The organism is Aequorivita sp. IT1183, assembly GCF_058068265.1.
Genome location: NZ_JBYRHS010000003.1, coordinates 403,700 through 517,677 on the forward strand (window position 1 = coordinate 403,700; position 113,978 = coordinate 517,677).

Sequence of the window (113,978 nt, forward strand, 5' to 3'; positions counted from 1 at the left end):
GTTAAAAATATATATCTGTTCGCCAAAGCCCATTTAAGGATTCGGGAGTAATAATTTTTGAAAAGTGAAAAACTTCCTAGAAGACCAAAGCAGATAATGCCAACGAAAATAAGATTCCAAAAAAGATTTTTATCAACTCCCAATGGTCTCCAATATTCTGCTAATAAAAATACTATTCCTGCCACCGAAATATAAATACTGTATTTGCTTGAGCGCTCTTTAGACCAATTACCACGCAGCTTTGCAAAGGCCACAAAACTAAAAGCTATCAGCATGAGCCCAATCCAATGACCAAAAATAACGGCAATAAACCCTGCAACTAATAAAAGCCCGTTGATGCCGTAATTTGTGCTCCTTCTAATATTTCTACCCCTAAAAAGAAATGCCGCAAAAGGAGGGATTAAAAACAGGGCGATAATAATAGAGGCTGTAAGTGCGAATGTTTTGGTAAAAGCCAACGGGCGGAAAAGTTTTCCTTCTGCACCTACCATTGTAAATACTGGAATGAAACTTATAATCGTTGTTAAAACGGCCGTAACAATAGCTCCGGAAACTTCGGCAGAGGCGTTATAAACTACTGTATTTATTGGGAGTTTTTTATCATCCTCGTCCAAATGTCGGATAATATTTTCTGACAGGATAATTCCCACGTCAACCATAGTACCAATTGCAATAGCAATTCCCGAGAGGGCAACGATATTGGCATCTACTCCAAAAAATTTCATAGCAATAAAAACCATCAACACCGCAACGGGCAATAATCCCGAAATAAGTATAGATGCCCGAAGGTTAAATACCATTACAATTATTACTAAAATGGTAATTAGTATTTCTAGAGATAAAGCCTCGTTGAGCGTTCCCAATGTTTCTTGAATGAGTTCGGTTCGGTCGTAAAAAGGAACAATTGTTAGTTGGGAAGTTCTACCATCGCTCAAAATTTTAGTGGGAAGTCCGGGACTCAACTCCTTAATTTTATCCTTCACATTATTGATCACCTCCATTGGGTTAGCGCCATAACGGGCTACAACCACGGCTCCTACAACTTCGGCGCCTTCTTTATCCAAAATACCACGTCTTGCTGCAGGCCCTAAAGAGACATTTGCAATGTCTTTAATTCTAATGGAAGTATAGTTTTCAGATGTTACGACAGCATTTTCAATGTCTTCAACAGATTTCACATAACCCAAGCCACGCACAAGATATTCCGCCTGGTTAATTTCTAAAGTTTGTGCCCCAATGTCTTTATTACTTTCCTTTACCGCTTTTACAACTGCGCCCAAGCTTATGTTGTATTGGCGCATCAATTCAGGCTTCACGTCTATTTGATATTCCTTTACGTAACCACCAATAGATGCCACTTCCGAAACACCGCTTGCAGATGCCAAAGCATATTTCACATAATAATCCTGAATGCTTCTCAGTTCTTGTAAATCCCAACCGCCCGTAACATTTCCATCTTTGTCACGACCTTCCAGTGTGTACCAAAATATCTGCCCCAAACCTGTGGCATCGGGACCCAAAGCAGGATTTATACCTTCTGGCAACAAACCACTTGGCAACGAATTCAATTTTTCAAGAATGCGGCTTCTACTCCAATAAAACTCAACATCTTCTTCAAAAATGATATAGATGCTTGAAAAACCAAACATAGAAGAACTCCGTATCGTTTTCACACCAGGAATTCCCAACAAGCTTGTTGTTAATGGATAGGTAATTTGGTCTTCAATATCTTGTGGGGAGCGACCGTCCCATTTAGTGAAAACAATTTGTTGATTTTCGCCAATATCTGGGATGGCATCGACGGCTACAGGATCGCTTGGCAGAATTCCTGTGTTCCAATTGAAAGGTGCGTAAACAGTTCCAAAACCCACAAAAACGAGGAGCATTAAAACGGCAACGAGCTTATTTTCTATAAGAAATTTGATGCTTTTATTTAGCATGAACTTTGATAATTAGACTATTATAACTATTTGGTTTTAACTGTATCCATAAAATTGAATACAACAAAATGTGCCCAAAACGAGAGAACCGCTGGGCGAATCCCGATAGTAATCGGGTTATAGTCTAAAAATCAAATTAGGTAAGTCTCGTGAAGCTTTTGTAAATCCTGTTCGAGAAAGGGAGGTGCATAATCTCTAAAAGGAACGATATTAGTATCTAACGCCTCAAAAAGATTTATATATGAATAGAAAAATGAAGCAACAAAAACTTGTTGCTCGAAAGATATCTTATTAAAAGATGTTTTAATGTCATCCTGCCCGTCAACAATTAATTGTTTATCGGAACAGCAGGATTTTTCTGAAACTTCATTTTCACAATCCTTTCTAGATTGTTGTTTTTCCATTCCGCAGGTCTTCACATTTTGAAAAACTGAAAAATCAACCAATGTAGCTCCACAATAATGTACGTCTACAGTGAACGACATAGTGGTAAATAACACTAAAGTCGCCAAGGCTACAGATATAGTTTTATGGAAAATTGATTTCATTACCTCGCAAATTTAGCGAAAATCGTTCGTTCTTTCTATAAGCTATGTACAATTATTTGTTAAATGCTAAAAGAAGTACATCAAATCCTCCTTTCTCCAAGAATATTTTAGCAAATTTTTAAGTATTTTATTGGCACTATTATTAAACTCCAATTGCTGGTAAAGCAAGCTGAATAAATTTTCGACGCAATTTTTGGATCTTTTTTTTAGCTTAAAATTTCCACGTTCGCTTTAACACTTTGTTTACAGGGCTGCATAAACCTATCTTAAAATCTTGGATTAAAGCAATACGATTAAGTAACTTTAGACTAATCATCTAATTATCAACTTAAATTATATGGAGATTATTTTATTTTTCGCACTTTAATGCATTCCTTTATTTGCAAGTTTGAAATTACTTAATAAGATGTAAAGTGGATAAACTAAAACACAAAAAAAGAATTACTCATTTGCGATTTAATAGCGATTCGCAAAAAAGCAATTTATTTACTAACAACTAAATTTTAAACCTATGTCCTTACTTACAATTATTCTAAATATTTTCTTACCACCTGTCGCTGTATATATGAAACACGGCATAGGAGGAACATTTTTTATAAACCTAATTTTAACCATTATCGGTTGGTTACCTGGAGTTATTCACGCTTTTATCGTTAATGATTAAAACTTCAATTCTTAAAAAGCCCATTTAAATAATGGGCTTTTATTATACATCATATTTATATTACTCTTAAAGTTTTGTTTAACGTTTCATTGCTCACATTAAACATTTGTACCTTTAACATTCTAAAGATGTAAGTACATTATTGTATAAAACTATATTATGTTTGGAATATTCAAGAAGAAAACAGAAAAGGAAAAGTTAGAGGAAAAATACCGAAAATTACAGAAAGAGGCCTTTAACCTTTCTACCACCAACAGAAAATTGAGCGATCAAAAAACTGCTGAAGCCGAAGAAGTTATGAAACAACTCGAAAATCTAAACTGAAATTAAAACCCCGTAACGACCGAAGTGAAAAAACCTGACAACGTAGTTTTCAATTCTAAAATTCAACATGATGATGCTTCACTAACCTCAAAAAAATGAAGTTCAGCAATAAGCCGTTTTAAATGCTCTCTTCAAGAATAGTTACCCCTACGTTAGCGTAAATGAAACGCCTGATTTTTAGGTGCCAAAATTTATTATCTCCTTTCGACTAAATTCTTCTGAAATTTTACATTTCAGAAGAATTTTTCTTCCATAAAAAGCAATCAACACGCATTCAGCTTCGAGAGCGCTGAAAAGAAATTCGTCACAAAATTTGTCTTTTAGTTTTAAGAGTCGTCATATTTAGATATATTTCTGAATCCAAAAAAAAATTTCAGAAATACTCCGCAAATCCATATAAATATGAGCAATTACCACATTAAAAATTTAGAAGAATATTTTCAGGTTTACAGAAAATCGATTCGTGATCCCGAGAGTTTTTGGGAAGAAATTGCGGAGGAAAACTTTATGTGGCGCAAACGGTGGGATAAAGTGCTGGAGCACGATCTTTCAAAACCTGAAGTTTCATGGTATAAAGGCGCAAAACTGAATATTACCGAAAATTGTATCGATAGACATATTTACAGCCGTGGCGATAAAACTGCTATTATTTTTGAGCCAAATGACGCTTCCGAAGAAGCGGAGCATATAACTTACACGCAGCTACATGAGCGCGTATGTAGATTTGCCAACGTTTTGCTAGACCACGGGGTGAAAAAGGGCGATCGGGTTTGTATCTATTTGCCTATGATTCCAGAATTGCCGGTTTCATTATTAGCTTGTGCGCGCATTGGCGCAATCCATTCCGTAGTTTTTGCAGGATTTTCTTCTACGGCACTTCACACGCGTATAAACGATTCAGATTGTAAAATAGTAATTACCAGCGATGGCTCGTATCGCGGCAATAAAACAATAGATTTAAAAGGAATTGTAGATGAAGCTTTAGAATCCTGCCCAAATGTGAAAACTGTTTTGGTAGCCAAACGCATCAATTCTGAAATACCGATGAAACCCAACCGCGATAAGTGGCTACAACCTTTACTCAATGAAGCCTATCACGATTGTGTGCCAGTAGTTATGGATGCTGAAGATCCGCTGTTTATTTTATATACTTCTGGTTCAACCGGGAAGCCAAAAGGAATGGTTCATACCACCGCTGGCTATATGGTTTTTACCGCTTACACTTTTAAAAATGTGTTTCAATATCGCGAAAACGATGTGTTTTGGTGCACTGCAGATATTGGCTGGGTTACGGGCCACAGTTATATAGTTTACGGTCCGTTGGCTAACGGAGCAACAACCGTATTATTTGAAGGAGTTCCCTCCTATCCAGATTTCGGACGCTTTTGGCAGATTGTGGAAAAGCATAAAGTAAATCAGTTTTATACCGCGCCCACCGCCATTCGTGCATTGGCGAAAGAGCGATTAGATTTTTCGGCCAATTACGATCTTTCTTCCCTAAAAATTTTAGGTAGCGTTGGCGAACCAATTAATGAAGAAGCTTGGCACTGGTATAATGACAATATCGGGAAGAGAAACTGCCCTATTGTAGATACGTGGTGGCAAACCGAAACGGGCGGAATTATGATTTCACCTATTCCCTACTCTACGCCTACTATTCCTACGTACGCCACACTACCGTTACCAGGAGTGCAACCCGCATTGATGGACGAAAATGGCGAAGAATTAAAAGGAAACTTGGTTAATGGTCGTTTGTGCATAAAGTTCCCTTGGCCAGGAATGGCGCGAACTATTTGGGGAGATCACAAACGTTACAGCGAAACTTATTTTTCAGCTTATAAAAACAAGTATTTTACAGGCGATGGCGCATTACGCGACAGTACAGGCTATTACCGCATCACGGGTCGTGTGGACGATGTAATAATTGTTTCTGGCCACAATTTGGGTACAGCTCCCATTGAAGATGCCATCAACGAACACCCAGCAGTGGCAGAAAGCGCGATAGTAGGCTTTCCTCACGATATAAAAGGTAATGCACTCTATGGCTTTGTAATCTTGAAAGAAACTGGCGAAGGCCGTGTGCACGATAACCTGCGCAAAGAGATAAACCAAATTATTACAGAACACATTGGGCCAATTGCAAAGTTGGATAAAATTCAATTTACCTCAGGCTTACCCAAAACTCGAAGTGGAAAAATAATGCGCCGTATACTTAGAAAAATTGCTGAAAAAGACACAAGTAATCTTGGCGATATTTCTACCCTATTAAACCCAGAAGTGGTGCAGGAAATTATGGATGGAGCGGTTTAAGCAAGATTATAAAACAGGGATGCTTTTTCTTCCAAAAGATAATATTTGGAAATAAATTAAAAAAATATCCTTACGGGATAACTATGGTGAAAATGTTGAGATAATCTGAGACTCACTCTACTTTTAGGCGCTACTAATGGTTCTTATAAATTTACCCGCAACTGTTGTAATACGGAGACGTTAACTCCAATCTAATAAAAGACATTTTATGAATTATATAGTATTTAGTATTACAATTACATTCATTTCATGGTTAGTGGCAATGATTATAATTGCTGGAATAAAAAATACATCTTTCTACAATAATTTGTCAAACCTCAATTTTATAAAGAATGAAAATCATAACAAAATTATTGGACTTGGATATTTCAAATGGATTGTAACAAATACCTTTTTCAAATTCTTCAATCAGAAAATTAAATTGAAAGCTGAAAATACTGATTTAAACGAAATTCGAAAAGAAATGACAATTGCGGAAATTGGTCATTTAATCGGTTTCATATTCATGACAATTGTTGCTTTATACAAGGGTTTTTCAAACAATTATTTATTCGGATTCACAATAATGATATTTAATATTTTAATGAATTTATATCCTTCTTTATTGCAACAGGATAATAAACGACGAATTGACAAACTGATTAAAAGACAAAGAAAAATTTAGATAACACCTATAAACTTTATTGCTTTTTATATTTATTTACCAATCTCGAAGTGTCGAAAGTTGCCGGTTTTCTATTTGGTTTTTATTTGCTAATTTAGTTGCTTAACCATCCTCAAACACATTCGCCCTATTATAAAATTTAATATTGAAATAAGGTTATGAAAAAAGTAATTGTATTGCTCCTTTGTCTTTACTTTTCAGTGGGAATTAAAGCGCAGAGTATTATTGGTGCTTGGGAGTCTTTTTCAATTTCTGAAAATGGTGACAAGCTTAGAAATGTGGTTCTTTTTGGAGATGGGTATCAAGTATCAACAACCTATAACGCCAAGACAGGAAAGTTTATTCAGGCCGTTGGAGGTTCTTGGAAATTAGAAGGAGATACGATGACAGAAAAAGTAGAATTTAATGCATATAATTCTGAAGACGTTGGTAAAGAGCTAAGTTTTGAGGTAATTGTACAAGATTCCATTTTGGATATAGTTGGTAGTGAAATAAAACTCAAAAGAATTGATAATGGTGAACCAGGAAAATTACGAGGCGCATGGATAATGTCTGGTAGAATAAAAGACGGCGAAACACAATTAAGGGATACAAGTGGGCCAAGAAAAACAATGAAAATTTTAACTGGAACTCGTTTTCAATGGATTGCATACAATAGTGAAACAAAACAATTTATGGGAACTGGCGGTGGAACCTACACCACAATTAACGGTGAGTATACTGAAAACATCGAATTCTTTTCAAAAGACGATTCCAAAGCAGGGCTTAGCTTACAATTTAATTATGAACTTATAGATGGTGATTGGCACCATTCAGGCTTATCGAGTAAAGGAGACCCAATACACGAAATATGGAGTATTCGAGAATAATTAAAAAATTATAAAAATCCACAAATGGTAAAAATGTATATAATAGCGATATCACTTTTTTTAGTAATCACTTTTCTCTTTTGGAAGTTTACTAATGGCTATTTCAAAAAAGAATATGGTATAAAGTTGTGGAACCATTGGGGAACGAGACTTTTTTACTGGCAAGGTGCAATATACTCCAGTACGGGAATAACGATTTTACTATTGTTTCTTCTAAAATGGACAAATGTTTTGACATATTAAAAGTCATAGAAATATAGAAATAAGGATATTGTCTAACCATCGCTCAAATGAAAACTGCAGAAAACATAGCGCTCGAGTTTAACGATTTTTCAAAAAACTATACCAATGACATGATTGGTTGCGTGCCACATTATTTGCAGCAAATTTCAAGTTTCGCAACAAACCTTCCAAATAATTTTAAACCTAAAAATATTCTAGATTTGGGTTGTGGCAATGGCAATGTAACCGCTCAACTTCTTCCCTATTTTCCAAATGCTACATATACATTGGTTGATGCATCTGCTGAGATGATACATTTATGTCAAAATCAATTTAAAGCGTACGATGTTATATATGCGAATAAGTACTTCAAAGATTTTCTATTTAATACTAATAGTTATGATCTTGTTTTAGCCGGATTTAGCCTCCATCATTGCGATGAAAACGAAAAACAAGTTGTTTTTAAGAATATCTATAATTCCTTAAATGAAGGGGGGATATTTTCATATAGTGATTTAATGATAAATAAAACAAATCCAGATCACGCAAACTTATTAGTACAATGGGAAGCGTTTGTAAATGGTAATTTTCCAGATGGCGAAAAATGGACCTGGGTTATGGAACATTACAAAGCATTCGACAAACCAACAGATTATTTACTTCAAATAGAGTGGTTAAAGCAGGTTGGTTTTAGTAATGTTGAAATTTGCTTTAAAGAAGATTATTGGATACATCTGCAAGCAAGAAAATAAAATTATTTAATATTTTTTCAGAAACAGGCATCGAATTTAGGCGGTGTATTTGCCATTTCTATATCTTAGCCCAATAAAACCGCTTTGAGTTATTCGAAAAAATGAATAAAAAATACCAACATCAAATAACCACCTATTACGACGAATCTTTACGTGATTATGAAATAGTTTGGCAATTAAAAGATTCTATGGCTTTGCATTATGGTTATTGGGATGAGGACACCAACACCCACCGCCAAGCACTTTGGAATATGAATTATCAAGTTGCAAAGCACGCACAAATAACTAATAAAGATCTCGTACTTGATGCAGGTTGTGGCGTTGGAGGCACCTCTTTTTTTCTTGCAAATAATATAGGTTGTTCGGTGCATGGCATTTCGCTTGCAGAAGCACATATTGAACGTGCATTGCAATACAAGAAAAATAATGACCCCAATGATTTAGTTGCATTTTCAGTGCAAAATTTCTGTCATACTTCGTTTCCAGATAATTCATTCGATGTTATTTTGGGTATAGAAAGTATCGTGCACGCAGAAAATGAAAGCGATTTTTTTACCGAAGCTTTTAGAATTCTAAAACCCGGAGGCAGATTATTAATTTCGGACTATTTTACGAGACCTACTCAAAGTAAAATTGAAGCAGAAACATTGAAAAAATGGGGCGATTCATGGGCGATTCACAAATTTATTATTGAAAAAAACTTTTGTGAAACAGCTGAAAACATTGGGTTTAAATCTGTACTATTAAAAGACATTACTAAAAATGTTTTCCCGTCCATCAAAATCTTGCATCGATCTTATTATCCTGGAATATTTATTAGCAGAATATCTAACTTCTTTGGAAATAGAACCAACGTACAGGTAATAAATAGTAAATCTGGGAAATTTCAGTATCAGTCTTTCAAACAAGGTATTTGGAAGTATAAACATTTTCTTGCATTTAAAGGGGCAGTACAGCCATATTCTTCAATTGACGATTATGTAAAAACTCCGAAACCGTGCAATGTTTATATAGATCAAGAAAAATTTAAAGATCGTTTTCCTATCATTTCTAAAAAAGGAATTTCAACAAGAAACACTATTAAAAGACTCATGCATTTCTACCTAGAAACAGGCATTAAAAATGACGAAAAATGGTTTTAGTAAAAATTCAGATTTATTAAATATTACACACTTTTATAACAAAAACCACTTCTTTTTGAAATGTGTTAAAGATTATTCGAAATAAATTAGTTAAAAGAATTACCATTCAATATATTTATAAAGTTGATAGCGAAACATTTACAAACCAATAATCTCCTCACAATGATTTGGACCATCTTGTTTCTTTTTCTTGCAGCAGTGACCGCAGTCCTTGGGTTTTTAGGCCTAGGATTTGGCCCAATTGAACCAGCCAAAACAGCATTTTATGTTTTGGGTATTTGTCTGTTATTTTCATTTATCCTTGAACGGCGAAAAAAACGCAAAAGATATTACGAATAACACGCAAAACTTCACAGAAAACCGCCAAAACTGAATTGGGCGGTTTTTTTTCTAAGGCAAAATCTGCAAACTAATTAGTATCCAAAGCGTAACAAAAAGAACATTAATGCTAACAATAACCGTATATGTGGTAATCTATTGAGTAGGAAATAGTAATTTGCTACCACAAAAGAACCAACAAAATGAATTGCATTCAAGTAAACTCACTTCCCCTAAGAGAAGTTATTAGAGACATTGCCGCCAATTTTGACATTAATTATACCGAAAATTGCGGCGAATATTTACTGCAGCTGCCACCATCAGTGGGCGAAGGTAGCATTCGCGGCATCAACTTCGATGGCGGATTGGGGCTTATTCAATACGACTGTATGTTTAATAAGGATATGGAAATACATTTTGTTGTGAATAATATTCACCCACTTAAATTTCTATATACGGTTAATGGAACGCTGAAACATCGCTTTGAAAACGAAGATGAGCTACACGAAATTAATCAATTTCAAAATGCTATTGTTGCTAGTAGTAAGCACAACGGCCACGTTTTATTTTTTAAGGCGAACCAGAAAATTAAGGTGAACAGTCTAGAAATAGAAAGAGGAACGTTTCAGGCAAAAATGGAATGCGATATTAATAGCCTTAACGACGAGCTTCTACAGCTTTTTAAAGATATTGAAGGCAACGGAACCTTTTATTACAACGGAAATTATAGCCTCAACATTTCAGTGATTCTTGACGAAATGACGGAATTTACTGGAGAAAATTTTATGCGAAAACTCTTTTTAGAAGGTATGGCTTATCAAATACTATCGCACCAAATTCTACAATACCAAGACGATAGCATAGAAGAAAGCAATCGTACTTTACTGCGTTCGTCTGAATTGAAACAAATTTACCTCATTGCAAATTTGATAGACAACAATATTTCGCAAATACCAACTGTTGAAATTCTGGCTAAAGAAGCGGGACTTAACATCAATAAATTGCAGGAAGGTTTTAAAAAGTTGTACGGTGCGACGGTAAACAACCACATTCAGAAAAAAAGGTTAGATGCCGCTTATGGACTTTTAACCCAAACTGATTTAACTATTTCAGAAATTGTGAATGCTATAGGGTTGAGCAGTAAAAGTTACTTTTCGAAAATCTTCAAGGAAAGACACGATATCTCTCCCTCAGATTTTCGTAAAAAGTACAGAAGCAAATAAAAAAAACCCCGCTGAAAAATTTTCAGTCGGGGCTTTCTTCTTCATAGCATTTCTTTTCGAGGCTAATGTAGCAATTCCTAAAACTACATATTAACTCAAAAGAGTTAATCATTAACCCATATCATCTCTTAGTGAAATAGCTGAAAATAAAGCAATAAACTACCGTATTAGCTATTCTCCCAATTTCTAATTTCGTCTTCTAAATTTACTCTGGACTTACCAGTTTTTGTTTCCAACTTTTTAAGTGTATCTGAAAAAGACTCGCCTTTATATTCAGATTCACTAACATCTAAATTATAGGTCTTTTCAAAATCTTTTGAAATCTGTTTCCATTTATTTTTCAAATAATCGCCATCATCAGATTCATCCTTTTTAACTTCTTTAGAATTTTCAACATAGCTTTCTTCGCTATCAGCATTATGTTGCTCTGCCTGTGCGCCTTTACCAGTGCTGTGTTTCGGACTTACATTTTTATCACTCATCTTTAAATTTTTTTATTGAATTAGTTTCAAATTTTCATCTTTCCCTTAAATAAACAGTAAAAGAAATATGCTAATATGCTAGCATCCAAGTTATTCTTTTATCTATTTTTACGATTATATTTTTTATCCCCACAAAAATGAAACCCCTTTCTCATTTCGATGATTAAGGGGTTTCACTGTACCCATAATCCCGGATACGAACATTTCTAATCCAAACGCCTATTCTTCTTCCTCTTCATTGCGTTGGTTCTGTGGTCTGTTTTGCGGATTCCTCTGCTGATTTGTTTGTTGATTTTGAGGATTCCTTTGCTCATTTTGATTTTGTGTACTCATAGCAAATTTGTTTAAATTAATAAATCATTTCCTTTTTCAAGACTAAGTTAATCATTACTGAAAGTGCGTTGGCCTAACAAAATCATAAAAAAACTTAGACGTATTGTTAATTAACTATCCTTTATCTTAAAACTATAAATTATTGGCAATTCCTTCTATTTACAAATAATAGGCTTCATTTATAAGTGAAACCCTTTCTATTTAACTCGGTAGCGTTTTGTATATTTGCGCTTTTAAAATTTAAACCATGTATACCAATTCTTTACAAGCCATTTCGCCTATAGACGGCAGATACGCTTCAAAAACTTCAAGTCTTATTCCGTATTTTTCTGAAGAGGCGCTCATCCGTTACCGCGTGCAAGTGGAAATTGAGTATTTTATTGCTTTGGTAGAATTAGATTTGCCGCAGTTAGCAGACTTCGACCGAAGTCTTTTTTCGAATCTTCGAGATCTTTATCTTGAATTTTCAGTAACAGACGCTGTAATTATTAAGGAAACTGAAAAGGTTACAAATCACGATGTAAAGGCGGTTGAATATTTTATAAAAGAAAAATTTGACGCATTAAATCTTCAGAAATATAAAGAATTCATCCACTTTGGTTTGACTTCACAAGACATAAACAATACTGCGATTCCGCTTTCATTAAAAGATGCCATCAACAACGTGTATGTGCCACTTTTAATGGAAGTTAAAAATAAATTGAAATCACTTTCCGAAGATTGGGCAGATGTTTCAATGCTTGCCCGTACGCACGGACAGCCGGCTTCTCCGACCCGTTTAGGAAAGGAATTAGAAGTTTTTGTAGTGCGTATTGAAGAGCAGTTCGATTTAATGAACGATATAAAAAGCGCTGCGAAATTTGGTGGCGCAACGGGTAATTTTAACGCTCATAAAGTTGCATATCCAGATGTAGATTGGCGAGCATTTGCTCAAAAATTTGTGCAAAATACTTTAGGGTTACACCACTCCTTCCCTACTACACAGATTGAGCATTACGACCATATGGCCGCTCTTTTTGACTGTTTAAAAAGGATAAACAATATTTTGATTGATTTAGATCGCGATGTTTGGACTTATGTTTCGATGGATTACTTCAAACAAAAAATTAAAGAGGGAGAAATTGGTAGCAGCGCAATGCCACATAAAGTAAACCCAATTGATTTTGAAAACAGTGAAGGAAACTTAGGAATAGCAAATGCTATTTTTGAGCATCTTTCAGCAAAACTTCCTATTAGCAGATTACAGCGTGATTTAACAGATAGTACGGTGTTGCGAAATATTGGGGTGCCAATTGGACATACACTTATTGCCTTTTATTCAACTTTAAAAGGACTCAACAAATTATTGCTAAACGAGCCAAAATTTAATGAAGATCTTGAAAATAACTGGGCGGTTGTTGCGGAAGCAATACAAACAATACTTCGCCGCGAAGGTTATCCAAATCCATACGAAGCTTTAAAAGGACTTACGCGCACAAACGAACGTATCAACCAAACTTCGATGGCTAACTTTATTGAATCTTTGGAAGTGCCGGAAAACGTAAAGCAGGAAATGCGAAACATAACTCCGAGTAACTACACGGGGATTTAAGAATACACAACACAAATTTTTTAGAGGAAAAAACCTCAACAATTAAGAAATAAAAAAAGGCTTCAACCCAAATTGGGAGAAGCCTTTTTCAACTATTAATCAACGAAAATTAATCTTTAAATATTTCTCCGAAACCTGTTAGTTTGGAGACATCCAAATCGCCACGTTCGGCAGATTCCATAAGTTTTAGCATTTGGTCTGGGCGCATATTTTCTCCCAGCAATCTGAAAACCGCAAAACCACGATTATCATCACTTGCAAATACAATAACCTCATTTATGGCATCTTCATCGCCAGTATATTTTAAGGTGGCGTTCCAGTCATTGCTTTTAATTCGGGTTAATTCTTTGTATTGCTCTTGGTCTAAAATAGCTTTCAATTCTTGTCTTTCCTGTACGTAATCGGCTGTGTCGCCTTCTATAATTGGATACGCAACTACATTCACTTTTTTAATAGTTTTCAGAATGTCCTTTTCCTCTTGGGTAAAGTCGCTATTTTTTCCTTGCAGCAAACTAGCGGCAATGTCCATTTTCACAAACTTATCGTCGTCCTGCTTTTCCACCAAATACTTCTGAAGTGATTCGTTACTACAGGAAGTAATGGTTAATAATCCGAGCACTAAGGCTATAAAATATCTTACAAGTACCATATTATTGTCTTTGCTTTTTATCAATATTTTTCAACTCTTCACTCCCAGGAACTTTTAGATCTTCGGTAAGTTTAGATATTTGTTTTAAATCTATATTTCCGGTTATGCTCATAATTACGGTTGTAGGTTTTCCGTCCACAATGCCATCCATATGCATCAACAGTTCGCTTACAAAGTTCTCGCTCTTTCCTTCTTTGCTGTAAAACCGTATATTTCTGCCGTCTTCTTTTATGCGCATCAATTCGCCTAAATTTTTAGAGGTTGAAATATATTTTGTTACAGCAGCATCCATTCTTTGCGAAACAGCAGGATTATCTGTAGTATATATTTTAATGTTCTCTAAATCATTAACCATTTTCAGGTATGCTTGAGCTTCTGGATCGGCAGAGTTTAAATCCATTTTACTCAAAAGTTTGAACATATTTTTTGTAACCACTACCGAAGTTACATCTTTTTCGTTTTCAAAGGAATCGAAAGCATTCTGTGCCCACGAAACCATTGGCGCTATTGCCAGTGCTACTAAAATTGCTATTTTTTTCATCGTTATTTATTTTTGTTTTGTTATTTCTGTTTTTTATTGATTTTGAAATTTTCAATCACAGCGTCTTTTGATACTGCGAAAGATAAACTCCGTTAAACTATTCTTTATTCAAAAATTTTATCTTTAGTATCTTCAAATTGTCCCACGAAAGTAAGTCGTTCTGCACCTTTATTTAAATTTTCGGAAAGTAGCAGCATTGCTTCTTTGCTTTTTTCAAAAGCCGCAACTGCTTCCTTTTCTTCTTGGGTATAATTGGGTTGTGAAAAATAGAAAGTACCTACCCCAAATGCTACTACAAGTATTGCCGCTACAGAGTACCACCAACTTTTAACGCTCGTTGACTTAGATTCAAGTAAATTGAATTCCTTAGTTGAATGCTCTGCTTTTGCGGCTTTTAAACCCGCAAAAATGGGTTGGTATTGAACAAATTCATCCGCAACGATTTCATTATTGAAATAATCTCGAAGCATTTTTTCTTCTGCAAGGCTGGTGTTACCTTCAAAATAAGCATCCAGCAGTTTTTTTATTTTAGCCAATTCCATAATTATATTTTTTTATCAATGCGTCCCTAACTGTTTTACGTGCACGGGAAAGTGCCACTCGTACTGCGGTTTCATTACTCTCAAGCATTTGCGCTATTTCGGAAAATTCAAATTCTTCCACATCGCGCAGCTGGAGTACGATTCGCTGTTGTTCGGGCAAAGTTTCCATTATTTTGAAAACCATTTCCACCCCGTCATTCGCTTCAATATTCTTTTCAATATTTTCAGAAGTTTGAAAATTGCTGTGTACAATCTTTAAATTTGATGCCTGCTTCGATTTTAACCGATCCAAACAATAATTCTTCGTCATTGTAATTGCAAACGCTTCGGGGTTTTTATAATTTTCAATGTCTTTTTTACCCTTCCATAATTTCAAAAATACTTCCTGTACAGCATCTTCAGCTTCATCTTTGGAGACCAAAATCCTCTTTGCTAAGCGGTAAAGCTTATCTTTAAAAGGCATTATTATCGTAATAAACTCGGTCTTTTCCATCTTGGTTGGTTGTGGTTGGTGTGCCGTCTATTTAAATGACGAACAGGTTGAGTTTTTGTTACATTCTTTTTTTGAAAAAAATCAAGACCTTCCATAAATACTCTTTCAATTCTAAATTTATTCACTTTGAAAAGTCTCGAAACAATTTCGACTAAAAAAGCATATTTTTACCATTACAATATAATCCCTAATTTACCTGTTTAAACAGAATACCTTAATAAACCTTTTTATGAAAAGAAAAATTTTCATTTCCCTTTTAGCTGTTTCAATCCTTTTTGTTTCATGTTTTGAAGATGCCGATGATAATCTTCAAACGGCTTCAACTCAAGAAATTCAGAATTTTATTTACCGCGGTCTAAATTATTTTTATCTGTACAAAGCGGATACGCCAGAATTAGCGAACGACGCCTTTGCAAATCAAGACGATTTAAACGCATTTTTAGACAACTATCAAACCCCTGAAACCCTGTTCAATTATTTATTGTCGCCTCAAGATAGGTTTAGCAGTTTATTCAGCGATTATACTTTAATTGAAAATGCGCTAAGTGGAATTACATTAAGCAACGGAATGGAATTCGGCTTAGTGTTTTATCCAGACAATAGTGGAAATGTTTTTGGTTATGTGCGTTACGTGCTCCCAAATACCGATGCACAGTCGCAAGGTTTAGTGCGCGGCGATCTTTTTACCACTATAGATGGCCAGCAAATAAACGAAAACAATTTTAATGATTTGCTCGCTGCAGATAGCTATTCTATCGGACTTGCAACTTACGATGGCACCAACTTTACCGCTACTGGTGAAACTGTGCTTTTAAACAAAATTCAATATAACGAGAATCCAGTTTACAAAGCCGAAACACTTACCGTGAATGGCAATAAAATTGGTTATTTAATGTACAACGGATTTATTAAAGATTACGATACTGAACTAAATAATGCCTTCGCACAATTTAAAGCTGATGGAGTAAGTAGTCTCGTTCTCGACCTTAGATACAATGGCGGTGGTTCAGTAGAAACTGCAACCGATTTGGCGAGTATGATTACTGGACAGTTTAACGGACAGATTTTTTACAAAGAATTTTGGAACGACGATCGTCAAGAGGAAAATGCAGAAGACGGTCTTTTTGATAACTCTATTAGCAACGGAAGCGCTATAAACAGTTTAAATCTTTCACAAGTTTATATACTTACAACCAGAAGATCTGCTTCTGCAAGTGAACTAGTGCTTAACGGACTAAAACCGTATATCGATGCTGTGCAAGTGGGCGACACTACTACAGGTAAGTTTCAGGCCTCCTTTTTACTTTACGATGCGCCTGCTCCACAATTTAGCAGAAGTGCAGCAAATCCAGGACATACGTATGCTATGCTTCCTTTAGTGTTTAAAACAGCCAATGCAGCTGGAACTACAGACTTTGTTGATGGTTTATTTCCACAAATTAATTTAAAGGAAAACTATTTCAATCTTGGTCAACTTGGTGATGAAAACGAACCATTGCTTGCTGCAGCACTATTCGAAATCGCTGGCAGACCAGTACCAAGAAACGCAGACGCTCCGCGTTTAAAGGAAATTTCAGACAGTAAAGCGAATTCTCCCATTAACGGAAAAATGATTGGGAATTAGATTAGGTAGCCTGTAAAAAATAAAGACTCCCTTAAATTTCAAAATTTAAGGGAGTCTTTTCATTAAAATCAGAAGCGTTTATTCGTTAAAATAAATTCCACCTGGAATTATACCAGTTTGCAAATCTTGAATTTCAAGGTTTGTAGAAAGATCAAATATTTTCAGCGAACCTTGGCTTGCAAAATCATTCGCATCAGTAGCATATAGCTTTCCATCTTTTGCTTGAAGCGCATAAAAGAAACCATTAATAATATCGCTTCCCGGTAAAGAGACTGATAAACTATTCAGTTTAGAAACCTTTCCATTCATTGCATATATAAGACTCGTTCCGTCCATTGTTAAGTTTGATGGGTGTTCAGTTGTTCCGAAATTATATGTGTTTGAAACTTGTCCGGTAGAAAGGTCAATTTTTACCAAAGAACCAGCTGTTTCGTTACCCGTGTAATCAGGATTTCCACCGCATAATACGAATAAGGAATTTCCAGAAACTACCATACTATTTGGCACATCGCCAACCGTAATTGTTCCGTCTAAACCGTTAGCAGAAATAATTGAAATCAAGTTATTCTGTCCGTAAGCTCCTTGATGAGCAACGTATACTTTCTCGTTATAAACAACCATTTTCTCAGGACCAAAAGCCACGGGAATTGTACTAGAAACAGTATTAGTTCTCAAATCTAAAACTGCCACATAATCGTCAGAATTATCATTTGGATCGCCCCAATTGGTTACATAGCCTTTGTTTCCATCAACACTCATAAAATATCTTGGATTGTTAATGCCCACTGTTATCGAATCTACACTCTCGAAAGTATAGCGATTGGCTATCATTATTTTATTCGAATTATTTACAACTATATAAGCATTCTCATCCTGAAAACCCATAGACTGAACTATATTACCCAAGTCAGATCCATTCACAGTTTTATAAATATTTTGAGAAACTGTACTGTAATCTTCAGATATGTATGTAATTGTTCCGCTTCCGCCACTAAACGGACCTTCATTAGTTATAAGGATTCCATTTTCAAAAGCTGCAGGAATAATTTCTGGTTGCACATCATCATCATCATTGCTACAGGATATAAAAAGCATCGTGGTTAAAGATAGAAACAATAGTTTTTTCATAATTTTCATTTGTTATATATTAAAGTTTAAGAATATTTGAAAGTTTCGGGAAGTCATTGGCCGATAAGCCACATTTTCGTAATAGGTATTAAAAACATTTTTGAATCTGCCACCTACCGTGATATTTGGATTAAATGGCAACACATATTCAGCTCCTAAATTAAAAACCGTAAAAGCATCGAGGCTCTCGCTATTGTCTGTAGTTGTGTATATTTCGCCGTTAAATAATCCTTGCGCATAAGCAGAGAAATTTGCGAAATTATATTGTAATGTGCCAGACGTTTTGTGAAACGGTACATAAATAAGCTGCTTCAGCTTTTCTAAATCTTCTGCTTTGGTATAGGAATAATTCGCACTAAAATCCAACGATTGCTGTTGGTTAATTTTCACAAAATAACCAACAGATGCTTCGAGGCCGTAATTTCGTGTTTTACTAATATTTATAGGCTCCCAAACATTGCCGCTGGCAGGAACCCATTTTATTAAATCTTCGGAAGAGATATAGAATGCCGCAAAATCTGCTTTCAAATTTCCAACGGAAAACTCCTGCCCCAATTCAATTTGATATGAAGTTTCTGGCTGCAAATTTAAATTGCCACCTGCGTACCAAAACAAATCATTAAAGGTTGGCACGCGATAGTTCTTTGAACCGTTTATACGAAGCGCATACTTTTCTGAAAGTCGCCATTTAGCATCAGCCGAAAAAAGAAATGGGTTGTCAAAATCATTCAGAAATTCTTTTCTAAAATTTAAACCGTAGCTAAAATCTTTCGAAATTTTATGATTTAACAGAATTACAGCAGCTAAAGTTTTTCGCAAATTCTCACCCACGTTGTCTCCAGTGGCATTTATGTATGTGTATTCAACTTTTGCGTTTAGCCGAAGTTTTTCCCGAAGAAAAACTTCAGATTGCAGGGCACTTATAAATGTGTTCGCACTGCCCTCGTCAAACAAAGGTTTTTCACTATTTGGATAATAGCGGTATTGTTCAAAAAGATGCGCAACGCTAGCTTTTGTTGTAAATAACCCAATTCTTTGCTGCAATTGCCAAAGGTTACGTGTTGCAATATCTTTATAACCGTCCTTGCCGATAGTATTTAAACTGCCAGAAAAATTACGGTCGTTATAGGTGTATTCAGAATTCCACGTAGCAACGCCATTCTTCAATTTTTTGGCACCATTTACATTAGCTGCTAAGCGCAGAAATTCACCGTGTTGATTTTTTTGGTTTTTACCCACATAATCGTAATCGTTATCAGAACTAGTAAAATCTACGCCTACATTTAAATAAAGGTTATCCCAAGATTGAGTAGTGGTTGCATTTCCGCCAATTGTAGAAAAACTTCCGTAACGAAGTCCGATTGCAGTAGTATCAATCTTTTCGAAGGTATATGTGTTGTTTAAATGAATACTTCCGCCAACGGCACCGCTGCCGTATTGCACACCGCCGCCACCGCTTCTTATTGCAATTTCATTGTAATTTAAAGGTGAAATAGTATTGAAATCTGTCTGTCCCGTAAAAACCGAATTTATATTGATGCCGTTCCAAACCACAGCAGTTTGAGCGGCGTTTGTTCCACGGAAAGAGGGAGATGAAACCATTCCGAAACCATTTTCTTTAAAGTAGATTGAAGTATTGTAGCGAAGCGTTTCAGTTAAAGAAGTGGCATTTCTTTCAACAACAGAATCATTGAGTTTTTCTAGTTTGAACCCTTTTGAAAAATGAATGAGTTTTGCATCGGTAAGCATCACTTCCGGCAATTGCTGAATGCTATCCAGTTGCGCGTAGGCAGAAACCGTACACAGCAAAAAAAATAAAATAATATGGATACTAGTTTGTTTCATAATTCAACCTTTATCCCGAAAGTTTGATATTTTTAAATTATGAATCTGGCAGGTCTCCTGGCTTGTCTTTTGTGCTACCTTCCCATCAGCCTATGACTGACAGTGGTTTTTGAAGTTATGCACGCCCAAAATATATTGGGACGACTTACAGTTGCGGGAACAGCTTCGGGTTTTAACCGAATTCCCTTTTAAAAGCATTTTCCAGTGTGGAAAACTGCTTACCAAAATTCATCGCAAAAATAGACTTTAAATACTAGTACACCCAAACAAAACCATTATTTTTGGGGATGCAAAAATTTGTCTTCATTATAAGTTGCTTCCTTTTTTTTACCGCTTGTAAAAACACCAATAACGATATTCAATCATCCGATACCTCAAATGCTGAAGGAATATTGACGGATATAAAATACGCCAAAGGTTTTGAGATAGCCACTTTTGACGGTTACAAAACCATCACCCTAAAAAACCCGTGGCCCGGAACCGAGAAAACATTTACGTATGCTTTAGTTGAAAAAAACGGTGCGATTCAAAATCCTGAAAAGTATGACGCAGTAGTTGAAATACCAGTTAAACGAATTGTTGTTACTTCCACCACACACATTCCTTCTTTGGAAATGTTGGGGGAAATTGAAACATTGGTCGGTTTTCCTAATCTCAACTATATTTCTTCGGAAAAAACACGACAACTAATTGTAGCCGAAAAAGTAAAAGAGCTCGGTAAAAACGAAGATATCAACACCGAAATTTTAATCGAATTAAATCCCGAAGCAGTAATTGGTTTTGCGGTTGACGGAAATAATTCTGCTTTTGCCACCATTCAGAATACAGAGATTCCTGTGCTTTATAATTCAGATTGGACAGAAACTTCACCTTTGGGAAAAGCAGAATGGATTAAATTTTTTGGAGTACTTTTCAATAAAGAAAAAGAAGCAGATAGTATTTTTAAAACTATTGAAACCGATTATAACGCTGCTAAGAAAATTGCTTCCAAAGCAAAAGAAACCCCCACAGTTATTAGCGGGGCAATGTACAAAGACGTTTGGTATATGCCGCAGGGTGATAGTTGGGGCGCACAATTTATAGACGATGCCAATGGTGATTATCTTTGGAAAGATTCAGAAGGCACTGGCAGCCTCGCATTAAATTTAGAATCTGTTTTGGAGAAAGGCCAAAATGCAGCATATTGGATAGGTCCCGGACAATTTACAAGCCTAGACGAGATGAAAAATGCGAGCCAAGTATATGCCCAATTTGAAGCGTATAAAACTGCAAACGTTTATTCTTACAGTATGAAAAAAGGCGAAACGGGCGGTGTGATTTATTATGAATTGGCACCCAATCGTCCAGATTTGGTTTTAAAAGATTTAATTAAAATTCTACACCCAGAGTTGTTTCCGGAGCACCAATTTTACTTTTTTGATAAATTGAATTAATGCAAACTACCCAAACATTTCGCCTTCAATTTGCGGTGCTATTTATAGCGCTCATTGCTGCGTTTTTGGTGAATTTGAGCATCGGATCGGTTTCAATTCCTATTGATGAAATTATTTCTGTCTTCATTGGCAACGGTGCTTCTAAAGAAACTTGGCGCTATATATTGATGGATTACAGACTACCAAAAGCAATTACAGCAATACTTGCCGGTGGCGGTTTGGCTGTTTCGGGATTGCTAATGCAGACCTTGTTTCGCAACCCGTTGGCCGGTCCTTTTGTTTTAGGATTGAGCAGCGGCGCGAGCCTGGGTGTTGCCATTTTAATATTGGGTGCAAGTACCTTTGGCGGAATTTTTGGAACTTTACTACTAAGTCAATGGAGCCTTGTCGTGGCTTCGGCATTAGGTAGCTTTTTAGTCCTTTTAGCCGTTTTGGCGGTAACTTTCAGAATAAAAGACACCATGGCAATTTTAATAATTGGTTTAATGTTTGGCAGTGTTACTACCGCTGTGGTTTCGGTTTTGTCTTATTTCAGTAATGCAGAACAGCTTCAGCAATACATTTTTTGGTCTTTTGGAAGTTTGGGAAATCAATCGTGGCAAGGCGTATTAATTTTAGGAATTTGCTTTTTAGCAGGTTTAACATTGAGTGTTTTCAGCAGTAAATCTTTAAACGGTTTACTTTTAGGTGAAAATTATGCGAAAAGCATGGGCTTACACATTAAAAGAACAACCTTCATAATAATTTTGGCAACTAGTATTTTAGCAGGAAGTATTACGGCTTTTGTTGGGCCAATTGCCTTTGTAGGGCTTGCGGTGCCACATTTGGTGCGTCAGTTTTATAAAACCTCAAACCATTTCGTCTTATTGCCCGCGGTTCTCATTTGCGGAAGTTTGCTGCTGCTGATTTGTGATACCGTGGCACAATTACCTTTTAGCGAATTTACGTTGCCCATTAATGCAATCACTTCGCTTATTGGTGCGCCGGTTGTAATTTGGTTGTTGGTTCGAAAACGAAAACTTTTCTTTTAATGAATTCAGAAGAAAAAAATATCATTTTAGAAGTACGTAACCTCTCTGTGGGTTACTCAAAAAAAGGAAGCGATTCTGTGATTGCTGATGCAATCAATTTTTCAATCTTAAAAGGTGAATTAGTTGGTTTGGTTGGCGCAAACGGAATTGGAAAATCTACATTACTACGCACATTAACGGGAATGCAGGTCGCTTTAAATGGCGACGTTTTTCTGAATAGTAAACGCTTAAACAAATATTCTTCCTTTCAACTCGCCACACAATTAAGTGTAGTTTTAACCGAAGCGCCCGCCTCAAAAAATCTTTCGGTTTTAGAAATGGTTTCGTTGGGAAGGCAACCGTATACTAATTGGATTGGCTCTCTTTCCGAAGAAGATAATAAAGCAATTCGTTTTGCTTTGGAAGCCACAGACACCGCTACCCTCGCCCACCGAAAATGTTTTGAATTAAGCGACGGACAGATGCAACGTGTGGCGATTGCACGGGCTTTGGCGCAGGATACGCCAATTATTATTCTAGATGAACCCACAACCCATTTAGACATTTATCACCGTGCATATGTTCTAAAATTACTGAAGAAACTAGCTTCAGAAACTCAGAAAACTATTTTCTTTTCAACCCACGAAATAGATTTAGCCATTCAACTTACAGACAAAATGTTGGTAATGGCAACGAACGAAACTTATTTTGACGATCCCTGTAAACTGATTGAAGCAGGAAGATTTGATGCACTTTTCCCCAAAGAAACTATAGATTTTGATGGAAAAACTGGTCGGTTTACCATTCGCAAATAGATATATTTACTTTAAATTTTACTGTAATGAACGAAACATTTCTATACCTCTTATTGGCTGCAATAAGCATTTTAATTGGAGCGTTTTTAGGTAATTACTTTGCGCGTTTAAAAAGTAAAACTGAAACTAGCAAACTAGAAGCGCAGCTTGAAAATGCGCAATTTCAAGAGAATAAACTAAACGAGCGATTTGAGAAAGCTTTGCGCGAAGGTGAAGCAATTAGGAAGGAAAAAGAATTTCTCAACATGGAACTTACGCGGCGAAATTCAGAATTTAATAATCTTGAGATTCGCAACCGCGAACAGAAAGAAGAAGTTGAAAAACTGCAGGAAAAATTCACAAAGGAATTTGAAAACCTTGCGAATAAAATTTTGGATGAAAAATCTACAAAATTCACCAAACAGAATAAAGATAGTTTGGAGATAATTTTGAATCCACTTCAAGAAAAAATAAAAAGCTTCGAAAAACGGGTTGAAGATACCCATAAAGAGAGCATTGATCGCCACGCAATGCTTCGTCAGCAAATTATCGGTCTTAAAGAATTGAACGAGCAGATGAGCAAAGAAGCTACTAATCTAACAAGAGCACTGAAAGGCGATAGCAAAATTCAGGGTAATTGGGGTGAATTAGTTTTGGAGCGCGTGCTGGAAAAAAGCGGACTGGAAAAAGACCGGGAATATTTTGTGCAAAACAGTTTTACCACAGAAGAAGGCCGCCGAGTACTGCCCGATGTTGTGCTGCACTTGCCCGATAATAAAAAGATGATAATTGATTCAAAAGTTTCACTTGTTGCGTACGAGCGCTTTGTGAACGAAGATGATGAAGATTTGCGCGCCCGCTTTTTGAAGGAACACATTGCTTCACTTAAGAAACATATTGAACAATTAAGCGCTAAAAACTATCACACGCTCTACGAAATAGAAAGTCCAGATTTCGTGCTACTTTTTGTTCCAATAGAACCCGCTTTTGCTGTGGCAATTAACCAAGACAATAATATTTATAATCAGGCTTTCGAAAAAAATATAGTTATAGTTACACCTTCAACGTTACTTGCCACATTGCGTACTGTGGACAGTATGTGGACCAATGAAAAGCAACAACAAAACGCCATTGAAATTGCCACGCAAGCCGGCCGTCTTTATGATTCTTTCGTGAATTTAACCAACGATCTTTTAAAAGTTGGGGCGCAATTAAATACTGTACAAGGAAGTTATGACGGCGCAATGAAAAAACTTACCGGACAAGGAAATCTAGTTTCAAGAGTAGAAAAACTGAAAAAACTTGGCGCTAAAGCCAATAAAAGCATTGACGATAAATTGCTGAATAAAGCCCTAAATAATGGGGATGAAGACTAATAAAATAATGATATATTTACCCTTTCAAAATTAAAAAACCCCAAATTAAATGAAATCAAAATTACTCCTTCTAACTATTTTATTCTCAGCAATTACCGCCTTTTCACAAACTAATTTTGAACCAGGTTATATTATTCAAACCAATGGTACAAAAGTAGATTGCTTAATAAAAAATGAAGACTGGAAAGGAAGTCCGACTACATTTATTTATAAACTTGGGGAAAATGGGGAGACTAAAATAGGAACTCTTGCCAATGTAAATGAATTTGGTTCCGGCCAATCTTTTAAATACGTAAAAGCAACGATTAAAGTAGACCAATCTAGCGATAATATAAATTCTCTTACGGATAATCGCAATCCTGAGATGAAAGAAGAAACACTTTTTCTAAAAACATTGGTGGAGGGTAAAGCATCACTTTATTTCACTTCAAGAGAAAACATATCGCTTTATTTTTATAGTAAAGATGGCGGAAAAATAGAACAGCTAATTTATAAAAGATATATGGTTACCCGAACTAAAATGGGTAAAAACGAACGCTATAAACAACAACTTGCTACAGATTTAAACTGTACTTCCTTAAATGAGAATAGTTATGAAAGCCTTCAATACAAACACTCTAATTTGGTTAATATAATTACTAAATATAACAAATGCGAAAATGCTGAAACTATCGAATTCAAAAAGAATTCGCAGAAAGCTAAATTTAATTTAAGCATACGTCCGGGGGTAACTTTTTCTTCTTTTTCAATGCAAAGAAGAGGTGATGAACAATTAAACTTTGACAGCAACACCGGTCTAAGAATTGGCTTAGAAGCAGAGTATGTACTTCCCTTTAATAATGGTAAATGGTCTATTTTTATTGAACCAACTTACCGAAACTATAAAGCCGAGATGGAATATCTGTATGTAGATATGCTTACATTTCAGCGATACACACTTATATCGGTAAATTACGAATCTATTGAGCTTCCGATAGGTGGGCGTCATTATATGTATTTAAATAAAAACGCAGCATTTTTTATTGATGCTGCAGTTATAATGGATTTAACAACGCTGGGGTCTGAAGTAAATTCAAGTAATGAAACCAGCTACGATCTTAATGTTATGGCTGATGCTGCGGTCGCTTTCGGGGTAGGATTTAGATTTAAAGATAAATACAGCATAGAAGCTAGGTACCACAGTTCGCGTAAGCTTTTAAACTACGACAATATAGATTCAGCATATAATTCATTTGCCATAATTGCTGGGTTCAATTTTCTATAAAAGCTGCGGATAAATTGATTATTTTTAGAGAATGAAAAAAGTTCTCTTTATAATCCTAGGAAGTATTTTGGCTTTGTATCTACTTTACTTCGCCTTTGTCTATTTTGTGCCTTACAGTGAAGGAACACGCGCAGGCGAGCTAATAAAGTTCAGTCATCGCGGAGTGGTTATTAAAACTTGGGAAGGCGAAATAAGCCAAGGTATTAGCGGCGCGCAGATTTTTTCCTTTTCAGTTTTGGACCAAGATAAGGACGTTATTAAAAATTTAAAGAAATTCCAGGGTAACTATGTGAAGGTTACTTATATTGAACGATTTGCAAGCTTTGCAATTTGGGGTGAGACAAATTATTTTATTACCGATGTTGAATTAGAAAATTCGCCTCACTTCAATCGAAATTAAATTAGGCTAACTTTCCCGAATTACTTTTTGGCGATTTTTAGGGTGGTTTGCATATTTTTTGAAATAACTTTCACAAAATACAAACCACTATTTAACCTGCTCATATCCACTTGGGTTACTTTGCCCATTCCTTTTCCTTCCGAAACAAGTGTACCCAATACATTATAAACTTGGTAGCTATCAATTTTGAAAATAGAAGAAATAGTAAGATTATTTTTTACCGGATTGGGGTAGAAATTTAGATTTTTTACAAACTTATCTTCAGTAGAAAGCTTGTTAACAACCGTAACTTTGCCGTGCATTAAAGGGTTCGAATCGTTTTGGTACTCCGTTACCCCTGTTTTTGAAAAAGTATACGAAAAGTCGTTATTCACGTCTTTTAATGTACCGCTATCAAAATATTCACTTCCGTTGGGAAGGGCAGTCACACTTTTTTGAGAAGCATCGGTCCACGTCCATAGAACGGTGTCGCCAACCTCAATTGTTGGACTGGCAACAGATTCGTTAATCCCTTGTTCCCACGCAATTTCAACAACATTCTGCGCAGCGAGGATGTTAATTGCAATAAAACAAAAGAACATTGTAATTTTTTTCATAAATGAACGGTCTAGTAGGTTAGTAATCTAATTTACGAAAAATTATTAACACAAAATCTGATGATAACGAAATATACTGTTATTTACTTAGATACATTTTTCTACGTGCGTAAAGGTCGTAAAACGCATCATCTTTTAAACTATCTATAAAAAGTATGCTCTCGCCGGTACTTTTCATCTCTGGGCCTAATTGTTTGTTTACGTTCGGGAATTTGTTGAAACTAAACACAGGTTGTTTAATTGCAAATCCTTCTAGCTTCGGGTTAAAGTTAAAATCGGTCACTTTGTTATGGCCTAACATTACTTTGGTAGCGTAATTAACATAAGGTTCGCCGTATGCTTTCGCAATAAACGGAACCGTACGCGAAGCTCGTGGATTGGCTTCAATAATATATACTATATCATCTTTTATAGCGAACTGAACATTTATTAAACCAACCGTATTTAATGATTTAGCTATTTTAATTGTATGGTCTTTTATCTGTTGCATTACAAATTCACCAATATTAAAAGGTGGCAATGTTGCGTTTGAATCGCCCGAATGAATTCCACAAGGCTCAATGTGTTCCATTATTCCAATGATGTATACATTTTCACCGTCGCAGATTGCATCGGCTTCTGCTTCAATAGCACCATCTAAATAATGATCTAACAACAATTTGTTATTCGGAATTTTACGAAGCAAATCTACCACGTGCTCTTCCAATTCTTTTTTGTTGATTACAATTTTCATTCCCTGACCTCCCAAAACATAAGAAGGACGAATTAAAAGTGGAAAGTCAAGTACATCGGCAAGCGCTAAAGCTTCTTCCGTTGTTTCGGCAACTCCAAATTCTGGGTAAGGAATGTTATTTTCTTTTAAAATATTCGAAAAACTTCCGCGGTCTTCGGCTAAATCTAAAGACTTATAGGTTGTTCCAATAATATTTATACCGTAGCGATCTAGTTTTTCAGCAAGTTTCAATGCTGTTTGTCCGCCCAATTGAACAATAACGCCTTCGGGTTTTTCGTGACGAATTATGTCGTAAATATGTTCCCAAAAAACAGGTTCAAAGTAAAGCTTGTCTGCAACGTCAAAATCTGTAGAAACAGTTTCGGGGTTACAGTTTATCATTATTGTTTCGTACCCACATTCTGCAGCTGCCAATACACCGTGCACGCAACAGTAATCGAATTCGATACCCTGCCCTATCCTATTTGGGCCAGAACCGAGTACAATAATTTTCTTCTTTGCAGTTACAATACTATCGTTTTCAGCGTAGGCTTTTTCACCCTCTAGCTGCATTTCATTCTCAAAAGTAGAATAGTAATAAGGTGTTTCCGCTTTAAATTCTGCAGCACAAGTATCTACTAATTTATAAACGCGTTGAATATTCATATCCTCACGTTTCTTATAAATTTGGCTTTCCAAACATTTCAGCATATGCGCAATCTGTCGATCGCCGTAACCTTTTTGTTTAGCTTCCAAAAGCAATTCTCTCGGAAGTGTTTCCAAAGTATATTTTGAAATCTCCTTCTCCAAAAGATATAATTCTTCGTATTGACGAAGAAACCACATATCAATTTTAGTGATTTCGTGAATTCTACTCAAAGGAATTCCGATCTGAATTGCATCATAAATTACAAATACACGATCCCAACTTGCATTTTTCAGTTTATCGAGAATTTGCTCGTAGTTAGTGTAGCTTTTTCCGTCGGCGCCAATTCCATTTCTCTTAATTTCTAGAGATTGTGTAGCCTTGTGAAGCGCTTCCTGAAAAGAACGGCCAATACCCATCACTTCTCCAACGGATTTCATTTGCAATCCTAAAGTTCGGTCTGATCCTTCAAATTTATCAAAATTCCAACGTGGAATTTTCACAATTACATAATCTAAAGTCGGTTCAAACAACGCTGAAGTAGATTTTGTAATTTGGTTTTTTAACTCATCGAGTCTATAACCAATTGCAAGTTTAGTTGCTATTTTAGCGATTGGATACCCCGTTGCCTTTGAAGCCAACGCTGAAGAGCGAGACACACGCGGGTTAATTTCAATTGCAATTATTTCTTCATCTTCATCAGGGCTCACTGCAAACTGAACATTACATCCACCTGCAAAATCGCCAATGCTACGCATCATCAATATTGCCATATCTCGCATTCTTTGAAAAGTGCGATCATTTAGCGTCATTGCTGGAGCCACTGTTATGGAATCTCCTGTGTGGATTCCCATTGGGTCCATATTTTCAATGGTACAGATAATAACCACATTATCATTATTGTCGCGAAGTAGTTCTAGTTCGTACTCCTTCCAACCCATCATTGCTTTATCAATCATCACTTCGTGAATTGGAGAAATCTCCAAACCGTATGATAAAAGCTCATCAAAATCTTCTTCTTTGTAAACGATGGACGCACCCGCGCCACCTAAGGTGTAAGAGGCTCTAATAACCAGCGGGAAACCAAACTCCTGCGCAATTTCTTTTCCTTGTAAGTATGAATTTGCTGTAGCTTGAGGCGCCATTTTCACGCCTATTCTTTCCATCAATAATCTAAACTTTTCACGGTCTTCTGTAATGTTTATGGCGTCAATATCTACACCTATTAGCTTTACGCCAAAATCTTTCCAAATTCCTTTTTCATCTGCTTCAATACACAAGTTAAGTGCTGTTTGCCCGCCCATTGTTGGCAAAACAGCATCTATTTGTGGATGCTCTTTTAATATTTTTACGAGTGATTTTGTAGTAAGTGGCAATAAGTAAATATGATCGGCCATAGAAGGATCGGTCATAATCGTTGCCGGATTGCTATTAATCAAAATGGTTTCTATCCCATCTTCGCGCAAAGAACGAAGCGATTGTGAACCGGAATAGTCAAACTCACAAGCTTGACCGATTACGATAGGACCTGAACCAATAATTAGAACTGATTTTATGGAAGGGTTTTTAGGCATTTTGTTTACTTTTTCGGTGCTGCAAAATTACGGCACATTAGGGTATAAAAAAAAGGTGTTGCTTAGTTAAACAACACCTTTTATATATAATTTATCAACATTATTTTTTGTGACGACTTTCAGTAGATACAGATAGTTTCTTTCTGCCTTTCGCTCTGCGGGCAGCCAATACCTTTCTTCCGTTTACAGAAGCCATACGCTCTCTAAAACCGTGTTTGTTTCTTCTTTTTCTTTTTGATGGCTGAAATGTTCTTTTGCTCATTATAGTATTCTTTAACTTCCGTTATATCTTTAGACACTCTACCCTCTTCAAAAGTTGGGCTCGTTTGCCAAAGCAGTTATTTGCGTAGGCGGGTGCAAAAATACAACAAGTTTTCACTTAGGCAAACCTTTTTTGAAAAATATCTGTATTTTTTTTCATTCCTAATTTAACGTCACTATATTAAATACGCAGATAAAAGAAATTCCCTTCAAAGCTACAAAATATTCTCAAAAAGCATTTGGTTTTTATACCTTTGCAGGCTCTTATAAAGATGACACATGTTTAACAAAAATATAAAATTAGTTTTGGCTGCATTGGTAATTGGTGCAGCTGTTTGGCAATTCACCGAAACAAATATCGGCAACGGCATAATGTTGATATTACTTGCATTGATGTTCGTTTTTCTCTACTTTAAGAATGAAATCATCCTGCTTGCCTTTCTTCGTCTTCGGAAACAAGATTTTCCAGGTGCAAAAAAATGGTTAGATAAAATAAAAAACCCAAGCGGCGCTTTAGTGGCTAAACAAGAAGGTTATTACAACTATTTAAACGGTTTAATGATTTCGCAAACCAATATGGTTGAAGCCGAAAAGCACTTCAAAAAAGCTGAAAAGTTAGGTTTAAATATGTCTGCAGACATGGCAATGACAAAACTAAACCTTGCCGGAATTGCGATGACCAAAAATCGTAAGCGCGAGGCAGAACAGCTTATGACCGAGGCTAAAAATCTGGACAAACACAATATGCTGGACGATCAAATAAAAATGATGAAGCAGCAAATGAAGAAAATGGGTCAACCTCGCCAACAATTTGGCAAGAGTGGTCGTGGCGGCGGCGGCAGAAAATTTTAAGTTAACTCCCTCAGCTTCCTGTTTTTAAGCATATTGCAGTTAATCGATTTTAAACCACCCTTGGTCGAATAGCCGAATAAGAGACTATGTAAAAGCTTATCTTCACTAAAAGCATTTTGCTTATGGAAAGAAAGCTACTTTACCTGTTCTTATTACTATTCTTTTCCGCACAATCACAGATTGAGCAAAGGACTTTTTTTTCTGAAGCTATTGGAAAAAACATAAAACATTACACGAGAAATTCGCAAAAAGCATACGCCGAGCAGAATTTTGAACGTGCTGAGTTCTTATTTGATTCCCTAATAAATAACGTGGTAAATGGTAGTTATCTTGACAACTTCAAAGTGCGAAAACTTTCAAGTAGAAAAACTACGCTTTATAAGTTTGAAAAGCCAATTTTCTTAATGACCTACGCATCTTGGTGCACACCCGGTATTGGAGAAATTCCCGCTTTAAACGAAATTGCTGAAAAATATTACAAAGACATAGATTTTGTAATTCTGTTTTGGGATTCAAAAGAAAGTGTTCGCAAATCTACACACGATTATTCTAATAGAATAAATATAATCTACGTAGATGAAAAGGAGAATACAAACGACCACGTGGTCGAAATAATGAAGCACAGCCTTGGTTTTCCCACTTCATTTTTTATAGATGAAAACAAACGTATTGTAGATGTTCGGCGAGGCGCACTTCACCCTTATAACGAAAAATACGAGATTTCTTTCGAGCTAAACTACAATTCCTTTTTAAACGGAATTTCACTTCTGAAAACCTTGGTAGACGACGATAAATCGCGATTTGCTTCAAAAGAAAACCCGTAGAAATTTTACTTTATACGGGTTTTAAAATTTTATAATTAAGGTCTACTTATAATAACCCTTTTCAGGAATTTCAATAAAATATTCCTTTCCCGAAGAATTTTTAAGATACGTATCACGCAGCCACGGATTGTGAAGCTTCAAGATTTTATAGTTAATTCCATAGGGTTTAATCCATTCTGCCCAATCTTCAACCGCAGTATCCACTTTTACCTGATAAGTAGGAATGTTAGTATAAAGATCCTTTTCTCTAAAGTTGAAACCATATTTTTGCGGATTCTCCATTATTTCTTTTATCGCTAATATTCTAAATACATACCTGCTGGTTTCGGTATTTAGTAATAAATCGTAATAACTGGTTTCTTTCTGACGGTTTATTTGTTTGTTCATTCCTCCTACTCCCGCATTGTATGAAGCAGCAGCCATCGTCCAGCTACCAAATTTATTTTTAGATTTCTTTAAATATTCTGCCGCTACCATTGTGGCTTTTTCAAGATTATAGCGTTCGTCTACATAATCATTTATCTCAAGTCCGTATTCTAATCCGGTGCCTTTCATAAAATGCCAAATACCTGAAGCACCCGCTGGCGAACTTGTAAATTCTAAGCCACTTTCAGCCACAGCTAAATATTTAAAATCATCTGGCAAACCATATTTTTTCAAAAGGGGTTCTATTAACGGAAAATACCTATTTGCCCGCTTAAAAAGCAGAAGCCCATTGGACTGCCAATAGGTGTTAACCAAAAGTTCCCGATCCATTCGCTCTCTAATATCTGGATTGTAAAGTGGAACAGATTCACCCGCAAATTCCATTTTTTCAGGTAATGGAAGCGCGTAAACATTATAGTCGTTAACTAATTTCTTCTCAAGATTTGCATCTGTCGGCGCATCCTGCACCGCGTTAATACTCACGGCGCTCACCGCTAAAATAGCGATACCTACTCCTATTTTACCTATCATTTTCATCTGTATAATCTTTTTATTTTTGAATATTTCTTAAGCCTTTATCATATTTTGGAATGCCTTAATTGCTAGTTTTAACTTTAAATAAGAGAGAATAACTTGCAACTTATAAAATACGAATTTTTTAATTAAAGATAGTGAATTCAGCTACTTTTTAAACCGGAATGCAATAATTATTCCTCGAAAATTTCCAAAAGTTTTTCCGAAATTTTCCTGCCTTTATTTAAAATCATAATATGTGTTCCGCCTTTAATAACTTGGCAATTATCAATATATTTTATTGGGAAGACCATATCTTTTTCACCGTGGAGATGAACAATGTTATTAATTTGTTCTTTCCGATCCCAAGTAATCATTTTTTCGAGTGCCCAGTCTAAATATTGTTTATCGCGAACGTGAAGATATTCCTGATAAAGAGACAACCTTTTCTGGGTTTTAGGTCCAATTGAAAACTTGGTTAAATCGTCTACACTTAAAACCAAACTCGTGGGAATTAACTTATATGCCTTGGTGAAACTAGCAAGCTTGATACGTCGTGGAAGCTCATTTCTAGATTTCACACTCGAAATAATAATGAGTTTTTTCAACTTTAAAAACTCGCTCATTTCTTGCACCACTACTCCTCCAAAAGAAACGCCAATCAAGATTGCATTCTTTTCTTTTACGCGCAAAGCCATCCTTTTTGCATAAACTTCTAAAGCTTCCCCAATTTCGGGAATTAGCCACTCCAAAATATGGATTTCGTATTTTTCAGTAAATTTAATGTTTCTAAAAATTTCACTTCCGGCAGCCAAGCCAGGAACAAAATAGACATGCATTGTTACAGAGTTCATAAGTCTTTTGTGAAGAAAATGGTAAAGCCCAAAGATTATTCGTAAATTTACGAATACAAAGATAGAATTATATACTAGTTTCTTATCAACTGAATAATATCAGTCATAATTTGCTTTGAAAACAAATCGAACAACCAGTAATTGCTTAAACAAAAATAGATTTTTATTCTACCAAATCATCTATATAATAGCCCATCCCCTTCACTCCATTACAAACACATTATTCCAAATCTAAAATAAATCATAATGATTGAAGATGTAGAAATTACCGATAACGAATTTTTAAGACAGTTCGAACTAGAAATTGGCGACAATATGGCTCGCATAGAATACGCACTGCAGGACCGAAAAATATTTCTTACCAAGTATGAAATGTCTGAAGAACTCGAAGAGCAAGGCTTTAGAGAAATTTTTATTAAAGCCGTTTTTGAGGAAGTAAAAAACCGAGGCATTAGCTTAGTACCAACAAGTCCAGAAGTTGCTGGTTTTATGCGAAAAAACCGTAGAAAATATAAGGATTTATTGCCAGTTGGTATAAATATTTAAGCCAAGGCAGCTTCCGTCACCTTAAACCGAACTAAACCATCTTCATCAATTTCGGTGAGTTTAATTTCTTGTAAAGTGTTTACTAATTCTGGATTCCAGGGTGCTTTCACTTTTACGTAGTTTTCGGTGAAACCGTGAATATAGCCTTCTTTATTTTCGCCCTCAAAAAGAACAGTTCGGATTGTTCCAAGTTGACTTTCATAGAAAGCTCTTCGCTTTTTTGCGGAAAGCCCACGCAACATTTTACTGCGTTTGCTTCGCACTTTTGTAGGCACCACATCTTCCATTTCGGCGGCAGGTGTATTGTCTCTTTCCGAATACGTAAAAACGTGTAAATACGAAATATCAAGTTCATTTAAAAAATGATACGTTTCTAAAAACCGTTCATTCGTTTCTCCTGGAAATCCAACGATTACGTCAACGCCTATGCAGGCGTGCGGCATTACTTCGCGAATTTTAGCAACACGCTCTGTGTAAAGCTCGCTCATATACCGACGGCGCATCAACTTTAAAATAGCATCGCTCCCACTTTGCAATGGAATATGGAAATGCGGAACAAAAGTTTTCGATTTTGAAACAAATTCTATGGTTTCATTTTTCAAAAGATTAGGTTCAATTGAAGAAATACGAAGTCGCTCAATACCTTTCACTTCATCTAAAGCCTTTACAAGGTCCAGAAAAGTGTGTTCGTGTTTTTTATTTCCGAACTCACCTTTTCCATAATCACCGATGTTTACGCCTGTTAAAACGATTTCCTTAATTCCCTGTGCTGAAATATCTGATGCATTTTGCAAAACATTATCCAAAGTATCGCTTCGCGAAATACCGCGAGCAAGCGGAATAGTGCAATACGTACATTTATAATCGCAGCCGTCCTGAACTTTCAAAAAAGCGCGGGTTCTGTCGCCAATAGAATACGATCCCACGTAAAAATCTGCATCTTCTATATCGCAGGAATGCACTTCGGCTTTCCCTCTTATTCGGTCGGGCACAGAAAGTAAATCGTTAATATATGAGGTAAGTTTAAATTTTTCTGTTGCACCCAATACCAAATCAACGCCATCAACATCTGCCAATTCGTGTGGTTTCAGCTGGGCGTAACACCCCACTGCTGCAACAAATGCTTCTGGATTCGCTTTTTGTGCGTGCTTAACAATGGTTTTAAAACGCTTATCAGCATTTTCAGTTACGCTGCAGGTATTAATAACATAAATATCTGCTTTTTCAGAAAAATCTACGCGGTCAAAACCCTCTCCTTCAAAACTTCTGGCAATTGTAGAAGTTTCACTGAAGTTCAGTTTACAGCCTAACGTGTAAAAAGCGACTTTTTTTGGTGCGTTCATTATTGTATTTTTGGCAATTGAGGGCACAAAAATACAAACTAAAATCGGTTCCCAAAAACACATGCAGAAGCCTTTAAAAAATCTAATACTACTATTTTCAGCCTGTTGCGCCTCACTCTTTTTGCTATCCTGCGGAAATGACATAGAAACAGATCGAGACCATCTCGTTTTCCGCTATAACGAGCACGGAAACATTCCAACGCTAGACCCTGCCTTTGCTCGTAATCCACAAGCTATTTGGCCAGACAACCAGCTTTATAATGGATTAGTTCAACTCGACGATTCGTTGAATATTAAACCAGACATCGCCAAAAGTTGGGAAGTGAATGATTCAACTTATACATATACATTTTACCTGAGAGACGATGTTTTTTTTCACCAAAACAAAGCTTTTGCACAAGATGGACTTCACGAACCAACCCGCTATACACGAAGAGTTGTAGCGCAAGATTTTGTATATAGTTTTGACAGACTTACTGACGAAAAGGTAGCCTCTTCCGGAAGTTGGGTGATGAATTACGTAAAAAGCTACAAAGCTCAAGACGACAACACATTGGTTATTCAACTAAAACAACCGTTTCCTGCGTTTCTGGGATTGCTTTCAATGCGCTATTGCTCGGTAGTTCCGAAGGAAGCCGTGGAATTTTACGGAAATGAATTTAGAAGAAATCCTGTGGGCACCGGTCCTTTTCAGTTTAAAATGTGGGAGGAAAATGTAAAACTGGTATTCCGAAAAAATCCTCTTTATTTTGAAAGAGATGAAAACGGAGAAAAACTTCCCTATTTAGAAGCCGTAGCAATCACTTTTCTACCCGATAAACAGAGTGAATTTTTACAATTCGCACAAGAAGAACTCGATTTTATTTCAGGTTTGGACGGTAGTTATAAAGACGAACTTTTAACTACTCACGGCAAACTTCAGTCAAAATATGAAGATATGGCCTACATGATTACGGGGCCGTATTTGAACACGGAATATCTCGGTTTTTTCCTCGGTACGAATACGCCCGAAATACAAAGCAAAACCTTACGCCAAGCTATAAATTATGGTTTCGACCGTCAAAAGATGGTAATGTATTTGCGTAATGGAATGGGTATTCCTGCCACTCACGGTTTTATTCCGAAAGGATTGCCAGGTTACGCCGAAATAGACGGATACTCTTATCAACCCGAAAAAGCACAGCAATTAATTGAACAATATAAAATAGAAACTGGCGATTCAAAACCAGAGATAACCATTGGTACGAATAGCCAATATTTAGATTTATGCGAATATGTGCAACGCGAGCTTGAAAAACTTGGAATTGCCGTAACGATAGACGTAATGCCGCCTTCCACGCTTCGCCAGATGAAGAGCAGCGGAGAGCTAGATATTTTTAGAGCTAGCTGGATTGCAGATTATCCCGATGCCGAAAACTATCTTTCACTATTTTACAGCCCTAACTTTGCGCCAAATGGCCCTAATTATATGCATTTCAAAAATCAGCTTTATGATAGTCTTTATGTGAAATCGCTTTCAATTTCAAATATTGACGAACGTAAAGTATTATACACAAAAATGGATTCTATTATTGTAGATGAAGCGCCCGTAGTGCCTTTGTTTTATGACATGGCTGTTCGTTTTGTAAACAAAAAAGTTTCGGGTTTGGGTATTAATCCACAGAATTTTTTGATTTTGAAGTACGTAAAGAAATCAAAATAATTTGTAAATTACTTTTTTAAAAAAATAAAAAGTAATCTATGGGATTTGGAGGTTCGGCAGCCGCAATGGCACAATCAATTCGCAATAATGCGAAGCAACTAGCCAAACGAGATAAATATTTTAAAAAAGACGTTGTCTCTTCCAACGAAAACTACGGCAAAATTGTTGACTACAAAAAAATGTCGCCTGCCCAGTTTACTGCCTTTAAACAAAAATTAAAAGAGAACGAATTACGCCGTCAAAAACGTTTAACTATTGTTTTTGGCGGCGTAATGTTGGTAGTAGTTGGTGTGTTGATTTACTTTTTATTTTTTCATTAGGCTTTTCGCCATTTTGCAGTTTCTTCAAAAACGTGCTCTAAAATCTTTGCCTCTGTTTCTGTGAACTCAATATTTCTTCGGCTCATAACCACTTTTGCAACTTCAAAAGCCTTATCGGTTTTGTAGGTTGTGAAACCTCCACTACCACCCCAACTAAAGCTGGGAATGTAATTTCGAGGAAAACCGCTGCCAAAGATATTCGCACTAACGCCTACAACTGTTCCAGTATTAAACATTGTATTAATGCCACATTTGCTGTGATCGCCCATCATCATCCCACAGAATTGTAATCCGGTTCTCGCGAAACCTTCAGTTTCGTAATCCCAAAGACGAACTTCAGCGTAGTTATTTTTTAAGTTTGAATTGTTTGTGTCAGCACCCAAATTGCACCATTCTCCTATAACAGAATTGCCTAAAAACCCATCGTGCCCTTTATTCGAAAATCCAAAAAGCACAGAGTTGTTCACTTCTCCCCCAACTTTACAATGTGGACCAATGGTAGTGTTACTATAAATTTTAGCACCCATTTTCAAAGTAGAATGTTTGCATAGTGCAAATGGGCCACGCACTAATGCGCCTTCCATAATTTCGGCATCTTTCCCAATATAGATTGGTCCTTCGGAAGCATTTAAAGTGCAAAATTCTATTCTTGCGCCTTCTTCAATAAAAATATTTTCGGGGTTTTTTGCCCAAACTCCTTCGGGAATAGGTTGCGATTCACGGTCTTTGGTAAGCATTTCAAAATCGCGCTTTATCGCTTCACCGTTTTTTGAGAAGATATCCCAAGTGTGCTCAATTCGCAGAATGTCGTTGTGCTCGTATTGAATTACATCAAAAGTGTCAAAATCTACTTCCTGTCCTTCTGTTGTGAAAAAAGCAATTGGTTCGTCATCAAAAAATACAGCTTGATTTTCTGATAAGCCTTTAATTATGTTCGCCAAATTTTCTGAAGGAAGAAAGGAAGCATTTATTAAAATGTTCTTTTCCAATTCTAAAAAAGGATATTTTTCAGAAAGATAATCTTCGGTTACTGTAGTTGTAGTGAAACCTAAAAGGTGTTCCCACTTTTCGCGAATGGTTAAAATACCCACACGGATATCTGCCACTGGGCGCGTAAATGTAAACGGTAAAAGCTGGTTACGGACGCTGCCGTCAAAAAGGATGTAGTTCATTTTTTGCTTTAAAATGTCGTTTAGACTCTGCTTAACGACCATTGATTCACAAAAATAATAAACAAAATGGATACTGAGCATTTCCGACCGCGCTCAATACAAACTTTCATAAAAAAAGCCTTCGATTTCTCGAAGGCTCTTATATATTGTACCAAACGGAAGATTATTCTTCTGTTTTAGCTTCTGTAGCTGCGGGCTTTTTAAACTTCTCGTATTTGTTTTTGAATTTGTCAATACGTCCTGCAGTATCGATAAGTTTTGCTTTTCCAGTGTAGAAAGGATGTGAAGAACGTGAAATCTCCATCTTCACCAAAGGATACTCAACACCATCTACCTCGATAGTCTCTTTTGTATCTGCAGTTGATTTTGTAAGGAATACATCTTCATTGCTCATATCCTTAAAAGCAACTAATCTATAATTTTCTGGGTGGATACCTTTTCTCATCTCTTTAATATTATTATTTAAAATGCGCTCTTCCGACCTTTCGGAATTGAGTTTGCAAATTTAAGTATTAATTGGAAACTAGCAACAAAATTATTCACTTTTTTAATTCATTTCTAAATCGCCTGCAAATGTAACGTTTTGCTATCTTTGTTTACTAACAAACCGAACCAATATAAACATTTCAAAATGGAAAATCAACCTATTTCAATTAAACAATCAGCAGCCAATTACGGCTTCATTCTAGGGGCTATTTTAGCGCTAATGACTACCTTAATGTATGTTTTAAACCCAGATTTATTTACAAAATGGTGGGTTGGCATTATTAGTTTTATTATTATAATTGCACTAGGAATCGTGTCTACAGGAAAGGGAAAGGGTTTGCTTGGCGGTATAATGACATTTAAACAAGCCTTTACAGTCTATTTTATTACTGTTGCAATTGGCCTAATAATTAGTACCGTTGTAGGTATCTTAATTTTTAATATTATTGACCCAGATATGGCTACATTTCTTCAAGAGAAAACGCTAGAAATGACTGCAGAATTTTTGCAAAAAATGGGCACACCACAAACTGCAATTGACGAACAAATGGCAAAAATGGCAGAACAAGATAATTTTTCTATTGCTACGCAGCTAAAAAATTACGTTTTCAGTCTTGCTTTTATGAGTGTAATCGGATTACTTGTTGCACTTATTTTCAAAACGAAGAATCCAAATCCGTTAAATTAATTAATGAATATCTCCATCGTTATACCTCTTCTTAACGAAGAAGAATCGCTAAATGAACTTCACCGTTGGATTGCATCTGTTATGCAATCCAATGGTTTTTTATATGAACTCATCTTTATTGACGATGGAAGTACTGATAGTTCTTGGGAAATAATTGAAAAATTATCTACTAATAACACCGAAGTAAAAGGTATCCGTTTTCAGAAGAACTACGGAAAATCGCAAGCGTTGCACGCCGGTTTTGCAATGGCTCAAGGCGATGTTATTATCACTATGGACGCCGATTTGCAGGATAATCCCGAAGAAATTCCCGACCTCTATAAAATGATTACGGAAGAAGGATTCGATCTGGTTTCAGGTTGGAAAAAAAAGCGCTACGATTCTGTATTGAGTAAAAATTTACCTTCCAAATTATTTAATTATGCTGCGCGTAGAACTTCTGGTGTTAAGCTCCACGACTTTAATTGCGGTCTAAAAGCATACAAAAGAAATGTTGTAAAATCCATTGAAGTAACGGGCGAAATGCACCGTTATATTCCTGTTTTGGCTAAGAATGCAGGTTTTATTAAAATTTCAGAAAAACCTGTTTTGCACCAAGCCAGAAAATACGGAACTACCAAATTTGGCGCAGAACGCTTTGTCCGCGGGTTTTTAGACTTAATTACCATTTGGTTTTTGTCACGTTTTGGAAAACGACCAATGCATCTTTTTGGAGCTTGGGGCGCATTTATGCTTTTTATAGGGTTCTGTTTCGCTCTGTATTTAGGCATCGACAAATTATTTATAAATCCTTCGGCAAGACTTATTACAGATAGACCCGAATTTTTTATTGCGCTAACCGCAATGATACTAGGATCACAACTTTTTCTTGCTGGATTTTTAGGCGAATTGATTCTTAGAAGCAAGAAAGACTCTCAAAATTATATAATAAAGGAAAAGGTTAATTAAGAATTCGAGATTTAAAAGTCAGAAAACTTTGCGTTTTTTGAATTTTAAACGTTGAACCTTCAATTTTTGAATTCTCCCCATTAAAATACCTATTTTTACAAATTAATTTAAGCGAATGATTTACGTAGATCCGAAAATTTTAGCCCGCGTTAACCAATGGCTCACCCCCTTTTTCGACCAAAAAACCCAGAATAGTATAAAGGAATTAATAGCTAACGACCCTGTTGGGTTGGAAGATAGTTTCTATAAAAACCTTGAATTCGGAACTGGTGGAATGCGAGGTATAATGGGCGTTGGCGATAACAGAATTAACGAATATACTTTAGGAAAAAACACCCAAGGGCTTTCAAATTATTTAAAACAGCAATTTCCAAATCAGGAGATTAAAGTCGCAATTGCATTCGATTGCCGTCACAATAGTAAAGAGTTCGCGAAAATTGTAGCGAATGTTTTTTCTGCCAACGGAATAAAGGTTTTTCTTTTTTCAGAATTGCGCGCTACGCCCGAGCTATCTTACGCCGTAAAGCATTTAAATTGTCAAGCTGGAATTGTATTAACAGCTTCTCACAATCCGCCTGAATACAATGGTTACAAAGTGTATTGGGAAGATGGCGGACAACTAGTTCCGCCGCAGGATGGTGAAATTATTACCGAAATAAATTCGCTTAAATACGAAGACATAAAATTTAAAGCAAACGAAAATTTAATTCAATTTATAGATACCGATGTTGACGAAGCTTTTGCAAAGGCTTCAGTTGAAAACGGCACTTTTAATACTTCAAATGAAGCAAAAGCCAATTTGAAAATTGTTTTCACTTCGCTTCACGGAACATCAATCACAATGATTCCGCAGGTTTTGGAACTAGCGGGTTACAAAAATGTTTTAATTGTTGAAGAACAAGCAAAACCGAACGGAGATTTCCCAACGGTAAAATCGCCAAATCCCGAAGAACCAGCAGCTTTAAAAATGGCTTTGGAATTGGCAGAAAAAGAAAATGCAGACATCGTTATTGGTACCGACCCAGATTGTGATCGTTTAGGCGTTGCAGTTAGAAACGATAAAAACGAAATGGTTTTGCTCAACGGAAACCAAACCATGGTTTTAATGACGCATTTCCTTTTAGAACAATGGAAAAAAGCGGGAAAATTGAACGGTAAACAATTTGTTGCCTCCACAATTGTTTCTACCCCAATGGTAGAAAAGGTTGCAAAAGATTTCAATGTGAAATATATTGAAGGTTTAACCGGTTTTAAATGGATTGCCAAAATGATTAATGACTTTTCCGAACTCGAATTTATTGGTGGTGGCGAAGAAAGCTTCGGCTATTTGGTTGGCGATTTTGTACGAGACAAAGACGCCGTTACCGCTACCCTACTGGCTTGTGAGATTGCTGCACAGAAAAAGCACGAAAGCGGAAGTATGTTTCAATATTTAAATGATGTTTATAGTAAGTACGGAAATTACCGCGAACATTTAATATCAATTACAAAAAAAGGAAAACAGGGTGCCGAAGAAATATCAGCAATGATGAAATCGCTTCGTGAAAATCCGTTTAAAGAAATTGCCGGAAGCAAAGTGACGCGAATGGATGATGTATCGAAAAACGAGACTATCGATTTTCTGAATCAGAAAACTTCGCCACTAAACCTTCCAAAATCGAACGTATTAATTTATTATACCGAAGACGGCAGCAAAATTGCCGCACGCCCAAGCGGTACAGAACCGAAAATAAAGTTCTACATTAGCGTGAATACTTCCGAAAAGGAAAATTTTGAAGAAATACTTCAGAAAAAAATAGACGCTATTGCCGCACAACTAAACATTAGTTAATGAGTTATTTCAAAAAAATACTGCGCTACGCATACCCTTATAAAAAATATGCTTTTTTAAACATCTTTTTTAACATTTTGTATGCCTTGTTCAGCACGCTTTCTTTTGTGGCGTTAATACCGGTTTTAGAAATAATTTTCAGCAATGATCGCGAATTAGGCGCCCCACCAGTCTACGAAGGAATCTCTAGTATTAAAGATTTTTCACAAGAATACTTAAATTACTTTATTATCGAAAACATCAATAATCACGGCGAGTTTCGGGTGTTGATGTATATGGTAGGGATCATTATCGCTTTGTTTTTGTTGAAAAACTTGAGCAATTATTTGGCAATGTTCTACTCTACTTTTATGCGTAATGGCGTGTTAAAAGATCTTCGGAATGCGCTTTACAGTAAGGTAATTCAGTTCCCGTTGGCGTTTTATTCCGAAAAGCGAAAAGGCGATACTATTTCGCGATTAAGCGTTGATGTTGATGAAGTAAAAAACAGCGTGCTTTCTGTGCTAGAAATGATTGTTCGCGAGCCTTTAACCATTATATTTTCACTGGTTACGATGCTTTTTATAAGTGCAAAGTTGACACTCTTTGTGTTTCTATTTTTACCCATTTCAGGATTTCTAATTTCTAGAGTTGGTAAATCTTTAAAAAAGGGCTCATTAAAAGTGCAGGAAGAACAAGGTGTTTTTCTTTCTATTTTGGAAGAAACAATGGGCGGATTGCGCATTATAAAAGCTTTTCACGCTGAAAATTTATTTCAGAAAAAATTCGAAGATAGTAACGAGAGGTTTTATAAACATTCTAATACGGTTTTAAACCGTCAAAATCTCGCTTCGCCGTTAAGCGAGTTGCTGGGTATTATTACTATTGGCGTTCTTTTAGTTTACGGCGGTTACTTGGTTTTTGTTGATAGAACATTGGAAGCCAGTTTTTTTATTGGTTACATTATGTTGGCATATAATATTTTAACTCCGGCAAAGGCCATTGCAAAAGCAAGTTATTCTATAAAACGTGCAGATGGTTCTGCGCAGCGTATTTTGGAATTGCTGGAAGCCGAAAATACAATTACTGATATTGAAAACCCTGTTCAAAAAGAAGGTTTTGACGGTGTAATTTCAATTAAAAATATTTCGTTTAAATACGAAGATCAGTATGTTTTGAAAGATTTTTCACTTGAAATACCGAAGGGGAAAACCGTTGCATTCGTGGGTCAATCTGGTAGTGGGAAAAGTACAATTGCTAACCTATTAACGCGATTCTACGACGTAAATAAAGGGACTATTGAAATTGACGGTGTAGATATAAAAAATATGTCGAAAAGGTCGCTAAGAGGCTTAATGGGCATCGTTTCGCAGGATTCTATTCTTTTTAATGATACGGTTGCAAACAATCTTAAACTCGGAAAACCTAATGCTACCGAAGCAGAATTGCGTGACGCTGCAGAAATAAGCAATTCCTACGAATTCATAAAAGACCTTCCTGAAGGTTTTGAAACCAACATTGGCGATAGCGGTAACAAACTCAGCGGTGGACAAAAACAGCGATTAAGCATTGCCCGCGCTGTTTTGAAAAATCCGCCGATTATGATTTTGGACGAAGCAACTTCTGCTTTAGATACTGAAAGCGAACGTTTGGTGCAGGATGCGTTAGATAAAATGATGAAAAATAGAACTTCTATCGTAATTGCTCACAGGCTTTCTACAATTCAAAACGCAGATAATATTGTGGTTCTTTCCAAAGGAAAAATTGTGGAACAAGGAAAACATCAAGAGCTTTTGGAGAAAAAAGGCGTTTATTATAGCTTAGTGGAAATGCAGTCTTTGGCATAACCCATATTACTTTGCGAACCGCTGTGATTCTTTGTAACTCACTGAAATAGTTATTTCACAAAGGCGCACAAAGAAAATACACAAAGTTTCACGAAGAGTTGTACCGATTAAACCTTTCTCGCTTTTCACAGTCCAAAAACCGATTGCGCAAACAATGGTTGAAGAAAAAAAACTGGTAACGGCATTACAGACCGAAGCAGCCAAAGAGGCCGCCTTTCGCGACCTTGTAGCGCAGTATAAAGAAAGGCTCTATTGGCAGATAAGGAATATGGTTCTGGACCACGATGATGCCGACGATGTGCTTCAAAATACGTTTATAAAGATTTTCAGAAATATTAATTCTTTTAAAGGTGAGAGCAAATTGCACACTTGGATGTACAGAATTGCCGCAAATGAATCCATTACTTTTCTCAACAAAAAGGCCAAACGCAATAATGTTTCCTTAGAAAATGTAAAAGATGAAGCGCTTCGGAATTTAGAAAGTGATGTATATTTTGAAGGCGATGCCATCCAGCTTCAGTTTCAAAAGGCGATAGCAACGCTTCCGGAAAGGCAGCGATTAATTTTCACAATGAAATATTTTGAAGACCACACCTTTGAAGAACTCTCAGAAATTCTTGAAACGTCAACAGGTGGTTTAAAAAGCAGTTATCACATTGCAGTAAAGAAAATTACACAATTTATAAAATCGAATGAAACATCCTTAAATTAGAAATGAATCAAAGTAATAAATATAATTAGGTTGTTCTAACTGTCCTATCAAAAAAAATAAGCAAGACAGATAAAACCTTATAAAATATTGAAAGTCAAAACTTAAAGTGAAAAAAGATAATAACATACCAGATTTTAAAGTGCCCGAAGGTTATTTCGAAACTTTCGAGGAGCGTCTTTTCAGTAAAATTGCAGAAGAAAACTTTCCGAAGTCTGCTGGCTTTAAAGTTCCCGACAGTTATTTTGAAGTTTTGGACGAACGTATTTTGAAAACGGTTACAATTTCAGAAAAGCCTAAAAAGGTTATTCCACTTTTTCCGAAGAAATACTACGGTTATGCGGCAGCTATTGCGGCTTGCTTATTAATTGGCTTTACTATTTTCAATAACGATAGCAATCAATCGGGTCTCGATGCGCTACAATTAGCTGCAATTGACACCTATATTGAAGATGGTAATTTAAATTTTGATTTGTATGATTTAACCACTTATATAGACGACAAAGACATTAAAGACATTGATTTTGACACGCAGCAGTTTTCAGACAATGCGTTAGAAGATTACCTTTTAGAAAACCTGGATGCAGAAACTATAATTAACGAGCAATGAAAAAATTAGTAATATTGTTCCTCTTATTAGCCGCCACTGTGCAGGCGCAAGACGGAAAGCACGAAAAAATAAAAGCTTTAAAAACGGCTTATATAACAGAACGATTAGCGCTTACCTCTTTAGAAGCCGAAAAGTTTTGGCCAATCTACAATAGCTATCACGACAAATTCCACGTGCTTCGACTTAAGGAGCGCACCGAGATTTTCGAAAAACTTCGGGGAGGTTTAGACAATTTAACCGATACTGAAGCTAATGAACTTATAGATAAAAACCTTTCAATTGAATCTACTGAATTAGAATTGAGGAAACAGATGACAGCGGAATTGCGGAAAGTAATTTCGCCAAAAAAAATAATCTCCCTTAAAAAAGCAGAAGACGATTTTAAACGAGAGCTTTTTAACCGATACCGAAATAGTCGAGAAAAGTAAAAAATGGATAAAAAAAAGCCCCGAAATTTTCGGGGCTTTTTTTATATAATGAAACCAATTAAATTACATGGCTCCCCATTCTTTTAAAGACTTCTCATTTAAAGCTACATAATCAGTATTACCTGCAGCTTTTGCAAGTTCCAACGATTTTTTAGCCGCTGCAATTGCACCTTTCTTATCTCCAGCTTTTGCGTAGATCAAAGATTTTTGGCGTATTTGATAGAACTTTGGATCCTTGTTCATATCAATAGCCTTGTCAATCCAAGTTTTAGCTTGGTTTATGTCTTTACCAGCTTCTAAATAATAAACTGCAGCCGAGTAATAATCGTTTGCAGATGGACCATTCATTGTTTTTAGAATACTTGCAGAAACTGTTTTGTCTGTGTTAAATTTAATTGGCACACCAACATAAGTTTTTTCCCAAAGCATACCTAATGTAGCTCCATCATTTGATAAGTCATCAAAACTCATTGTAAATGATTCAATATTCATTGGCATTGGGTATGATTGCGTTGTTACTTTAGCTGCAACTTTGTTATCATCCCATTTTTCTGGAGTTCCCCAGTTATTAGCGTCGCTATAAAAATAAACATCCCAGCTTGTAGCACCTGGTTTTGTGTAAATAGCATACGATCCTGCTTTTAAGGTTTTTCCACCAACTTCAACGTCATCGCTAAATGTAATTTTAGAATTAGCATTTGCACCAGTACGCCATACAGCGTCATAAGGCACCAAACTTCCAAAAATAGTTCTACCTCTCATGGCAGGTCTAGAATATTCTAAAGTTACATCTGTTAAGCCAACTTTCTGTTCAATTTTCTGAAATGGACTTGATTGTGGTGTTTCTATTTGAGCTTGAATACTAACTGTTAGCATTAAAGCAGAAAAAAGTAAAATAATCTTTTTCATTGTAATGGTTTTAAGAAGGTTATATTTTTTACGAAGTTACTCTTTTGAAAATTTTAGAAGAGTTAAGGAAAACTTAAATTAACATAAAAATTAAGATAATACAATTGCCCGAATACTAAGCTATAGAATGAATTACGAACAATAGTTAATGTTTTGTTTAAACTTTTTTAAATATGGTAAAACAAAGTATTTTTAGAGAAAATTTCAAAAAAATGCTAAAGTTATTTAAAAAATTATTTAGACCGGGCTTTCGTCAAGCAGACGTTAGGGCAAATACGTATAGGTTATTACGCATGAATCGTAAATTAACACTCGATCAAGAAAAATAAAGATTGAATGAAAATTTATACGCTACACGCAAAACAACACTTACCTATTACCATAGAAGAAGCTTGGAAATTTCTGTCAAATCCTAAAAATTTGAAGGTTATAACCCCAGATTATATGGGATTCAATATTCAGTCCGGCGCAGATAGACCAATGTTTGCTGGGCAGATTATTGAATATATTGTAACCCCAATTTTAGGTATTAAAACTAAATGGGTTACCGAAATAACGCATTCTGTAGAAGGTAAATACTTTGTAGACGAACAGCGCTTCGGTCCCTATGCACTTTGGCACCATAAACATTTTATAAAAGAAATTGACGGCGGCGTAGCGATGGAAGATTTATTACATTATAAGTTACCCTTTGGTTTTTTAGGCCAAATGATTCATCCCTTTTTGGTGAAACCGAAGCTGGACGAAATTTTTAAATACAGACACAATAAATTGGTAGAGCTCTTCGGCACTATATAACTTCAATATTTTTAAGATGCGGAAAATAATATTACTAATTGTTGGTTTTTGTGGAAAAAGAGTGGTCTTTCAACTTTAAAAATAATTTAAATTTTGGCGGAAAAAGTAAATGTATTTTGGTTTCAAAGAGATCTGCGATTGGATGACAATGTTGGTTTCTACGAAGCCTTACACGGAAATTTTCCCGTAATTCCCATATTTATATTCGATTCAGAAATACTCGGTGAACTTCCCCAGGACGACGCACGAGTTACTTTTATTTTTGAAACACTTCAAAAAATGCGCGATGAATTGCAGAAACACGGCAGCAGTCTTGCTATGTTTCACGGCAAACCAGAAGCTATATTCAAAAAAATAATTTCAGAATTTGATATTCAAAATGTAATAACAAATCGCGATTATGAGCCTTATGCGAAGAGTCGCGATGAACAAATAGAAAAATTACTTTCTGAGGAAAATATCGGTTTTCAAACATTCAAAGACCAAGTTATTTTTGAAAAAGATGAAGTGGTAAAAGGCGACGGCGATCCTTATATAGTTTATTCTCCCTTCATGAAAACGTGGAAAGAAAAGTTTAAAAAGGAATACAACGAGAAGATTTATAATACCACAGAAGTTTTAAAAAATAACTTTCAAAATTCACAGTTACCAAATCTCACATTAAGCGATATTGGTTTTCGTAAATCGAAAATTGAGATCACCGATTATGTCGTAACGCCCACTACTATTCAAGAATACGAAAAAAGAAGAAATTTTCCTGCGGCCGATGCAACTTCACATTTGGGCCCACACTTACGCTTTGGTACTGTTAGCATTCGGAAAATTATGAAAAAAGCAACTTCCGAAAAAAACGAAGTCTTTTGGCAGGAATTAATTTGGCGCGAATTTTTTATGCAAATTTTGTGGCATTTCCCAGAAACGGTTGAAAATGCTTTCAAAAAGAAATACGACCGAATTGAGTGGCGCAATAACGAAATTGAATTTAAAAAGTGGAAAGAGGGTAAAACTGGCTATCCAATAGTAGATGCAGGAATGCGACAATTAAATGAAACTGGCTATATGCATAACCGTGTGCGGATGGTTGTTGCCAGTTTTCTCTGCAAGCACCTTTTGATTGATTGGCGTTGGGGCGAAGCGTACTTCGCCGAAAAACTTTTAGATTATGAAATGTCCAGCAATGTTGGCAATTGGCAATGGGCTGCAGGAAGTGGCGTTGACGCCGCGCCATATTTCAGAATTTTTAATCCAACAACTCAAATTGAAAAGTTTGATAAAGATTACGAGTACATAAAAAATTACGTTTCAGAATTTGGAACTGACTCCTACCCCGATAAAATAGTAGATCATAAAGAAGCACGCGAACGCTGCTTAAAGGTTTATAAAGCTGCCGTTTCTTAGCAAATAGCTATTCCGCTTATTTAAATTTGTTAAAAAAAAGGTAAAGGGATTGTATTTTTATGCCATTCAGCACAATTTTGCTACTCTTGCACAGTTAAGATATGCACTACATCAAACCAAAAGACATGAAGAAGATTTTTATATTAATCTTTCCCCTATTTCTATTTGCCTTAAATGTTTCGGCTCAGGATTCTATACAAGTTATCAAAAACAGTCTGAACGACCAAATGACCGATGCTTTTGATAATAGCAATAGTTATCAAGAATATAAAGTTATTAAAAAGACGCAGTTGGCCAAGCTGAAAAGAAACGTTTTAGACTCCGTTTCTTCATTGGAAAAAAATATAAGTAATCAAGAAATTGAATTAAGACAACAGAAAAGTGAGATTGATTCACTTCGTCAGAATTTAAAAAACACCCAACAAAATCTATCTAAATCGAAGGAGAAAGAAGACGGAATTGAAGTTTTCGGCATTCTTACTTCTAAAGCTACCTATAATACAATATTATGGGGTATCATTTTAGTTTTGCTTTTAATTAGCGGACTTCTATTCTACAGATTTTTGAATAGTCATAAAATCACCAAGGACGCCCAACTTAAAACGGCAGAGATGGAAATTGAAATTGAAGACTATCGCCGAAACAGTTTAGATCGCGAACAAAAACTTCGTAGAAAATTACAGGACGAAATTAATAAACACCGAAAAGTCTAATTAATTAGGGCTCGGTTCGAGTTATTTTTGCACCCAGCGCTCTAAGTCTTTCATCAATATTTTCGTACCCACGATCAATCTGCTCAATATTGTGGATAGTGCTGGTTCCCTGCGCAGATAATGCTGCAATTAAGAGTGAAATTCCCGCACGAATATCTGGTGAAACCATTGTTGTAGCTTTCAAGTTAGATTCAAAGTTATGGCCTATTACTGTAGCGCGGTGAGGATCGCAAAGAATAATTTTTGCACCCATATCAATCAACTTATCTACAAAAAACAAGCGACTTTCAAACATTTTTTGGTGAATAAGCACACTTCCTTTTGCCTGCGTACAAACTACAAGAACTATACTTAATAAATCTGGCGTAAAACCTGGCCATGGTGCATCTGCGACAGTAAGGATAGACCCATCTATGTAGCCTTGAATCTCGTATTCATCTTGTGCAGGAATATATATATCGTCTCCTACTTTTTCGAGTATTATACCTAGTTTTCTAAAAGTTTCGGGAATCAATCCCAAATTTTCCCAGCTTACGTTTTTAATAGTTATTTCGCTACGTGTCATAGCTGCAAGGCCAATCCAACTTCCTATTTCAATCATATCTGGCAAAATGCGATGCCTACAGCCTCCCAATTTCTTAACGCCTTCAATAACCAAAAGATTAGAACCAACCCCGCTAATATTAGCGCCCATTGAATTCAGCATCTTACAAAGTTGTTGAATATACGGTTCGCAAGCGGCATTGTAAATGGTTGTTGTTCCCTTAGCCATAACAGCTGCCATAACAATATTGGCAGTTCCTGTTACCGAAGCTTGGTCTAAAAGCATATAAGCACCTTTTAAACCATTGGGAGCTTCTACACCGTAAAAACGCTCTTCTCTGTTATAGCGGAATTTCGCGCCGAGTTTAATAAAACCTTCAAAGTGAGTATCAAGCCTTCTTCTTCCTATTTTATCTCCTCCTGGCCGCGGAATATATCCTTTGCCAAACCTTGCTAATAAAGGACCCACAATCATGATGGAACCGCGTAATGAGCTTCCCTCCTGTTTAAAAAGTTCTGATTCTAGATAATCTAGGTTGATTTCGTCTGCAATAAAAGCATATTTGCCTTTAGCCAACTTTTGGATTTTTACACCTAGATTTTCTAAAATTTTTATCAGTTTATTGACATCCAGAATATCTGGAATATTCTCAATAATAACTTTTTCTGGAGTTAATAATACGGCACAAAGAATTTGTAGCGCTTCATTTTTGGCACCTTGTGGAGTAATTTCACCCTTAAGTTTATGCCCGCCCTCTATTTGGAAAGTTCCCATAAATACTGGTTGGAATTTTAATAACGTTTACGGTTGCGGTTGTTATTGCTTGGTTTGTAGTTTTTCTTAGCAGAAGAATTACTCGTGTTAAAACGTTTTTTATTCTTCAATAAATCTGAAGCATCGCTCAAATCTTCATCGCTGTTTTTCAGATTGATTTTCCCCTCGGAAAGTTCCAAAAGATGTGCAAAGATTACGTCGTCTTCTACGGTATCTTTGTTCCAATTCAGAAAACATTTCTTCATGTGGTTCGCGATAGTAATAATAAGTCCATCTTTTTTATCTCCTTCTTCCCAACTTACCGCAACATCAATCATTCTTTTGATGTTATTACCGTAAAAACGATATTTAGGAAAGTTTTGAGGATAACCCAATGGTTCTGGACGCTCCATTAATTCCTCTCTCGAAGGAATTGGATATGGAGAATCTACATCAAGTTTAAAATCTGAGATTATAAAAAGTTGATCCCAAAGCATCGGTTGAAAATCTGGAACATCGCGAAGATGCGGGTTTAGATTTCCCATTACAGCAATTATGCCTTTGGCAATTTTATTTCGTTCGTCTTTATCTTCTGTGGCAATGGCGTGATCCACCATTTTTTGAATATGACGCCCGTATTCTGGAATAATTAGCTTTGGGCGTTCTGTATTATACTCTATTTGGGCTACTTCTTGTATCAAAATGTTTTTATTAAGGAAAGAATATTAATGTACTCGGAAAGATTGAAAATCATTTCAGACGCAAAATACTAAAAATTATAGTGAAATAACGCCTTCAACCTTGGAAACTTCAAGATATTTCTTTACCACTTGGTCTGGGTTTTCCATCGTAACATTCACAGATAGGCTTGAATAGGTTCCTTTGGAAGAATCGCGGGTGCTTATTTTAGCATCGGTGCCATCAAAAATTCGTTCTATCTCAGCAATTTTTTCGAGCTCGGCAGGTACTATAAATTTAAAAAGATAGGGCGCGGGCCAAGTAGTATCTTCTTCGAGTTGCTTTTTTAAACGGTCGTAAAATTCTGAAGTGTTCTTATTTTGATCCATCAAATAATTTTGCTCTGTGAGCAACAAAGATACACTTTCACCTCAAATATTTATTTACTTACTTTGCATAAAATTGAATCTTTTGAAAACGAAAAAAATTGTAATAACTGGCGGACCTGGCACAGGGAAAACAGCGCTTATAAAATACTTGGAAGAAGAAGGACATGTAGTGATGCACGAAATTTCAAGAGCTGTAACTTTGGAAGCTCAAAAACAAGGGATTGAGCAATTATTTCTGGAAAGCCCAATTCTATTCAGCGAAAAATTGCTGGAAGGTAGATTGAAACAATATCACGAAGGAAAAGAATGCGCCGCATCCATACTTTTTTATGATCGTGGCATGCCCGATGTTACTGCATATATGGATTATATGGGAACGGATTACCCCGAAAATTTCTCAATAACCTGTAACGAATTTCGGTATAATAAAATATTTCTTCTTCCACCCTGGGAAGAAATTTACAAACAGGATAACGAGCGTTACGAGAGTTTTGCTCAAGCTGAAAAAATATTTCATTTTCTGAAAACTGGTTACGAAAACTATGGCTACAAAATATGCGAAGTGCCCGTAGGTACTATTGAAGAGCGGGCAAATTTCATATTAAGTAAAATTTAGTCATTAAGTGATTGAATTTCTTAAATCAATCACTTTTACACAGGCAACCTACTATCTTTACAATTTAATAACGCATTAACCCAATGAGAACAATTTGACAAATGTCCACGACATCCTGAACAAATATTGGGGGTTTACTTCCTTCAAACCAATGCAGGAAGACATAATTGCGTCTGTGTTAAATGGAAAAGACACGGTAGCATTATTGCCAACCGGCGGCGGAAAATCACTGTGTTTTCAGGTTCCCGCTATGGCAATGGACGGTATTTGCATAGTAGTTTCGCCACTTGTTGCTTTAATGAGCGACCAAGTAAATGCATTAAAAGATCACGGCATAAAAGCTTTAAAATTGACCGGCGGAATTACTTTCGATGAGTTAAATACCTTATTAGACAATGCTCTTTACGGAAATTACAAATTTCTTTACCTCTCTCCCGAGCGACTGCAGCAAGAGATAGTTAAAAATTACATTCGGCAGATGAATGTTAACTCCATTGCGGTAGATGAAGCACACTGTATTTCGCAATGGGGAAATGATTTTAGACCAGCCTATAAAAACATAACGGTACTTAGGGAAATTCATCCCTTGGTTCCCATTATAGCACTTACTGCCACTGCGACGCCCGAAGTTTTAGAAGATACTATTTCTGAATTAAAAATGGAACTTCCTGTAATTTATAGGAATTCATTTGTTCGCGAAAATCTTTCGTATCAAGTTTTTAAAGAAGAAGACAAACTATATAAAACCGAGCAGCTGCTAAAAACCAATACTGGCTCTGCAATTGTATATGTTCGAAATAGAAAAAGCACCGTCGAAATAAGCGAACAGCTTAACAGTTTAGGAATTTCGGCAACATTTTATCACGGCGGAATTTCAGCTAAAGAAAAAGCTCAAAAGCTACAGTCGTGGCGCAATGGATCGTTTTCTACAATGGTTGCAACTAATGCTTTTGGAATGGGAATTGACCATCCAAATGTGCGTTTTGTAATTCACCTTCAAATTCCCGAAAGTTTAGAGAGCTACTTTCAAGAAGCCGGTCGAGCAGGGCGCGATGGCAATTATGCTTCTGCAGTGCTTCTTTATAATGAATACGATAAAATATACGTAAAGCAGCAATTTATAGAATCGCTGCCTACCACTGCAGATTTAAAAAAAATCTATCGCACGCTGAACAATTATTTTCAGATTCCCTACGGTGAAGGAGAATTTACAAAACATAATTTCGGTTTTTCTGAATTCTGTAAAATATACACCTTAAATACTTTGCTTGCCTATAATGCCTTAAACAGCTTAGACCGATTGGGCGTTATTCAGTTGTCGCAGGAATTTGGACGTAAATCCATGGTCCATTTCTTAATTTCTTCAGAAAAAGTTTTAACTTATTTTGAAAAAGACATCACCGCCTCCGTCATCGGCAAAACAATACTAAGAATTTACGGTGGAATTTTTGAAATGCCCACTTCAATTAATTTAGATTTAATTGTTACCAAAACGGGGCAATCCATTGAAACAGTTATTGCTGTTTTGAATAAAATGCAACGCGACCAAGTTGTGGAAATGACTTTGCAGATAACCGATGCTACGCTCACCTTTTTAATACCGCGCGAAGACGACAAAACTATCAATGTTATTTCGCGCGAAGTAGAAGCATTAAATCGTAAAAAAACGGCCCAAGTTAATTCGGTTTTACAATATATTGAAAACACCAAAACCTGCCGAAGCGTGCAATTAGTCAACTATTTTGGTGAAACTACTGCTTCAAAATGTGGTATATGTTCGGTTTGTAAAGGGCAAACTTCAAAACTTTCAAAAGGTGAAGTTCGGCAGATGGCAAGACAAATACTTGCATTTCTTGAAGGGGAAGAATTAAGTTCGCGCGAGATTTCAGAAAAACTTACTTTTGCCGAAGCTGATGTTTTAAAGGTTATCCGTCTTCTAATGGATGCCGAAAAGATAAAAATAAATCCGAAAAACCAATATTACTTAAACTGAAAAAATGCATAACGATTTGAGAATAGTATTTATGGGAACTCCCGATTTTGCTGTTGGGGTTTTAAAAGCGATGGTTGAAACGGGCCAAAATATTGTGGGCGTCATTACCGCTCCAGATAGACCTGCGGGCCGCGGCAGAAAGCTTTTGGGTTCTGCGGTAAAGGACTATGCCGTTTCGCAAAACTTAACCGTCCTTCAACCCACAAATTTAAAGGACGAATCTTTTCTGAAAGAGTTGAAAGATTTAAATGCAAACCTTCAAGTAGTAGTGGCTTTCCGAATGCTCCCAAAAGCAGTTTGGCAAATGCCGCAATTAGGCACCTTTAATCTTCATGCTTCGTTGCTTCCACAATATAGAGGTGCGGCGCCAATAAATTGGGCTATTATTAATAAGGAGGAAAAAACTGGCGTCACCACATTTTTTATTGACGAAAAGATCGATACCGGTTCCATAATCGCGAATAAGGAAATTCCTATTGAAAAAAATGAAAGCGCTGAAACCCTTCACGATAAGTTAATGCTTAAAGGCAGTGAACTTGTATTGGAAACCTTGAATTTAATCGAGAAAGGAAATGCTAATCCAAAACCACAACCCGAAAGCGGTGATTTAAAAGATGCTCCAAAACTTACTCCAGAGAATACAAGAATAGATTGGACAAAACCTGGACTAGAAATAGATGCTTTTATAAGAGGTCTTTCTCCCTATCCTGTGGCGTGGTCAGTTTTGTATAATAATAAGGAGGAATTAAAAGCGAAAATTTATGCGGCTAGTTTCGAAATGGACGACCATAATTTAGAAATGGGAACTATCCAAGCTTCAAAAAAAGAACTGAAAGTAGCATGTTCAGCGGGTTTCATCATTATTAAGGAAATACAACTCCCCGGAAAACGAAAAATGGATGTTTCTGCGCTGTTGAATGGGTATTCTTTTGAGGACGATTCGAAACTATTGTAAACCCTTGTTATCACTGATTTGGTTAAATTTCTTAAAAAACACGTCATGTTTATTAACAAACAGTCTAAGTTATTAACAATAATAATGATTTCCTGCGTGGTTACTTGCCTGAACGGATATTCCTATTAAATTTGTAGAGCAATTAATCGAAGTTTAACCAACAATTTAATTTAAAAAAATTATGAACAAATCAGATTTAATCGATGCAATGGCAGCTGATGCCGGAATTACAAAAGCTGCTGCTAAGAAATCCTTAGAGTCTTTCTTAGGGAATGTTGAAGGTTCTCTTAAAAAAGGTGACAGAGTATCACTTGTAGGTTTCGGATCTTGGTCAGTATCAAAAAGAGCTGCCAGAGAAGGAAGAAACCCTCAAACTGGTAAAACCATCAAGATTGCTGCTAAAAAAGTAGTTAAATTCAAAGCTGGCTCAGATTTACAAAATAGCGTAAACTAATTGTAAAATATTTTACAAAATTTTAAGTCCTTCTTTTCATTAAGTTGAAAAGAAGGATTTTTTTTATAAGACTGATTTTGAGCAAATTGAAAATTCGTAACATTTTATCATAATTATTCAATTAAATTTAAATTAAACATCAGTTTAGTAATTTTTTGGTATTTTTAAAATTATTACTTAGATTTAATGTATTGAATATATTCTATGACCACTCTAAAACCCGCCAAAGGCCTCCTATTAGTTGCAGAACCATCAATAATTGGTGATGTTTCTTTTAATCGTTCAGTAGTACTTTTAGCCGAGTATACTGAAAATGGATCTGTTGGGTTTATTCTCAATAAGCCCTTACAATACAAGCTTCGTGATTTTGTGCCGGAGATAAATTCTAAGCTTCCTGTCTTTAACGGAGGTCCAGTAGAGCAAGATAATCTGTATTTTATTCATTGCATTCCTGATATTATTCCCGACAGCATAGAAATATCTAGTGGTATTTATTGGGGTGGCGATTTTAGTGCAATTGTTGATCTTTTAAAAGAAGACAAATTAAAAAAAGACCAAATTCGTTTCTTCCTTGGCTATTCTGGTTGGGAAAGCGAGCAACTGGAACAGGAATTAGAAGTTAATAGTTGGGTAGTAGTGCCAAACGATTATGACAATAAAATTATAGGCAAAACCAATATAAATTTTTGGAAAGAAAAAATGATTGAATTTGGTGGAGATTATATATTATGGTCTAATGCCCCAGAAAATCCCAGCTTCAACTAACTCATTCTTGCCTTAAGGTTCAATTTTGGCAATAACAACTTCGCAGTAGCATTTACAAATTCTTTTTTCCGATATTTTGTTACGGGAACAATTCCTTGAATTGTATTTGTAATAAAAATTTCATCAGCTTTCTGCAATTCAAATGGTGAAACCGAGATTTCTTCAAGCGAAAATTCTGGCATCAATTTAATAATTGCAATAAGTTGTTTGCGCAAAATACCGTTTAAACAACCATCTGCAAGTGGCGGTGTTTTGATAGAATTGCCTGAAACCAAAAATATATTTCCGTTCAGTGCCTCAACAACCTGTTTCTTTTCATTTAACAAAAGACAGTTTTTATAATCATTTTCTTTAGCGTAAATGCTGCCAAGTATATTTATAAGTCGGTTAGTTGTTTTAAGGGTGGCCAGTAAACTAGAGGTGATAAAATGATCTTTATACAGCTCAATTTCGTAGTTCTCTTCACTTAAAATGTAGAATGGCGTCTCAAGTTTTTCAAACGAAATTGTATATTCAACATCGTTGGTTTCGGGCGTATATTTACCACCAGTTTTACGCCATACTAGCATTTTTACACGAAATGTAGCGTTTACTTCTTCAGAAGAATTAACGGTCTTCATTATTTCTTCTTCCAGAAATTCCATAGTAAAATTCATAGGGATTTCCATCCTCAGAATTCGCATAGAAGCCATTAAACGAAAGTAATGGTCTTCCCAGAAATAAATCTTTCCGCCACCATATCGCAACGTTTCAAAAACGGCATCGCCATAATTGAGGCCTCTATTATCTGTTGTAACCGTTGCCTGGTTATTCGCTACTAATGTTCCGTTTAAATTTACCATAAAAAAAACCGCCCATTTTTATTGGACGGTGCAAAGGTATTATAATTTAAAGGGATTTTAAACGGATCCCAAGATTGACTTTAGATTGGAAACCATATTTTCCCATAGCATTTTTCCTTCTTCTATTTCATCCTCTTCCGCATAATCCGTTACCATTAATGAAACATCTTTTGTTATTTCATCAACTTGAATACGCAATTCAAAATAGAACTCTTCGCCCTCATCTTCTATCCATCTGAATTTGATTCGTTCTGGACTCTTTTTACTTAGTAATTTTGCGCGTTCTTCACTTCCAGACCAGATGAAAGTGTAGAATTCGCCCCTTGAATTTACATTGTCGGCGTACCATTCGGAAAGTCCCGAAGGCGTTGAAATATACTGATATAAAAGTGAAGGGGAAACCTGTATAGGGAATTCCATTTCATATTTAATTTTATCTTCCATAGCTTTTTGTTAGTTGATGCCCAATATATAGATATTAATCTTAAACTCAAATTAAAGATTGAAATTTTTTATTTTAAAGAGCGTGTTGAGAAAGATGCAATTTTTATGACAAATATTGAAACTTAAATTTGCCACACATAATTTTGTTTCTATCTTTGCACCCGCTTAAGCATATAGCTTGAGTTTTATTACAATAATAAACACGGCGAGGTAGCTCAGTTGGTTAGAGCGTCGGATTCATAACCCGGAGGTCGGGGGATCGTGCCCCCCTCTCGCTACTAAAAATCCCCAAAGATAATTCTGAGGGGATTTTTTTATGGAAGAATTTGAAAGCTCTGCGCTACCTTCTGCTATTATATTTTACTTTTTACCAGAACACACATATTTATTCCGTTTATCGAAAACATATTGCAGTTGTAGCTATTTTACTTACATTTGTTAAGAATGCGTTAATAAGTTATTGCTCAACCTATTGATATCTGTCGTTTGAAGGCTTAAATTTACATTTAATCCTTAAAACTCAATATCATGAAAAATTATGTATTCGCAATTGTAATGCTAGCCGGTCTAACCTTTAGCTGTACCCCAGAAAATCAAATTAGTGATGAACAACAAATCGACAAGCACAAATCATGTCCCCCAAGCGACAGAAACTGTAATGGGATTCCAGACCACTTGGAGCCACAAGATTAATATATATTTAATATTTTTATGTGTAGCGGCGATTTTATCACCTTTTCTACACATGATATATCTTATTGAAGACAAAGAGGGCTTATTCGGTTATGCGTATATGTCCTCTTTCTTATTTTCTATAAGTCTACCAATTATGGCAATTTCATCTGGTTTGTTGTTGAAATTTGTATCGGGCTATATTATAGCCGATTTAAAAAAGCCCATTAACTATATAGCAAATGCATTCCTCTTTGTAGGCTTCTTTTTTGCAATTTATATTTTATTGCCTATTAGAGATTATTCCATAACAACTTATTATGTAACTCTTTTGGCTCTTGCCGTTGTGCTTACCATAGTCGCACATTATATACATAATGCAGTGTTAACTACAGAGCAACGTCTTAAAAAAATAATTTCAAAACTATTTGATTTTATAATTCTTGAAACTCCGCAAAAGCATGTTTCAGAAGAAAAACAAATAGATTACGTTATTTCTTACGAGAAAATAATTAATGAAATTGGAGATGAATGATACTTTAAGCAACATAACGAAACTACAAATAGCTGGTTTGCTATCTGAGTCTGCGCGCTTAGAAGTTGAAAACAGGTTAACGCGAAAACCTCATAGAGCCAATTCTCCATCGGGTTCACGGGTGGAATTGGGCTAAGCTAAGTGCTTTTCTAATTCTGAATAAGTTATTTGAAACTGTTCGCCACTTTTCATGTTTTTAAGCGTGAAAGACTGCGCCTCCATTTCTTTTTCACCAGCCAAAACAGTATAAGGTATTTTACGCTTATCTGCATACCCCATTTGCTTACCCATCTTTGCTTCATCAGGATACAATTCTGCTTTAACACCTACTTTTCTCAAGTTAGTGATTGCTTTCATTGCATACAAAGCCTCCTTTTCACCGAAATTTATAAAAAGCGCTTTGCTATTTTCTGAAACAGTTTCGGGAAATAGACTCAATTCCTCCAAAACCAAGTAAATACGGTCCAAACCAAAGGAGATACCCACACCGCTCATATTTTTTAAGCCAAAAATTCCGGTGAGATCGTCATACCTTCCGCCACCACCAATGCTTCCCATATTCACTTCTGCAGGAGCTGAGACTTCAAAAATTGCACCTGTGTAGTAATTCAATCCTCGGGCAAGTGTAACATCAATTTGCAATGAAGCAGCCTGCAAACCAAGTGTTTTAATATTATTTGCGATAAATTCGAGTTCTTCCACACCTTTCAGCCCAATTTGCGAGCTGTGTAGCAATTGCTTTAAAGAATTAATTTTTTCATCGTTACTTCCCTTAAAAGAAAAAAGCGGTTGTAATTTTTGAAGTGCATCTTCCGAAATACCTTTTTCTCGCATCTCTTTCTTCACGCCGTCCTCGCCTATTTTATCGAGTTTATCTAGCGCCACAGTAAAATCTATTAACTTGTCCTCCGCACCTATGGTTTCTGCTATTCCACTTAAAATTTTTCGATTGTTGATTTTAATTGTTACATCTTTCAAACTAAGTTTGCTGAAAACGGCATCGTAAAGCTGCACGAATTCCACTTCCTGCCAAAGTGAAGTTGAACCCACAACATCGGCATCGCATTGAAAAAACTCACGGAAACGTCCCTTTTGAGGTCTATCTGCTCGCCATACGGGCTGTATTTGGTAGCGTTTAAAAGGAAATGTTATTTCGTTTTGATGTTGCACCACGTAGCGTGCAAATGGCACTGTTAAATCGTAACGGAGCGCTTTTTCAGAAATTTTTGAAGTTATTTTATTACTATCCTTTTCGGAATATAACTTATCATCAACTTTTGATAAATAATCGCCACTATTCAAAATTTTAAAAATCAATCGATCGCCTTCTTCGCCATATTTCCCCATTAAGGTATCACTATTTTCGAAAGACGGCGTTTCAATTGGTTGAAATCCATAAAGCGAAAATGTATCCTTTATAGTACTGAATATATAATTGCGACGCGCAACTTCATCTGGATTGAAATCGCGGGTGCCTTTAGGAATTGATGGTTTTTTTGACAAAATTCTACGTTTTTTGAATTTGTATTTTGAATTGACAAATATCCTAAATAATAATGAAGTTTGCCACAATAAGATTACGTAAAGGCGATTCATGTCTTCGAAGGAATTCTGTAACTTTATCCCACTTTTGCAGTCTAATGTAAAATACACACTAATTATATGTTTTCACTTTTCCGGGAAAATGTCCGTATTGCGATGGACAGCATTAAAAGCCAACTCTTAAGAACCATTTTAACAATAGTTATAATTGGGATTGGTATTTGGGCGCTCGTTGGCATTTTAAGCGCAGTGGCTGCGCTGGAAAATACCATTTCAGGCAATTTTGCTTCCATGGGCGCCAATACGTTTAATATTCAGCAGTATGAATTTTCGGTCCAATCCAGAAATGGCGGCGAACGCGAAAAAATAAACCCCATAATAAGTTATAATAACGTTCGAGAATTTACGGATAAATACAAATACCCCTTCACCAAAACATCGCTCTCTTTTATAGGAACAGCAGGGGCCGAAGTAAAATATGGTTCTGAAAAGACCGATCCCGAAATTCGCGTTTATGGAGTGAATGAAAATTATTTAGACAACACCGGAACCGAAGTGGATCGTGGAAGAAATTTTACAATTTTCGATATTGAAAATAATAATAAAGTCTGCTTAATAGGCTCAGATTTTACGAAAAACCTCTTTGAAAACGAAGACCCCATCAACAAAACAATTAGTATTCGCGGAGTGAAATTTAAAATTATTGGTCTTTTAGAGTCTAAAGGCTCAACTTTTGGAAACAATCAAGATTTAAAAGTGCTAATCCCCGTACAAGTTGCCCGCGGCATTTACACACAACCTAATATAAATTACAATATAAGTGTAAAAGTAGACGACAAACAAATGATGGAGGCCGCCCAGGACGATGCTATTATAACATTCAGAAATATCCGGGGACTAAACCCGATTGAAGAAAATAACTTCGGAATAGAGCGCAGTGACGATTTAATTAATCGAATTTCGATGATAACTGGTTATTTGCAAGCTGCCGCATGGATTATTAGCATCATCACTATTCTTGGCTCTTCTATTGCGTTAATGAATATAATGTTGGTTTCGGTAACCGAACGCACCCGCGAAATTGGTGTGCGGAAAGCACTTGGCGCTAAACGTTCTACAATCTCCACCCAATTTTTTATGGAAACGATTGTAATTGGTCAGTTTGGTAGTCTTTTAGGAATTATTCTCGGTGTACTTACAGGTTTCGCCTTTGCAAAAATCTTTGAGTTCGATTTCACTCTTCCTTGGACAGCAATGATTTGGGCGACAATTATAACCTTTGTTGTAGCTGTAATCGCAGGATCTTATCCGGCATCAAAAGCGGCTGGATTGGACCCTATAGAAAGTTTGCGATACGAATAAGGTCTGTAAATTTTTAAAACACAAATATTACATTCCAAATTCCGAATAATTTGAAAATTGATTATTATTCTTTCAGAAGATCCCCAAAATAATTATAAAGCTCTCCTTTAGTAATTACGGCACCTTGTTGAATCAATACAAAAATATCTTTGTTGCGATCGTCTGTAATTGCTTTGGTAGACGTGTAAAGGTTTACCGAATCATCATGTATGTTTTGCTGAAGCCATTTGTAGCCAATTTGGGTGGTAATGTCTATAGTTTCATCTTCCACTTTTATAGCAATCAACTCCATAAACGCATCTGTAATATGAAAAAGCATTAACTGGTTAGGCGAAATGTGCTCTATATACTTCACTTTAATTAAAACCCCTTCCCAAATAAGATCGCTAAAAATGTCGAGTTCCTGTTCGGCAACTTCGGGTGTTTCAGTTTTCAACTTTTTCCATTCATCAGCAGTGATGGATTGCGTAGCAAGAAAATTTATAAATTCTTGATGTAGCTCTTCAAATTGTTCTTTTGTTAATCTGGCGTATTTCATATCAGTTCTCTGTTGACAGTTATCTGTAATCCGTTTGCTTTACTTTGTAATCTTCACTCTTTTCTTTGAAAAAAAAGATAAAATAAAAAAACCTTCCCCGTAAACGAGAAAGGTTTTAATACAATTAATCGTGTTATTTAATTTGCTTCAGAATTATCTTCTGTTTTATCATCAGACTTTTCTTCTGTTTTAGCTTTTACTTCTGGCTTAGCTTTCCCTTTAACTTCTGGTTTAGCTTCTGCAACTACTTCGAAAGCGAAGTTAGATACTACATCTCTGTGGAAACGGATAGTAGCATCGTACTGACCAGTACGCTTAACAGCGCCACCAGCTACAGTAATATACTTCTTCTCGATAGAAACACCTTCTTTTTCAAGTGCGTCAGAAAGATCTCCGTTAGTAACAGAACCGAATAATCTATCACCTTCGCCTGTTTTGGCGATGATTTTAATTTCAAGTCCGTTTAGTTTCTCAGCCTGTGTTTTAGCTTCGTCAACAACTTTCTTTTCTTTGAAAGCACGTTGCTTCAAAGTTTCAGCCAATACTTTTTTAGCCGATGGGGTTGCAAGAACTGCGTGCCCCTGTGGAATCAAAAAGTTTCTTCCGAAACCGTTTTTCACGGTTACAAGATCATCTGTAAATCCCAGATTTTCTACGTCTTTTTTTAATATAAGTTCCATACTATCTCTGGTTTTTTATTTTAATAAATCGGCTACGTAAGGCATAAGTGCTAAATGGCGTGCTCTTTTAACGGCAACAGCCACTTTGCGCTGATACTTCAATGAAGTTCCGGTAAGTCTTCTTGGAAGAATTTTACCTTGTTCGTTTACAAATTTCAATAAGAAATCTGCATCCTTATAGTCAACATACTTAATACCAGATCTCTTGAAACGACAGTATTTTTTAGTTTTGTTGGTTTCTATATTAAGAGGAGTAAGATATCTGATCTCTCCGTCTTTTTTTCCTTTTGCTTGTTGTTGTAGTGTGGCCATAATTTATGCTGATTTTTTATCGCGGTTTCTTCTTTTTTCTGCCCAAGCAATTGCATGCTTGTCAAGGCTCACTGAAAGGTAACGCATAAAACGCTCATCCCTTTTGAATTCAATTTCTAATTCATGTACAGCTTCACCATCTACGGTGTACTCAAAAAGGTGATAAAAACCACTTTTTTTGTTCTGGATTGGGTAAGCAAGTTTTTTCAAGCCCCAATTTTCTTTGGATATCATCTTAGCACCTTTAGAAACAAGAAGATCTTCGTATTTCTTTACTGTCTCCTTTATCTGATCTTCAGATAAAACGGGATTTAAGATGAAAACAGTTTCGTAATGATTCATAAAAAATCTATTAAAATTAATAATTAAAACCTTGGCCTTCTGCCAAAGAGGGTGCAAAAATAATACTTTATTTGGTATTATCAAACCTTATTTTAAAGAGACTTTAGAAATAAAAAACATAGATTAAGTGTGTATTTTTTACGATTAAACACAAAATAGTTGCAGTTCATCGATAATTTCCATATTATTGCCTTAAGTAAAACCTACTATTATGGAAAAAACCATATTAAAGTGCGCAATTGTAGATGATTCTACCCTGCAGCGACTTTCTATTGTGAAGCTTGTTCAAATGCACCCATCTCTTGAACTTGTTGGCGAATATAAGAATGCCATCGAAGCTAAAATGGGGCTTGCCTCTACAGAAATTGACCTTATCTTTCTAGATATTGAGATGCCAATTCTTTCAGGATTTGATCTTTTAGACGATATCCAGAGAAAGCCTCAAGTAATTTTTGTTACTGGAAAAACGAAGTACGCTTTTAAAGCATTCGATTATGATGCCGTAGATTACCTCAGAAAACCTATTGCCAAAGATCGTTTTTTAAATGCTGTACACAAAGCAATTACTAATTATAAATTAAAAAATGAGGAAGGCTTTGACGATGAAGATTTTATCTTCGTAAAAAGCAACCTCAAAAAACGAAAAGTTTTTTTAAACGAACTACGTTACATTGAAGCTTTAGGCGACTATGTAAAATTAGTAACCGAACACGAATCTCTTGTGGTGCTTTCTACCATGAAGGCTTTTGAATCATTATTACCTGGCGAACGTTTCCTTAGAATTCACAAATCTTATATCGTGAATTTAGACAAGGTACAGCGCTATAATAGCAAAACAATAGAACTTGATAAAGACAAATTGCCATTAAGCCGAAATAGAAAGGCCGATTTGGTTGATGCCTTAGCCGCAACGCACAACATTTAGTAATTATCTACATCTATAGTTGTCTGCACACTTGAAAATTCTTTTATAGAATTGAAAGTGCGCAAAACGTTTTCAATGTATTTTTTCGTTTTCTCCAAAGATTGCTTCTTGGGGATTTTAACAAGAAGATTAATGATGTATTTATTCTTTATTCTACCCACTGGTGGCGGCTCTGGCCCCAATATATTTTCCTTAAACTGAATTTCTAACGCTTGCCCAAACCAGATTGAAGCTTTTTGAACGCGCCCTAAATTTTTATCTTTAAAAATAATTTTGATCGTCCTGTAAAAAGGAGGATATTTAAAATTATAGCGCTCTTCGAGCTGTTCCTTGTACATTCCTTCAAAATCATTCACACTTACTTGCTTCAAAATTTGATGGAACGGGTTGTACGTTTGTATTAAAACTTTGCCGCGTTTCTGCGTGCGGCCTGCCCTACCCGATACTTGTTGAAGCAATTGGAAACTTCGCTCGTGGGCTCTAAAATCTGGGAAATTGAGAAGATTGTCTGCATTCATGACTCCAACCAAACTAATATTTCTAAAGTCTAAACCTTTGGCAAGCATTTGCGTGCCTACCAAAATATCTATCTCCTCATTTTCTAAAGCTTCGATTAATTTTGAATAAGAATTTTTCCCCTTGGTTGTATCTTGATCCATTCTAGCCACTTTGTGGTTTGGAAAAAGAGTTTTTAATTCAGTTTCAATCTGTTCGGTGCCAAAACCTTTAGTGTCCAGTGTTTCGCTTCCACAAGCCATACAGCTATGCATCATTGCCATATGGTAACCACAATAATGGCAACGCAATTGATTTTTTTGTTGATGAAAAGTCAAACTCACGTCGCAATTTGGACATTGGGGCGAAATTCCGCAGGTTGTGCATTCAACCACTGGCGAAAAACCTCTTCTATTTTGAAAAAGAATTATTTGTTCGCCATTACTTAAAACTTCGCGCATTTCTTCTAACAAACGATCGCTAAAATGGCCAGTCATTTGTTTTTTACGCGTTTTTTCTTTTATATCTACCAGTTCAATTTCTGGCATCATAACATTTCCGAAGCGTTTTTTAAGCGTCACCAATCCAAACTTCCCCGATTTTGCATTGTGATAACTTTCCAACGAAGGCGTTGCAGAACCCATCAATACCTTAGCTTTATGAAGATTTGCTAAAACCACAGCGCTATCGCGAGCATTGTAGCGTGGCGACGGACTGTATTGTTTAAAACTCGGTTCGTGTTCTTCGTCCACCACAATAAGTCCTAAATTTTTAAAAGGAAGAAATAAAGACGAACGCGCGCCAATTACTACTTGTGCTTTCGGTTTTTCTGCAAGCACATTCTTCCAAACCTCAACTCTTTCATTAACCGAAAACTTGGAATGATAAACAGAAATTTTTTCGCCAAAATACTTTTGAAGTCGAATAATTAGCTGCGTGGTTAAAGCAATTTCAGGAAGCATATATAAAACCTGTTTTCCAGAATTAATTACTTCTTCAATTAGCCGAACATAAATTTCAGTTTTTCCACTTGAGGTTACTCCGTGAAGCAAAACCACAGCGTCTGTTTCAAAAGATGTTTTTATTTGTTGATAAGCCACTAATTGTGCTTCGTTCAACGTTTTTATTTCTGTTGAAGCATCACCAGAAAATTCTACGCGGTCGTGCTGAATGTAATATTCTTCTAAAATTTCCTTATCCACCAATGTTTTCAAAGTAGCGGCTGAAGCTTCACTTTTCTTTTGAAGTACTGTAGAGCTAATAGGTTTTTTAGTTTGGCTGCTCAACATAAATAGATGCATTAGCACATCGCGTTGTTTTGGAGCTCGGCTTAAAGTTTCTAAAAGTTGGCGTAGATTTTCTTCGGAAGTATAATCAGAAGATAATTTTATGTAGCGTTTTAGTTTGGGAGTGTACTGTTCATATACAGTTTCTTCGACTTCAATTATATTTTTCTCCAACAATTTCTGAATCACAGAAACAATATTTCGTCTATCCAGAATTGATCGCGCATCATTGATGTGCAAAGAAGATTGATGTTGCAAGGCTTCGTATAAAACATATTCATCATCACTTAGCGTAGCTTCATCTTTAAATTCTTTCGAAGAAAGTTTAATAATTGTTTCACTTTCCAGCATAAAGGCACTCGGGAGCGCCGCTTTGATTACTTCACCCAAAGAACACATATAATAATGCGCCATCCACTCCCAATGTTTTAATTGATGCGCTGTAATAATAGGTGTTTCATCTAAAATATGATCTATAGATTTAGTTTCGTAACCTACCGGTGCTTGGTCATGAACTTGATACACAATGCCCGTATAAACCTTTGATTTTCCAAAGGGAATTGCAACTCGCATTCCAGGCTGCAAAAAAGCAGCTTCGTCCTTATTCACACTATATGTGAATGCTTGTTTCAGTGGAATTGGGAGAATGACGTCTATAAAATACAAATGGAAAACTATTATTTATTACTATTATAAATTCTTTATTGGGTCGCTTTGATGTTGAAAATACGGTCTCAGTTTTCACTGCCTTCTTTCCTACTTCCCGAATAAAAAAGCCACCAAAATTGGTGGCTTAAAGATACTATTTTTAATAATTTTTAATTAATGCGACTCCAAGTTTGTGTTCTTCCAAAAAGAGAGAAGCCTACATATCCGCGAACATTCAATTTGTTAGCGCCATCGAGTTCAATGTAGCATTTGTACACTTTTCCGTTGTTTGGATCCATTATGGTACCATCGTTATATTCATCGCCATCTTTTTCAAGACCTTTAATAATTACTAATCCCAAAATTGGTTTCCCTTTATCAGAATCCGGGCATTTATCGCAGACGGCGTTTTTCTTCGCAGGATTTAAAATCTCTACTACTTTTCCATAAATTTTACCATTGTCTTTGTAGATTTCAACGATAGATTTTGCTTCGCCGGTTTCATCATCAACGGTTTTCCATTTACCTGTTACATCTTGTGCAGCGGCAGTAATTACTGTTAACGCAATAAGTGAGAAGGTTAAAAGTATTTTTTTCATAATTTTAAATGTGTTAAATTCAGTTTTAAAGTTTTTCTTTTAGTCGCTTTATTGAAACATTTAATTCAAAACCAAGCAACAACAGGTTTGAGTTAATCCAAATATATAACATCAATATCAATAGTGCACCAATGGAACCGTATAACTCGTTGTAATTTGAAAAATTATTGATATACACCCCAAAAAAATAGGTTGTTAGTACAAATAGCACCGTGGTTGTTACTGCTCCAATTGAAAAGAATCGCGAAGATTTACCTTCTTTGGTGCCGTAATAATACAAAGTTGCGATAACTACGTATATCATTATTAAAAAGACAATAAATTGAAAGAACGAAATCCAAAAAGTATCATTAACTATATAGGCTTTTGACTTTAGGTCGTGAATTATATATTCGCCATAAAGAATAACCCCAACTGATGTTAACAACAACAGTGCCAAGGAGATTGAAACCACTAACGCCACAAAATACTGTCTAAAAAAACTTCGGTTGATAGTTACATGAAACGAATATTCAAAAGCACTGAAAATAGCATTTACTCCGTTTGTCGATAAAAATATGGAAAGGAAAAACACAAAAGACAACAAGCCTGCCCTGGGATTTACCGCTATATCTGCAATGATTGGATAAAAGAACTGCGTTGTCTGTGCAGGCAAAAGCGCTTCAATAAAAATTAAAAATCGCGTTTGAAATCCATCAATGGGGATTATTGGAATCATATTTAGCAAAAACAAAAGAAATGGAAAGAGCGCAAGAAAAAAGCTATAGGCAATTGAACTAGCACGAAAGGAAAAAGTTCCCTTTAAAATTCCAGTTCCATAAACATCCAGCAAATTATACAACGAAAACTCGCCCATTGCGGGTAGTTTTATCTTTTTACTAATTCGTACAAGATCTCGAATTACAGGAATGTTTATTTCCTTTTCGCCTTCTTCGTTCATTTAATAGCTTTTAGGCTAAGGTCCATATTGTAAACCGAATGCGTCAATGCGCCACTGGAAATATAATCTACCCCACATTCTGCGTATTTTCGTGCAGTTTCAAGTGTTATTCCACCGCTCGATTCCGTAAGGCATTTGCCATTAATTAAGGTTACCGCCTTTCGGGTATCTTCGTAATTAAAGTTATCTATCAAAATACGATACACGCCGTCACTCTGTAATATTTCTTCTATTTCGGTTAGGTTTCTTGCTTCAACAATTATTTTTAAGTCTAAGTGACGACTTTTTAAATACTGCTTCGTTTTCTCAATTGCTTGCGTTATTCCACCACTAAAATCAATATGATTGTCTTTCAACATCACCATATCGTAAAGTGCAAAACGATGATTTTCTCCACCGCCAATTTTTACGGCCCATTTTTCCAAAGCTCGTATTCCGGGAGTTGTTTTACGGGTATCGAGAATTTTAGTATTCGTTCCCTCCAGCAATTTTACATATTGGTGTGTTTTAGTAGCAATGGCACTCATACGCTGCATGGCGTTTAGCACCAACCGTTCCGATTTCAAAATAGATTGTGATAAACCTGACACATAAAAAGCTACATCGCCATATTTTACTGGGCTGCCGTCCCTTATTTTTATATCGAGTTCTAAACCGGGGTCTACATATTCAAAAACTTGGCGGGCAAATTCTACCCCAGCTATAATACCTTCGTCTTTCACCAAAAGTTTTGCGGAGCCTCTAGCATCTTCTGAAATACAAGCCAATGAACTGTGATCGCCATCGCCAACATCTTCTCTTATAGCGTTGGCAATGATGATGTCTATTTCTTTGTTGAATTGTTTTTCTGAAATCATAGCAAGGAAATTTCAGCTAAAATACTTTAAAAAGTTTGAAGGACGATGCTTCGGCTCCGCTCGGCACCGCAAAAATTTAAAATTATAGTAATTTATCTTTGTATTTTTGAATTTTGAAATAAAATGCAATGAAAATTACACTACTCGCAATAGGCAAAACCGATAATAAACAACTGCAAACCCTGATGGATGAATATACCAGGCGGTTGGGGTTTTATATTTCGTTTGAAATGGAAATTATTCCAGATATAAAAAACGCTAAAAATCTTTCGGAATCGCAACAAAAGCAAGCTGAAGGTGAAGAAATTTTAAGACGAACTTCCACTCCCGATGTATTAATACTTCTCGATGAAAAAGGAGAAACTATTACTTCGGAAGGCTTTTCGAAGTTTCTACAAAAGAAAATGAACAGCGGACTAAGAAACCTCATCTTCGTAATTGGAGGCCCGTATGGCTTTAGTGACGCGGTTTATGACCGTGCTAACGGAAAGGTATCCCTCTCATCCATGACCTTTTCGCACCAAATGGTTCGGCTTTTCTTTATTGAACAACTTTATAGAGGTTATACAATTCTACGGAACGAACCGTATCATCATCGGTAGAGCAACAAAATAAATCGAAATTACCACTGACAGTCTATAAAGTCTGTTAGCATATGGAATAACAATCCTACGGCGATGATTCTGGTCTTTTTGAAGAACAATAAAACTATATACACAGCCATTGCCCAATAAGTGTGCAACGGGTGAAAATTAATACTACAACGGCCAGCATCAAAAATGGGGGAGGCAAAAAGATGATCTACATCTACCAGCATTGTGGCCAGCATAATGAGCCAAGCTTTTTTCCATTCTTTCCTAAAGAAAACATACGCGATTAGCCCAGGGACTAATAGATGCAGCGTATAATGTACCAAGGATTGCAACATTGAGTAAATTTTTGCGCAAAGATAGGGAATCAGTGATTAGAAAATTGTTTCAGAAGAAGTGTATAATAACACAAAAAGTTGCTCGAAATATATATTTTGCTAAGATTTTTAAAAAGATTATTTTTCAACATAGAAATACTTATTAAAGGAATACATATGAAAAAAATATACGCAGTAGCTCTTTTATTTTTAGCCACTTCATTTGCACCTAATATTATATTCGCGCAGTGCGACGATGTAACAATTGAGAGCTTAACAAATCCTGGACCGTACGATGTTGCCACACTTACCGAAGCAGATGGCCTTAGAAATGGTCCAGATTATGCAGGCGCAACCGTATATTATCCCACAAATGCCACGCCTCCTTTTATGAGTATCGCCATTGTTCCCGGGTTTACAGCACTGCCTTCAAGTGTTGCAGAATGGGGTCCTTTTTATGCTTCTCATGGAATAGTTACTATAATTATTGGAACCAATTCACTATTTGATAATCCAGAAACTAGAGCAATAGCGCTTATTGATGCTTTAGAAACTATGCGACAAGAAAATACGCGAACCTCCTCTCCGTTAGAAAACCAACTTGATGTAGATAAATTTGCAGTTAGCGGATGGTCAATGGGCGGCGGCGGAGCACAGCGTGCAGCAGTTTTAGACAATACGATAAAAGGCGTAGTTGCTTTGTGTCCGTGGTTACCAAACCCAATCTTAAATCACGACAGTCCTGTGCTAATTTTTAGTGGTGAAAATGATCCTACCGCTCCTCCCGCGCAGCACGCAGATATTCATTATAACGTTACTCCTAATACAACCAATAAACTTCTTTTTGAAGTTGCTAACGGAAACCATTCAGTTGCAAACACACCAAACGGTGGTAACGGTGCTGTGGGTAAAATTGCACTTTCGTGGCTTAAATTATATGTAGATGAAAATAACTGCTATTGTCCGTTATTAACTGAATCACTGTTGGTTAATCCTCCTGCAGCTTCTAAAGTTGAATCTAGTTTTGAGTGTGAGTCGGTGCTGGGTATAACTGAAAATAATTTTGATGTAAGCGTATATCCAAACCCAACACAAGACTTTGTAACAGTTAACACCACCAATACAGCACATTTTGAAGTATATTCTGCACTCGGGCAACGATTACTTTCAGGTGAACTTACCCAAAACGAAAAGCAGATTGACTTTTCAAATCTTTCTAAAGGAATTTATTATGTTCGGGTAGGAAATGAGACTTTGAAGATTGTTAGGAATTAAGTACCAAGGTTTCATTCGGGCTAAGGTAAGCAGTACCCTAAATTAATAATTCGTAAAGCACTCAAAATGAGTGTTTTTACACTACCTTTCTACTTAGAGCGGAACAATTGTTTAGGCAGTTATGTAATTTTCTTCTAAAATAAAAATGCTACAAATGTTTTTCTCCAGGGATGCGACTATCCTGCCTAACAAAAGAAAACTATTATGAAAGTAGCAAAAGATGACATTGAAGTGAAATTAGAAATTCCGGGGGCAATTATTAGGCAGAAAACCAATTTTGGAGATGCCACAGGCCTGGGAAAAATAAGTGCCGAGTATTTTAGTCTTTCTGCGGGTGTAGATACAACGCCATTATTTATCGGGCTTGAAGGTAATTTATGCCAGTGTCCGCATTGGGGATTTCTTATAAGTGGTCAAATTACCACTACGGATGCAAAGGGTATTGAAGAGCAAGTAAATGCCCAAGAACTATTTTACTGGCCTTCAGGTCACAATGTAAAGGTAAATGCAGATGCTGAAATTGTGATGTTTAGCCCTCAGCAGCAGCATACACCTGTAATTAACCATATGATTGATATGACCAAAGGGTAAAATTGCCGTGTTTTGAAATACACTGCATACCTAAGAGGGGGAAACTGTTGCCCTTTTTGAAAGCCTCTTTTACTTTTAAAATTTTGAACTTTCTAAACACTAGCGGGCCGCACGTGCTTGCAGGGATTGAGAGACTGTAAATCTGCTTTACTAATAATTTGGATACTCGCTTGCAAGGTCTATAATCTAGCGTGTATTCTATCTACTAATTCCTCAATATTTCTGGTAGTAGCAAGCTCCACCATTGGGATATCTAAAGATAAGCTCTCCAAAGTCATCATCACGATTTCGGCACGGTCTATAGAATTTGCTCCCCAATCCTTTAGTGAATCGGTTATAGGGATGTCTTTACCTTCTAATTCTGGTATTACCTCCGTTGAGATGTCAATAATTAATTGAAATATTTCGTCTTTATCCATAATTTTTATTGCTTAAGTTTTACGATACTTTTCTCCTTTTCGCTGGCATTATTTTTACGTCATAATTTCTTTACCATAATTGCCTTCTTAATATATTCGAGTTTTATAATTATGAAGAATATCGGGGAAAAATTTATATAAACGTAAGTCCAATCTTTCTATTTAATCCCTGTTCAAATATTCGTATTAAGGTAGAAAGTTGGATATTTCCTTTTCCGTTTTCCAGTTTTGAAATATAACTTTTTTTAGTCCCAGCTTTTTCTGCGAGTTGTTCCTGTGTAAGGTTTGCTTCCTTTCGAGCCGCCTTTAGCATTTCACTAACAATAAACATTTGAGCGCCTTCTTCATACTTGTTACGGCTTTCAGAACCAATTTTTCCATGTTCTAACTCAGTTAACTCATCGAATGTTTTTATGTTTTTATAATCCTTCATAGTTTTAAATTTTGCTTTCAAAATATTCTCTCCATAATCGCACTGCTTTTTCAAGTTCAGATTTCGGTATTTTCTGTGACTTTTTCTGAAACCCATTGAAAAGGACAACCAATTTGCCTTCGTCAAAACAACAAAAAACCCTGTATATGTTTGATTGGTATTCTATCCGGATTTCATAAAGTCCATCGGTTCCTGATAAATGTTTTAAGAACTTTGAAGGTACCTGATCCACTTGTTTTATTAACTCAAAAACATATTGAATCTTCGCTTTTGCTTTATGATCCAACTTTTTATAGAATTCGAGAAAATGATTTTCGTAAAAAATTATGGTTCTAACCATTCGGTAAAGTTATCTTAAAGGATAACATTTTCCAAATAATTTAGATTTTTTTTGATTTTCTAAAGTTGCAGGCGCTTAATCAAAAAACAGTTCCATAAAAGAATATGTGAAAACCAAATTCATTACAACAGTAAAAAAACTGAGCGCTAAAAATTGTCTATAACTTTTAAACCTTTTTAAGAAGAACAGTATTATTGAAATAATGAAGATAACCACTGTAAGAATCATTAGCCCAGCAGTAATAAAATCACTAACATCAAATTCTAAATTGTTCAAAATTTTAGATTGTAATAAATCTGCAAGATATTCAAGGATTGTTGGCAAAAACAGAAATACAATGAGAACACATATTAAAACTATCCAATGGTTGCGGGAAATGCCTAAATTTTTCTTTATCAATAAATAGATCATCATTACAGATTGCAAATAAATCAGAAAACATATAACGACCCAAGGATAATAAAATCCCCAATAGCGCATTATTGCAGAATCTTCTCTACTGTATGCGAAAATAGCTTCCGAAAAAACATTTCTAAAATGGACATCTGGGTTTGAAATGTATTTCCAATTTAATATTATAAAAAGACCAAATGCACCGCAAACTAACAACAACGCAATAAACATCAATATGTTGATTGTTTTAGAATGGTCTGGTTTGGTCATTAAAAAATATTATGTTGCAAAGGTTAACTAGCGCGGAAGTATACTTTCAATATACTTTTTCTTTTTTAAGCTTTCCATCCGGGTAGTAAGTTCTCCACACCCCACTCTTTCTACCGTTAGTAATTTCACCTTCCTTTTTTAAGTAGTATTTGCAAAGCTTGTTTGAAAATAAATAACGTTTTATATCACTAACGAACCTAAGGTGTTTATCAGATTCAAGAAACTCATAAGCACTTAATGCTGTGGTAGAAATGTATTTTCTTTTATCTTCATAAAGCACATTCCCCTCTGAATCAAAACCTCTGTGAAGCATTATATTCCCAAAAGCATCATAATCGGTTTCATTCCATTGACCGCCTTTAAAATAGAGATAATGTTTCCCGGTTAGAAATGAATATTCTCGGTTGTTTACGGTATAATATATTTGCCAGCCTGAGTCTTTTATTTTGCCATCTTTATATTTATGCTCAACTTTAATTGAATCTCTTGGAGCGCTAATTTTTTCAACCAAAGTTTTATACTCCGCTGAGTATTGAGAATACATTGAAAGCTGAATGAAAAATATCAAAAGAACGAAGATTTTCATTTGCTTGTTTAGGTTAAGTATATTAACAGGCCTTGGATAGTTAAATTCATGTTTTTTGCGGGACACATTGCAAACGTACGCGAGCTTGGATCAAAAAGGAAGATTATCTTCGGGATATTCTGCCACAAAAGATATTAGTTCGTCCTTAAAGTCACTGTCTTCACCATAATTTTCAAGAATCCAATTATAAATTAAAACATTTCCATTTAATAATTCTAACTTGAATATATCCTGAAAATTTTCTCCGAAAAATAATTCTTCTTCTAATTCTTCTAAATAATTTCCAAAAAATTGTAAAACAAATTCTTGCCGTGCTTCATCTCTCGATTTAAGTGCTTCAAGTAATTTCTTTGCGATTTCATTTTTTAATAGCGATTTATTTAATATTTCGGTTAGCCACGAAGCATAAGAGCCATATTCATTTGTTTTTTCATTTGGTCCAATTTCTGCTCTTTCCAGTGTTTTTATAATTTTATGTTCTGCTCTATATCTAGCATCCTCATCTATTTTTTCCCAATCTTTCTTAAATAAAGCAATACACTTTGTAACATTTGATAATGATTCAGTAAAACGTAATTCTTCAGATACCAATTCAAAAAGTTCTTCTAGTTCTTCTTTTTTTAGTTTTTTTACAAGACTTCTCCAAACATATTTTATATTATGAATTTTACCTATATTTTTTTTATTGAAAACTTCAATTGCTACTTCGTGAAATTTATTACTCGGAATATCTTTTACTAACAAATCAGCATATTTTTGACTAGGAACAAAATCGCTATCAAAAACACGTTTTAAAAATATGTCTGCTGAAAATTTACCCTTTGAAACGTCAATAATTTTCAATAAATGATTTATGAAAATAATTATTTCAAAAGCCTCAATTTCGGTATCTTCGATAGATGAATGAGTTCTCGGGTTCCTATAGGCTGAATAAATTCCCCGAAGAATACTCTCTATTCCTTTTTGAATATTTTTTTCAGATTCAGTATTTAGTTTATTTATTTTTATTTTAGGATTATTACCTCCAAAGGCATTTCCAATTAACTGATTACCATCGTTATCTAGCCCTGATTTTTCCCTAATAACATCTCCAATGAATTGTATTGCATCCAGAATTGCATTATTATAGCTTTCTGCAATATAATTTCTCTTAATAACGTTCCAGAGTCGTTCTTCTAAATGCTCTTTTAAATTTTCCATATTTGAAATAAGTTTTAACTTACCCCCGCAATTAAAACCCCCAACATTTCAATAGCGGCATCGCTAATACGGGTTCCTGGGCCATAAACTGCCACGGCTCCAGCATCAAAAAGGTATTGGTAATCTTGGTGTGGTATAACACCGCCTACGATGACCATTATATCTTCGCGGCCGTACTTTTTTAGGGCTTCAATTACTTGTGGCACTAAAGTTTTGTGGCCTGCAGCAAGAGACGAAACACCAAGAATGTGTACGTCGTTTTCCACAGCCTGTTTGGCAGCTTCGGCAGGCGTTTGGAACAATGGACCAATGTCTACATCAAAACCTACGTCGGCATAGCCTGTAGCTACTACTTTGGCGCCGCGGTCGTGACCGTCTTGACCCATTTTGGCAATCATAATACGTGGACGGCGGCCTTCCAATTCTGCGAACTGGTCTGCTAGTTGTCTTGCTTTTTCAAAACTTTCGTCTTTCTTAATTTCTTTACTATACACGCCGCTAAAAGATCTAATTTGTGCTTTATATCTGCCGAATTCCTTTTCCATTGCGGTAGAGATTTCGCCAAGTGTCGCCCTGTGACGGGCAGCTTCTACGGCTAAAGCTAATAAATTTCCCCGACCTGTCTTTGCACATTCGGTTATATCTGCTAAAGCACTTTCTACCTTTTTGGTATCGCGCGTCGCTTTTATTTGGTTTAGTCTTTCAATCTGCGAGGTGCGCACTTTTTGATTGTCCACATCAAGAATTTGCAGCGGGTCTTCTTTAGCGAGGCGATACTTGTTTACGCCTACAATTATATCTTGTCCGCTATCAATTCGCGCTTGCTTTCTAGCCGAGGCTTCTTCAATGCGAAGTTTAGGAATCCCAGCTTCAATAGCTTTGGTCATTCCGCCCAGTTCTTCAACTTCTTCAATAAGCGCCCAAGCTTTGTCTGCGATTTCGTTGGTAAGTTTTTCTACGTAATAACTACCTGCCCAAGGATCAACCGTTTTGGTGATTTGGGTTTCAGTTTGAAGAAATATCTGTGTATTTCTAGCAATTCGCGCAGAAAAATCTGTTGGCAAAGCAATGGCTTCATCTAAAGCATTTGTGTGCAAAGATTGGGTTCCCCCGAAAACTGCTGCAGCTGCTTCAATGGTAGTTCGTGCCACGTTATTAAACGGATCTTGCTCCGTAAGACTCCAACCACTGGTTTGGCAGTGGGTACGTAGCGAAAGTGATTTATCGCTTTTTGGATTAAACTGTTTTACAATTTTTGCCCACAGCATTCTGGCAGCGCGCATTTTTGCGATTTCCATAAAATGGTTCAAGCCAATTGCCCAAAAGAAGGATAATCGCGGCGCAAACGTATCTATGTCCATTCCCGCTTTAATTCCGGTGCGAATGTATTCCAAACCGTCGGCAAGCGTGTACGCAAGCTCTATATCTGCTGTAGCTCCAGCTTCCTGCATATGGTAACCAGAGATGGAAATACTGTTGTACTTGGGCATATTTTTGGAAGTGTATTCAAAAATATCGCTAATAATTTTCATCGATGGCGTGGGTGGATAGATGTATGTATTCCGCACCATGAATTCCTTTAGAATATCGTTTTGAATAGTTCCCGCTAAGTCTTTTGGTGAAACTCCCTGCTCTTCCGCAGCAACTATATAAAAAGCCAGAATGGGAAGCACGGCCCCGTTCATCGTCATGGAAACGCTCATCTTATCCAGCGGAATTAGGTCGAAAAGAATTTTCATATCCTCAACGCTATCAATCGCTACACCTGCTTTCCCAACATCGCCTTCTACCCTTTCGTGGTCGCTGTCGTACCCGCGATGCGTGGCAAGATCGAAAGCCACGGAAAGGCCTTTCTGACCTGCGGCAAGGTTTCTTCTGTAAAAAGCATTACTATCTTCTGCCGTCGAAAAACCCGCATATTGGCGAATAGTCCACGGACGGCGCACATACATTGTGGAATACGGACCGCGAAGGTTTGGCGCAATTCCCGCAACGAAATTTAAGTGTTGAAGATTTTCTATATCGTCTTTACTATAACTTTTCTTTAGCTCAATATTCTCGGCCGTAGAAAAAGCTTCAGGTTTTTGGTCGCTTGTTTCAGGGTGCAAGGTTGTATTTGCTTCCGTCTTCAGTCTCCCGTCTCCCGTCTTTAATTCTATATGTTGTAAATCTTTTCTACTCATTGCTTATTCTTTGCTGTTCAACATTTTCTGCCAAGCGTTTTTCAATGATTGGAGTGATTAAAGTTTTTACAGGGTTGTGTTTTACGAAAGGAAAAAGTTTCAGATCGTCTTTCATTCGGTCATTTTTATTAGGATGATAATTGGTTCCTAACAATTTAAGTTCGCCGCTATCAAATAGTTGTTGTTCCTTTTCGGCGCTTTCCTTTATTTTTTTCTGAATATTTCCGTCTTTTAATTGCTGAAGAAAACCGCCGCCTTTTTCTATTTCTTTTAAAAGTTGCAGCGCTTTTTCGGCAAGCTCTTCCGTTAGACTTTCAATATAATACGTGCCATCTGCGGGATTGCTTACAGCATCAAAATAGCTTTCGTGCTTTAAAATCAATAATTGATTACGAGAGATGCGTTCGCCAAATTCGTTGCTTTTATGATAAAGCGCATCGTAGGGTAAATTGCAAACTGAGTCTGCGCCACCCAAAATGGCACTCATACATTCGGTGGTACTTCGCAGTAAATTTACATTGTAATCGTAAAGTGTTTTGTTTCTTTTTGAAGGTGTAGCAATTATGTGGCAGCTTTCTTTAACGCCGTATTCCTTTGCTAAAGTTGCGTATAATTTGCGAAGTGCGCGGATTTTCGCTATTTCGAAAAAGTAGTTTGGGCCGGATGCAACTTGGAAGGTCATTTGTATTTCACTCCTATCGGCATCACTCAATGGCGACTCCTCCGAAACGAAATGATTTAAGTATTCATTAGCATGCGCTAAAGCATAAGCCAATTGTTGCACCATATTTGCACCTGCGTTTTGGTACAAAGTTGTATCTACCGAAAGTAAATTTTCAGAACTGTTTTTTTGAAAAACACTTTCTAAAAGTTCATGGTCTCTATTTAAATTATGAAACCAATTTCCGGTGCGAGCTAGATTTCCTATTACATCTATATTGTAATAAACAGTCGCTTTTTTAGAAGAAAAAAACTGGATGAGTTTGTTGTAAAACACTTCAGAAAGAAATGTTAGATTGAAATAAATTGAAACGTCTTTATAGGTAAAATCTTTAAAAACAATCTTCGTATCAAAATCTTCCGCCGCTGTAAATATTAGCGCCTCTGCGCCTCTGCTTAAAGAATCCAAAGCAATTTTGTTGGCTATCTTTTCATCATCAATAAAGATTTTTTGGGCTATTTTCCAAGACTTCGGCTGCCCGGGAATAAGCTGAAAATCTTCCGTAAAATTATCTTGATGATAAAACGGTTTTACATTGATGCCTTCCGGACTTTGCCAAACTAAAGTTTCGTTGTAGTCTGCACCTTTTAAATCGACCTGAATTTGCTGTTTCCATTGTTTCGCGGAAACTTCATCAAAGTCCTCAAATAAAAATTTACTCATCGTTTTTCTTCTTTTTTGATGCTGTCTTCGTGTTCAATAATATAAATATCTTCGTTTTCTCTTTTCAGGTAATATTTTTCGCGCGCAAACTTTTCCATCTGGTTACTGTCCTCCATTTTTTGGATGAAAACTTTATCATTATTTATTTCCTTTTGATAAAATTCAGCATTGTCCTCCAAACCATTGATTTCATTATCTAATTCGTGATGAATTAAAAATGAATTGGCATCAAAAAAAATCATCCAAACAATAAATAGCATTACAATAAGCACGTATTTATTGCTTATAAATCTAAGCCATTTGTTCTTTTTTATTTTAGACAGTTTCACAGTTCAGAGTAACTTATTTTTTGGTGAATAATACTTCTAATTACGTTAACAGCAACGCTATTGTATCTATTTGTGGGAATAATTATATCTGCGAATTCTTTGGTTGGCTCAATGAACTGTTGGTGCATTGGTTTTAGCGTGGTTTGGTACCTATTTAAAACCTCTTCCAAATCGCGGCCACGGGTGGCAATGTCGCGTTTTAATCGTCGTATAAGTCGTTCATCGCTATCTGCGTGAACAAATATTTTAATATCGAACATTTCTCGAATATCGGGATGCGCTAGTATTAAAATACCTTCAACAATAATAACTTTTTTCGGGAAAGTGGTAACAGTTTCACCGGTTCTATTGTGCTCTACAAACGAATATACAGGCTGCTCAAATGCGTTGCCGTTTCGCAATTCTTTTAAATGACTCACCAACAAATCGAAATCGATTGCTTTTGGATGGTCAAAATTTATTTTTTTGCGTTCTTCAATAGAGAGATGACTCGTATCGTGATAGTAGGAATCCTGCGAAATAACACACACTTCGTCAACGGGAAGTTCTTCCACAATTTGGTCTACAACAGTTGTTTTTCCGCTCCCAGTTCCGCCAGCGATGCCAATTATGAGCATAGTTTTAAAGTTTATACAAATGTAATAAAAGGTTTATAGTTTATAAGGTAGTTTATGAGTCGATGAATTTATAAGTTTTGAGAAATTTACCCCAAACTCAACTTAGCGACTTCAATTTAGATTTTTCTTTTCTTTTATCTTTATTCACTCCTCCTTTTTCTTTTTCGCTATTTTTGAAGTCTTTAAAATTTGAATGAAAACAATACTGCTACATCCCTCCTATTTTCCGTCCATTGAACAAATGGCAGCCGTGGCGCAAGCTGGAAAAGTGGTTTTTGAGGTTGAAGATAATTACCAAAAACAAACCTATCGAAACCGTGCATTTATTGCGCATAGCAACGGAAAGTTACTTTTAAATATTCCTATAAAACACAATAAAAACGGAAAGCGCCAAAAATCGAAAGATGTGATGGTTGAAAATGATTTTCCGTGGCAGGAACACCACTGGAGAAGCCTGCAAAGCGCATACCGCACTTCACCATTTTTTGAGTATTACGAAGACGATTTAAAATTATTATTTACAGAACCCGTTGGAAATTTAATGGAGCACAATCTTAAAATCTTCGATTTGCTCTGTGAACTTATCGGCATTGAAGTGGAAGTTTCAAAAACAACAATATTCGAAACAACTCCTGAAATAATGGATCTCCGCATTTTAGTTAATGCCAAAAGAAATTCACCTTTTAACACCGAAGCATATACCCAAGTACACGAAGCAAATCATCCGTTTTTGCCAAATCTTTCGGTTTTAGATTTACTTTTTAACGAAGGCCCGAATGCATTAAATTATTTGGAAAGCCAAAAACTAGTTTCCCAAACTGAAGTTTAAAAATAGATTACCAACCAATGGTAGCACGCACTGCGTAGTGATCTGAAAAGGTTTTTGTTAAAGTTTCGAATGATAAAACTTCTAAATCTTCGGAAGCTAAAATATAATCTATTCGCATTGGAAATTTTTCAAATTTGAAGGTAGTTCCTAACCCATTTCCGCGTTCGCGAAAAGCATCTTTCATCGGGCCATTCAATTTTCGGTAGATATACGAAAATGGCGTATTGTTGAAATCACCACAGATTAAAACGGGGTTCGAAGTATTTTGTTTATGCTCTAAAATAGATTCCACTTGAAACTGTTGCTTTCCAAAGCCTCGTGAAAGACGTTTTCTAAGTTTATCGTTATCACTTTCTTGTAAAAAACTTACGCGCGGAATAATACCGAGCGACTGCAAGTGGACACTGTAAATACGAATAGTGTCTTTTCCTTTTACAACATCGGCATAAAGGGTATTGTTGTAAGTATCTTTAAAGTCGAAGGCTCCAGTATTCACTAGCGGATATTTAGAAAATATGGCATGGCCAAGTTTTGCCTTTTCAGATTTAAAGTGAATGTATTGATGCGGATACCTCGAAAAATCGATTTTATTCGCTTTATAAAACTCTTGTAAGCAAACAATGTCTGGGTTTTGTTCAGCTAATATTTCAGAAAATATTTGGGCCGCATCAGTATCGGGATCTTTTTCGTAGGCATTAAATAGACGAACGTTATAGGAAAGAACACTTAATGAATTTTCGTACTGAGACGCATCACCTTCAGAAGATACTTCGTAAAATACATTAAAGTAAAAGTAGGAAAATATAAGTACGGTAAACGATACGAAAAACCTCCTTCGAAACTGAACTGCCCAGTAAATTGCGAAAATGATATTCACAATTATTAGCAACGAAACTATCAAGCTAAGCAGCGATAGTGTGGGAAAGGTTTTTGGTGGTAAATACGGCAGAATAAAGGATATCAACAAAAGAGTAGCCGCGAGCAAATTGCCCCAGTAAATCATCTTATTGAAAAATTTCCGCATAGGTTAATCTTCTTTTCCAGCCTTAAAAAGAAAGTCCTTTTCTTCCTTTGTAAGACTTTCATAGCCACTTTTACCAATTTTGTCTAAAATACCATCCACCTTTTTTTGATGACCAGATTTTGCCTCTTTTGTCTTAGAACGCTTTGAAGTAGCATGTGTTGTGCGATGTACTTTTTTGAATGGATTATTCTTTTGCGACTTAAAAAGATTCGCAACCCAATCCAAAATATTTTCAAACCACTTGCCTATATCGTTCCCTTTTGCCAGCTGAATTGCATAAATATAACCGAAGATCGCACCACCAACGTGCGCCATCAACCCACCAGCATTACCAGAAGTAGGAATTCTAACCAAGTCGAAAAGAAATAGAAAAAGCGCAATATGCCACAACTTTATTGTAAAAGTGAAAATACGCACTTCAGTATTTGGTGTATAGGTAGCAATAAAAACCATGATAGCTGTTACTGCGCCAGAAGCGCCAATTAGAAAACCGCGACTTTCTGCAAAAGCAGGAAATAGATTGTAAGCTATTACAAATAGTAACCCACCAAAAAGGGCTCCCAGTAAATAGACCGTTAACAATCGTTTCCCCGTGAATAGATTTATAACTATTTGCCCAAACCAATAAAGCCAGACCATATTAAACAGTGTGTGTAGAAAGCCAAAATGCAGAAAACCGTATGTAATTAAAGTCCACGGACGGAACAATAGCGTATCAAAATTATCGCTCAACACAAACCAACGCGAAAAGTATTGTGGGCTGGTACTTAAAATAAAGGATCCCAAATAGACCGCCAAAAATACAGCTACATTGATAACAATGAGCTTTACCAAAAGGTTGGCAGTTTTATATTGATTTAAAAAATTAGTAGTAGCCATAGTTAATTCCAGCGATGATCGTTAAAACTATTTTTTTTCCAGTACCAAGCCATTATAAAACCGAAAAGCGCGCCACCTAAATGTGCAAAATGCGCAATGCCCGTTTGTGCACCTGAAATTCCAAGAACCAAATCCATAACTATAAGACCAGGAATGAAATATTTAGCTTTAATTGGTACCGGCACAAACATTAGCATTAGCTCCACATTAGGGAACATAACACCGAAAGCGACCAAAATACCATAAACAGCGCCAGAAGCCCCTAAGGCCACGCCATGGTATGATTGAGCCATAGACTGAATGCTTTCCATAGAAACCGTATCTAATACAGCCTGACTTCCTCCATTACCACCAGATAAATAGCTCATTATTTCAGCTTGACTCCACCCACCTGCTAATAGTGAATCCATAACGCTATGAATGTGAAAATAATTTACCGAAGTATGTATTATTGCCGCCCCTAAACCTGCAGAAAAGTAAAAGAACAAAAACTTTTTCTGTCCCCAGCGCATTTCCAATGGCGAACCAAAAGCCCATAGCGCATACATATTAAAAAGTATGTGAAATATGGAAGTAGGGTCATGCATAAACATATGCGTGAATGGCTGCCAATATTGAAAATTCGGGTTTTCAAAGTAATAAAGCGCAAACAGTTTTATTGATAAATCACCAATTATAAATGACCCTATATAAAAGATCACATTCAGTATTAAAAGAAATTTTATAGTATCGGTTATTTTTCCCATATTTATTTCCCGCGTAGGCTGGAATCTTTTTAAACCCTCCGAGGGTTTGTTTTACATAAATTTTTTATCCAATTCACTCACATCCATAGTAGTGAAAACTGGTTTGTTAGTAGGGCTAACTGTTGGTTCCTTGCAAGCAAAGAGTTGATTTATTAAATGTTCGCGTTCTTCTTTATTCAGCGAAACACCCGTTTTTATTGCCATACTTGCCGCCATAGATTTTGCCAGCATATCGTTTTGGCTAAATCCGCTATCGGGCACTTCTTCTTTAATATCGTGCACCAATTGGCTCAGCAAATTTACAACATGGCTTTCTAGTATCAGCACTGGAATTCCGCTAATCTCAACCGTTTCTTCTTTCAATTCTGAAAAAATAAAACCCGTGTGTTCCAGTTGTTCGCGCACCTTTTCAATAATTTCTACATCGGGCTTTGAAAAATGCAGCTGCAGCGGAAACAACAATTGCTGACTCACGGCTTCTTTAATCGTTATATTCTTCAACAATTCTTCATAAAGAATTCGTTGATGCGCCAAATTTTGATGAATTACCATCATTCCGTTTTTCAACGGACTTACAATATATTTATTCTGAAGCTGAAGCGTAACTTGTCCGGTTTCAGTTTCTTTACTTTCAAAAAGACTTCCGGTTACTTCTTCGCTTTCAAATTCAATATCACCAACTCCCGAAACTGCTGCGGTATCATCTTTCAACCCAACATACAGAGATTCCCAAGACTGAGTTTGTTCCCTTTTAAAAGGAAAGTTAATATTACCCTGTTTTGGTTTTTCTTTAAACGGATTAAAATCGCGATCTACATCTATTGATGGCACGGTGGGCGATTTTTTGCTGTATTCATAAGGCGTGTCAAAACCTTTGTCTCTTTCAAAATCCAGCACCGGAGCAATGTTAAACTGCCCTAAACTATGCTTTACGGTTGCACGAAGCATTGCATAAATGGAATGCTCATCGTCAAATTTTATTTCAGTTTTTGTGGGATGGATGTTTATATCGATGGAATGCGGATCTACTTCTAAAAACAGAAAATAACCTGGATGGATTTCATTTCTCATCAACCCTTCAAAAGCAGAAGAAACGGCATGGTGCAAATACGGGCTTTTTATAAATCGATCGTTCACAAAAAAGAACTGCTCTCCCCTACTTTTCTTTCCATATTCAGGTTTTAAGACGAACCCTTCTATTTTTAATATTTCGGTTTCTTCACTTACCGGAACTAGTTTCTCGTTGGTTTTACTACCAAAAATATTTACAATCCGTTGTCTCGAATTAGTTGACGGCAGATTAAAAACATCACTTCCATTGTGAAGCATTTGAAAAGCAACACTTGGGTGCGCCAAAGCCACACGATGGAATTCATCAATTATATGACGATTTTCTACAACGTTGCTTTTTAAAAAATTGCGCCGCGCAGGAATATTATAAAAAAGGTTTTTTACTGAAATTGTAGTTCCCTTTGGAACCACCGCAGGATCTTGCGAAATAACTTTACTTCCTTCAATTGTGAGGTGCGTGCCTATTTCTGAAACATCGGTTTTTGTTTTAAGTTCAACGTGCGCAATTGCAGCGATGGAAGCCAATGCTTCGCCACGGAAACCCTTCGTATGCAGATTAAAAAGATCTTCTGCCGATTTAATTTTTGAAGTTGCGTGCCGTTCAAAACTAAGCCGCGCATCGGTAACACTCATTCCAGAACCGTTGTCGGTAACTTGAACGAGGGTTTTTCCGGCATCTTTAATTACGAGTGTAATGGAAGTTGCATTTGCATCAATAGCATTCTCTAACAGCTCCTTAACTACCGAAGCGGGCCGTTGCACAACTTCCCCAGCTGCAATTTGATTTGCAACGTGATCTGGTAATAACTGAATAATGTCTGCCATTAAAATTTATGCGTAGAAAATAGATAAATCAAAATCGATTATAAATAGGAAAAGTAGCACGAGTATCGCAATTATCACAATCAGCCTTCGGTTTGCGGTTCTGTCTGAAGATTGTCGCAAATCTGACCACGCAGTTTTAAATTTTCCTTTTAAACCTTTGTTGTCGCCAACAGTAGTTCGATATTCATCAAACTTATGCCCCATTGCAAACGGGCTGCTTTCACCATCAAATTCGTAATGACGCGGTTTGTAGCTGTACTTTTTGTTTTTTCTCTTGCCTATTAGTCCCATAATTGTCGTGCTTCAAAGTTACTTAAAATAGTGTGTTTTCTAAAAGTAATTACGAAGCCATTTTAAACAATTACTGTACCAAGGATAAGTGTTCAGTAATCCGAAGCATTTGACAGTAGTCGGGGTAATTTGAGATTTGGGAATTAAATAAAGAAAATTAAAACTTAGACTCTTTCCGAAGTTGCGCCATTTTTATGGCTGCAATTGCCGCCTCGGTGCCTTTGTTGCCGTGTTTTCCACCGCTTCGGTCTATGGCTTGTTGCATATTATTATCTGTAAGCACGCAGAAAATAACGGGAATATTACCCTGCACATTTAAGTCTTTTATGCCTTGGGCAACTGCTTCACAAACGTAATCGAAGTGTTTTGTTTCACCCTGAATTACGCTTCCAATAGCTATCACTGCATCGAGCATATCGTAACTTTGGGTAATTCGTTTGCTACCGTAAATAAGTTCAAAACTACCGGGAACATTCCAACGAACAAGGTTTTCGTTGATAGCTCCGCAATCCTTTAAAGCGTCAAAAGCGCCTTGAAACATACCTTCGGTGATATCGTGATTCCATTCTGAAACAACAATCCCAAACCGAAAATCTTTCGCGTTTGGGATTGTGTTTTTATCGTAAGTCGATAAATTTGTATTTGCTGTAGCCATTTATTTTTTCATTGCTTCCGCGCGACCTGTATAAATTTCAGCTTTTGTAGCTTCGGTTGCTTTTGGATATTCGTCAGCTATTTTTTTGAAGTGCGCTAATGCTTTATCATTTTGGTTTAAAGCCATTGCAGCAATACCAGCTTTCAAAAGAAAACGTGGGGTTGTAAAATCGTTTGTGCGCATTGAAGCTGCTTCTTCGTAATATTTTAAAGCGTCTTCATTTTGTCCTAATTGAACAAATGCATCGCCAATTGCGCCTTTTGCCAAAGGTCCCAACATATCATCATCGCTGCTAAATTTGTCTAATTGTGCAATAGCATCTTGATATTTGTTAGTGTTCAAATAAGCCATTCCAGCGTAATAATGCGCAAGATTGGCAGCGTTTGTACCACCGTAATTATCAATAATATCGATAAAACCGTATTTTCCTTCACCACCTTGTAACGAAAGATTGTAAAGTGAATCTTTTGCCGGAGCTGTTAAAGCTTGTTCCCAATAGTTTTGAGCTTGAAACATTTCGTTCATCGCTTCAGTTTCCTTCGGTCCTTTTATATATTGATCGTATGCAAAGTATCCCAACACGCAAACAGCCACCACAATTATAAAGGCTAAAATACCTTTTTGGTTCTGTTCTACCCAAGCTTCAGTTTTAGATGCGCCTTCGTCAAGCGTATTAAACACTTCTGCTGTTGTGCTGTTTTCTTCAAGCTGATCTTGTTTCTCAGCCTTTGTTGATGGTTTGCCTCCGCGTTTTTTGTACGTTGCCATAGTTATAGGTTATAGTGGCGCAAAAATAAAATTTTTAATGGAATTTGAAAGGATAATATTTCTTATTTTTTAATAATTTGCAAAGCGGTTGTATCGCGTCGTTTAGCCACTAAATTTAGTGAAATTGAACAACTTAAATAATGACGAAAGTTAAAAGTACCTGCATCTTGCGTCAAAATAACACCAAAGCTTGTATTTTTACAACCTTTTAAAATACTTTCTAAATTGAACTTTTTAATTTTTTTGTCTTCGCCTGCAAGTCTAAATGTCTTTTGGCTCCTTTTATATGATTTTACAAAAACTATCCCTTCTCAATTATAAAAATTTTGAAACTGAAACCTTCGAATTCGACCCAAAAATAAATTGTTTTGTGGGAAATAACGGCGTTGGGAAAACCAACATCCTCGATGCTATTTATCATCTTTCCTTCGGAAAAAGTTATTTCAACCCTATAACAACCCAAAATATTAAACACGGCGAAGAATTTTTTGTGGTTGAAGGTTTTTACGAGAAAAAAGAAACTCTTGAAAAAATTGTAGTAAGTGCCAAAAAAGGACAGAAAAAAATTATAAAACGAAACGGGAAGGCTTACGATAAATTCAGCGAACACATTGGTTTTTTGCCGTTGGTAATCATTTCGCCAGCTGATAGAGATTTAATAATTGAAGGTAGCGACACCCGCCGAAAATTTGTTGACGGTGTAATTTCGCAGCGCGATTCGGATTATTTAAATACGTTACTTAAATACAATAAAGTGCTTGCACAACGCAATTCATTGCTGAAATATTTTGTGGCGAATAACACTTTTAGCCAAGATACAATTGATATTTACAACGAGCAGCTTCACAATTTTGGCACTTCAATTTTTGGGAAGCGGACTGCTTTTTTGGAAGAATTTTTACCTATTTTTCTCAATAGATACAAATCGATTAGCAGTGGCGAAGAAAGTATAAATCTAGTTTATGAAAGTCAATTACAAGAAAACGACCTGTTGACGCTGCTTAATACTAATATTTCAAAAGATAGGTTTTCGCAGTACACCAACTTCGGAATACATAAAGACGATTTGGTTTTTGAAATTGATGGGCACCCAATTAAAAAATTTGGATCGCAGGGGCAACAAAAATCGTATCTTATTGCTTTAAAACTGGCGCAATTCGATTTTATAAAAAGACATTCAAAAACAAATCCAATCTTGCTTTTGGATGATATTTTTGATAAATTGGACGAAACGCGAGTGGAGCATTTAATTAGCTTGGTTGACAATGAAAACTTCGGGCAACTTTTTATCAGCGACACCCACGCAGAACGGACGGAGGAAGTAATTAAAAAAGTGCATCAGACTTATAAAATGTTTCCGTTGGCCCCCTAACACTAAAAGCGGGAATTAAAAATAGTTACTTTGCGTGCAATTTATCTCGCAAAGGCGCAAAGAAAAAATTTAAACCAAATGAAGTATAAAATCACATATTTACTATTTGCTCTTTTTATCATTTCCTGTGAAAAACCAAATCCGGAAGTGCAAAAACAAAACCTCAGCGGGTATTGGGAAATAAAAACCGTTGAAATGCCCGATGGCGAAAAGAAGGAATTCAATATAAATACGATTGTTGATTATATTGAAATGAAAGGAGACAGTGGCACTCGAACAAAGGTTTCCCCAAAATTTGATGGTTCTTTTACAACCAACGGAATTTCGGAAGATTTCACTTTAAAAATTGAAGAGGACAGTTTGCGAATGTACTACAAAACCCCTTTTAATGAATGGAAAGAAACTGTAATTGAAGCCAAGGACAGTACGCTCACAGTGATTAATAGAGACAATAAAATTTACACATATTCAAAATTCAGAAAGTTCGATTTAGGGAATACAACAATTGATTACTCACAACCAGCACCAGATAACTCAAGACTTTAAAATGGCAAAACGACACGCAGAAAACATATCAATTGGAGACGCTTTGAAAGAATTTATCGGCAAAAATCGCTTAGACAAAGGCTTAGACAAAGTGAACGCCAAAGAAGCTTGGGATTCGGTGATGGGCGTTGCTATTATAAAATACACGACAGATATAAAATTAGACCGTGAAACTTTATATGTGCAACTTTCCTCTTCTGTTTTACGCGAAGAATTGGGTTATGGGAAGGAAAAAATTGTCAAATTGCTAAATGAGGAATTAGGGAAGGAATTGATTAAAAAATTGGTTTTGCGTTAAATTGCAAACACGTATAAAACGTTTGTGCAATTAATCGCACACTATCAAATATAAAATCCTATTAGGATTTTTTGGTTAAAAATAATACCTTTCTGTCTCAAAAATAACCAATTATGAAACCCCTATTCCTATTAATCTTCAGTTTTCTTTCAGTAATAGGTTTTTCTCAAGAAACCTGGGACTACCTTCCTGTGGAAATTACTAACAACTATCACGGGGCCATTTGTGCACTAAACGAAAGTGTGGTGCAGGTGGTTTCAGATAATGGCGTTTTTTATAAAACTGAAAATGGCGGAGAAACCTGGACACAGTTTGTTAGCGGTGTGCAAGAATTCTTTTTCGATCTTGCTTTCGACGGCCTTAACACTGGTTATGCAGTGGGCGCGAATGGGAGTATTTTGAAGACCGAAAATACTGGGGAAACTTGGGCTACAATTAACTCTGGGACAACGGAGGCCCTTGTATCCGTAGCTATTAATGCTCAAAATAGCATTTGGATTGTGGGTAATAATGGCACTATTTTACATTCTATCGACGGTGGAAATTCGTGGACTTCTAATAGCACATTGACAATAGAAAATCTAAATGACGTAGAATTCAAAGATGAAAATATCGGGTATATAGCTGGAGATAATGGCACGCTAATTTATACCGAAAACGCGGGAAATGATTGGGAGTTGTTAGCAATTCCAGCTACAAATGATCTTTTTGCACTTTCGTTAAATGGAGATTTTATATATATTTTATCGGGTTATGCCAATTCATATTTTAGTGACTATGGCTTTTCCGGAAACGAAATTTATAAAAGTAATGATAACCAAATTTGGATTCATTCTCAAATTGAAGATTTCTTAAGTGGCGCATCCAATATGTACTTTTTCAACGATGACTTGGGATTTATGATTGCTTCGGATGCCTTGCTGTGCGACTGCTGTTATGTTTACATCGATAAAACCATCGATGGCGCTGTAACTTGGACGGATAGTTACGATGAAGAAACCAATGCCGCAAACTGCAACGCCAATGTTGGCTATGCCGATATTATATTTCCTTCAGAAGATGTGGGATATGTTCTACTTGGCCCTCGTATTTTAAAAACACCTTATGAAGCCGCCGGTGTAGAAGATTTCAACAAAGACGATATGTTTACAATTTATCCAAACCCAACTGTAAATGGTAAATTCAACTTACAAATCAACATTTCAGATTTGGAAGGTATTTCCATTGAAATTTTAGATCTAAATGGAAAGAAGGTTTTAGTGGAAACATCATTAAAGAAAAACAATAGAATTTCCCTTCCAAACATTTCCGAAGGCATTTATTTCATTAACCTTTTAAAAAACCGAAAGATCGTAGGCAATCAAAAATTGGTTTTGGGTAATTAAAATGAATACTAATTATCGAAAATACTTTTAAAGGAAATATTCTTAAATTTGAATAAAGGTATTAATATGAAAACAATCTAAGTTGAATATATAGCTGAAACAAACCAATTGCTGCCAGAAATTTTAAAGAAAATTTATAAAAAAACGCCTTCCAAATTGGAAGGCGTTTTCAATTATTATATATCGTAAATGCTTAGAACATTTCGCGACCTGCAAAATGAAAAGCACCTTCAATAGCTGCGTTTTCATCGCTATCACTTCCGTGAACGGCGTTTTCGCCAATAGAAGCTGCGTATAATTTACGGATGGTACCTTCAGCTGCATCAGCAGGGTTGGTAGCTCCAATTAAAGTACGGAAATCTTCAACAGCGTTTTCTTTTTCAAGAATTGCTGCAACGATAGGACCGCGTGTCATATATTCTACCAATTCGCCATAAAAAGGGCGCTCACTGTGTACTTCGTAAAATGCTTGTGCATCTTGCGTAGTCATGTGGGTAAGTTTCATCGCTACGATTCTAAAACCTGAAGCGTTAATTTTGTCAAGAATGGCGCCGATGTTTCCTTTTTCAACCGCATCTGGCTTTAACATTGTAAATGTTCTGTCTGTTCTCATTTTGTTTTTTAAAATTTCGGCAAAAGTAGGTATTATATTTTCAACATTCAAAAGTTATCTTTTTCAATTACAAAAAAACAAAAACACCGATCATCCAAAAAACTAAAAATTCTTTTGAAGTATTGATTTCATTGAGGGAAAAGCAATTGCAGTATCAACTGCTCAACCTGGCAGACTTTTTTACTTTTTTATATTCGAGATAAATTTTTAAATTTCCACGTAAATATGCAATTGTTCGAATTCCCCCTTTGGGGGTTAGGGGGCTTTTATTGTATCTTCGCCCCTTATGAAAAAAGACACTACTCAAATAGTTGAAAAACTGCTAGCCTCTCCACAAAATATTGTAATTGTGGGCCATAAAAACCCCGATGGCGATGCAGTTGGCTCGTGTTTGGGACTCTCCTTTTTTCTGAAAAGTTTGGGTCATAATACTACTGTAATTATGCCCAACGATTTCCCCGAATTTTTAAAATGGCTTCCCGGGGTTGAAGAAATTATCATTTTCGAAAAAGAAAAAGAAAAGAGCACCAAATTGATAAACGCATCAGAATTGGTGTTTACGTTGGACTTTAATAGTTTAGACAGAGTTGGCGATCTACAAACGGTTTTCGAAAACTGTTCTGCTAAATTTGTAATGATTGACCATCATCAGCAACCTGCAGATTATGCAGTAGCAACTTATAGCGATGTGAAAATGAGTTCCACTTCAGAAATGGTTTACCATTTTATGGAAGCGCTAGGTCTAGCAGAAAAGCTTTCGAAAGAAATTGCTGTAAATCTTTACACAGGAATTATGACAGATACGGGTTCGTTCCGCTTCTCCTCCTCTAGCCCAACTACACACAGAGTTGCTGCAAAATTGATTGAAGCTGGTGCAGAAAGCGCAATTATAAATCAAAATGTGTACGATACTAACAGTCCAGATAGAATGAAATTGCTGGGTGTAGCTTTAAATAATCTGGTAATTTTGCCCGAATTGCACACTGCATATATTACATTAACCCAAAAGGAACTGGACGAAAATAATTTCAAAAAGGGCGATACCGAAGGCTTTGTAAATTATGCGCTTTCAGTAAAAGGTGTTTATTTCGCAGTGATATTTATTGAAAATAAGCAGGAAAGTATTGTGAAGATTTCCCTTAGAAGTAAAGGTAAATTTTCAGTGAATGATTTTGCTCGTAACCATTACAGCGGCGGTGGCCACATTAATGCTGCCGGTGGAAAAAGTTCGCAAGACCTTAACAAAACAATAAACGAATTTATTAGTATCTTGCCCCGTTATAAAAATGAACTCACAGATGCTTCGTAAGCTGCTTTATAGTACATTATTCTTTACCTTAGTTATTTCCTGTAAAAGTCCGGAGGCTAGACGCCCAGTGCAAAGTGCTTCAGGATCATTTATTAAGGAATCTGCAGAACGCAACAAAAAAATCTACGACGAAGAGAAAAGTTACATCGAAAAAATGATGGCTATCGACTCTACTACAGATTATATTTCTTCCGAAAATGGTTTTTGGTACTATTACAACCGAAAAGATACCGCAAATACAGAAATGCCAGATTTAGGCGATATAGTAAAATTTACGTACGATATAAAAAATCTCGACGGCAGTGTAATTCTTTCAGAAGAAGAAAACGGCCTACAACAATATAAAGTTGACCAAAGCAACCAAGATTTAATATCTGGCGTTCGCGAAGGCATAAAGCTTATGAAGGAGGGCGAAAAAGTAACCTTCCTTTTTCCTTCCTATAAAGCATATGGCTATTATGGGATCGAAGAAAAACTCGGCACCAACATACCGGTGCAGAGCACTATTACATTACATTCAATAGAACAATCAAACTAAAATTAATTTTAAAAGATGAAAAAACTAACATTTTTATTTTTATTACTTACCCTTGCTCTTGCCTCTTGTCAGGAAAAATATCCTGAGCTAAAAGACGGTGTTTATGCTGAATTTGTTACCAATAAAGGAACTTTTGTTGCACAGCTTAAAAACGAAACCGCACCACTTACGGTTTCTAACTTTGTGGCTTTAGCCGAAGGAACCAACGGAATGGTTGACTCACTTTACAAAGGAAAACGTTTTTATGACGGTCTAACTTTCCACCGTATTATTAAGGATTTTATGATCCAAGGTGGTGATCCAAAAGGAGATGGTACTGGTAATCCAGGTTTTGCATTTCCTGACGAACCAAATGACACGATCCGTTTCAGCAAAAAAGGACTTTTAGCAATGGCAAATTCTGGCCCAGATACTAACGGTAGCCAGTTTTTTATCACACTAAAAGAAACTCCGTGGCTTGATGGAAGACACACAATTTTTGGCGAAATAGTATTGGGACAAGAAGTTGTAGATTCAATAGGAAATCTTGAAACTGAAAAGCCAGGCGATAAGCCAAAAGAGCCAATTATTCTTGAAAAAGTGAATATTATAAATAAAGGAAAAGTAAAAGTTCCTTATTTCACTGAAGAAATGGCGAAGCTTGAAAAAGAAAAGAAAGAGAAAGAAGAACGCATCAATAAAGTAGCAACAAACAAAGCTAAGGAGCTTGAAGCTTTCAGAGGAAAAGCAGATTCACTTCCTTCAGGTATTAAAATCTTTTTCGCGAAAAAAGGAGAAGGCCCACAACCCAAAGAAGGCGATAAAATCTTGATGAACTATGCAGGATATCTTGCAGACGGACATTTATTTGATTCGAATATTCTTTCAAACGCAGAACAATTTGAAATGGTTGACGAAATGCGCAAAGCTGCTGAACAATATGTGCCGGTACCAACAGATTATAGTACTGAAGCAAAATTGATCCCAGGCTTCCGTGAAGGTTTATTGAATATGAAAGTAGGCGATGAAACCATAATTTTCATTCCTGCTCATTTAGCTTATGGCAAAAGAGGAATTCCAGGAGTTATACCTCCAGATTCTGAATTGATTTTCAACCTTCAGATTGTTGAGATAGTAGAGTAATTTCAGACAAAATACAATTGCAAAAAAGGAATCGATCTCTCGGTTCCTTTTTTTTTGCGTAAATAAGTTTAAATTTATAATAGATTAAAGTACTACTAATCTTAAGTCCAAAAAGATAATGAGACAATCACACAAATATGGATTGATCAAACATGTATCGATTGTCACATTCTTCTTTTTATTACTATTATTGAATAGTTGTAATAAGGATGATGATAGTGTGAAAGATTCTATAATTGGTTCATGGCAAATGATAGAGTTCTATGGAAGTGATGGCTCAAACTTTCCAGAGTGGTACTCAGTGGCGAATGGCTTCACTTATAATTTTCAGAGTAATGATGTAATTACTTCAAATGACTTTACGTGTAATGGGGTTTGGACGTTCAATTCATCCAACAATATTAATATCACGTTTGATTGTCTAGAAGCTGGTTCACTCGGGGATTACGATGTAACATTTGAGGAAGGAAATTTGATATTAACACCAAACCCATCGTCCTGCGACGAAGGTTGCGCAGAAAAATTTAAACGATTGGACTAGTAATAAATACAAAAAGAGGAACCAGTTTTTAAACTAGTTCCTCTTTTTTTTTGAAGCGTTACTAAAGGGAAACACTACTATTTCTAATAATCAATAAACTTATTATTAAAGAAGAATCCGTCGTGCCTCGTGTAGCGCAGCGGTCTTGAGTCTTGGTTCTATTTCTTCGGAATGTTCTTCAATATTTCCAATACAAATTCCCAATATTTTTGAGCGGAAGAAATACTTGCGCGTTCATCGGGAGAGTGTGCTCCTCTAATTGTTGGACCGAAAGAAATCATATCCATTTCAGGATAATTCTGACCTAAAATACCACATTCCAATCCGGCGTGGCAAGCAGCTACTTCGGCTTTTTCGCCGTTCATTTTTTGATAAAGACCGTCTAAAACCTTTAAAATTGCGCTGTCCATATTTGGCGCCCAACCAGGATAATCGCCATCTAATTTTACTTTATAGCCTGCAAGTTCAAAAACTGAGGTTAATGCGTTTGCCAAAACATCTTTAGAAGACGCTACTGAACTACGAGTTAAACATTCTACTTTAATGTTGCCATTTTCAACTGAAACCTTCGCAATGTTATTTGAAGTTTCCACCAAATCTTCAATATCTGGGCTCATTCTGTAAACGCCGTTATGTGCAGCGTTCATTACATTAAAGAAATTTCTTTGATCGGCTTCACTCATTACTTTCGTACTAGCTTCATCAGCTTTTTCAGCAGTAATAGAAAGATTTGGATCTAAAGATTTGTATTCTGAAACAATAACTTGCTTCATTTTTTCAATTCCCAAAAGAAAATCTTCTTCCGAAGTAACTACAACTTTAGCTACACTTTCGCGCGGAATTGCATTGCGAAGACTTCCGCCTTCCAGTTTCGCCAATTGCATAGAATCTTGCACAGCGAAAAGCAAACGATTCATTAATTTGTTGGCGTTACCCAAACCTTTAATAATTTCCATTCCACTATGACCACCGCTAAGACCTTTCACTTTTATAGTAAAGCTAGTTGCATTTTTTGGAGCGTCAACTTCAGAATAGTTACCAGTTGCAGTAACATCAACACCGCCGGCACAGCCAACGCCTATTTCGTCATCTTCTTCTGTGTCAAGATTTAAAAGAATATCGCCTTTTAGCAAACCGCCTTTTAATCCTTTGGCACCCGTCATTCCTGTTTCTTCATCTATCGTAAAAAGCGCTTCAATTGCAGGGTGTTCAATTTCGTTGCTTTCAAGAATCGCCATAATAGTGGCAACTCCCAAACCATTGTCTGCGCCCAGCGTTGTTCCTTTTGCACGAACCCAATCTCCATCTACATACATTTCAATTCCCTGTGTATCAAAATTGAAATCGGTGTCGTTATTTTTTTGGTGAACCATATCAAGATGGCTTTGTAAAACAATCATTTTACGATCTTCCATTCCTTTGGTTGCAGGCTTGCGAACTATAACATTACCCACTTCATCTTCCATAGTTTCCAAACCGAGCTTCGTTCCGAAGTCTTTCATAAAAGCAATAACGCGTTCCTCTTTTTTAGAAGGGCGCGGCACAGCGTTTAGGTCTGCAAATTTGTTCCAAAGCGCTTTGGGCTTTAGGTTTCTTATTTCTTCGTTCATAGTTTATAATTTATAATTTGAGTTGTGATTTTTTTTACCACGAATACACGAATAACAATAAATTCTCTTTGTTGTGTTTTTCCAAATATTTTAAAAAATAATTCATGCATTAGTGGTTAAATATCCATCACGAATGCGCGAATTATTTAAACTAAATACAATGAAAATACATTCGTGTATTCGTGGTCAACTAATCGCAAATTTACGGTTTTGTGATCGCTATAAAAATTATGTAGTGAAAGAATTCCTTTGTAAGTTTGGATTATGCAAAAACGAACCTCAGCATTCCTCGCTTTATTTCTATTTGTGCAGATAATTGCACTTCAGGTTTTAAAGCATTTTCCAGCGTTCGTTGAAAAATATTACAGCCTCGGAATCTACCCTTGGATTTCAAAAATCTCCCGCTACCTTTTTGGCTGGGTTCCATTTTCTGTTGGCGATTTGTTTTATCTACTCATAATTATAGTTGCCATTCACTGGCTCTATAAAAATGTGAAAAGACTAAAAAACGACAAATTGTATTTTTTTGTAGATATTCTGGCGGCTGTTTCGGTAGTGTATTTAATGTTTCACGTGCTTTGGGGGTATAATTATTACCGGCTTCCCTTACACAAATCATTGCAGTTAAAGAGCGATTATACCACTGAACAACTTTTAAACACAACCAACCGTTTTATTGAAAAGAGCAATGCATTGCACCGCGAATTGGGCTATGCCGATAGCGTAAAAATTGAGCTACCGTACACTCAAAAGGAGATATTCAAAAAAACATTGAATGGTTATGAAAATCTGGAGAAAGAATTTCCGCAGCTGGCCATTTCGCCGCGAAGCATCAAAAAAAGTGGTTGGAGTTTAGGCCTTACCATTATGGGTTATAGTGGCTATTTAAACCCTTTTTCAGGCGAAGCACAAGTAAACAACCTCATCACAACCTACAAGTTTCCGGTAGTAACTTGCCACGAAGAAGCGCACCAAATAGGCTATGCCGCAGAAAACGAAGCCAATTTTATAGCCACACTTTCCACATTGCACAATGACGACCCGTATATTCAGTATGCTGGATATATTTTTACACTGCGTTATTTAATTAATGAAATTGCCCGCAGAGACGAACCAAAATACTTCGAACTATTAACCACGATAAACCCAGGTATTTTGGAAAGCTATAAAGAAATGCGCGATTTCTGGGAAAGCTATCAAAACCCATTGGAGGATTTTTCAAAAATATTTTGGGACAACTTTTTAAAAGCAAACAACCAAAGCCGCGGAATCATGAGTTATGATTATATGGTGGCTCTGGTTGTAAATTATTTTGAAGATAAAACGCTGTGAAATCAAAATCGAAATCGAAACTGAAAATCGCACTTCTCACGTCTCACGTCTAAAATTTCAAGTCTATTTAACGTATTCTGCCTCGGCAGGTTTTGCGAAAACAGAAGCATCGAGCATCGTTTCGGTAGCTGTGATTTTATCGAATTTATAAGTTAACTTTTTATCTTTTGGCTTATTGTTTTCAACATTCCAAAAAGTAAATCGCTCTGGAAGCAACAATCCATTTACATTTTCCCATTTGTCGTATTTTATAAAATGCCAGTCATCACTTTTCTTTTGGTCTCTGAATGTTACTGTATAAGCCAACCACGTCATTTGGTTTGTTACGGAATCGAAGTATAAAATATACTCATCATCGGGCGAATCGCCCACGCCGTCGTTATATGAAATTTTAAAACCATTGTACATTTTTCCGTCTAATTCAGTTGCTTCAACGGCGGTATAATTGGTTCCGGGATCTGCGATTATAAAAGGCATTGCGTAAAAGTAGAACATCAAATTATGATAGAAAACAGGATTGCCTTTGTAGCCTAATTCGTTTTTTAGTAACCAAACGCCCTTATCGTCAAGACCAATGCTCCAATCTTTAGATTCAATTTTGGTCTTCCTGTCTGGCAATGAAATTGTGTGGATTTCGTCGCCATTTTTGCCTTTCATTTCAAAACAAAGATTGTTCATTTTTTGCCATTGCTTCAGGCCTCCGTGAGCTGTAAATATGTTTTGAAGTTGAGACGGAAATGTTTTTTCAACATTCATTGCCGTGTTTTTCGCTTCCCCATCGGGCGCTTCTATTCCGGTGCTGTCTAGTTCTGTTCCTTCTATCCGTGGATCTTCGCCACTCGTTTTTTTGTCGTTTTTACATGCCCAAAGTGAAAGGACAATTGCAGCTAATAAAATCAGTTTTTTCATAATTGGTTGGTTTATTAACCACTAAATGTAAAAAAGCTTCCCGTGTTGGGGAAGCTTTTTAGAAATGTTTATGATTAATAGATGTGAGATTGGAGATCTAAGATTTTAGACTTGCGTGATTAGTGCTTTATAATTTTCTTCACTGTTGAATTTCCTTCCGAAGAGATTTTCACGAAATACACTCCGTTTTCCAAAACAGAAACATTCATCTTCAACTTGCCGTTTTGCGGGAGCATAGTTTCAGAAAACAATTGTTTCCCTTGAATATCATAAAGTGAAATGGTTGTTTCTAAAACCAATTGGGACGATTGTACTGTAAAGTTTTCAGCAGTTGGATTTGGGTAAACACTTAAATCTTCAAAACCGAATGAATTTACAGAAAGGAACACTTCATCATCCAAGAAATCTGGAATGCTATTTCCATTAATATCGTCGTCTAATGGTGTGCCGTTGTTGTTATAGTCTTCATCAATAGTTAAAGTACCATCGCCATCATCGTCGTTGTCTAAATAATTTTCTACGTCGTCGCCATCGGTGTCAATATAGATATAAGACGGTGCAACGCCAGCGCCAATTCCAGTTGTTTCTACCAATGTTAAAACTGAATCGCCGTCGTCATCATCATCTAAATAATTTGGAATACCATCGCCGTCGGTGTCGTCATCGTTTAGGTTGCCGTTGTTGTTTATGTCTTCATCTTCATTGGCAATGCCATCACCGTCTGCATCGGGGGCTAGTTCATCTGTAGCGATTTCAAAAGTAGTTACAACAGAGCAGCTCGTATTTATATTTTCAACTCGAACATAAATTGTCTGTGGGTTGGAAGAGTTGGTGTACGAATTTGAATTCATTATTGGATTTAAACTGTTTAAGGCATCTGCCAGTGTTATATAAAACCCTACTATATAATCAGAAGGGTTCAACCCAGCCAAAATCACCGGAATATTCACCGTAAGATCAAAAATTGCAAACCCGTCGCCATCGCCTTCATTTATAAAGAGGTTGTTAGGTGGGGTTATTAAAGGATGATTAATTACCCTTAGTTCCAATTCAACAATAGTTGCACATTGAATTTGGTTACCTTCAACACGAACATAAACAATTTGTGAGTATGCTACTATATTTTCATATGGGCTAGGCAGTGGGGATGTTGCGTTCTCTGCGTCAATTAACGTTTCATGATAAGTAATACTAATATTAGATTGTCCATTGCCAATTTCAACATCCTTCACTGTAAGATCGAAAATAGCAAAGCCATCATTATCATCATCACACATTTCAAGCGGATAGGGGTTTTGATTGGGGCTTGGATTTGGCATTACAACCAACGTAAGCGTAACAAGGGTTTTGCAACCGTTAGTGGCTGCGACTCTACCAATTACGGTTTGTGGGGTAGAAGTGTTCTGAAAAGAATTTGGATTAGGAATAGGTACATTCGCCGCTTCATCGGCAGCGTTCATAAACCATACAACTGTTAGGCTGGGATCGCCATTTGTTACTTCATTGTGGACACTGGTAAGATCGAAAGTAGAGATTTCATCGGTTGGTGTGCTGCCGTTGATTTCATCATCACACAGCATCATTTCAAAAGGGCCCAGGTTTGGTGGTGTTGGGTCTATTATTAATTCAAAATTAGTTGTATCAAAATCGCCTGTTACAACAATTTCAATTCTAGCAAAAATAGTTTCTCCAGCACTTACATAGCTCTCAGGGTTTGCTATTGCATTTGTACCATTTAAAGCATCAATCAAAGTTTGGTAATAAGTAACACTATGTTCCGCGGGATTTTGAGTGCCAATAATAATAGTATCGTTTACTGTTAAATCAAACATTTCAACGCCGTCATTATTTAAATCGCAAGCATATAAATCTAGAGCTGGATTTGCCACTACTTGGGCAGATATTGTAATGGTAGTTATAAGAAAGCCTACTAAAAGTACAAATTTCTTCATAAGAAATATTTTTCTTGCAAGATATAAAAACAATTCAAAGCGTTAAGAAAGTTTTAACACTGAGTGCCAAAAATCAAATCGGTTCTAATTCCTGAAAGTTCAATCTGATTCTATGCTGAAATAGAAAGCAAAAAGCTTCTTCATAAATAATTTTCAGTAGCGTATCTTTGCGCAATGCACAAGTCCATTACAAGTTTTCATAATCCGTTGATAAAGCAGATTGTCCTGTTACAGGAAAAATCGCGCGAACGCCGCAAAACAAGTCTTTTTATTATTGAAGGCTTTCGCGAAATTTCGCTAGCAATAAAGGGCGGCTATCTCTTTAAAACCTTCCTTTTCTGTTCCGAAATTATTTCCGAAGAAGAAATATTCACGTTGAAAGAATCGGCAAATAACGAAGCAGAATTCATCGAAATTACTTCAGAAATCTATGAAAAACTCGCTTATCGCGGTTCTACCGAAGGTGTTTTGGCAATTGTGCATTCTAAAACTTTGGAACTTGCCAACCTGCAACTTGCAACCAAAAACCCTTTAATCCTAATAGCCGAAGCTCCCGAAAAACCAGGCAACATCGGCGCCCTACTTCGCACTGCAGATGCGGCAAATGTGGATGCTGTAATTATTGCCAACCCAAAAACAGATTTGTACAATCCCAACATCATCCGCAGCAGTGTGGGGTGTTTGTTTACCAATAAAATTGCTACGGGAAGCACTTCAGAAATTATTGCGTTTTTGAAAGCAAACAAGGTCAATATTTATTGCGCCGCATTACAAGCTTCGGTACCTTACCACACTTGTAATTTCAAAAAAAGTACAGCGATTGTTGTTGGAACTGAAGCCACCGGACTTTCGGATGAATGGCTCGAAAACAGCACCCAAAATATCATCATCCCAATGGAAGGTGAAATAGATAGTATGAACGTTTCCGTAGCTGCGGGAATCCTTATATTTGAGGCGAAGCGGCAACGAATTGCCCCCTAAGCCCCTTAGCCCCCAAAGGGGGAACTCGCTCCCAGTCTTTGAAAAAAAATGAATTTTGAATTTTAAACCTTGAATCTTTCCATTTGAAACCCGAAACCCTTTTCCTCATAATAATAGCAATATTAATTGTCAGTTTTATAATTGATCAATTGCTTGATTTTTTAAACGCCAAACATTTTAATGATCCACTTCCCGCAGAATTGCAGGACGTTTTTGATGAGGATGAATATAAAAAATCGCAGCGCTATAAAAAGGAAGGTTACAAATTCGGGATACTCAGCTCAGCAATTTCACTTGTTGCTACCCTCCTATTTTTCTTTTTTGACGGCTTTGCGTATGTAGACGAGTTAGCGCGTTCCTTTGCAAACAATGAAATAATTATCGCTTTAGCTTTCTTCGGAATCATAATGATTGCTAGCGATATTCTCAGCACGCCTTTTAGTTATTACAGCACTTTCGTTATTGAAGAAAAATACGGTTTTAATAAAACCACTCGTAAAACTTTTTTTCTCGATAAACTGAAGGGGTGGTTGATGGGCGCTGTTATCGGCGGTATTATTTTGGGTGCCATTATTTGGTTTTACCAAACTACGGGCAAAAACTTTTGGCTGTACGCTTGGGGAATCGTCACCGTTTTTACCGTTTTAATGAATCTGTTTTATGCACGTTTCATCGTTCCACTTTTCAATAAACAAACTGCGCTGGAAGAAGGTTCGCTGCGTTCACAAATAGAAACGTACGCGTCACAAGTGGGTTTTACGCTCGATAAAATATTCGTAATTGACGGCAGTAAACGCAGTACAAAAGCAAACGCCTATTTCTCTGGCTTCGGAAGTGAAAAGCGCATAACCCTTTACGACACCCTAATAAAAGATTTAAACGAAGAGGAAATAGTAGCCGTCCTCGCGCACGAAGTTGGACATTACAAACGCAACCATATCATCATCAATCTATTTGCCGCAATCCTAACCACAGGATTTACGCTTTGGTTACTTTCACTATTTATCGGCAATCCTTTATTTTCTGAAGCGCTGAATGTTTCGCAACCTTCGTTTCATATCGGGTTGGTTGTTTTTGGGGTTTTATACAGTCCTATTTCTGGGATAACAAGTCTTTTGATGAATTTCCTTTCCCAGAAATTTGAATACCAAGCAGACAATTTTGCGAAACAAACGTATGCCGCTCCCCCATTGATTTCAGGTTTAAAAAAACTTTCAAAAAATAGTCTGAGTAATCTAACTCCGCATCCATTGTATGTTTTTGCCCATTACTCGCATCCTACGCTTTTGCAGCGGTTTCAAAATCTGAAAAAATAAACTACCTTTCCTAGACCAACTAAGAAAGGTAAAGTGAAAACCACAATCACCCGCACCGTTTGGATTCTCTCCCTCGTCAGTCTGTTTACAGATATGGCCAGCGAAATGCTTTACCCAATAATGCCCATTTATCTAAAAAGTATTGGGTTTTCCATTATTTTAATTGGTGTTTTGGAGGGATTGGTGGAAGCCGTTGCTGGATTGAGTAAAGGTTATTTTGGACAGTTAAGCGATAGCAAAGCCAAGCGCGCTCCTTTTATACAATTGGGTTATGCTCTAAGCGCTATTTCAAAACCGATGATGGCGTTTTTTGTATACCCACTTTGGATTTTCTTCGCAAGAACTACGGATAGATTGGGAAAAGGAATCCGCACTGGCGCACGGGATGCAATGCTTTCCAGAGAAACTACTAAAGAAAACAAAGGTAAAGTTTTCGGTTTCCACCGATCCATGGATACTTTTGGCGCCGTGCTGGGTCCTGCACTTGCACTACTCTATTTATATTTTTATCCCGCAGATTATATAAATCTTTTTTACATCGCTTTTATCCCAGGAGTTTTGGCTGTTGTTGCCTCTTTTCTTTTGAAAGATAAAAAAGTTGAATTCACTTCTGAAAAGAAAAAAATCAGTTTCTTTTCATTTATAAAATATTGGAAAACAAGCCCCCCCGAATATAGAAAAGTAGTACTCGGACTTTTATTTTTCGCGCTTTTTAATAGCAGCGACGTTTTTCTATTGTTAAAAGCGAAAGATGCTGGATTGGACGACACTTGGGTAATTGGCATTTACATTTTTTATAATTTAATATATGCCCTCACAGCATATCCTTTGGGTAGTTTCGCAGATAAAATTGGACTTAAAAAAATGTTCGTTTTTGGATTAGTAATTTTCAGTCTGGTGTATTTTGGAATGGGTTTAACCACAAACTTGTACGTTATTATTGCTCTTTTCTTTGGTTACGGAATATACGCCGCAGCCACCGAAGGCATTTCCAAAGCATGGATTACGAATATTTCCAAAGACGAAAATACCGCCACCGCCGTGGGCACTTATTCTGCTTTCCAAAGCATTGTTGCAATGGTTGCCAGTGTTATGGCGGGGCTATTGTGGTTTTATTTTGGCGCAAGCGTAACGTTTTTTGTATCTGCTTTTGCAACATTAATAGTCGTTATTTATTTTCTGGGGAATATTTCATCGTCGGTTAAACAATAATCTTTAGTGAAGACCTACAAGGTTTTTGAAACCTTGCAGGAGGTTTTAATAATACTTGTTTCGAATAATTCAACAAACGGCCACATTTCCAAAAAACAATAAACGATAAACAATAAACAATAACCAATAGAATATTATCTTTGCCCACTGTTTAGAATTTTACACTTATGACAATTTCATTTAACTGGCTAAAAGAATTTATCAACCTACCTTGGGACGCCGAAAAAACTGGCGAACTATTAACAGACCTCGGTCTTGAAGTAGAAGGAATAGAAGATTTTTCTTCCGTAAAAGGTGGCTTAGAAGGCGTAGTAGTTGGTTACGTTTTAGAATGCACCCAACACACCAACGCAGACCGATTGAAGGTAACAAAAGTAGATGTGGGCACAGGCGAACCAATTCAGATTGTTTGTGGCGCTCCTAACATTGCCGTTGGTCAAAAGGTTCCTGTAGCCACTGTGGGCACTACACTTTATGATGCAGATGGAAATCCTTGGCAAATAAATAAAGGTAAAATACGTGGCGAAGTTAGTGAAGGAATGATCTGTGCCGAAGACGAACTCGGCATCGGAAAATCGCACGACGGTATAATGGTTCTTAGCTCTAAATTAAAGCCTGGAACTGCATTAGCCAAAGTTTTACAAATTGAAAACGACAAAGTTTTTGAAATAGGCCTTACCCCTAACCGAGCCGACGCAATGAGTCATTGGGGAGTTGCTCGCGATTTAAAAGCGGGACTTCTTCACCATGGTATTTCCACAAAACTGAATACACCATCTTCTAGTAATTTTAGAATAGACAGCCGCACATTAAAAATTGATGTAAAAGTTGAAGACAATGCGCTCGCACCAAGATATTGCGGAATTACAATTAGCAATATAAAAGTTGGTCCGTCGCCTGCATGGATTCAAAATAGACTGAAAGCCATCGGGCAAACACCAATTAACAATATTGTGGATGTTACAAATTATGTGCTCCACGAACTTGGTCAACCCCTGCACGCATTTGATGCTGCAAAAATTTCTGGGAATACGGTACATGTAAAAACACTTCCAGCTGGCACAAAATTTACTACCCTCGAAGGTATTGAACGCGAACTTCACGAAGAAGATTTAATGATTTGTGATGCCGAAAAACCTATGTGTATTGCTGGTGTTTTTGGCGGAATGAATAGTGGGGTAACCGAAGAAACAACCAGTATTTTCCTAGAAAGCGCATATTTCAACCCTGTGAGCGTTCGTAAAACTGCAAAACGCCACAGTCTTAGTACAGATGCCTCTTTTCGTTTTGAGAGAGGAATTGATCCTAATATTGCAGATTATGCACTTCGCCACGCTTCTATTTTAATTCTTCAAATTGCTGGCGGACAAATAACCAGTGATTTGATTGATGTTTATCCAAAAAAGATTGAAGACCACCAAGTTTTTCTACATTTTGAAAAGGCGAATAAATTAATTGGCGAGGAAATTTCAAAGGAAACCATCAAGGAAATTCTTACATCGCTAGAGATGAAAATTATCAACGTAACTGAAACCGGAATTGGGATGACTATTCCAGCATACCGCAACGACGTTACCCGCGATGTGGATGTTATTGAAGAAGTTCTTCGGGTGTATGGTTATAATAACGTGAAATTCACCCAAAAATTAAACGCTTCTATTTCCACTATTTTGCCAGGTGGAGATTATACGGTTCAAAATAAAATAGCTTCGCAACTTACGGCGCGTGGTTTTCACGAAATGTTGAACAATTCGCTTACCTCACCAAATTATTCAGCTTTAAGCGAAACGTTAAAAGATCATTATAATATAACAATGCTTAATCCGCTAAGCCAAGATTTATCGGTGATGCGCCAATCTATGTTATTTTCTGGCCTTGAAGCAATTGAATACAATAGCAATAGAAAAAGTAGCGACTTAAAGTTTTTTGAATACGGAAAGACCTATCATAATTTTCCTGGCGGCAGAACCGAAACAAAGCATTTATCACTTTTTATTACAGGATTAAAGGCAGACGTTAATTGGGCTTTACCTGAAGCAATGAGCAATTTTTTCTACGGAAAAGGTACCGTTTCAAGTTTAATGGAGCGTTTGGGTCTTGATGGTTATTCGGAAGAAAATACTGAAAATGATATTTTTTCCGAAGCAATTGCTTTCAAAAGAAACAAAGAAATTATTGTTGAATTCGGTATTGTGAAAAAGAAAATCACCAAAGAATTTGATGTTGATGCGGAAGTTTTCTATGCAGATTTTAATTGGGATGAAGTGTTGAAACAACTTACCACTAAAAATTTCAAATTAAAACCAATCGCGAAATTTCAAGCTGCACAACGCGACTTTGCATTGCTTTTAGACGATTCTGTAAAGTTTGATGATCTCCGCCAAGCGGCCTTTCAAACTGATAAAAAACATTTAAAAACAGTAACGCTTTTTGATGTTTACAAAGGTGAAAACCTTCCCGAAGGAAAGAAGAGTTATGCGCTTAGCTTCACCATTCAAGATGACGAAAAAACATTGACAGATAAGCAGATTGACAAAATTATGAGCAAGCTAAAGCAAAAATTCGAAAATGAATTTGGTGCTGCGCTGCGATAGATAAAACTTAAAATTAAAAAACGGCGACCCGAAAAGGTCGCCGTTTTTAGTAAAGGATTTTTTGGCAATATTACATTGGCAAAACCACGCTGTCAATTACGTGTATAACTCCGTTAGACTGATTTACATCGGCTATAGTAACTGTTGCCATACCACCGTTTTCGTCCATTAGCATTACTTTTTTACCTTTCATCATTACAGTTAAAGTTCCACCACTTACAGTTTTGTAAGTTGCTTTTCCGTTTCCTTTTTTTATGTCCATCATAATATCTGCAGCACTGTGTTTTCCAGCAACTACATGATACGTAAGTATAGATTGTAGTTTTGCCTTATTTTCAGGCTTCAACAATGTTTCCACTGTTCCTTTTGGCAATTTTTCGAATGCCGAATTGGTTGGCGCAAATACTGTAAATGGCCCATCACTTTGAAGTGTTTCAACTAAATCTGCTGCTTTTACCGCTGCCACTAGTGTAGTGTGGTCATTTGAATTTACCGCGTTTTCAACGATGTTTTTACTTGGGTACATTTCGGCACCACCTACCATTACTGTTTTTTCATTACTCATCATTTTGCTTTGTGCAAAACTAGAAGTTGTTCCTACTAAAAGTGCGATAGCAAATACTGCTGCTGTAAAAATGTTTGTTTTCATAATATGTTTTTAGGTTTATATTTATGTACCTATAAACGAAAGTCCCGAAGTTGCGGTTTCGCAATTTCGGGACTTTAATGTTTATTTAACTTTTATAAAACTAGTTTGCCGCTGGCGGAAAAACTAAACCATTCACTATATGAAAGAAACCATTTTTATGGTAGAAATCTGAAGCTATTAATGTTGCCGTATTATTATCCTCATCGAAAAGCATAAGTTGCCCAGCCTCCTCTTTTATTCCTAATTTTTGCCCTTCAACTGTAGTTAAATACGCAATACCACCATTTTTTTCAACCGCCATTATAAGGCTGTTGCTGTCTAATCTTCCTGGTACGGCTAAATATTTCACAACTGAATTTATCAACCTAGTATTTCCCAATACCGAATCTCTACTTTTCTTAGATAAATTAGTAAAAGCTTCATCTGCGATTGCGAAAATTGTAACCATTTCCTGAGCTTCCAACGTTTTGCGCAGCGGGTCGTTCTTTAATAATTTCGCCATAATTGTGAAATCTGGCGCTTCTTCCAGATTTTCATAAAAAGTTTTACTAGATGTAAAAGTACTTTCACCCAGTACTTTTGAAACTTCATCATTATTGGTCGAAATGTATTTCTGGGCCGAAACCGTGGTTGCGAAACATACTATTAAAAGCAGTAAAAATGTATTCTTGAGTTGCATAGAAAAAATTTAAGATTGTAAATATAACAAAGCCAACACTTCTATAAACGTAAAAGACTTGTACTTATTAAAAAAATGATTCGAAATGTGTTAAATTGTTGTCATGCTGGAATGTACTGTGTAATTTTAGTAATCTAAAAAATAGTTTCCATGTTTTCGAGGACCAATATTGAAAAGCAGCTTCTAAAGTCTCGATCTAAACGAATTGAAGAAGAAGCTATTATGGACGAAATTCAGTGTATATTTTCTGAAAACGAAAAACAACGCAAAGAAAATCTTTCTAATTTAACCGAAAAAGCTATTGAAGTTGAAAATCATTTCAATTTTGATTTATTGAATAGCACACATATTTTTCACATTGAAGATATTAAAAACCTCTGTATTACTTACAGATTACGCTTTTTAGACTCGCATTATTTTAAAGGAGATTTTCCCGAAGAAGCAATTTCAGAAATTAGAAGCCTTGAAAATTCACATAATATTACACTTAAAAACTTTAAAATAGTTGCTCCCTCAAAATTGATGAAATTAGAGAACGCAGACGACCCGATGCTTTTTGCACCAATGGGTAACGACTACTTTTACTTAATTTATAAATGGGGCAAAGACCTGCATCCCTTTAGAAAATTGATGATGTGGCCTTATAAAAATTTTGAGAACCTTTTATTTACTGTTACATTGCTGAGTGCTTTTATTACCACAATCGCACCTATGCACTGGTTCAGTAAAGAACCAAATTTTTCAGAATATTTATTTCTGTTCTTGTTTATTTTTAAAGGTGTAGGCGGAATGGTGATTTTCTATGGTTTTTCAAAAGGAAAGAATTTTAATGGCGCTATTTGGAACAGTAAATATTATAATGCCTGATTTCAATAGTCAGTGGTCAGTGGTCAGTGGTCAGTGGTCAGTGGTCAGTGGTCAGTGGTCAGTGGTCAAAAAACATAAAAAATATATTAACTCAATAACATAAAAAATGTCAGATAACAAAGAAGAAACAATCCGCATATACACCGGATCAGATATTATGGCCGCAGCCTTAGTAGGAAGATTAAAAGACGCAAATATTACCCCAATACTTCGTGATGATGAACAAAGCGGCGTTATGTTTGGTTCCGGCAGCAAATATGACGATCAAGTGCGCGTATTTGTGCGTAAAGACGAACTAGCCACTGCACAACCTATCGTGGATGCATATCTTAAAGAAATAGAAGAATAAATGAATTAACAGTGAGCGGTGAGTGAAATACTTTTTTTTAACACGTTTACTATTCTACCTTTACCAAAAAAAACTATGTCTGAAACAAAAAGAATTTATACCGGCCCAACGCTTATTGCCAAAGGTTTGATAGCACGCTTAAATGAAATTGGCATCAACCCAATTGAACGCAATGATCACGACAGCAGTGTACGCGCAGGCTTTACAATGAGTATTGCTAACCAAACTATGGTTTTTATCAGAAATGATGAATATGAAAAGGCGCAAAGCACCATAGAGGAGTTTTTAGTAGAAATTACTGAAGAATAAAATGAAGGTCAGTATTAATGAACTTTAACAACAAAAGAATATTCGCGTTTTTAATCGACTTACTGATTATCGCAACGATCTCGGCGCTATCTTCAGGGTTTTTTGAGATTGAAAGAGAGTTGGGCACAACGACAATTTTCGACACAACTTTTACCTACGGAATCAGTTGGTCCTTTTTATTCTATTCGATGTATTTTATTATTTTCGATATTTTCAACAATGCAATTACAGTTGGGAAGCAAGTGATGAAAATAAAAGTTGTTCTAAAAAACAATGACCAATTAAGCCTACAATCACGAATATATCGGACAGTATTAAAAATGATAAGTATTCTATTTCTTCCAATTAGTGCACTTGTATTTCTAATAAATGGAAATACTCTTGAAGACAAATATAGTAATACGAAAACGGTTGAAACTTCATTTAGTTTCTCCAATTAAAAAAAAGTCAGTATTGATTTGAAGGTTTTTCAAATCAATACTGACTTTTTAAATTTTTGATTAAAGCTATGCTTAAGCTTCTACAGCGTACATTTTATCGCGCTGCTCTTTCAATTTTTTATCGTTCATATACTCATCAAAAGTTGTGTAACGATCTATTGCGCCGCTTGGAGTAAGTTCTATAACTCGTGTTCCAACGGTTTGTGCAAACTCGTGATCGTGAGTTGTAAGCAAAATCGTTCCCTTAAAGTTTTTTAATGAATTGTTGAAAGCCGTAATAGATTCCAAATCTAAGTGGTTTGTAGGCTCGTCTAGCATTAAAACGTTTGCACGCTGCATCATCATACGGCTAAGCATACATCTTACTTTTTCACCTCCAGAGAGCACATTACTCGTCTTAAGTGCTTCTTCACCGCTGAAAAGCATTTTTCCTAAGAAACCACGGATGAAAACTTCTTCGCGCTCTTCTTCCGTTTTAGTGTATTGACGCAACCAATCTACTAGCGACAGATTATTTTTAAAAAAATCTTCGTTGTCTAGTGGCAAATAACTTTGGTTTGTAGTAATTCCCCATTGAAAAGATCCAGTATCTGCTTCCATATGGCCGTTTAATATTTCATAAAAAGCTGTAGCAGCACGAGAATCTCTAGAGTAAATTACTACTTTATCGCCTTTCGCTAAGTTGATATTCACATTTTTGAAAAGCACTTCGCCATCTATAGAGGCCGAAAGATTTTCACCAGTTAAAATTTGATCGCCAGCTTCACGCTCACGTTCAAAAATAATTGCTGGGTAGCGACGGCTTGAAGGTCTAATTTCTTCAATATTCAATTTTTCAATCATTTTTTTACGCGAAGTTGCTTGTTTGCTTTTTGCAACGTTTGCACTAAAACGCATAATAAATTCTTGAAGTTCTTTCTTCTTTTCTTCAGCTTTCTTGTTCTGCTGCGAACGTTGACGTGCAGCTAATTGGCTACTTTCGTACCAGAAAGTATAGTTACCGCTGTAATGCGTAATTTTTCCGAAGTCAATATCGCTAATGTGTGTACACACCGCATCTAAGAAGTGACGGTCGTGAGAAACAACGATTACGCAGTTATCGTAATTGGCTAAAAAGTTTTCTAACCAATTGATGGTTTCGTAATCCAAATCGTTGGTAGGCTCATCCATAATAAGCACATCTGGATTTCCAAAAAGCGCTTGCGCTAAAAGCACTCGCACCTTTTGTTTTCCATCCAAATCTTTCATCAAAGTAAAATGAAGGCTTGCATCAATACCTAAGTTTGAAAGCATTGCTGCTGCATCACTGTCTGCATTCCACCCGTTCATTTCTTCAAAAGTTACTTGAAGTTCGCCAATTTTTTCGGCGTTATCATCGGTATAATCTTCGTAAAGTTTGTCTATTTGCGTTTTTATTGAAAACAATTCCTTATTCCCCCTAACAACGGTTTCCAAAACCATATAATCATCATAGGTGTTGTGGTTTTGTTCGAAAACAGACATACGTTTTCCTTTTTCCAAATGCACGTGGCCAGAAGTAGGATCTTGTTTGCCTGAAATAATTTTTAATAAGGTGGATTTTCCGGCGCCATTAGCACCAATAATTCCATATATATTGCCCGTAGTGAACTGTGTACTCACCTCGTCAAACAATACACGTTTTCCAAACTGTACTGAAAGATTTGAAATTGAAAGCATAACTTTTTAAATTTTGCGCAAAAGTAGGTATTTAAGCGACACCCCGAAAAGATTAACGTTTTAAAAATCCTTTTAACTACCATTTAACACATTGATGCCAATGTGTTGCTAAATTTGTTAGCTATCTTTAAATTAAAATCGATTGTTCAAAAAACTACTTCCTCTCTTAATATTTACACTATTGCTTTCCTGTAAAGATAAGGAAGAGAACATTGTAGAAACTACTTGGATAAGCGGCCAAATAATAAATCCAACTCTCGATTATATTATTTTTTCCAAAGGAGATAAAATATTAGACACCGTTAAATTAGACTCCAATAACTTCTTCTTATACAAAACCGATAAAATTAAGGCTGGACTTTATAATTTTAAGCATAACGAAACTCAAGTATTTTTTATTGAGCCCGGTGATAGTTTGTTACTCCACGTAAACACTATTGATTTTGATGAATCGCTAGCCTATTCTGGAAGAGGTGGCGAACAGAACAACCTACTAATGTATCTGTATTTAAATAATGAAACTGAAAATCAAAAACTTCCAAATTGGTATACACTCTCTTCTAAAGATTTCACAAAGAAGATTGACTCTTTAAAACAGATTAAACTTAAAGAATACAAAAATTATATAGCTCAAAACCCTGTTGCAGACGGTTTCAAAAGAACAGCCTTGGCAAATATTACTTACGATTATTATATAAAAAAAGAAAAATACACCGCAGCGAATAGAAAGAATATAGCCGAATTCGATAAAAACTTTTTCGACTATAGAAAAAAAATAAATTTTGAATTAGACGAACTTAAATTTTACTATCCATATTACCGATTTATGAACCGATATTTTGAAAATCTAGTGTTTTCAGAATACAAAGCAAATACAATTGTAGACCGTAACTCGTACAAATTTAATTATAGAAAAATTCAACTTATTGACAGCATAGTTACTTCAGACACGCTAAAAAATAGTTTGCTTCGTTCTAACGCTCTTTATTATTTTCTAAATGCTAAGAATG

At 36.2% G+C, this 113,978-nt stretch carries 118 protein-coding genes, 1 tRNA gene and 1 riboswitch (2 of these 120 running past the window's edge); of the genes, 62 read left to right on the plus strand and 57 right to left on the minus strand.

Annotation, left to right across the window (positions count from 1 at the left end):
- Both AC3RVF_RS07425 and AC3RVF_RS07430 read right to left on the minus strand, forming a co-directional pair.
- Window positions 1-1,940: the 5' portion of an efflux RND transporter permease subunit gene (locus AC3RVF_RS07425; RefSeq protein ID WP_489689569.1), read on the minus strand. 1,837 nt of this gene lie to the left of the window's left edge; only the first 1,940 of its 3,777 coding nucleotides appear in the window; it begins with the start codon at window positions 1,938-1,940; its stop codon lies off the left edge, out of view.
- 131 nt (window positions 1,941-2,071) lie between these two features.
- Window positions 2,072-2,488 (minus strand): HYC_CC_PP family protein, encoded by a 417-nt coding sequence (locus AC3RVF_RS07430; RefSeq protein WP_489689568.1) that lies wholly within the window; start codon window positions 2,486-2,488, stop codon window positions 2,072-2,074.
- A gap of 511 nt (window positions 2,489-2,999) precedes the next feature.
- Between AC3RVF_RS07430 and AC3RVF_RS07435 the strand changes: the two genes are divergently transcribed.
- The 8 genes from AC3RVF_RS07435 to AC3RVF_RS07470 all read left to right on the plus strand — a co-directional run bounded on the left by AC3RVF_RS07435 (window position 3,000) and on the right by AC3RVF_RS07470 (window position 10,976).
- Window positions 3,000-3,152, plus strand: coding sequence for a YqaE/Pmp3 family membrane protein (locus AC3RVF_RS07435; RefSeq protein WP_489689567.1), 153 nt, complete (start codon window positions 3,000-3,002; stop codon window positions 3,150-3,152).
- Between the two features lie 159 nt (window positions 3,153-3,311).
- Entirely contained in the window at window positions 3,312-3,476 is a 165-nt protein-coding gene (locus AC3RVF_RS07440; protein WP_489689566.1) for a Lacal_2735 family protein, read from the plus strand.
- A gap of 402 nt (window positions 3,477-3,878) precedes the next feature.
- Window positions 3,879-5,786 (plus strand): acetate--CoA ligase, encoded by a 1,908-nt coding sequence (acs, locus tag AC3RVF_RS07445; protein ID WP_489689565.1) that lies wholly within the window; start codon window positions 3,879-3,881, stop codon window positions 5,784-5,786.
- A gap of 208 nt (window positions 5,787-5,994) precedes the next feature.
- Entirely contained in the window at window positions 5,995-6,450 is a 456-nt protein-coding gene (locus AC3RVF_RS07450; protein WP_489689564.1) for a glycosyl-4,4'-diaponeurosporenoate acyltransferase CrtO family protein, read from the plus strand.
- Window positions 6,451-6,608: 158 nt separating this feature from the next.
- Window positions 6,609-7,319 (plus strand): membrane or secreted protein, encoded by a 711-nt coding sequence (locus tag AC3RVF_RS07455; RefSeq protein WP_489689563.1) that lies wholly within the window; start codon window positions 6,609-6,611, stop codon window positions 7,317-7,319.
- A 290-nt stretch (window positions 7,320-7,609) separates the two neighbouring features.
- Window positions 7,610-8,293, plus strand: a complete 684-nt coding sequence (locus AC3RVF_RS07460; RefSeq protein WP_489693100.1) for a class I SAM-dependent methyltransferase — start codon at window positions 7,610-7,612, stop codon at window positions 8,291-8,293.
- Between the two features lie 101 nt (window positions 8,294-8,394).
- Window positions 8,395-9,435 (plus strand): SAM-dependent methyltransferase, encoded by a 1,041-nt coding sequence (locus AC3RVF_RS07465; RefSeq protein ID WP_489693101.1) that lies wholly within the window; start codon window positions 8,395-8,397, stop codon window positions 9,433-9,435.
- A 521-nt stretch (window positions 9,436-9,956) separates the two neighbouring features.
- The gene (locus AC3RVF_RS07470) at window positions 9,957-10,976 is read left to right on the plus strand and encodes a helix-turn-helix domain-containing protein (protein ID WP_489689560.1); all 1,020 of its coding nucleotides are present in this window, start codon (window positions 9,957-9,959) and stop codon (window positions 10,974-10,976) included.
- A gap of 167 nt (window positions 10,977-11,143) precedes the next feature.
- Here AC3RVF_RS07470 and AC3RVF_RS07475 read toward each other — a convergent pair whose 3' ends face one another.
- A complete protein-coding gene (locus tag AC3RVF_RS07475) occupies window positions 11,144-11,458 on the minus strand; it encodes a hypothetical protein (protein ID WP_489689559.1) in 315 nt (104 codons plus the stop codon).
- A gap of 580 nt (window positions 11,459-12,038) precedes the next feature.
- On the opposite strand from AC3RVF_RS07475, the gene purB reads away from it, so the two are divergent.
- Window positions 12,039-13,382 (plus strand): adenylosuccinate lyase, encoded by a 1,344-nt coding sequence (gene purB, locus AC3RVF_RS07480; RefSeq protein WP_489693102.1) that lies wholly within the window; start codon window positions 12,039-12,041, stop codon window positions 13,380-13,382.
- A 109-nt stretch (window positions 13,383-13,491) separates the two neighbouring features.
- On the opposite strand, the gene AC3RVF_RS07485 is transcribed toward purB, so the two are convergent.
- The 4 genes from AC3RVF_RS07485 to AC3RVF_RS07500 all read right to left on the minus strand — a co-directional run bounded on the left by AC3RVF_RS07485 (window position 13,492) and on the right by AC3RVF_RS07500 (window position 15,607).
- A complete protein-coding gene (locus tag AC3RVF_RS07485) occupies window positions 13,492-14,031 on the minus strand; it encodes a DUF4252 domain-containing protein (RefSeq protein ID WP_489689557.1) in 540 nt (179 codons plus the stop codon).
- A gap of 1 nt (window position 14,032) precedes the next feature.
- Window positions 14,033-14,572, minus strand: coding sequence for a DUF4252 domain-containing protein (locus AC3RVF_RS07490; protein ID WP_489693103.1), 540 nt, complete (start codon window positions 14,570-14,572; stop codon window positions 14,033-14,035).
- A 104-nt stretch (window positions 14,573-14,676) separates the two neighbouring features.
- Window positions 14,677-15,114: a hypothetical protein gene (locus tag AC3RVF_RS07495; protein ID WP_489693104.1), complete on the minus strand. Its 438-nt coding sequence runs from the start codon at window positions 15,112-15,114 to the stop codon at window positions 14,677-14,679.
- Window positions 15,101-15,607, minus strand: a complete 507-nt coding sequence (locus tag AC3RVF_RS07500) for an RNA polymerase sigma factor (RefSeq protein ID WP_489693105.1) — start codon at window positions 15,605-15,607, stop codon at window positions 15,101-15,103. The genes AC3RVF_RS07495 and AC3RVF_RS07500 overlap by 14 nt, the downstream gene beginning before the upstream one ends.
- 229 nt (window positions 15,608-15,836) lie before the next feature.
- On the opposite strand from AC3RVF_RS07500, the gene AC3RVF_RS07505 reads away from it, so the two are divergent.
- Window positions 15,837-17,231 carry a S41 family peptidase gene (locus AC3RVF_RS07505; RefSeq protein ID WP_489689553.1) on the plus strand — a complete coding sequence of 465 codons (1,395 nt, stop codon included), beginning with the start codon at window positions 15,837-15,839 and terminating at the stop codon, window positions 17,229-17,231.
- 78 nt (window positions 17,232-17,309) lie between these two features.
- On the opposite strand, the gene AC3RVF_RS07510 is transcribed toward AC3RVF_RS07505, so the two are convergent.
- Window positions 17,310-18,359 carry a YncE family protein gene (locus tag AC3RVF_RS07510; RefSeq protein WP_489689552.1) on the minus strand — a complete coding sequence of 350 codons (1,050 nt, stop codon included), beginning with the start codon at window positions 18,357-18,359 and terminating at the stop codon, window positions 17,310-17,312.
- Between the two features lie 12 nt (window positions 18,360-18,371).
- Window positions 18,372-20,204, minus strand: coding sequence for a TonB-dependent receptor (locus AC3RVF_RS07515; RefSeq protein WP_489693106.1), 1,833 nt, complete (start codon window positions 20,202-20,204; stop codon window positions 18,372-18,374).
- Window positions 20,205-20,234: 30 nt separating this feature from the next.
- A riboswitch (cobalamin riboswitch) is annotated at window positions 20,235-20,446 on the minus strand.
- A gap of 45 nt (window positions 20,447-20,491) precedes the next feature.
- On the opposite strand from AC3RVF_RS07515, the gene AC3RVF_RS07520 reads away from it, so the two are divergent.
- The 6 genes from AC3RVF_RS07520 to AC3RVF_RS07545 are packed head-to-tail and all read left to right on the plus strand — an operon-like array spanning window position 20,492 to window position 26,481.
- Entirely contained in the window at window positions 20,492-21,637 is a 1,146-nt protein-coding gene (locus AC3RVF_RS07520; protein WP_489693107.1) for an ABC transporter substrate-binding protein, read from the plus strand.
- Window positions 21,637-22,668 (plus strand): FecCD family ABC transporter permease, encoded by a 1,032-nt coding sequence (locus tag AC3RVF_RS07525; RefSeq protein WP_489689549.1) that lies wholly within the window; start codon window positions 21,637-21,639, stop codon window positions 22,666-22,668. The genes AC3RVF_RS07520 and AC3RVF_RS07525 overlap by 1 nt, the downstream gene beginning before the upstream one ends.
- Window positions 22,668-23,462 (plus strand): ABC transporter ATP-binding protein, encoded by a 795-nt coding sequence (locus AC3RVF_RS07530; protein WP_489693108.1) that lies wholly within the window; start codon window positions 22,668-22,670, stop codon window positions 23,460-23,462. The genes AC3RVF_RS07525 and AC3RVF_RS07530 overlap by 1 nt, the downstream gene beginning before the upstream one ends.
- Window positions 23,463-23,488: 26 nt before the next feature.
- The gene (locus AC3RVF_RS07535; protein ID WP_489693109.1) at window positions 23,489-24,817 is read left to right on the plus strand and encodes a DNA recombination protein RmuC; all 1,329 of its coding nucleotides are present in this window, start codon (window positions 23,489-23,491) and stop codon (window positions 24,815-24,817) included.
- 49 nt (window positions 24,818-24,866) lie between these two features.
- Window positions 24,867-26,081 (plus strand): porin family protein, encoded by a 1,215-nt coding sequence (locus tag AC3RVF_RS07540; RefSeq protein ID WP_489693110.1) that lies wholly within the window; start codon window positions 24,867-24,869, stop codon window positions 26,079-26,081.
- Window positions 26,082-26,112: 31 nt separating this feature from the next.
- The gene (locus AC3RVF_RS07545) at window positions 26,113-26,481 is read left to right on the plus strand and encodes a 6-phosphogluconate dehydrogenase (protein ID WP_489693111.1); all 369 of its coding nucleotides are present in this window, start codon (window positions 26,113-26,115) and stop codon (window positions 26,479-26,481) included.
- Window positions 26,482-26,501: 20 nt separating this feature from the next.
- Here the strand turns inward: AC3RVF_RS07545 and AC3RVF_RS07550 are convergent, their stop codons facing one another.
- The 3 genes from AC3RVF_RS07550 to rpmH form a co-directional block, all read right to left on the minus strand.
- Entirely contained in the window at window positions 26,502-27,077 is a 576-nt protein-coding gene (locus AC3RVF_RS07550) for a T9SS type A sorting domain-containing protein (RefSeq protein WP_489693112.1), read from the minus strand.
- A 79-nt stretch (window positions 27,078-27,156) separates the two neighbouring features.
- Entirely contained in the window at window positions 27,157-30,009 is a 2,853-nt protein-coding gene (gene carB, locus AC3RVF_RS07555; protein WP_489693113.1) for a carbamoyl-phosphate synthase large subunit, read from the minus strand.
- Window positions 30,010-30,109: 100 nt separating this feature from the next.
- The gene (gene rpmH, locus AC3RVF_RS07560; RefSeq protein ID WP_111882075.1) at window positions 30,110-30,271 is read right to left on the minus strand and encodes a 50S ribosomal protein L34; all 162 of its coding nucleotides are present in this window, start codon (window positions 30,269-30,271) and stop codon (window positions 30,110-30,112) included.
- A gap of 278 nt (window positions 30,272-30,549) precedes the next feature.
- On the opposite strand from rpmH, the gene AC3RVF_RS07565 reads away from it, so the two are divergent.
- The gene (locus tag AC3RVF_RS07565) at window positions 30,550-31,122 is read left to right on the plus strand and encodes a DUF2892 domain-containing protein (protein ID WP_489689542.1); all 573 of its coding nucleotides are present in this window, start codon (window positions 30,550-30,552) and stop codon (window positions 31,120-31,122) included.
- Window positions 31,123-31,244: 122 nt separating this feature from the next.
- Window positions 31,245-31,946: a TlpA family protein disulfide reductase gene (locus AC3RVF_RS07570; protein ID WP_489693114.1), complete on the plus strand. Its 702-nt coding sequence runs from the start codon at window positions 31,245-31,247 to the stop codon at window positions 31,944-31,946.
- A 42-nt stretch (window positions 31,947-31,988) separates the two neighbouring features.
- Here the strand turns inward: AC3RVF_RS07570 and AC3RVF_RS07575 are convergent, their stop codons facing one another.
- Both AC3RVF_RS07575 and AC3RVF_RS07580 read right to left on the minus strand, forming a co-directional pair.
- A complete protein-coding gene (locus AC3RVF_RS07575) occupies window positions 31,989-32,909 on the minus strand; it encodes a lytic transglycosylase domain-containing protein (protein ID WP_489689540.1) in 921 nt (306 codons plus the stop codon).
- 170 nt (window positions 32,910-33,079) lie between these two features.
- The gene (locus AC3RVF_RS07580) at window positions 33,080-33,739 is read right to left on the minus strand and encodes an alpha/beta hydrolase (protein WP_489689539.1); all 660 of its coding nucleotides are present in this window, start codon (window positions 33,737-33,739) and stop codon (window positions 33,080-33,082) included.
- A 246-nt stretch (window positions 33,740-33,985) separates the two neighbouring features.
- Between AC3RVF_RS07580 and AC3RVF_RS07585 the strand changes: the two genes are divergently transcribed.
- Window positions 33,986-34,285, plus strand: coding sequence for a GNAT family N-acetyltransferase (locus AC3RVF_RS07585; protein ID WP_489689538.1), 300 nt, complete (start codon window positions 33,986-33,988; stop codon window positions 34,283-34,285).
- Here AC3RVF_RS07585 and mtaB read toward each other — a convergent pair.
- Window positions 34,282-35,628 carry a tRNA (N(6)-L-threonylcarbamoyladenosine(37)-C(2))-methylthiotransferase MtaB gene (mtaB, locus tag AC3RVF_RS07590; protein WP_489689537.1) on the minus strand — a complete coding sequence of 449 codons (1,347 nt, stop codon included), beginning with the start codon at window positions 35,626-35,628 and terminating at the stop codon, window positions 34,282-34,284. The two genes, AC3RVF_RS07585 and mtaB, sit on opposite strands and share 4 nt — an antisense overlap.
- A 61-nt stretch (window positions 35,629-35,689) precedes the next feature.
- Here mtaB and AC3RVF_RS07595 point away from each other — a divergent pair, with 61 nt between their 5' ends.
- Complete coding sequence (locus AC3RVF_RS07595; protein WP_489689536.1) at window positions 35,690-37,330, plus strand: ABC transporter substrate-binding protein; 1,641 nt, start codon at window positions 35,690-35,692, stop codon at window positions 37,328-37,330.
- A 38-nt stretch (window positions 37,331-37,368) separates the two neighbouring features.
- Entirely contained in the window at window positions 37,369-37,650 is a 282-nt protein-coding gene (locus AC3RVF_RS07600) for a hypothetical protein (protein WP_489689535.1), read from the plus strand.
- Here the strand turns inward: AC3RVF_RS07600 and AC3RVF_RS07605 are convergent.
- Window positions 37,647-38,822 (minus strand): GlmU family protein, encoded by a 1,176-nt coding sequence (locus AC3RVF_RS07605; protein WP_489689534.1) that lies wholly within the window; start codon window positions 38,820-38,822, stop codon window positions 37,647-37,649. The genes AC3RVF_RS07600 and AC3RVF_RS07605 overlap by 4 nt on opposite strands.
- A gap of 163 nt (window positions 38,823-38,985) precedes the next feature.
- The gene (locus tag AC3RVF_RS07610) at window positions 38,986-39,267 is read right to left on the minus strand and encodes a type B 50S ribosomal protein L31 (RefSeq protein ID WP_489689533.1); all 282 of its coding nucleotides are present in this window, start codon (window positions 39,265-39,267) and stop codon (window positions 38,986-38,988) included.
- 186 nt (window positions 39,268-39,453) lie between these two features.
- Between AC3RVF_RS07610 and AC3RVF_RS07615 the strand changes: the two genes are divergently transcribed.
- The 7 genes from AC3RVF_RS07615 (at window position 39,454) to AC3RVF_RS07645 (ending at window position 46,348) form a co-directional block, all read left to right on the plus strand.
- Window positions 39,454-39,996 (plus strand): DUF4199 domain-containing protein, encoded by a 543-nt coding sequence (locus AC3RVF_RS07615; RefSeq protein ID WP_489689532.1) that lies wholly within the window; start codon window positions 39,454-39,456, stop codon window positions 39,994-39,996.
- Window positions 39,997-39,999: 3 nt separating this feature from the next.
- On the plus strand, window positions 40,000-40,944 hold the full coding sequence (locus AC3RVF_RS07620; RefSeq protein WP_489689531.1) for a glycosyltransferase family 2 protein: 945 nt from the start codon (window positions 40,000-40,002) through the stop codon (window positions 40,942-40,944).
- A 115-nt stretch (window positions 40,945-41,059) separates the two neighbouring features.
- Complete coding sequence (locus tag AC3RVF_RS07625; RefSeq protein ID WP_489693115.1) at window positions 41,060-42,775, plus strand: phospho-sugar mutase; 1,716 nt, start codon at window positions 41,060-41,062, stop codon at window positions 42,773-42,775.
- Entirely contained in the window at window positions 42,775-44,601 is a 1,827-nt protein-coding gene (locus AC3RVF_RS07630) for an ABC transporter ATP-binding protein (protein ID WP_489689529.1), read from the plus strand. The genes AC3RVF_RS07625 and AC3RVF_RS07630 overlap by 1 nt, the downstream gene beginning before the upstream one ends.
- 154 nt (window positions 44,602-44,755) lie before the next feature.
- Window positions 44,756-45,313 carry an RNA polymerase sigma factor gene (locus tag AC3RVF_RS07635; RefSeq protein WP_489693116.1) on the plus strand — a complete coding sequence of 186 codons (558 nt, stop codon included), beginning with the start codon at window positions 44,756-44,758 and terminating at the stop codon, window positions 45,311-45,313.
- A 106-nt stretch (window positions 45,314-45,419) separates the two neighbouring features.
- Entirely contained in the window at window positions 45,420-45,920 is a 501-nt protein-coding gene (locus AC3RVF_RS07640; protein ID WP_489693117.1) for a hypothetical protein, read from the plus strand.
- The gene (locus AC3RVF_RS07645; protein WP_489689526.1) at window positions 45,917-46,348 is read left to right on the plus strand and encodes a hypothetical protein; all 432 of its coding nucleotides are present in this window, start codon (window positions 45,917-45,919) and stop codon (window positions 46,346-46,348) included. Before AC3RVF_RS07640 ends, AC3RVF_RS07645 begins: the two co-directional genes overlap by 4 nt.
- 63 nt (window positions 46,349-46,411) lie before the next feature.
- Here AC3RVF_RS07645 and AC3RVF_RS07650 read toward each other — a convergent pair whose 3' ends face one another.
- Window positions 46,412-47,257 carry a DUF2911 domain-containing protein gene (locus tag AC3RVF_RS07650; protein ID WP_489693118.1) on the minus strand — a complete coding sequence of 282 codons (846 nt, stop codon included), beginning with the start codon at window positions 47,255-47,257 and terminating at the stop codon, window positions 46,412-46,414.
- A gap of 336 nt (window positions 47,258-47,593) precedes the next feature.
- Between AC3RVF_RS07650 and AC3RVF_RS07655 the strand changes: the two genes are divergently transcribed.
- The 3 genes from AC3RVF_RS07655 (at window position 47,594) to AC3RVF_RS07665 (ending at window position 50,166) form a co-directional block, all read left to right on the plus strand.
- The gene (locus tag AC3RVF_RS07655) at window positions 47,594-48,055 is read left to right on the plus strand and encodes an SRPBCC family protein (protein ID WP_489689524.1); all 462 of its coding nucleotides are present in this window, start codon (window positions 47,594-47,596) and stop codon (window positions 48,053-48,055) included.
- A 93-nt stretch (window positions 48,056-48,148) separates the two neighbouring features.
- Window positions 48,149-49,453 (plus strand): cryptochrome/photolyase family protein, encoded by a 1,305-nt coding sequence (locus tag AC3RVF_RS07660; RefSeq protein ID WP_489693119.1) that lies wholly within the window; start codon window positions 48,149-48,151, stop codon window positions 49,451-49,453.
- Between the two features lie 101 nt (window positions 49,454-49,554).
- Window positions 49,555-50,166: a hypothetical protein gene (locus AC3RVF_RS07665; RefSeq protein WP_489693120.1), complete on the plus strand. Its 612-nt coding sequence runs from the start codon at window positions 49,555-49,557 to the stop codon at window positions 50,164-50,166.
- A gap of 4 nt (window positions 50,167-50,170) precedes the next feature.
- On the opposite strand, the gene murA is transcribed toward AC3RVF_RS07665, so the two are convergent.
- The 3 genes from murA to AC3RVF_RS07680 form a co-directional block, all read right to left on the minus strand.
- Window positions 50,171-51,484 (minus strand): UDP-N-acetylglucosamine 1-carboxyvinyltransferase, encoded by a 1,314-nt coding sequence (murA, locus tag AC3RVF_RS07670; RefSeq protein ID WP_489689521.1) that lies wholly within the window; start codon window positions 51,482-51,484, stop codon window positions 50,171-50,173.
- 17 nt (window positions 51,485-51,501) lie between these two features.
- Window positions 51,502-52,164: a DUF4290 domain-containing protein gene (locus tag AC3RVF_RS07675; RefSeq protein WP_489689520.1), complete on the minus strand. Its 663-nt coding sequence runs from the start codon at window positions 52,162-52,164 to the stop codon at window positions 51,502-51,504.
- A gap of 75 nt (window positions 52,165-52,239) precedes the next feature.
- Window positions 52,240-52,530, minus strand: a complete 291-nt coding sequence (locus tag AC3RVF_RS07680; protein ID WP_489689519.1) for a DUF493 family protein — start codon at window positions 52,528-52,530, stop codon at window positions 52,240-52,242.
- An 82-nt stretch (window positions 52,531-52,612) separates the two neighbouring features.
- Here AC3RVF_RS07680 and AC3RVF_RS07685 point away from each other — a divergent pair, with 82 nt between their 5' ends.
- The 5 genes from AC3RVF_RS07685 to AC3RVF_RS07705 all read left to right on the plus strand — a co-directional run bounded on the left by AC3RVF_RS07685 (window position 52,613) and on the right by AC3RVF_RS07705 (window position 57,313).
- Window positions 52,613-53,146 (plus strand): AAA family ATPase, encoded by a 534-nt coding sequence (locus AC3RVF_RS07685; protein WP_489689518.1) that lies wholly within the window; start codon window positions 52,613-52,615, stop codon window positions 53,144-53,146.
- Between the two features lie 94 nt (window positions 53,147-53,240).
- Complete coding sequence (locus AC3RVF_RS07690) at window positions 53,241-55,139, plus strand: RecQ family ATP-dependent DNA helicase (RefSeq protein WP_489693121.1); 1,899 nt, start codon at window positions 53,241-53,243, stop codon at window positions 55,137-55,139.
- A 4-nt stretch (window positions 55,140-55,143) separates the two neighbouring features.
- Window positions 55,144-56,094, plus strand: coding sequence for a methionyl-tRNA formyltransferase (gene fmt, locus AC3RVF_RS07695; RefSeq protein ID WP_489693122.1), 951 nt, complete (start codon window positions 55,144-55,146; stop codon window positions 56,092-56,094).
- 181 nt (window positions 56,095-56,275) lie between these two features.
- Window positions 56,276-56,548, plus strand: a complete 273-nt coding sequence (locus AC3RVF_RS07700) for an HU family DNA-binding protein (RefSeq protein WP_489689515.1) — start codon at window positions 56,276-56,278, stop codon at window positions 56,546-56,548.
- Window positions 56,549-56,752: 204 nt separating this feature from the next.
- Window positions 56,753-57,313, plus strand: a complete 561-nt coding sequence (locus AC3RVF_RS07705; RefSeq protein ID WP_489689514.1) for a YqgE/AlgH family protein — start codon at window positions 56,753-56,755, stop codon at window positions 57,311-57,313.
- On the opposite strand, the gene AC3RVF_RS07710 is transcribed toward AC3RVF_RS07705, so the two are convergent.
- Window positions 57,310-58,155 (minus strand): aminotransferase class IV, encoded by an 846-nt coding sequence (locus AC3RVF_RS07710; RefSeq protein WP_489693123.1) that lies wholly within the window; start codon window positions 58,153-58,155, stop codon window positions 57,310-57,312. The two genes, AC3RVF_RS07705 and AC3RVF_RS07710, sit on opposite strands and share 4 nt — an antisense overlap.
- 57 nt (window positions 58,156-58,212) lie before the next feature.
- A complete protein-coding gene (locus tag AC3RVF_RS07715) occupies window positions 58,213-58,599 on the minus strand; it encodes an START-like domain-containing protein (protein ID WP_489689512.1) in 387 nt (128 codons plus the stop codon).
- 204 nt (window positions 58,600-58,803) lie between these two features.
- On the opposite strand from AC3RVF_RS07715, the gene AC3RVF_RS07720 reads away from it, so the two are divergent.
- Both AC3RVF_RS07720 and AC3RVF_RS07725 read left to right on the plus strand, forming a co-directional pair.
- Window positions 58,804-58,877: transfer RNA gene (locus AC3RVF_RS07720), tRNA-Met, on the plus strand.
- A 323-nt stretch (window positions 58,878-59,200) separates the two neighbouring features.
- Window positions 59,201-59,806, plus strand: coding sequence for a hypothetical protein (locus AC3RVF_RS07725; RefSeq protein ID WP_489689511.1), 606 nt, complete (start codon window positions 59,201-59,203; stop codon window positions 59,804-59,806).
- A 132-nt stretch (window positions 59,807-59,938) separates the two neighbouring features.
- Here AC3RVF_RS07725 and hisS read toward each other — a convergent pair whose 3' ends face one another.
- Window positions 59,939-61,309, minus strand: a complete 1,371-nt coding sequence (gene hisS, locus AC3RVF_RS07730) for a histidine--tRNA ligase (protein ID WP_489693124.1) — start codon at window positions 61,307-61,309, stop codon at window positions 59,939-59,941.
- A gap of 159 nt (window positions 61,310-61,468) precedes the next feature.
- Between hisS and AC3RVF_RS07735 the strand changes: the two genes are divergently transcribed.
- Window positions 61,469-62,710 carry an ABC transporter permease gene (locus AC3RVF_RS07735; RefSeq protein ID WP_489689509.1) on the plus strand — a complete coding sequence of 414 codons (1,242 nt, stop codon included), beginning with the start codon at window positions 61,469-61,471 and terminating at the stop codon, window positions 62,708-62,710.
- Between the two features lie 64 nt (window positions 62,711-62,774).
- Here AC3RVF_RS07735 and AC3RVF_RS07740 read toward each other — a convergent pair whose 3' ends face one another.
- The 4 genes from AC3RVF_RS07740 to rpsF all read right to left on the minus strand — a co-directional run bounded on the left by AC3RVF_RS07740 (window position 62,775) and on the right by rpsF (window position 64,582).
- Entirely contained in the window at window positions 62,775-63,248 is a 474-nt protein-coding gene (locus AC3RVF_RS07740) for a DUF6495 family protein (protein WP_489689508.1), read from the minus strand.
- 137 nt (window positions 63,249-63,385) lie between these two features.
- Entirely contained in the window at window positions 63,386-63,928 is a 543-nt protein-coding gene (gene rplI, locus AC3RVF_RS07745; RefSeq protein WP_489689507.1) for a 50S ribosomal protein L9, read from the minus strand.
- 15 nt (window positions 63,929-63,943) lie between these two features.
- On the minus strand, window positions 63,944-64,240 hold the full coding sequence (rpsR, locus tag AC3RVF_RS07750; protein WP_111881944.1) for a 30S ribosomal protein S18: 297 nt from the start codon (window positions 64,238-64,240) through the stop codon (window positions 63,944-63,946).
- Window positions 64,241-64,243: 3 nt separating this feature from the next.
- A complete protein-coding gene (gene rpsF / locus AC3RVF_RS07755; protein WP_489689506.1) occupies window positions 64,244-64,582 on the minus strand; it encodes a 30S ribosomal protein S6 in 339 nt (112 codons plus the stop codon).
- 211 nt (window positions 64,583-64,793) lie between these two features.
- Here rpsF and AC3RVF_RS07760 point away from each other — a divergent pair, with 211 nt between their 5' ends.
- On the plus strand, window positions 64,794-65,507 hold the full coding sequence (locus tag AC3RVF_RS07760) for a LytR/AlgR family response regulator transcription factor (protein ID WP_489689505.1): 714 nt from the start codon (window positions 64,794-64,796) through the stop codon (window positions 65,505-65,507).
- On the opposite strand, the gene priA is transcribed toward AC3RVF_RS07760, so the two are convergent.
- The 4 genes from priA to nadC all read right to left on the minus strand — a co-directional run bounded on the left by priA (window position 65,504) and on the right by nadC (window position 70,332).
- Window positions 65,504-67,954 (minus strand): replication restart helicase PriA, encoded by a 2,451-nt coding sequence (priA, locus tag AC3RVF_RS07765; protein WP_489689504.1) that lies wholly within the window; start codon window positions 67,952-67,954, stop codon window positions 65,504-65,506. The genes AC3RVF_RS07760 and priA overlap by 4 nt on opposite strands.
- Before the next feature lie 152 nt (window positions 67,955-68,106).
- Complete coding sequence (locus AC3RVF_RS07770; protein ID WP_489689503.1) at window positions 68,107-68,535, minus strand: DUF2147 domain-containing protein; 429 nt, start codon at window positions 68,533-68,535, stop codon at window positions 68,107-68,109.
- Between the two features lie 25 nt (window positions 68,536-68,560).
- On the minus strand, window positions 68,561-69,475 hold the full coding sequence (locus tag AC3RVF_RS07775; RefSeq protein ID WP_489689502.1) for a YihY/virulence factor BrkB family protein: 915 nt from the start codon (window positions 69,473-69,475) through the stop codon (window positions 68,561-68,563).
- On the minus strand, window positions 69,472-70,332 hold the full coding sequence (nadC, locus tag AC3RVF_RS07780) for a carboxylating nicotinate-nucleotide diphosphorylase (protein ID WP_489693125.1): 861 nt from the start codon (window positions 70,330-70,332) through the stop codon (window positions 69,472-69,474). The genes AC3RVF_RS07775 and nadC overlap by 4 nt, the downstream gene beginning before the upstream one ends.
- A 128-nt stretch (window positions 70,333-70,460) precedes the next feature.
- On the opposite strand from nadC, the gene rlmH reads away from it, so the two are divergent.
- Window positions 70,461-70,934, plus strand: coding sequence for a 23S rRNA (pseudouridine(1915)-N(3))-methyltransferase RlmH (gene rlmH / locus AC3RVF_RS07785; protein WP_489689500.1), 474 nt, complete (start codon window positions 70,461-70,463; stop codon window positions 70,932-70,934).
- A 20-nt stretch (window positions 70,935-70,954) separates the two neighbouring features.
- On the opposite strand, the gene AC3RVF_RS07790 is transcribed toward rlmH, so the two are convergent.
- A complete protein-coding gene (locus AC3RVF_RS07790) occupies window positions 70,955-71,260 on the minus strand; it encodes a DUF6122 family protein (protein ID WP_489689499.1) in 306 nt (101 codons plus the stop codon).
- 156 nt (window positions 71,261-71,416) lie between these two features.
- On the opposite strand from AC3RVF_RS07790, the gene AC3RVF_RS07795 reads away from it, so the two are divergent.
- Together AC3RVF_RS07795 and AC3RVF_RS07800 are read left to right on the plus strand one after the other, a co-directional pair.
- Window positions 71,417-72,514 (plus strand): T9SS type A sorting domain-containing protein, encoded by a 1,098-nt coding sequence (locus AC3RVF_RS07795; protein WP_489689498.1) that lies wholly within the window; start codon window positions 71,417-71,419, stop codon window positions 72,512-72,514.
- 204 nt (window positions 72,515-72,718) lie between these two features.
- Window positions 72,719-73,105 carry a cupin domain-containing protein gene (locus AC3RVF_RS07800; RefSeq protein WP_489689497.1) on the plus strand — a complete coding sequence of 129 codons (387 nt, stop codon included), beginning with the start codon at window positions 72,719-72,721 and terminating at the stop codon, window positions 73,103-73,105.
- Window positions 73,106-73,284: 179 nt separating this feature from the next.
- On the opposite strand, the gene AC3RVF_RS07805 is transcribed toward AC3RVF_RS07800, so the two are convergent.
- The 10 genes from AC3RVF_RS07805 to udk all read right to left on the minus strand — a co-directional run bounded on the left by AC3RVF_RS07805 (window position 73,285) and on the right by udk (window position 81,259).
- On the minus strand, window positions 73,285-73,524 hold the full coding sequence (locus tag AC3RVF_RS07805) for an acyl carrier protein (protein WP_489689496.1): 240 nt from the start codon (window positions 73,522-73,524) through the stop codon (window positions 73,285-73,287).
- 133 nt (window positions 73,525-73,657) lie between these two features.
- On the minus strand, window positions 73,658-73,957 hold the full coding sequence (locus tag AC3RVF_RS07810) for a helix-turn-helix domain-containing protein (protein WP_489689495.1): 300 nt from the start codon (window positions 73,955-73,957) through the stop codon (window positions 73,658-73,660).
- A 4-nt stretch (window positions 73,958-73,961) separates the two neighbouring features.
- Window positions 73,962-74,297 carry a type II toxin-antitoxin system RelE/ParE family toxin gene (locus AC3RVF_RS07815; RefSeq protein WP_489689494.1) on the minus strand — a complete coding sequence of 112 codons (336 nt, stop codon included), beginning with the start codon at window positions 74,295-74,297 and terminating at the stop codon, window positions 73,962-73,964.
- 75 nt (window positions 74,298-74,372) lie between these two features.
- Entirely contained in the window at window positions 74,373-74,960 is a 588-nt protein-coding gene (locus AC3RVF_RS07820) for a hypothetical protein (RefSeq protein WP_489689493.1), read from the minus strand.
- A gap of 46 nt (window positions 74,961-75,006) precedes the next feature.
- Complete coding sequence (locus AC3RVF_RS07825) at window positions 75,007-75,546, minus strand: hypothetical protein (RefSeq protein ID WP_489689492.1); 540 nt, start codon at window positions 75,544-75,546, stop codon at window positions 75,007-75,009.
- Window positions 75,547-75,636: 90 nt separating this feature from the next.
- Window positions 75,637-76,746 carry a TIGR02391 family protein gene (locus AC3RVF_RS07830; protein ID WP_489689491.1) on the minus strand — a complete coding sequence of 370 codons (1,110 nt, stop codon included), beginning with the start codon at window positions 76,744-76,746 and terminating at the stop codon, window positions 75,637-75,639.
- A gap of 14 nt (window positions 76,747-76,760) precedes the next feature.
- Window positions 76,761-78,929, minus strand: coding sequence for a methylmalonyl-CoA mutase (scpA, locus tag AC3RVF_RS07835; RefSeq protein ID WP_489689490.1), 2,169 nt, complete (start codon window positions 78,927-78,929; stop codon window positions 76,761-76,763).
- Window positions 78,922-80,313, minus strand: coding sequence for a methylmalonyl-CoA mutase subunit beta (locus tag AC3RVF_RS07840; protein WP_489689489.1), 1,392 nt, complete (start codon window positions 80,311-80,313; stop codon window positions 78,922-78,924). The genes scpA and AC3RVF_RS07840 overlap by 8 nt, the downstream gene beginning before the upstream one ends.
- Window positions 80,310-80,642, minus strand: a complete 333-nt coding sequence (locus tag AC3RVF_RS07845; RefSeq protein ID WP_489689488.1) for an FtsB family cell division protein — start codon at window positions 80,640-80,642, stop codon at window positions 80,310-80,312. Before AC3RVF_RS07845 ends, AC3RVF_RS07840 begins: the two co-directional genes overlap by 4 nt.
- Entirely contained in the window at window positions 80,639-81,259 is a 621-nt protein-coding gene (udk, locus tag AC3RVF_RS07850; RefSeq protein ID WP_489689487.1) for a uridine kinase, read from the minus strand. The genes AC3RVF_RS07845 and udk overlap by 4 nt, the downstream gene beginning before the upstream one ends.
- 193 nt (window positions 81,260-81,452) lie before the next feature.
- Between udk and AC3RVF_RS07855 the strand changes: the two genes are divergently transcribed.
- Entirely contained in the window at window positions 81,453-82,088 is a 636-nt protein-coding gene (locus AC3RVF_RS07855) for a WbqC family protein (RefSeq protein ID WP_489689486.1), read from the plus strand.
- Window positions 82,089-82,095: 7 nt separating this feature from the next.
- Here the strand turns inward: AC3RVF_RS07855 and AC3RVF_RS07860 are convergent, their stop codons facing one another.
- The 7 genes from AC3RVF_RS07860 to AC3RVF_RS07890 form a co-directional block, all read right to left on the minus strand.
- A complete protein-coding gene (locus AC3RVF_RS07860; RefSeq protein WP_489689485.1) occupies window positions 82,096-83,112 on the minus strand; it encodes an endonuclease/exonuclease/phosphatase family protein in 1,017 nt (338 codons plus the stop codon).
- Window positions 83,113-83,115: 3 nt separating this feature from the next.
- Complete coding sequence (locus tag AC3RVF_RS07865) at window positions 83,116-83,991, minus strand: rhomboid family intramembrane serine protease (protein WP_489689484.1); 876 nt, start codon at window positions 83,989-83,991, stop codon at window positions 83,116-83,118.
- Window positions 83,992-83,993: 2 nt separating this feature from the next.
- A complete protein-coding gene (locus AC3RVF_RS07870; RefSeq protein ID WP_489689483.1) occupies window positions 83,994-84,737 on the minus strand; it encodes a rhomboid family intramembrane serine protease in 744 nt (247 codons plus the stop codon).
- Window positions 84,738-84,788: 51 nt separating this feature from the next.
- Window positions 84,789-86,633, minus strand: coding sequence for a DNA mismatch repair endonuclease MutL (gene mutL / locus AC3RVF_RS07875; RefSeq protein ID WP_489693126.1), 1,845 nt, complete (start codon window positions 86,631-86,633; stop codon window positions 84,789-84,791).
- A 6-nt stretch (window positions 86,634-86,639) separates the two neighbouring features.
- On the minus strand, window positions 86,640-86,924 hold the full coding sequence (locus AC3RVF_RS07880) for a riboflavin synthase subunit beta (protein ID WP_489689481.1): 285 nt from the start codon (window positions 86,922-86,924) through the stop codon (window positions 86,640-86,642).
- Between the two features lie 157 nt (window positions 86,925-87,081).
- On the minus strand, window positions 87,082-87,579 hold the full coding sequence (gene ribH, locus AC3RVF_RS07885; RefSeq protein WP_489693127.1) for a 6,7-dimethyl-8-ribityllumazine synthase: 498 nt from the start codon (window positions 87,577-87,579) through the stop codon (window positions 87,082-87,084).
- A complete protein-coding gene (locus AC3RVF_RS07890) occupies window positions 87,580-88,347 on the minus strand; it encodes a tetratricopeptide repeat protein (protein ID WP_489693128.1) in 768 nt (255 codons plus the stop codon).
- A 286-nt stretch (window positions 88,348-88,633) separates the two neighbouring features.
- Between AC3RVF_RS07890 and recF the strand changes: the two genes are divergently transcribed.
- The 4 genes from recF (at window position 88,634) to AC3RVF_RS07910 (ending at window position 91,948) form a co-directional block, all read left to right on the plus strand.
- Entirely contained in the window at window positions 88,634-89,719 is a 1,086-nt protein-coding gene (gene recF / locus AC3RVF_RS07895) for a DNA replication/repair protein RecF (RefSeq protein WP_489693129.1), read from the plus strand.
- Between the two features lie 78 nt (window positions 89,720-89,797).
- Window positions 89,798-90,265: a lipocalin-like domain-containing protein gene (locus tag AC3RVF_RS07900; protein ID WP_489693130.1), complete on the plus strand. Its 468-nt coding sequence runs from the start codon at window positions 89,798-89,800 to the stop codon at window positions 90,263-90,265.
- Window position 90,266: 1 nt separating this feature from the next.
- Window positions 90,267-90,563, plus strand: coding sequence for a DciA family protein (locus tag AC3RVF_RS07905; protein WP_489693131.1), 297 nt, complete (start codon window positions 90,267-90,269; stop codon window positions 90,561-90,563).
- 113 nt (window positions 90,564-90,676) lie between these two features.
- The gene (locus tag AC3RVF_RS07910; protein ID WP_489693132.1) at window positions 90,677-91,948 is read left to right on the plus strand and encodes a YCF48-related protein; all 1,272 of its coding nucleotides are present in this window, start codon (window positions 90,677-90,679) and stop codon (window positions 91,946-91,948) included.
- A gap of 193 nt (window positions 91,949-92,141) precedes the next feature.
- Here AC3RVF_RS07910 and AC3RVF_RS07915 read toward each other — a convergent pair whose 3' ends face one another.
- Complete coding sequence (locus AC3RVF_RS07915; protein WP_489689475.1) at window positions 92,142-92,561, minus strand: nucleoside-diphosphate kinase; 420 nt, start codon at window positions 92,559-92,561, stop codon at window positions 92,142-92,144.
- A gap of 286 nt (window positions 92,562-92,847) precedes the next feature.
- Here AC3RVF_RS07915 and AC3RVF_RS07920 point away from each other — a divergent pair, with 286 nt between their 5' ends.
- The 4 genes from AC3RVF_RS07920 to AC3RVF_RS07935 all read left to right on the plus strand — a co-directional run bounded on the left by AC3RVF_RS07920 (window position 92,848) and on the right by AC3RVF_RS07935 (window position 96,071).
- Complete coding sequence (locus AC3RVF_RS07920) at window positions 92,848-93,870, plus strand: DHH family phosphoesterase (RefSeq protein ID WP_489689474.1); 1,023 nt, start codon at window positions 92,848-92,850, stop codon at window positions 93,868-93,870.
- Complete coding sequence (gene gldI / locus AC3RVF_RS07925) at window positions 93,848-94,408, plus strand: gliding motility-associated peptidyl-prolyl isomerase GldI (protein WP_489693133.1); 561 nt, start codon at window positions 93,848-93,850, stop codon at window positions 94,406-94,408. The genes AC3RVF_RS07920 and gldI overlap by 23 nt, the downstream gene beginning before the upstream one ends.
- 15 nt (window positions 94,409-94,423) lie before the next feature.
- On the plus strand, window positions 94,424-95,530 hold the full coding sequence (locus tag AC3RVF_RS07930) for a peptidylprolyl isomerase (RefSeq protein WP_489689472.1): 1,107 nt from the start codon (window positions 94,424-94,426) through the stop codon (window positions 95,528-95,530).
- A gap of 118 nt (window positions 95,531-95,648) precedes the next feature.
- Entirely contained in the window at window positions 95,649-96,071 is a 423-nt protein-coding gene (locus tag AC3RVF_RS07935) for a hypothetical protein (protein ID WP_489689471.1), read from the plus strand.
- 158 nt (window positions 96,072-96,229) lie between these two features.
- Here AC3RVF_RS07935 and AC3RVF_RS07940 read toward each other — a convergent pair whose 3' ends face one another.
- On the minus strand, window positions 96,230-97,681 hold the full coding sequence (locus tag AC3RVF_RS07940) for an aminoacyl-histidine dipeptidase (protein WP_489693134.1): 1,452 nt from the start codon (window positions 97,679-97,681) through the stop codon (window positions 96,230-96,232).
- Window positions 97,682-97,945: 264 nt separating this feature from the next.
- Here AC3RVF_RS07940 and AC3RVF_RS07945 point away from each other — a divergent pair, with 264 nt between their 5' ends.
- Complete coding sequence (locus tag AC3RVF_RS07945) at window positions 97,946-99,013, plus strand: DUF3810 domain-containing protein (RefSeq protein WP_489689469.1); 1,068 nt, start codon at window positions 97,946-97,948, stop codon at window positions 99,011-99,013.
- Window positions 99,014-99,076: 63 nt separating this feature from the next.
- Here the strand turns inward: AC3RVF_RS07945 and AC3RVF_RS07950 are convergent, their stop codons facing one another.
- Both AC3RVF_RS07950 and AC3RVF_RS07955 read right to left on the minus strand, forming a co-directional pair.
- Window positions 99,077-99,922 (minus strand): DUF6503 family protein, encoded by an 846-nt coding sequence (locus AC3RVF_RS07950; RefSeq protein WP_489689468.1) that lies wholly within the window; start codon window positions 99,920-99,922, stop codon window positions 99,077-99,079.
- 119 nt (window positions 99,923-100,041) lie between these two features.
- Window positions 100,042-101,874 carry a T9SS type A sorting domain-containing protein gene (locus AC3RVF_RS07955; protein WP_489689467.1) on the minus strand — a complete coding sequence of 611 codons (1,833 nt, stop codon included), beginning with the start codon at window positions 101,872-101,874 and terminating at the stop codon, window positions 100,042-100,044.
- 174 nt (window positions 101,875-102,048) lie between these two features.
- Between AC3RVF_RS07955 and AC3RVF_RS07960 the strand changes: the two genes are divergently transcribed.
- The 4 genes from AC3RVF_RS07960 (at window position 102,049) to pheT (ending at window position 107,977) form a co-directional block, all read left to right on the plus strand.
- On the plus strand, window positions 102,049-102,855 hold the full coding sequence (locus tag AC3RVF_RS07960; protein WP_489689466.1) for a TrmH family RNA methyltransferase: 807 nt from the start codon (window positions 102,049-102,051) through the stop codon (window positions 102,853-102,855).
- Between the two features lie 83 nt (window positions 102,856-102,938).
- Window positions 102,939-104,171 carry a M48 family metallopeptidase gene (locus AC3RVF_RS07965; RefSeq protein WP_489689465.1) on the plus strand — a complete coding sequence of 411 codons (1,233 nt, stop codon included), beginning with the start codon at window positions 102,939-102,941 and terminating at the stop codon, window positions 104,169-104,171.
- A gap of 33 nt (window positions 104,172-104,204) precedes the next feature.
- Entirely contained in the window at window positions 104,205-105,383 is a 1,179-nt protein-coding gene (locus tag AC3RVF_RS07970) for an MFS transporter (RefSeq protein ID WP_489689464.1), read from the plus strand.
- 167 nt (window positions 105,384-105,550) lie between these two features.
- Complete coding sequence (pheT, locus tag AC3RVF_RS07975) at window positions 105,551-107,977, plus strand: phenylalanine--tRNA ligase subunit beta (RefSeq protein ID WP_489693135.1); 2,427 nt, start codon at window positions 105,551-105,553, stop codon at window positions 107,975-107,977.
- A gap of 70 nt (window positions 107,978-108,047) precedes the next feature.
- Here pheT and AC3RVF_RS07980 read toward each other — a convergent pair whose 3' ends face one another.
- Window positions 108,048-108,626, minus strand: coding sequence for a fasciclin domain-containing protein (locus tag AC3RVF_RS07980; RefSeq protein ID WP_489693136.1), 579 nt, complete (start codon window positions 108,624-108,626; stop codon window positions 108,048-108,050).
- A 100-nt stretch (window positions 108,627-108,726) separates the two neighbouring features.
- Entirely contained in the window at window positions 108,727-109,305 is a 579-nt protein-coding gene (locus AC3RVF_RS07985) for a fasciclin domain-containing protein (protein WP_489689461.1), read from the minus strand.
- A 150-nt stretch (window positions 109,306-109,455) separates the two neighbouring features.
- Here AC3RVF_RS07985 and AC3RVF_RS07990 point away from each other — a divergent pair, with 150 nt between their 5' ends.
- The 4 genes from AC3RVF_RS07990 to AC3RVF_RS08005 all read left to right on the plus strand — a co-directional run bounded on the left by AC3RVF_RS07990 (window position 109,456) and on the right by AC3RVF_RS08005 (window position 111,270).
- Window positions 109,456-110,172: a hypothetical protein gene (locus tag AC3RVF_RS07990; RefSeq protein WP_489693137.1), complete on the plus strand. Its 717-nt coding sequence runs from the start codon at window positions 109,456-109,458 to the stop codon at window positions 110,170-110,172.
- A gap of 106 nt (window positions 110,173-110,278) precedes the next feature.
- Window positions 110,279-110,521, plus strand: a complete 243-nt coding sequence (locus AC3RVF_RS07995; RefSeq protein ID WP_489689459.1) for a putative signal transducing protein — start codon at window positions 110,279-110,281, stop codon at window positions 110,519-110,521.
- Window positions 110,522-110,596: 75 nt separating this feature from the next.
- Window positions 110,597-110,830: a hypothetical protein gene (locus tag AC3RVF_RS08000; RefSeq protein WP_489693138.1), complete on the plus strand. Its 234-nt coding sequence runs from the start codon at window positions 110,597-110,599 to the stop codon at window positions 110,828-110,830.
- A 17-nt stretch (window positions 110,831-110,847) separates the two neighbouring features.
- A complete protein-coding gene (locus AC3RVF_RS08005) occupies window positions 110,848-111,270 on the plus strand; it encodes an RDD family protein (protein WP_489689457.1) in 423 nt (140 codons plus the stop codon).
- A gap of 72 nt (window positions 111,271-111,342) precedes the next feature.
- On the opposite strand, the gene AC3RVF_RS08010 is transcribed toward AC3RVF_RS08005, so the two are convergent.
- Window positions 111,343-112,968: an ABC-F family ATP-binding cassette domain-containing protein gene (locus AC3RVF_RS08010; RefSeq protein WP_489689456.1), complete on the minus strand. Its 1,626-nt coding sequence runs from the start codon at window positions 112,966-112,968 to the stop codon at window positions 111,343-111,345.
- 142 nt (window positions 112,969-113,110) lie between these two features.
- Between AC3RVF_RS08010 and AC3RVF_RS08015 the strand changes: the two genes are divergently transcribed.
- A protein-coding gene (locus AC3RVF_RS08015; RefSeq protein WP_489693139.1) for a TlpA family protein disulfide reductase crosses the window boundary here: on the plus strand, window positions 113,111-113,978 show its 5' portion. Its footprint extends 521 nt past the window's final position; the window shows 868 of its 1,389 coding nt (coding positions 1-868); it begins with the start codon at window positions 113,111-113,113; the stop codon falls past the right edge of the window.

What these genes read in the sequence shown, in the direction of transcription:
- AC3RVF_RS07650 (WP_489693118.1), bottom strand. Translation starts at nt 47,257, where the DNA reads ATGAAAAAGATTATTTTACTTTTTTCTGCTTTAATGCTAACAGTTAGT.
- AC3RVF_RS07575 (WP_489689540.1), bottom strand. Translation starts at nt 32,909, where the DNA reads ATGAAAATGATAGGTAAAATAGGAGTAGGTATCGCTATTTTAGCGGTG.
- rlmH (WP_489689500.1), top strand. Translation starts at nt 70,461, where the DNA reads ATGAAAATTACACTACTCGCAATAGGCAAAACCGATAATAAACAACTG.
- AC3RVF_RS07500 (WP_489693105.1), bottom strand. Translation starts at nt 15,607, where the DNA reads ATGGAAAAGACCGAGTTTATTACGATAATAATGCCTTTTAAAGATAAG.
- AC3RVF_RS07865 (WP_489689484.1), bottom strand. Translation starts at nt 83,991, where the DNA reads ATGGCTACTACTAATTTTTTAAATCAATATAAAACTGCCAACCTTTTG.
- AC3RVF_RS07790 (WP_489689499.1), bottom strand. Translation starts at nt 71,260, where the DNA reads ATGTTGCAATCCTTGGTACATTATACGCTGCATCTATTAGTCCCTGGG.
- carB (WP_489693113.1), bottom strand. Translation starts at nt 30,009, where the DNA reads ATGCCTAAAAACCCTTCCATAAAATCAGTTCTAATTATTGGTTCAGGT.
- AC3RVF_RS07740 (WP_489689508.1), bottom strand. Translation starts at nt 63,248, where the DNA reads ATGAAATACGCCAGATTAACAAAAGAACAATTTGAAGAGCTACATCAA.
- AC3RVF_RS07460 (WP_489693100.1), top strand. Translation starts at nt 7,610, where the DNA reads ATGAAAACTGCAGAAAACATAGCGCTCGAGTTTAACGATTTTTCAAAA.
- recF (WP_489693129.1), top strand. Translation starts at nt 88,634, where the DNA reads ATGATTTTACAAAAACTATCCCTTCTCAATTATAAAAATTTTGAAACT.
- AC3RVF_RS07860 (WP_489689485.1), bottom strand. Translation starts at nt 83,112, where the DNA reads ATGCGGAAATTTTTCAATAAGATGATTTACTGGGGCAATTTGCTCGCG.
- AC3RVF_RS07450 (WP_489689564.1), top strand. Translation starts at nt 5,995, where the DNA reads ATGAATTATATAGTATTTAGTATTACAATTACATTCATTTCATGGTTA.
- AC3RVF_RS07775 (WP_489689502.1), bottom strand. Translation starts at nt 69,475, where the DNA reads ATGAACGAAGAAGGCGAAAAGGAAATAAACATTCCTGTAATTCGAGAT.
- AC3RVF_RS07520 (WP_489693107.1), top strand. Translation starts at nt 20,492, where the DNA reads ATGCAAAAATTTGTCTTCATTATAAGTTGCTTCCTTTTTTTTACCGCT.
- AC3RVF_RS07715 (WP_489689512.1), bottom strand. Translation starts at nt 58,599, where the DNA reads ATGGAAGATAAAATTAAATATGAAATGGAATTCCCTATACAGGTTTCC.
- AC3RVF_RS07635 (WP_489693116.1), top strand. Translation starts at nt 44,756, where the DNA reads ATGGTTGAAGAAAAAAAACTGGTAACGGCATTACAGACCGAAGCAGCC.
- AC3RVF_RS07900 (WP_489693130.1), top strand. Translation starts at nt 89,798, where the DNA reads ATGAAGTATAAAATCACATATTTACTATTTGCTCTTTTTATCATTTCC.
- nadC (WP_489693125.1), bottom strand. Translation starts at nt 70,332, where the DNA reads ATGATTTCAGAAAAACAATTCAACAAAGAAATAGACATCATCATTGCC.
- udk (WP_489689487.1), bottom strand. Translation starts at nt 81,259, where the DNA reads ATGCTCATAATTGGCATCGCTGGCGGAACTGGGAGCGGAAAAACAACT.
- AC3RVF_RS07515 (WP_489693106.1), bottom strand. Translation starts at nt 20,204, where the DNA reads ATGAAACAAACTAGTATCCATATTATTTTATTTTTTTTGCTGTGTACG.
- AC3RVF_RS07990 (WP_489693137.1), top strand. Translation starts at nt 109,456, where the DNA reads ATGTTTTCGAGGACCAATATTGAAAAGCAGCTTCTAAAGTCTCGATCT.
- AC3RVF_RS07615 (WP_489689532.1), top strand. Translation starts at nt 39,454, where the DNA reads ATGGAAAATCAACCTATTTCAATTAAACAATCAGCAGCCAATTACGGC.
- AC3RVF_RS07540 (WP_489693110.1), top strand. Translation starts at nt 24,867, where the DNA reads ATGAAATCAAAATTACTCCTTCTAACTATTTTATTCTCAGCAATTACC.
- AC3RVF_RS07570 (WP_489693114.1), top strand. Translation starts at nt 31,245, where the DNA reads ATGGAAAGAAAGCTACTTTACCTGTTCTTATTACTATTCTTTTCCGCA.
- AC3RVF_RS07655 (WP_489689524.1), top strand. Translation starts at nt 47,594, where the DNA reads ATGAAAATTTATACGCTACACGCAAAACAACACTTACCTATTACCATA.
- rpsR (WP_111881944.1), bottom strand. Translation starts at nt 64,240, where the DNA reads ATGGCCACACTACAACAACAAGCAAAAGGAAAAAAAGACGGAGAGATC.
- AC3RVF_RS07545 (WP_489693111.1), top strand. Translation starts at nt 26,113, where the DNA reads ATGAAAAAAGTTCTCTTTATAATCCTAGGAAGTATTTTGGCTTTGTAT.
- AC3RVF_RS07805 (WP_489689496.1), bottom strand. Translation starts at nt 73,524, where the DNA reads ATGGATAAAGACGAAATATTTCAATTAATTATTGACATCTCAACGGAG.
- AC3RVF_RS07465 (WP_489693101.1), top strand. Translation starts at nt 8,395, where the DNA reads ATGAATAAAAAATACCAACATCAAATAACCACCTATTACGACGAATCT.
- AC3RVF_RS07915 (WP_489689475.1), bottom strand. Translation starts at nt 92,561, where the DNA reads ATGAGAACAGACAGAACATTTACAATGTTAAAGCCAGATGCGGTTGAA.
- AC3RVF_RS07620 (WP_489689531.1), top strand. Translation starts at nt 40,000, where the DNA reads ATGAATATCTCCATCGTTATACCTCTTCTTAACGAAGAAGAATCGCTA.
- AC3RVF_RS08000 (WP_489693138.1), top strand. Translation starts at nt 110,597, where the DNA reads ATGTCTGAAACAAAAAGAATTTATACCGGCCCAACGCTTATTGCCAAA.
- AC3RVF_RS07435 (WP_489689567.1), top strand. Translation starts at nt 3,000, where the DNA reads ATGTCCTTACTTACAATTATTCTAAATATTTTCTTACCACCTGTCGCT.
- AC3RVF_RS07810 (WP_489689495.1), bottom strand. Translation starts at nt 73,957, where the DNA reads ATGAAGGATTATAAAAACATAAAAACATTCGATGAGTTAACTGAGTTA.
- AC3RVF_RS07795 (WP_489689498.1), top strand. Translation starts at nt 71,417, where the DNA reads ATGAAAAAAATATACGCAGTAGCTCTTTTATTTTTAGCCACTTCATTT.
- AC3RVF_RS07440 (WP_489689566.1), top strand. Translation starts at nt 3,312, where the DNA reads ATGTTTGGAATATTCAAGAAGAAAACAGAAAAGGAAAAGTTAGAGGAA.
- AC3RVF_RS07475 (WP_489689559.1), bottom strand. Translation starts at nt 11,458, where the DNA reads ATGAGTGATAAAAATGTAAGTCCGAAACACAGCACTGGTAAAGGCGCA.
- AC3RVF_RS07820 (WP_489689493.1), bottom strand. Translation starts at nt 74,960, where the DNA reads ATGACCAAACCAGACCATTCTAAAACAATCAACATATTGATGTTTATT.
- AC3RVF_RS07595 (WP_489689536.1), top strand. Translation starts at nt 35,690, where the DNA reads ATGCAGAAGCCTTTAAAAAATCTAATACTACTATTTTCAGCCTGTTGC.
- AC3RVF_RS07940 (WP_489693134.1), bottom strand. Translation starts at nt 97,681, where the DNA reads ATGAACGAAGAAATAAGAAACCTAAAGCCCAAAGCGCTTTGGAACAAA.
- mtaB (WP_489689537.1), bottom strand. Translation starts at nt 35,628, where the DNA reads ATGAACGCACCAAAAAAAGTCGCTTTTTACACGTTAGGCTGTAAACTG.
- mutL (WP_489693126.1), bottom strand. Translation starts at nt 86,633, where the DNA reads ATGGCAGACATTATTCAGTTATTACCAGATCACGTTGCAAATCAAATT.
- AC3RVF_RS07930 (WP_489689472.1), top strand. Translation starts at nt 94,424, where the DNA reads ATGAAAAAACTAACATTTTTATTTTTATTACTTACCCTTGCTCTTGCC.
- AC3RVF_RS07585 (WP_489689538.1), top strand. Translation starts at nt 33,986, where the DNA reads ATGATTGAAGATGTAGAAATTACCGATAACGAATTTTTAAGACAGTTC.
- AC3RVF_RS07645 (WP_489689526.1), top strand. Translation starts at nt 45,917, where the DNA reads ATGAAAAAATTAGTAATATTGTTCCTCTTATTAGCCGCCACTGTGCAG.
- AC3RVF_RS07980 (WP_489693136.1), bottom strand. Translation starts at nt 108,626, where the DNA reads ATGAAAACAAACATTTTTACAGCAGCAGTATTTGCTATCGCACTTTTA.
- purB (WP_489693102.1), top strand. Translation starts at nt 12,039, where the DNA reads ATGTATACCAATTCTTTACAAGCCATTTCGCCTATAGACGGCAGATAC.
- AC3RVF_RS07705 (WP_489689514.1), top strand. Translation starts at nt 56,753, where the DNA reads ATGACCACTCTAAAACCCGCCAAAGGCCTCCTATTAGTTGCAGAACCA.
- AC3RVF_RS07935 (WP_489689471.1), top strand. Translation starts at nt 95,649, where the DNA reads ATGAGACAATCACACAAATATGGATTGATCAAACATGTATCGATTGTC.
- AC3RVF_RS07910 (WP_489693132.1), top strand. Translation starts at nt 90,677, where the DNA reads ATGAAACCCCTATTCCTATTAATCTTCAGTTTTCTTTCAGTAATAGGT.
- AC3RVF_RS07600 (WP_489689535.1), top strand. Translation starts at nt 37,369, where the DNA reads ATGGGATTTGGAGGTTCGGCAGCCGCAATGGCACAATCAATTCGCAAT.
- AC3RVF_RS07665 (WP_489693120.1), top strand. Translation starts at nt 49,555, where the DNA reads ATGCACTACATCAAACCAAAAGACATGAAGAAGATTTTTATATTAATC.
- AC3RVF_RS07800 (WP_489689497.1), top strand. Translation starts at nt 72,719, where the DNA reads ATGAAAGTAGCAAAAGATGACATTGAAGTGAAATTAGAAATTCCGGGG.
- AC3RVF_RS07495 (WP_489693104.1), bottom strand. Translation starts at nt 15,114, where the DNA reads ATGGAATTGGCTAAAATAAAAAAACTGCTGGATGCTTATTTTGAAGGT.
- AC3RVF_RS07710 (WP_489693123.1), bottom strand. Translation starts at nt 58,155, where the DNA reads ATGGTAAATTTAAACGGAACATTAGTAGCGAATAACCAGGCAACGGTT.
- AC3RVF_RS07905 (WP_489693131.1), top strand. Translation starts at nt 90,267, where the DNA reads ATGGCAAAACGACACGCAGAAAACATATCAATTGGAGACGCTTTGAAA.
- AC3RVF_RS07830 (WP_489689491.1), bottom strand. Translation starts at nt 76,746, where the DNA reads ATGGAAAATTTAAAAGAGCATTTAGAAGAACGACTCTGGAACGTTATT.
- scpA (WP_489689490.1), bottom strand. Translation starts at nt 78,929, where the DNA reads ATGAGTAGAAAAGATTTACAACATATAGAATTAAAGACGGGAGACGGG.
- pheT (WP_489693135.1), top strand. Translation starts at nt 105,551, where the DNA reads ATGACAATTTCATTTAACTGGCTAAAAGAATTTATCAACCTACCTTGG.
- AC3RVF_RS07995 (WP_489689459.1), top strand. Translation starts at nt 110,279, where the DNA reads ATGTCAGATAACAAAGAAGAAACAATCCGCATATACACCGGATCAGAT.
- gldI (WP_489693133.1), top strand. Translation starts at nt 93,848, where the DNA reads ATGAACTCACAGATGCTTCGTAAGCTGCTTTATAGTACATTATTCTTT.
- AC3RVF_RS07530 (WP_489693108.1), top strand. Translation starts at nt 22,668, where the DNA reads ATGAATTCAGAAGAAAAAAATATCATTTTAGAAGTACGTAACCTCTCT.
- AC3RVF_RS07630 (WP_489689529.1), top strand. Translation starts at nt 42,775, where the DNA reads ATGAGTTATTTCAAAAAAATACTGCGCTACGCATACCCTTATAAAAAA.
- AC3RVF_RS07950 (WP_489689468.1), bottom strand. Translation starts at nt 99,922, where the DNA reads ATGAAAAAACTGATTTTATTAGCTGCAATTGTCCTTTCACTTTGGGCA.
- AC3RVF_RS07920 (WP_489689474.1), top strand. Translation starts at nt 92,848, where the DNA reads ATGAAAAAAGACACTACTCAAATAGTTGAAAAACTGCTAGCCTCTCCA.
- AC3RVF_RS07890 (WP_489693128.1), bottom strand. Translation starts at nt 88,347, where the DNA reads ATGGCAACGTACAAAAAACGCGGAGGCAAACCATCAACAAAGGCTGAG.
- murA (WP_489689521.1), bottom strand. Translation starts at nt 51,484, where the DNA reads ATGGGAACTTTCCAAATAGAGGGCGGGCATAAACTTAAGGGTGAAATT.
- AC3RVF_RS07610 (WP_489689533.1), bottom strand. Translation starts at nt 39,267, where the DNA reads ATGAGAAAAGGTATCCACCCAGAAAATTATAGATTAGTTGCTTTTAAG.
- AC3RVF_RS07580 (WP_489689539.1), bottom strand. Translation starts at nt 33,739, where the DNA reads ATGAACTCTGTAACAATGCATGTCTATTTTGTTCCTGGCTTGGCTGCC.
- AC3RVF_RS07955 (WP_489689467.1), bottom strand. Translation starts at nt 101,874, where the DNA reads ATGAAGAAATTTGTACTTTTAGTAGGCTTTCTTATAACTACCATTACA.
- AC3RVF_RS07985 (WP_489689461.1), bottom strand. Translation starts at nt 109,305, where the DNA reads ATGCAACTCAAGAATACATTTTTACTGCTTTTAATAGTATGTTTCGCA.
- AC3RVF_RS07770 (WP_489689503.1), bottom strand. Translation starts at nt 68,535, where the DNA reads ATGAAAAAAATACTTTTAACCTTCTCACTTATTGCGTTAACAGTAATT.
- rpsF (WP_489689506.1), bottom strand. Translation starts at nt 64,582, where the DNA reads ATGAATCATTACGAAACTGTTTTCATCTTAAATCCCGTTTTATCTGAA.
- rplI (WP_489689507.1), bottom strand. Translation starts at nt 63,928, where the DNA reads ATGGAACTTATATTAAAAAAAGACGTAGAAAATCTGGGATTTACAGAT.
- AC3RVF_RS07760 (WP_489689505.1), top strand. Translation starts at nt 64,794, where the DNA reads ATGGAAAAAACCATATTAAAGTGCGCAATTGTAGATGATTCTACCCTG.
- AC3RVF_RS07485 (WP_489689557.1), bottom strand. Translation starts at nt 14,031, where the DNA reads ATGGTACTTGTAAGATATTTTATAGCCTTAGTGCTCGGATTATTAACC.
- AC3RVF_RS07870 (WP_489689483.1), bottom strand. Translation starts at nt 84,737, where the DNA reads ATGGGAAAAATAACCGATACTATAAAATTTCTTTTAATACTGAATGTG.
- AC3RVF_RS07815 (WP_489689494.1), bottom strand. Translation starts at nt 74,297, where the DNA reads ATGGTTAGAACCATAATTTTTTACGAAAATCATTTTCTCGAATTCTAT.
- AC3RVF_RS07455 (WP_489689563.1), top strand. Translation starts at nt 6,609, where the DNA reads ATGAAAAAAGTAATTGTATTGCTCCTTTGTCTTTACTTTTCAGTGGGA.
- AC3RVF_RS07430 (WP_489689568.1), bottom strand. Translation starts at nt 2,488, where the DNA reads ATGAAATCAATTTTCCATAAAACTATATCTGTAGCCTTGGCGACTTTA.
- AC3RVF_RS07535 (WP_489693109.1), top strand. Translation starts at nt 23,489, where the DNA reads ATGAACGAAACATTTCTATACCTCTTATTGGCTGCAATAAGCATTTTA.
- AC3RVF_RS07605 (WP_489689534.1), bottom strand. Translation starts at nt 38,822, where the DNA reads ATGAACTACATCCTTTTTGACGGCAGCGTCCGTAACCAGCTTTTACCG.
- AC3RVF_RS07505 (WP_489689553.1), top strand. Translation starts at nt 15,837, where the DNA reads ATGAAAAGAAAAATTTTCATTTCCCTTTTAGCTGTTTCAATCCTTTTT.
- AC3RVF_RS07825 (WP_489689492.1), bottom strand. Translation starts at nt 75,546, where the DNA reads ATGAAAATCTTCGTTCTTTTGATATTTTTCATTCAGCTTTCAATGTAT.
- AC3RVF_RS07855 (WP_489689486.1), top strand. Translation starts at nt 81,453, where the DNA reads ATGAAAACAATACTGCTACATCCCTCCTATTTTCCGTCCATTGAACAA.
- AC3RVF_RS07525 (WP_489689549.1), top strand. Translation starts at nt 21,637, where the DNA reads ATGCAAACTACCCAAACATTTCGCCTTCAATTTGCGGTGCTATTTATA.
- AC3RVF_RS08005 (WP_489689457.1), top strand. Translation starts at nt 110,848, where the DNA reads ATGAACTTTAACAACAAAAGAATATTCGCGTTTTTAATCGACTTACTG.
- AC3RVF_RS07960 (WP_489689466.1), top strand. Translation starts at nt 102,049, where the DNA reads ATGCACAAGTCCATTACAAGTTTTCATAATCCGTTGATAAAGCAGATT.
- rpmH (WP_111882075.1), bottom strand. Translation starts at nt 30,271, where the DNA reads ATGAGCAAAAGAACATTTCAGCCATCAAAAAGAAAAAGAAGAAACAAA.
- AC3RVF_RS07550 (WP_489693112.1), bottom strand. Translation starts at nt 27,077, where the DNA reads ATGAAAAAAATTACAATGTTCTTTTGTTTTATTGCAATTAACATCCTC.
- AC3RVF_RS07470 (WP_489689560.1), top strand. Translation starts at nt 9,957, where the DNA reads ATGAATTGCATTCAAGTAAACTCACTTCCCCTAAGAGAAGTTATTAGA.
- AC3RVF_RS07735 (WP_489689509.1), top strand. Translation starts at nt 61,469, where the DNA reads ATGTTTTCACTTTTCCGGGAAAATGTCCGTATTGCGATGGACAGCATT.
- AC3RVF_RS07880 (WP_489689481.1), bottom strand. Translation starts at nt 86,924, where the DNA reads ATGGGACTAATAGGCAAGAGAAAAAACAAAAAGTACAGCTACAAACCG.
- AC3RVF_RS07945 (WP_489689469.1), top strand. Translation starts at nt 97,946, where the DNA reads ATGCAAAAACGAACCTCAGCATTCCTCGCTTTATTTCTATTTGTGCAG.
- AC3RVF_RS07700 (WP_489689515.1), top strand. Translation starts at nt 56,276, where the DNA reads ATGAACAAATCAGATTTAATCGATGCAATGGCAGCTGATGCCGGAATT.
- AC3RVF_RS07840 (WP_489689489.1), bottom strand. Translation starts at nt 80,313, where the DNA reads ATGAGTAAATTTTTATTTGAGGACTTTGATGAAGTTTCCGCGAAACAA.
- AC3RVF_RS08010 (WP_489689456.1), bottom strand. Translation starts at nt 112,968, where the DNA reads ATGCTTTCAATTTCAAATCTTTCAGTACAGTTTGGAAAACGTGTATTG.
- fmt (WP_489693122.1), top strand. Translation starts at nt 55,144, where the DNA reads ATGCATAACGATTTGAGAATAGTATTTATGGGAACTCCCGATTTTGCT.
- AC3RVF_RS07565 (WP_489689542.1), top strand. Translation starts at nt 30,550, where the DNA reads ATGTTTAACAAAAATATAAAATTAGTTTTGGCTGCATTGGTAATTGGT.
- AC3RVF_RS07680 (WP_489689519.1), bottom strand. Translation starts at nt 52,530, where the DNA reads ATGGATCAAAATAAGAACACTTCAGAATTTTACGACCGTTTAAAAAAG.
- AC3RVF_RS07625 (WP_489693115.1), top strand. Translation starts at nt 41,060, where the DNA reads ATGATTTACGTAGATCCGAAAATTTTAGCCCGCGTTAACCAATGGCTC.
- AC3RVF_RS07490 (WP_489693103.1), bottom strand. Translation starts at nt 14,572, where the DNA reads ATGAAAAAAATAGCAATTTTAGTAGCACTGGCAATAGCGCCAATGGTT.
- acs (WP_489689565.1), top strand. Translation starts at nt 3,879, where the DNA reads ATGAGCAATTACCACATTAAAAATTTAGAAGAATATTTTCAGGTTTAC.
- ribH (WP_489693127.1), bottom strand. Translation starts at nt 87,579, where the DNA reads ATGGCTACAGCAAATACAAATTTATCGACTTACGATAAAAACACAATC.
- AC3RVF_RS07510 (WP_489689552.1), bottom strand. Translation starts at nt 18,359, where the DNA reads ATGAAAAAACTATTGTTTCTATCTTTAACCACGATGCTTTTTATATCC.